Source organism: Sphingopyxis sp. GW821-FHT12F08 (genome assembly GCF_058806755.1).
The window spans coordinates 55521-168947 of the sequence record NZ_JBXAQA010000002.1 but is presented as its reverse complement, the minus strand read 5'-3'; the positions used below and the strand labels follow the sequence as shown (position 1 = coordinate 168947).

Here is a 113427-nt window from a genome sequence, read left to right as displayed (position 1 = left end):
ATGGCGGTCACGGCGTTCGGCGACGCGGTCATCGGACCCAGCGTGCGCGGCATGCTCGACCAGAAGGAGGATGCGATGCGCGACCTGATCGCGCGCATCCTGCCTTTGTTCCTGATCCCGAGCGGCATCCCGCCGGCGATACCGCCCGCGGGGGCGTGACGGCCAAGGGCGGTCAGGGATTGCCCGAAAGCAGGATCTCGTTGCCCGATGATTCGACGCGGTGCGCGATGCCGTTGAGCTCGATCGCCTTCACGAAACCGTCGACGTCGCCCGATTTGAAGACCCCCACGACCTCCTTGTCGGGGATCGCGCCGTCCTTGAAGACGAGCTTGCGGTCCGAATAACGGTTCATTTCGGCGACGGCATCGGCCAGCGGATCGCCCATGAAGATCAGCCGGCCGTCGGTCCAGCTGGTTTCCTTTTCGACATCGACGCGGCTCAGGGTCCAATTATGGTCGGCGCCGATCGACAGCTGGCCGCCGGGCACCATGTCGGTGCTGTTGCCCGAACCCCGCCCCGGCACGGCCTCGGCGACGCGAACTTTTCCTTCTGCCAGCGTCACGACCATGTTGCCATGGTCGAAGCTGACCTCGAACGCGGTGCCGAGCGCCCGGACGCTCTTGCCGCCGGCGACGACGACGAAGGGGCGCGCGGGATCCTTGGCGACGCGGAAGAAGGCGCGTCCGCCGACCAATTGCACACGCCGTTCGGCGCCGCTCAGGTCGATCCGCACCATGGTCTGGGCGTCGAGCGTCACGACCGACCGGTCGGGAAGCGTGATCATCGTCCGCTGGCCGGTGCCGGTCTTGAACACCTGTTCCTGCCGATCGGGGGTTGCCGGACCGAACAGCCCCTTGGGCAGCGCTGTCCAGCCGAGCGAGACCATCAGGACGAGCGAAGCCGCCATCGCAAGGAAACGCCAGCGCTGCGGCGACGGGGCCTCTTCGGCCGGAGCGGGATCGGCGGCGGCGCGGAGTTCGGGATCCTCGACTGCGGTCCCGGCGATCGCCCAGGCGCGGCCGATGCGGTCATAGGCCGCACGGTGGTTTACCGACAGGCCGAGCCAGTCCTGAAAGCGCTGCTCGTCGTCGACCGTCATGTCGCCCGACAGGCGCAGGTTGAACCACCCGGCGGCGTCGGAGCGGATTGCGGCGCGCGCCGAAGGCTGGCCGCCGCTCATGCGTCGGTCTCCATCGCTTCGGCGAGCCGCACGAGCGCGCGGTGCATCAGCTCCTTCACCGATTCCTTGGAAATGCCCATGCGCTGCGCGATCGCCTGATAGGTGAGATTTTCGAAGCGGTGGAGTTCGAACGCCTCGCGCGCCCGCGGCGGCAGGCGGAGGATCGCGTCGACGACGCGCATATATTCCTGCTGACCGATCGCGATGCGTTCGGGCGACAGCTGGTCGGCGATTTCCAGCGCTTCCTCGAACTCGTCGTGCAGCAGCGCCGAGCGGGCGGTCTGCGCCCGGTGCCGGCTGATCAGCACGTTGCGCGCCGTGGTGAAGAGATAGCGTTCGACATTGTCGATCGGCGCGCTGATTTCGGCCGCCTGCAACCGCACGAAGACGTCCTGCACCAGATCGTCGACATCGGCATCGCCGACGCGGCGGCGGAAGAAGCGACGCAGGCCCGGGCCATAGGCGGTCATCCAGTCCGCCAGATCCCGGTCCTGCCGCGGCAGCGCCATCGTCAGCCGATATCCCGACAAGGCAGGCGCCGATACTGCAGGCATAGCAAGCCGCTCCCCAATCCAGGCGTCATTCCGGCAGCATCCTCTCGATCGTCGCTCTCCATTTTGCTGGAGTTGACCGGATAGACGCATGGCCGGCGAAAAAGGGGGGATTGCACATGCATTTTTCGACCGGATCGCTTTTCGCACCCGATCGAAATTGTGCAAACCGCAATTTTCATTAACATCGATGAAAATTGCAGGGACCATCCCCCCGGCGCCGGGATTGTGGCGTCTGATCCAGTGACGCCGTATCGCGGCGCGAGACAACGGGACGAAAGTTCCCGTGGAAAAACAGGGGAGAGAGGGGAATGCGTTTCCGGACCGGTGCTTTGCGTAAGGTATTTCTGAGTGGCGTGGCGGTGGGGTGCCTCGCCCTGTCGGCGAATGCGGCATCGGCGCGGGATCGCGTCACCGCCTACAAGATTCCGGCCCAGTCGCTCGACCGCGCGCTGCGCGACTTCGGCCTGCAGAGCGGCATGACGATCATGGGGGAATCGGTTGTCATCAGCGGCAAGACGAGCGCGGGTTTCAGCCAGCGCTCCGATCCGGAAACCGCGCTGCGGACGCTGCTGCGGGGCACGGGCCTCAGCTACCGGCGCGACGGCGATGTCTTCGTGGTCACCCAATCGGGAAACGCAAGCCCGGCGGCGAGCGCAGCGCCCGCCGCCGAGATCGAAGGCAATGACGAAATCATCGTGACCGCGCAGAAGCGCGAGGAAAAGATCATCGACGTGCCGATCGCGATGACCGCGATGTCGGCGCAGGCGCTCGACGACCGCAAGATCGAGGGCGGCTCGGAACTGCTGCGCGCGGTGCCGAACGTCAGCTTCTCGAAGAGCAATTTCAGCATGTATAATTTCTCGATCCGCGGGATCGGGACCAAGGCCATTTCGGCGTCGAGCGACCCCGCGGTCGCGGTGAGCTTCAACAATACGCCGCTGATCCGCAATCGCCTGTTCGAATCCGAATTTTTCGACATGCAGCGCGTCGAGGTGCTGCGCGGGCCGCAAGGCACGCTCTATGGCCGCAACGCGACCGGCGGCGTGGTCAATATCATTCCCGCGCTGCCCGATGCCCAGGATTTCGGGCTCGACGCGAAGGTCGAGGTCGGAAATTTCAAGACCATGCGCGCGTCGGGCATGGTCAATGTGCCGCTGACCGACACGCTGGCGGTGCGCGTCGCGGGCGCGCTGACCAGTCGCGACGGGTTCGATTACAATAATTTCACCGAAAAGCGCGTGAATGGCCGCGAGCTGTGGTCGAGCCGCGCGTCGGTGCAATGGGAACCGACCGACCGCCTCAAGATCAACGCCATCTGGCAGCATTTCGAGGAAGACGACAACCGTTCGCGCACCGGCAAGCAGCTGTGTACGCGCGATCCGGGGCCGACGACGGTGGGCAGTACGACGATCCCCGAATTCCTCCGCGGGCGCCTGAGCCAGGGGTGCCTGCCGGGTTCGCTTTACGACGATGCGGCGTATGGAACCCCCAATGCCACCGGCTTTGCGGCCGTCGTGGCGGGCAATGGCCCTGCGCGATATGTCCAGATGGGCTATCCGCGGGGCGGGACGGTGGCCAGTGTCGTGCTCGGCCTCAGGCCGGGCGATCCGTTTGCGGGTTCGGAGCAATCGCGCAATCTGCGCGAAATCGCGACCAGCATCGATCCGGTCTTCCGGGCAAAGAACGACGTTTTCCAGGCGAATCTGGACTTCGATGTCACCGACGGGCTGAAGCTGGTGTCGCAAACGGCCTATGCGCGCGACCGCTATTTCTCGATGCAGGATTACAACCGTTACGTCTCGGCGCCGATATTCAACGATACGACGGGCCTGCTGGACCGGCCGCGAGTCCTGAATCCCAATTCGCCGCAGCCGCAGCCGATCGACCAGACCCATGCCGCGCCGGGCGGGATATTCTGCGACCCGCAACTCGGCTGTTCGGACCGCATACTCTCGGCCGATCTCAGCCGGTCGCGCAACCGGCAATGGTCGCAGGAGTTCCGGCTCCAGTCGTCGTTCGACGGCCCGTTCAATTTCAACCTGGGCACCAATTATCTCGATTTCAAATCGCAGGACGATTATTTCGTCTTCAACAACCTCTACACCTTCATCGCCTATAACCGGAACAATCGACTGTCGGACGGCACCCCCGGGTCGTTCTTCCGGTATCGCGACTGCCCGCCCGACGAGACCACGCGCGACTGCGTCTATGTCGATCCCAACCCGATCGGCTCGCTCGACGAGCTAGGGCATAATTATTTCCGCAGCCGCAACAATGTCCGGACCAAATCGCTGGCCATCTTCGGCGAAGGTTATTGGAACGTCACGGACCGGCTCAAAATCACCGCCGGCATACGCTTCACGCGCGACAGCAAGCGCGCGGTGCTCTATCCTAGCCAGCTCCTGCTGGGCGGGGGCGTCACCGGGGCCAGCGGCGGCACCGTCAGCGGCGGCTATCCCGCCAATGATCCGATCATTCAGCGCTGGTCGAAACCGACCGGACGTCTGGTGGTCGACTGGAAACCCGACTGGTCCCTTACCGACGATACATTGATCTACGCGTCGGCGTCGCGCGGATACAAGGGCGGCGGCGCCAATCCGGCGCGCCCCGGTATCGCGCAGGGCAATGTCCAGTTTTCCGATATTTCGCCGACTTTCAAGCCCGAATATATCAACGCCTTCGAAATCGGGACCAAGAACAGCTTCGACGGCGGGCGCCTGACCTTCAACGCCACCGGCTTCTTCTATGACTATAAGGATTATCAGGTCTCGCAGATCGTCGATCGCATCGCGCTCAACGAAAATTTCGATGCGACGGTCTGGGGGCTGGAATTCGAAGCGGCCTGGCGACCATCGCGTGCCTTCCGCGTCGACGCCAATCTGGGGTATCTGAAGACGCGGCTCAAAGAGGGTTCGCAATCGATCGACGTCATGAACCGGACGCAGGGCAATCCCGACTGGGTCCTGCTGCGTCCTTTCCTGCAGGTGCCGTCGAACTGCATTGCGCCGCGCGCCTATGTCGAACAGATTCTGCGGCTGAATCCGACGGCCAACAACGGCGACAGCTTCTACTCCCTATGTGGCCAGTCCAGGGGATTTGGCAGCTTCAACCCTGCCGACCCCCTGGGCGTCGGCAACGCAACACGCTTCGGTTTCGCCTATGATCCCTTTGCACCCTATAATCCCGCCACGGCCGGGGCGTTGGTGCCTTATGACCCTGCCAACCCCGATGCCTGGCGAAGCCTGGTCAGCGGTGCGCCCAATGGCGGGCGCGGCTTCTATGCCGATCTCGGCGGGAACGAACTGCCCAATTCGCCGCGGGTCACCTTCAACACCGGGGCTCAATATACCTTCTTCCTCGGCGACTGGGATCTCACCATCCGCGGCGATTATTACCGCCAGTCGAAGAGCTTCGCGCGCATCTACAACACCACCTATGACCGGCTGAAGGGCTGGGACAATGTCAATGTGGCGGTGACGCTGGCGCGTCCGGATTCAGACCTGACCTTCCAGCTCTATATCAAGAATCTGTTCAACGACGCGCCGATCACCGACTTCTTCACCAACAGCGACGATTCCCTGCTCAGCACCAACGTCTTCACGCTCGACCCGCGGATCATCGGGTTCAGCGCGATGAAGCGGTTCTGACGGGAGCGGCAGATCGGCGCCCTTGCGGTGAGCGGGGTGCCGGTCGGCAAAGCAGAGGAGATTTTGTTGTCCCTATGCGACTGTGGAGTAAATCTATCCCCCCGATCTAAAAAATCGGCACATCAACTTCCGTTACAAGTAGAAATGGGCGTCATTGCGCTTATTTCATTACTTGTACTTTGCTCTATCAGAACAAGTAAACAATAAATAAACCATCAATATTTCTATTCTGTGTTGACGAAATTTGAAATGACAATAATGTTTATTTGCATCGACTCGGTCGATGTTGAATAATAATTGAAACAGTCAACAGGAGAGATGAAATGAGAAAGATTGTTGCTCTTTGCGCAACCGCGCTGACTCTGATGACTCCGGGCATCGCCCACGCGACCGATTTCGGCGACAACGGCACCTATGTGTTCGAGGGCGATGTTTCCGTTATCAAGAATCTGCCCTTTCCGACGGCCTGCACGTTGACCGTTACCATCGTCGTGACGGGAGGCGGGTCCGCCGCAACGGCCGATCCGGCCCTGAGCGGTAGTACGCTGTGCGACGACATCAATACGGCGAGCTTCGCGAGTGCGCCCTATGCGGTCTCGGCGAATACCGGGGTGTCTCCGATCCGGCTGTCGATTTCGGGTGTGACCATCGGGATTCCGCCGGTTTCCATTTTCCCGGCCGATGGTTGTGCCGGTAGCCTGACCCACGAATGGGGCGGCAATTCGGCGTCGCCGCGTTTCCTGGACTTCACGACGCCGCTGTCCGATGTTCCCGATGGACCGCCCGACAATTTCGGGGCAACGGAAAATCCCTGCAAGATCGAGGGAACGCTCGTGCAGATTTCGGGCGCGGCCGGGGGCCTTGTCATCACCCCCTGACGCGCTCGTCTGGAAGCGCCATTTCAATCGAATGGGCTTCGAGAACCGGCGGGCACTCTCACGGGTGCCCGCCATTTCTGTCGACAGGATGATGCGATCAAGGCCGCCATTTGCCGCTGAACCGCCGCGCTGCCCGACCGGATCCGGTGCATAGCAAGGGCATGACCGAATCCCGCTCGGGACCCTCTTGTCGCCCGGCGCGGTGGGGTGCGGCCGTGGCTCTGCTCATCGCGGGGGCCGGCCGTGCCGATGCACAAAATGTGACGCCTCCCGCGAATATGGGTCAGGGTGCGTCCGCTTCGCTGGAGGATCCGCGCGAGATCGTCGTCACCGCGGCCCGCCGCGGCGAAGCCGAGGTCGCGGCCGAAAGCGAATTCGGCGAGGACGAGATCGCCAGCCACGGCGCCGAGAGCATCGAGGACCTGCTGACGCGGCTCGCGCCCTTCATCGACGGTGGCGGCGAAGACCCCGTCATCCTGATCAACGGCAAGCCCGCCGGGTTCGACCGCTCGATCCTCGCCTATCCCCCCGAAGCGCTCGACCGGCTCGCCGTGCTGAAGCCCGAGGCGGCGGCTCATTATGGCGAACCCGCGGGCAGGCGCGTCGTCAACCTGGTGCTCAAGAAGAATTTCTCGATGCTCGATGCCGACGCGGCGGTCGATTTCGCGACCGCCGGCGGCCAATATGGCGGTACCCTGTCGGCGCGTCGCACGGCGATCAGCGGCGACGTTCGCTGGAGCGCCCAGGCGCGGCTCGGCGCGGACAGCGCCTTTCGCAAAAGCGCGCGGAATATTCCCCCCCGCGCAGGCGTGTTCGACGGGGTCGGTTTCATTTCCGCACCCGACGGCGGAGAGATCGACCCGGCGCTCAGCCAGGCCGCCGGGCGGCCGGTGACCGCCGCCGGCATCCCGTCGGGCGCCCTGACGGGGATGCCTGGCCTCGACTACTTCGCGGCGACCGCGAACCTGCTTCACCCCGTCGATCCCAATCGCTTCGAAACGTTGCAATCGACGCGCCGCAACGCCGCGCTCACCATCGGGGTCACACGCCCGGTCGGCGATTTTTCCGTGGCGCTGAACCTCAATGCCAGCCGGAACCGCAGCGAGGGGCTGCGCGGCCTGCCGATGGCCTCGGTGCTGATCCCGGCGGGGCACGCGTGGTCGCCCTTTGCGCAGGATGTGTTGCTGACCCGACCGTTCGCGGGCGAGCGCGCGCTGAGCATCGACAACGGCGCGACCTCGCTGAGCGGTTCGTTGACGCTGGGCGGCAAAATCGGCAGCTGGCAGACCAGTTTCGGCGTCAACTATGCGCGGGGATGGGCGAGAAATTTGCTGGAGACCGGCGTCGACATCGCGCGCATCCGGCAGATGATCGACACCGACGCAGGCTTCAACCCCTATGGCCCGTGGGACGAATCGCTGCTGCTCGGCACGCGCAGCCGGACGCGCAGCGAAAATCTCAGCGCGCGGCTCAACGTCCGCAAGACGATCATCGACCTGCCGGCCGGACCGCTGGCCTGGAATTTCACCGCCAATGCCAGCCGAAACCGCTCGCACAGCCGGCGGGACGACGGTGTCGGGGGCGAGGGCGGCGGCGACGCGCGGCGCACGACACGCCATCAGATGAACGGCCAGATGACGCTCAGCCTGCCGATTGCGCGCCGTGGAGAGGCCGCGCCGGCGTGGCTCGGCGACCTGTCGCTCGACCTGTCCGTCAGCGCGCAGACGATGACGGGCAGCCGCCCGCAAAAGCGCTATGGCGCCAATATCAGCTGGTCGCCATCGCCGATCGTCCAGCTTCGTGGATCGATCGACCACGCCGAGGACGCGCCGTCCTTCGACCAGCTCGACGCGCCGATCGTCACCACGGTCGGCCGCGTCTTCGATTATGCGCGGCAGGAGGTCGCCGAACCCCTCTGGATCACCGGGGGCAATCCCGATCTGCAGCGCGGCAGCCGGCAAAGCCTGGCGCTTGCCGCCGTGGTGCGCCCGCTGGGCGACGATGTGCTGACGCTCGATTTCGGTTATCGCCAGTCGGTCGCGAAAGACGGCGTGGCCTTTTTCCCCGAGATCACCCCGGCGATCGAGGCGGCCTTTCCCGAACGCGTGACGCGCGATGCGGCGGGGCGGCTCGTCGTGGTCGATGCCCGCGCGATCAATATCGCGCGCGATGCCAACGCGGACCTGTCGAGCGGCGTGGCGCTGCGTCTCGTCCCGGGCGGCGGGGGGCAGGGCAAGGCGTCGGCCGATCCGCTCCAGTTCAGCCTCTCGCTCAACCATCGCTGGCAGCTGAAAGACGAACTGCAGACCCATCCCGGCGTCCCGGTGATCGACAAGCTCGCGGACAGCGGGCAGTCGCGCCACAATCTTTCGCTGCAGGTCACCGCGGGGAGGCGGGGGGTCGGCGCGACGCTCAATGGAAACTGGAGCAGCCCAGCGCAGGTGACCAACGGCGACCGGAGCTTCCGCTTCAAACCGCCGATGCTGTTCAATGTTTCGATGTTTTTCGAGCCCGCCCGGTTGTGGTCGACAAAGGGGGCGCTGACCAAGGACCTCAAACTTTCGCTTGATGTCCAGAATCTCTTCAACGGCTATCGCCGCGTCACGCTGGAGGACGGGAGTGTCCCCCCCGGCTATAGCCGCGAGGAGATCGACCCGCTCGGCCGCACCGTCCGCCTGGCGCTCCGCAAGAAATTCTAGGCTGCGCCCCCGGGCAATTGCCGACCGCACCGAACCGGGTCTATTGAGGTTCGAATATCCGCATCGAAGGCGCCGTCATGTCAGGGAATCGGCCACGGTATCAAAGCTACACGAAGCCCGCGGGCGGATGGGGCGCCGCGGCGGCGACCGCGAAGGTGCTGATGGAGCAGAGCGTGGCGGCGAGCGATGGCGCGGCATAAGGCATTCGCGCCCGGACGGCATATCGCCCCGATCCGTTTCCTGATCTTCGTCGTCGCGCTCATCGTCGCAACGATCGGCGCGAAGGCGTTCGGCTGCGATTGTCGCACGGCGTTTCTGATCGGCTTCGATATCGCGGCGGCGATTTTTCTCTGCGCCGTGGCGTCGCTGCTGTCGTCCGACGCCGACACGATGCGCCGGCATGCCGAGGAAAATGACGCCAACCGCGCCGGTTTGCTTGCGATTTCGGCGCTCCTGTCGCTGGTGATCCTGTTCACCGTCGGCGCGCTGATCGCCGATCCCGGCAGCCTCGGGCGTAACGACGTCGTGCTGATCGTCGCGACGCTTGCGCTCGCCTGGCTGTTCGCGAACATGATGTTCACGCTCCACTATGCGCATCTCTTCTACCTGCAGGTGAAAGGGGAAGACCAAGGCGGGCTCGACGTGCCGGGCACACACGAGCCCGACTATTGGGATTTCCTCTATTTCGCCTTCACGCTCGGCATGACCTTCCAGACCTCGGACGTGAGTGTGACCGGCGCGCATATGCGGCGCGTCGTGCTCGGCCATTGTCTGGCGGCGTTCGTCTTTAACATGGGAATCCTGGCGTTCACCGTGAATGCGCTCGGCGGGCTATAGGCGCGTCAGCCGGTCGAGGTCGGCGGACGTGTTGATATTGGGCGGCATGAAATCGCAAACGACCGCGCGCGCGCCGATGCTTCGGCCGAAGCGCCGGACCGAGCGGTCGTCGCTTCCGGTCAGTTGGGCCTCGATTCCGGCGCGCGCCGACACCGGCCAGAGTCCGATCACCGGCTGGCTTTCGAGATAGGTGGGTGCGGGTTCGAGCAGCGCGCGCAGGTTCTCGGGGAGTCGGACGCAATCGACCGATATGCAGAGCAACTGGTCGAAGCCCTCGCTTTCCGCATAGCGCAGCGCCCCGGCGATGCCGCCCATAGGGCCGAGGTGGGGGGCGGGCCAGTCGGCGATCATCGGCTGGTCGGGGACGGCGCGCCCCGCGACCACGACCGCGTCGACGTGCGGCGCGAGCGCAAGGACGGCATGATCGAGCAGGCTTTGCCTCGCCAGCAGCGCCTCTGCCTTGTCCGATCCGAAGCGCGACGAGCGGCCGCCCGCCAGCACCGCGCCGAGCGTCCTCATGCGATCATCCCGTGCGGGTCGCTCATGATCAGCGCCGAATCTGGTCGTGCGAGGCTTACCAGGGTCAGCCCGGCCGCGGCGGCGCGTTCGGCGGCGAGGCTGGTCGGCGCCGAGATGGTGACCAGCATCGGACATCCCGCGCGCGCGCACTTCTCGACCAGTTCATAGCTGCAGCGTGCCGACAGCAGGATGAAACCGGTCGCGGGGTCGATGCCCGCCCGCGCCAGCGCGCCGATCAGCTTGTCGAGCGCATTGTGCCGTCCGACATCCTCGCGCACCAGCCGGATCGCGCCGTCGGGGACGCAGAAGGCGGCGGCGTGCGCAGCGCCGGTCGCGAGCCCGAGCGGCTGATGGCTGGCCAGCGCCGCCAGCGCCGCGGCGATCGCCTCGCGCGTCGTCGCGATCCGTGCGGTGATCGGGGGCAGGGGGCGCAGCACCTCCTCGATATTCTCGATGCCGCAGAGACCGCAGCTGCTTTCGCTCACGCGCTTGCGCGCGCGTTCGAGCGCCCTTTCGCTATGCCCGGGCGACAGCCAGATGCGGAGCGCGATGCCGCCTTCGAGCGGGTGGACGTCGACGCTGCGGATCTGCGCGGCGCTTTCGACCAGCCCCTCGCCGAGCGCGAAGCCGGTGGCATAATCCTCGAGATCGGCGGGCGTCGCCATCATCACGGCATAGCCGATGCCGTTTACCTCGACCGAGACCGGCGCTTCGACCGCGACGTCGCGAACCAGCGCGTCGTCGGGGATGCCGGCAAAACCGATCCGGCGCATCGCGAGGGGGACGCTTATGGTCATGGCCCAGCCATAGGCGTCTCGCCCGGCGGCGCAAGCTCGGGGCTGGTCAGTCGTCGACGCTCTCGGGCGGCAGGCCCTGCTGCATCGCGCGATAGCGGGCGATCGACTTGTCCATATGCGCGCGCGCGGCATCGCGCGCCGCCGCCGGATCGCCGGCCGCGATGGCGTCGTAGATTGCGCGGTGGTCGCGATTGATCGTGCGCGCATACTTCTGATGCCGCTGCCGGTCGCTGCCCTGCAGATAGAGTTTGCGCGAGGGGACGAGGCGAACGCCGAGAAACTGGGTAAAGCGCAGGAAATAGCTGTTCGCGGTCGCGGCGGCGATCGCCGCGTGGAAGGCGGCGTCGGCATTGACCGAAGCGTCGACGTCGCTGCTGTCCTCCATCGCGTCGAGCGCGTCGCGGATCGCGGCGAGGTCGGCATCGGTGCGGCGGCGCGCGGCGAGATCGGCCATTTCGGCCTCGAACCCCATGCGCATCTCGAGCAGCTTCAGCACGTCCTCGATCTCGCCGACCTCGTCGGCGGCGATCTGGAAAGCGCGATATTGCGCGCCGTCGGGAACATAGGCGCCTGAGCCGCGGCGCGAGACGAGCAGCCCGCGCGCCGACAGCCGCGAATAGGCCTCGCGCACCACGGTGCGGCTGACCCCGAAGCTTTCGGTGATCTGCTTTTCGGTCGGGAAGCGCGAACCGGCGGGCATGTCGCCCGTCTCGATCTGCTCCTCGAAGCGCTGGACCAGATCGTCGGCCAGCGATGCCGCCTTGGTTACCCTCATGGCGATAGCGTTATCATCGCGGTGCGGGGCTGGCTAGGGGTGGAAGTCGGGGCGCTGCGCCGTGACATGGGCGGTCCAGTCGGCCTGCGTGGCGAAGTCGCCGCCGCGGTCCCACGCGCCGCCGCTATAGTAGACGAAGGGCTTGCCCGGGGCGACACGGACGAGGATCAGAACATTGTCCGCGTCCTCCGCAAAGCCCGCGAAACCGGCGGGATCGACGATCACCGCGGCGGCCATGCGGCCCTTGTCGCCGTCGGCGGGTCCCCACCAACTCATGCGGGCGCCCGCCTCGTCCTTCTGGACATCGCCGAGCTTCGCGCCGTTGATCGGGCGCTTCGAGATGCCGATGCCGACGATCAGTTCCTCGTCGCTGCTCGACGCGATGGTCGAGGTCAGGCGGGTGAAATTGGTGCCGGCGGGCAGGGTGAAGCGTCGCGTCTCGCGCACCGTGCGCCGCGTGTCGATCGGCCAGGGTTCGTAGTCGACGGTGAAGTCGGCGACGTCGGGCCCGGCGCTCAATATCTGTGGGCGGACATAGTTGCGCGAAGTCCAGAGTTTGTTGTCGTACCAGATGCCGAGCCCGCCGGTCCCGCGCCCGGTGCCGACATTGTAGAAGTCGATGCCCTCGCCATGGTTCGTATGCTGGTCGCCGGTGCGCAGCTGGCGGTCCATGAAGGGCCAGCGCACCGCCTTGCCCCACGCGTCGATGCCCGAGGAGGATGGCGGTTCGGCCTTTTCGAGCGCGCGCGAATAGATGCGAAACGCGATGCGGTCGTTCTCCCAGAGCAGATCGCCATAGCGATAGTCGGCGATCACGACCGCCGCGCGCGCCTTTTGCTGCTCGGCGGTGGCGGGGCGCAGCGGCGCCTTCTCCTGCGCCGCCGCGCTTGTGCCGAACACCAGCAGGCCAAGCAGCGCGGCGCGCATCACCAGCTCCACATCGTCCCGTCCTCGAGCCGGTTCACCGGCAGATAGGCGCGGGCATAGGGAAAGGTTCCGGCGAGGGTCTCGTCGATGTCGACGCCGAGCCCCGGCGCGTCGCCCGGATGCAGCATGCCGTCGGCAAAGCTGTAGGAGTGTGGGAAGACCGCGTCGGTTTCGGGGGTGTGGCGCATATATTCCTGGATGCCGAAATTGGGGATGCTGATCCCCAGGTGCAGCGCCGCCGCCATCGTTACCGGCGACAGGTCGGTGGCGCCGTGGCAGCCGGTCCGCACCTGGTGCAGTTCGGCAAGCGAGGCGATCTGCCGCATATGGGTGATGCCGCCGGCGTGGAGCACCGTCGCGCGGATATAGTCGATCAGCCGGTTTTCAATGAGAGTCTTACAGTCCCAGATGCTGTTGAAAATCTCGCCGACCGCGAGCGGCGCGGTGGTGTGCTGGCGGATCAGGCGGAAGGCGTCCTGATCCTCGGCGGGGGTCGCATCCTCGATCCAGAAGGGGCGGTAGGGTTCGAGATCCTTGCCGAGCCGGCCGGCCTCGATCGGGGTCAGCCGGTGGTGGACGTCGTGGAGCAGATGGACGTCCCAGCCCAGCGCCTCGCGCGCCGCGGCGAAGAGTTCGGGCACGACGCGCAGATATTTTTCGGTCGACCAGATATTCTCGCTCGGCAGGTCGGCGTCGGCAGGCTCGTAGAAATAGCGGTCCTTGCTGACGCCATAGGTCGACGCGATCCCCGGCACGCCGCATTGCAGGCGGATCGCCTTGTAACCCTGGCGCTGGTAATCGAGCGCGGCCTCGATCGTGTCGGCGATCGTCTCGCCATTGGCATGGCCATAGACCATGCAGCCGTCGCGTGCCGCGCCGCCGAGCAGCTGGTAGACGGGCAGCCCCGCGACCTTGCCCTTGATGTCCCACAGCGCCATGTCGACCGCGGCGATCGCGGTCATCGTCACCGGCCCGCGACGCCAGTAGGCACCCTTGTAGAGGAACTGCCAGATGTCGCCGATGCGGTGCGCGTCGCGCCCGATCAGGCAGGGGACGACATGTTCGGCGAGATAAGCGGCGACCGCCAGCTCGCGTCCGTTGAGCGTCGCGTCGCCGACGCCGGTCGTGCCGTCGTCGCACTCGATCTTCAGCGTGACGAAATTGCGGCCCGGGCTGGCAACGATCACCCGCGCTGACACGATCTTCGGCATTCCATCCCCTTTTGGCGCAGTTGTCTGACAACCTTATTGACACGCTCGCCGGAAAAGGAAAGATATTGTCACCGGTGTCAAGAATAAAAAGTACGACAAATATGGCAGGGAGGCGGATGTGGATCGAGCCGTGAGGCTGGCGATGGCGGGCGTGTTGATGGCTCGGCTCGACGATGCGGTGCGGCGTGTCCTGCGCGTCAAGCTGCGCGCCGGGCTGTATTTCGACGATATGCGCGGCAATCTTGCGATCCTGCAGCGGCTGCGCGCCGAGGGCGTGCCGGTGGTCGCGGTCTTCCTCTCGGGGCGGCCCTTGTGGGTGAACCGCCATATCAACGCTGCCGATGCCTTTGTTGCCGCCTGGCTGCCGGCGTCGAAAGGCGGCTGGGTTGCTGACCTGCTGTTCGGCAAGGGCGATTTCAAGGGGCGGCTGCCCTTCTCCTGGCCCCCCGACGCGAAGGGCGCGCCGCTCAATATCGGCGACGCCGATTACCGCCCGCTCTATCCGTTTGGTTACGGCCTGACGCTCGCCGAGCGCAGCGCGGCTGCGCCGCTGCCCGAAGAGCCGGGCAGCGCGGTCGAGCAAGTGCTCACCGGCCCGCTGTTCGAACGCGGCCGTCCGACCGGCACGCGCCGCCTGTCGGTCCCGCCCGCCTGCCTGCCCGGCGCGCGGCTCGATCATGTCACCGCGCCGGCGGTTCTCTCGACAAGCGGCGCGATGCGCCTCACCCTTTCTTCCGTCGCCCTTTCGCCCGCAAAGGAAATGCCATGTCCCTGATCCTGCTTGCCCCGTTGATGCTCGCCTCCGCGCCCGCCGTCGTCGCCGAAGCCGAGCCGCAGATGCCGCGCGCCGCCGCGATCCTCGCGGACACGCGCCGCGTCGCCGACTGGCAGCTCGCGAACCGCACCAATTGGGCGACGATGCCCGCGGCGCGCAAGAGCGTGCAGAACCCGCGCGACTGGCAGCAGGCGACTTTCTGGGTCGCGCTGACCGAACTCGCCAAGCGCGACAAGAAGTATGCGGCGCCCTTGCTCGACCTCGGGCGCGAGCAGGGATGGAAGCTCGGCGACAAGCCTTTCCACGCCGACGACCAGCTGATCGCGCAGGCATGGATCTGGGCGTCGAAGAACGGTGGGGGCAAGGCGGCGATCGCGCCCGCGCGCGCCTATTTCGACCATGTGCTCGCCAACCGCCCGACGATCGGGCTCGAATTCGTGCCGCACGCGCCGGGCAAGGGGACGTCGGACTGCACCGACCGCTGGTGCTGGTGCGACGCGATCTTCATGGCGCCGCCGACCCTGCTCCGGATGAGCAAGGCGACGGGCGACAAACGCTATGCCGAGTTCGCGCACGAGGAGTTCAAGGCGACCACCGACTATCTCTACGATCCGGGCGAGAAGCTCTATTTCCGCGACAGCCGCTTCTTCGACATGCGCGATGCCAAGGGACGGAAATTATTCTGGAGCCGCGGCAACGGCTGGGTGATGGGCGGGCTGGTCCGCATGCTGCAGGCGATGGATCGGGGGGACCCCAAGCGGCCCTATTATGAAGGGCTGTTCAAGGCGATGGCGGCGAAGTTGCTGACCTTGCAGAAACCCGATGGCTATTGGTCGCCCTCGCTGCTCGACAGTGATCCGGGCACGCCGACCGAGACGAGCGGGACGGCTTTTTTCACCTATGCCTTCGCCTGGGGCGTCGATACCGGGCTGCTCGACCGCGCGGCCTATGAGCCCGCGGCGATCCGCGGCTGGAGCGCCGTGGTGCGCGGGGTGCAGAGCGACGGCATGCTCGGCTGGGTGCAACAGGTCGGCGACCGGCCCGACAGCGTCTCGGCGAAGGAGACGCAATTCTACGGCAGCGGGGCGTATCTGCTGGCGGGCAGCGCGATGTACGACCTGGCGCGGAAGCGCGGGCGGTATTGAGGGGGTTAGCGGTCGGTATGACCGCTGCAGGGTGGTGAATTGCCGTTGCCCCTTCTTCGTCATCCCGGACTTGATCCGGGATCCGCCTTTTTCTTCAAGACAAGGCAGACCCCGGGTCAAGCCCGGGGTGACGGTTGTGGACTAAGCCTATGTCGCGTTCCGCCCGTTTCCCGACATTCGTGCCGATCCCTCACAACCCCCAACATCCCGCGTTGACTCCAAGTTGTATGATAACTACTAAGTTGTCATACATTTAAGTTTGACACCGGTATCAACCGGGTCGCGTCGCCCGCGGCGGCACCACAAGGGGAGAGCAAAATGAGGTCATCGTCGCTACCGGTCATGCGCGCGGCGCTTCTGGCATCCGCCGCGCTGTTCGCCGCCGTGCCGGTTTCGGCGCAGGACGCGCCCGCGGGCGGCGAGGCTGAAAGCCAGCCGGTCGATCCGGTCGCTGCCGCGGTGGCCGCGACCGGAGATGACGCGATCCTCGTCACGGGAGTGCGCGCGACGCAGCGCAGCTCGATCGAGTTCAAGCGCGCCGCCGACGTCGTCGTCGACGGCCTCGTCAGCGACGAGATCGGCGCGACCCCCGACAATTCGATCGGCGACACGCTCGAACGCATCGTCGGCGTCTCGGCCGACCGCTTCAAGGGCAATGCCAACGAGCTGTCGGTGCGCGGGCTTGGTCCGACGCTCAGCTTCTCGACCTTCAACGGGCGCGAGGTGTCGACCGCGGGTCCCGACCGCTCGGTCGCCTTCCAGCAATTCCCGTCCGAACTCGTCAACGGCGTGCTCGTCTACAAGACCCAGCGCGCCGACTTCCTCGAAGGCGGCGTCGGCGGGGTGATCGAGCTGCGTTCGATGCGACCGCTCGACTATGGCAAGCGCCGCATCCAGTTCGAGATACGCGGCGATTTCCAGCCGCAGGACAATGACGTCTATCAGCACGACGGGCTCGGTTATCGCGCGAACTTCTCCTACACCGACCAGTTCGAAACCGGGTTCGGCGATATCGGCGTGTCGATCGGCTATCAGCGGCAGGACACGACGGCGCCCGAGGATTATTATAACGCGAATTCCACTTTCCAGCTCTGCAACACCTCGGCGAACAATCCCTTCCAGCTGACCGGATCGACCGCGGTGCAGACGGGCGCCGGCGCCAACCAGAATTGCACCAACGCCACCGGCCCGCGCAGCGCCGGCACGCCGCCGGTGGTGGTGGGCGAGACGCGCGGCGATCCCTATTTCGCCAATTCGTCGCGCAGCTTTCGCACCCAGGCGACTTCCGAGATACGCGACGGGCTGATCGGTGCGATCCAGTGGCGGCCCTCAAGCGATTTCGAGATCGCGATCGACGGCCAATATTCGAAGCGCGCCAGCCTTGAGGATCGCAACGTGCTGCAGATCACCGAGGGGCTGCGCGGCGTCCAGCCCTTGCTCATCGGCAACGGCAGCAACGGCTATTCGCCCGGCGCGCTGATGAGCTATCGCGGTAATTCGAACCTCGAGAACCAGCTCGAAACGCGCCAGCGCAACGAGGAATATATCGGCGGCGGGGTCAGCCTGATCTGGACCCCCGACCGTTGGAACATCGCCTTCGACGGCTCCTATTCGAACAGCCACCGCACCGAGACGCAGAAGCAGACGCGCATGCGCTCGACGCGGCGGGTCGGCTATACTTTGACCTATGTCGAGGATGACGTCGTGCCGGTGGTCGAATTCGACAATTTCGACATCGCCGACCATGGGCTGTTCCTCGCCAACGCCGCGAACGCGGTCTATGCGCGCAACCGCTTCGTCACCGACCGCAAGGACAGAATCTGGGCAGCCCGCCTCGACCTCGAACGCGAACTCGATGGCTTTATGACCTCGGTGAAATTCGGCGGGCGGGTGTCGGACCACCACCGCACCAACGACAATGCGCGCAACCGCGACCTCAACACGCTCGTCGCGATCGACGGCGTCAGCCCGGCGCAGCTGATCGCGCAAGCGAACCAGAACTGCCGCGTGCCCTTTACCACCTCGTCCTACATGCGGGGGATGGGGACGAACGTCACGCGCTGGGCGACGTTCGACAACGACTGCCTGTTCCGCACCTTCACCGGCAGCGACGACGCTTTGCCCTATCCCGCCGACGGCCGTGACCCGAGCGACATCGACGTGACCGAGCGCATCTATGCCGTCTATGCGATGGCCAATTTCGAGGCCGACATGGGCAGCGTGCCGGTCAGCGGCAATGTCGGCCTGCGCTGGGTCAAGACCGACATCAGCTCGACCGGCTTTCGCCAAGCCTATCGCCTGACCATCGACACGGTGGGCGACGATTATTCGATCGCGATCGATCCGACGCAGCCGCTGTCGACCAATATCGCCAAGGGCAGCTATGACTATTTCCTGCCCAGCGCGAACATCGGCTTCGACCTGTCGCAGGAGGTCAAGCTGCGCCTCGCGGCCTATCGCGCCATTGCGCGCTCGGGCATCGAAAGCTTCGGCGCGGGGATCAGCCTGACCCCGACGGTCGATGCCATCGGCGTCGACAATATCATCTTCAACGCGACCACCGGCAACCCGAAGCTCAAGCCGCTGCGCGCGTGGAACGTCGATGCCAGCCTGGAACTTTATGCGTCGAAAGACACGCTCGTGTCGGTCGCGGGCTATTATAAATGGGCGAAGGGCACGGTGATCGGCCGCTCCGAACCGATCCCGACCGACATCGCGGCAACGACGATCCGCGACGGCGGCGCGCCGGTGACCGAAAACATCACGATCAATCCCGTCGCGCCGTCGAACGATCTCGAGACGCGGCACCTCTACGGGGTCGAGGCGACCGCAAGTCACGCCTTCACCTGGCTGCCCGACCCGTTCGACGGTTTCGGGGTGCAGGGGTCGGTCAATCGCGCCTTCGCCAATTTCGAATATCCCGACACCTCGCCGATCGCCGCGCTGGTCGATCCAGCCAATCTGATCGGGCTGTCGAAATGGACCGCGAGCGGATCGCTGTGGTTCGAAAAATGGGGCCTCTCGCTGCGCGCGAACCTCCGCTACCGCTCGGGCTATTACAAGCCCAACGGCGGCACCAACCGCGAGATCCGCGGCGGCACCCATCTCAACCTGTCGGCGCAGTACGACCTGACCAGGAACGTCCAACTCAAGCTGCAGGCGCTCAACGTCACCGGCACCCCCGACATCATGGTCAAGGGCGGATACGACAGCATCGCCGAGGTGTCGCGCGGCGGCACGCAATATTTCTTCGGGTTCCGGGTCCGCCTGTGATCCGAACGCGCTTCAGGCCGGGCCGGCAGATCCTCCCGCTGGTCCTGGCCGCCGCCGCCGCCGCGATGCCATCCGCGGCGGCGGCTTTTTCTCCGGAGGGCGGCGCTGCCGTCTGCCGGGGCGAAGAAGGTTATGCGGCGGCGTTCGAAGGGCGACGTATCTTTGCGCTGCGCCCCGACGATCTGACCGCGATCAAGGCGGCCCTGCCGTCGGACCCGGTGATTGCCGAGGCCTATCACGAGCTGATCGCGCGCGCCGACAAGGCGCTGGCGGCGAAACCCGCCTCGGTGATGGACAAGCGCAGTATTCCGGTGTCGGGCGACCGCCACGACTATGTCAGTCTCGCGCGCTATTGGTGGCCCGATCCCGCCAATCCCGAGGGTCGCTATGTGCGCCGCGACGGGGATACCAATCCCGACGTCGAATCGAACCGCTTCGACCGCGTGGCACTCAGTCGCATGGCGCGCGAGGCCGATACGCTCGCGCTCGCTTATTATTACAGCGGCGAGGCGAAATATGCCGCTGGTGCGGCGCGCGTCGTGCGCACCTGGTTCCTCGACCCCGCGACCGCGATGAACCCGGGGCTCGACTATGCGCAGGCGGTGCCGGGCGTGTCGAACGGCCGCCCCGAGGGCGTGCTCGACGGCGCCGCCTTTATCGGGGTGATCGACGCGGTCGGGCTGTTCGCGCCGTCGGGCGCGCTGACGGTGCAGGAAAATGCGGCGCTGGAAGCCTGGTTCGGGCGGCATCTCGACTGGATGCTCAAGAGTGCGAACGGCAAGGCCGAGGGCGCCAAGCGCAACAACCACGGCCTGTGGTACGACGCGCAGGTCGCGCGCTTCGCGCTGTTCGCGCGCCGGCCCGATGTCGCGCAGCGCGTCGTCGCAGCCTTTCCGAAAGGGCGCCTCGCGAGGCAGGTCGATGCGCAGGGCGCGCTGCCCGAGGAGCTGACGCGCACGCGCAGCTTCCATTATTCGCTCTACGCCTTGGACGCGGCCTATGGCGTCGCCGACAGCGCCGCCTGCCTCGGCGTCGATCTCTACAGCGCCGAGAAAAAGGGGCGCTCGCTGCGCCGGGCGACCGACTATGTCGCCGCATATCGCGGGCGCGCCGCCGACTGGCCGTACAAGGAAGGGCGCTGGCCCGCCGAGGCGCTCGACGAACTGCTCGTGCGCGCCGATGCGGCGTGGGGGCCGGGCGCCTATCCGCGCGCGGTCGCGGGCGACCTCGCGCTGCGTCATCGGGCGCGCTAGGGCAGGGCATGATCGCGCGCCGCGCCTTGCTGTTCGCCACGCTGCTCGCTTGGCCGGCGGCGGTGATGGCGCGCGGGGGCGGTTTCGATATCGCGGCGATCGAGCGCGCGCGGGTGGTGCCGCGGGCTTTGGCGCTGCTGGGCGAAGAGCCGCGCACGATTGCCGCTGTCCCTGCGCCGCGCAGCCCGGCGGGACGGCACGATTATTATTCGGAGGGCGACTATTGGTGGCCCGACCCGGCCAATCCCGGCGGTCGCTATATCCGCCGCGACGGGCGGTCGAACCCTGACAAGTTCGACGGGCATCGCGATGCGCTGATCGCATTCGGGCGCACCGTGCCGATGCTCGCCGCCGCGTGGAAGCTGACGCGCGAGGATCGCTTCGTCGCAGCGGCGATACGCCACCTGGAGGCATGGTTTGTTGATCCGGCGACGCGGATGAACCCCGATCTGAACCATGCGCAGGCGATCATCGGTGTGAACCAGGGCCGCGCCATCGGGGTGATCGACACGCTGCAGATCGTCGAAGTCGCGCGCGCGGCGCAATGCTTCGCCGAGGCCGGGGCGCCGGGCTACGCCGCGATCCGCGCAGGGGTCGAGGGGTGGTTTGCGGCCTATCTCGACTGGCTGTTGACCTCGCCCTTCGGGATCGAGGAGCGCGACCAGAAAAACAACCATGGCAGCTGCTGGCTGCTCCAGGCCGCGTCTTTTGCCGCGCTGCTCGGCCGCAAGGATGTGCTGGCCGATGCGCGGCAGCGGCTCCAGACGGTGATCATCCCGAACCAGGTCGAGCCCGACGGGCGCCAGCCGCTCGAACTCGCGCGCACCAAGCCTTATGCCTATGCGCTGTTCAACCTCGACGTGCTCGCCGCGACCGCGTGGTTGCTGGACGGAGGGAAGGGCGACCTGATCGCCTGGGCGACGCCTGACGGCCGCTCGATCGGTAAGGCGGCGGCGTGGATGGCGCCCTATATCGCCGACAAGAGCGCATGGCTGCTGCCGCCCGACATCGAATATTGGGACGGCTTCCCGGTCCGCCAGCCGAGCCTGCTCTTCGCCGGGCTCGCGCTCGGCCGCGACGATTGGCTTGCGCTGTGGAACCGACTCGATGCCGATCCGGCAACGGGCGAGGTCGTGCGCAACTTCCCCGTTCGCCAGCCGATCCTGTGGCTGCCCGATCCGAATAGCGATCCCTTGTCAGCCCCTTAGCCCGGCCAGCCGAACTTCGAGGTTGTCATACAAGTTTTTTCTTGACAGGATGGATGCGAAACTCGATCATGCTGACACCGGTTACCAAGATCGGGGCACAAGAAACTGAAAACCAAAAAGGGCCGCCGCGCGCGTGACGCGGAATCGAGCGGCGAGGGTGGAGAGACGACATGGCTATCGGAGCGACGCGCGGCACATTTTTCCTGGCACGGCTGGCTTGCGGGGTTTCGCTCGCGGCGCTGACGATGGCGCCCGCCTTCGCGCAGGACGCGGCGCCGGCGCCCGAGGAAGAGATCGTCGTCAGCGGCATCCGCGCCTCGCTCGAACAGGCGGCCGAGATCAAGCGCGAGGCCGACCAGGTTGTCGACGTCATCACCGCCGAGGATGTCGGCAAGCTGCCCGACGCCAACGTCGCCGAGGCACTGCAGCGCGTCACCGGCGTGCAGATCACCCGCGTCTTCGGTGAGGGCCAGTCGGTGTCGGTGCGCGGTTTGCAGCAGGTCCGCGTCGAGGTCGACGGGCGCACTTTGCTCGGCTGGTCCGCCCGCCTGTCGCCGCCCGAGAACGACCAGCTCGGCCGCTCGTCAGGCCTCGACTCGGTGCCGTCCAGCCTGTTCGGCCGCCTCGAAGTGCGCAAATCGCCGCTCGCGAGCCAGGCCGAGGGCGGGCTCGGCGGCACGGTCAATCTCGTCACGCCCAAGCCGCTGAGCTTCAAAGAACCGACGATATCGGTCCGCGCGCAGGGCGTCTATTCGGAGAATAGCGACAAGTTGGAGCCCGCCATCACCGGCTTCGCGACGACGAAGTTCGCCGACGGGCGCATCGGCATCATGCTCGCGGGCGAATATCAGAAGCGCACTTCGACGACGCAGACCTTCGAGCGCAACAATTTCCTGGGCCGCACCTACACCGGTACCGGCGGCGGGGCGTTCCCGACCCCGGTGCTGCTGCAATATGAGCAGTTCACCGTCGACCGCTCGCGGCTTGGGCTGAACGGCGCGATCCAGTTCGAGGTGACCCCCGAGTTCACGATTACCGCCGACGCGCTCTATTCGAAGCTCAAGACCGGGCGCCGCCAGGACTTCTTCGCCTTCCGCCTGCCTACCGGCAGCAACCCCGTGACCAACCGCGTCGTCGAGGACGGCATGGTCGTCGCGGGCAACGCCAATGGCACGGTCACCACCGCGGGGCAGATCCGCAACGAGCCGACCGAAAGCTTTCTCTATGGCCTCAACGGCAAATATGAGGGCGACAATGGCCTGACGATCGAGGCCGACGGCTATTACAGCAAGGGCACGATCGACCAGACGATCCAGATCATCACGCTGCAGGCGACCGCGCCGGTCCCCGGCGCCTTCGACTTCCGCGATCAGACCATTCCGTCGCTGACGCTCGGCGGGACCTTCGACCCCACGAACTACGCGTCCTACAATCCCGCCAACAATGGCGTGCGCAGCAACCGGCTGATCGGGCTGCTCGAGGAATGGACCGGCAAGCTCGACGTCAGCTACGAGACCGCGGGCGGCGTCACCATCTCGGCAGGCGCGCGCTACACCGACCTCCACGCGCGCTCGAACGCCTTCCGCAGCCAGGTCACCCCGACGCGCGCCGAGATCGAGCCGTTCCTCAAGCCGATCGACATGGCGGATTTCCTGCCCGACATAGCGGGCACCTTCCCGCGCAGCTTCCTCAGCACCGCGCCGACCTTCGACTATGTCTTCACCCGCGCGCAGGCCGCCGAGCCAAACCCCAACGCCAATGGGCTGTCGACCTTGCTGCCGAACCTCCAGCGCGACTATGATTTCAGCGAAAAGACGCTCGCGGGCTATCTGATGGTGTCGGGCGAGGGCGAGATCGCGGGCATCCCGTACAAGGCCAATGCCGGGGTGCGCATCGCGTCGACGCGGCTGTCGGTCGACTCCTATGTCAATGTCGGCACCGTCAGCACGCTGCGCAACGACCAGAACCGCTACACCAATGTGCTGCCCAGCGCGAACATCGCCTTCACCGTCACCGATGATTTCCTTGTCCGCGTCTCGGCGTCGCAGACGATGCAGCGCGCGTCGATCGCCGACCTCGCGCCCTCGACCTTCTTCAACGCGACGAACCTTTCGGTCACCGGCGGCAATGTGAATCTCGAACCGCCGATCTCGACCCAGGCCGACATCAGCTTCGAATATTATACGGGCAAAAGCTCGCTCATCTCGGGCGCCTTCTTCTACAAGGACGTCCAGAATTTCATCGCCAGTTTCGTGACCACGGGCGTCGACACCAACCTTGACCCGCAAGGCCGCGAGCTCACCTTCTCGCGCCCCGAAAATCTGTCGAGCGCGCGGATCAAGGGGTTCGAGGTCGGGGTGCAGCAATTCTTCGACTTCCTGCCGTCGCCGCTCGACGGTTTCGGCATCATCGCCAATTACACCTATTCGGACTCGCAGGATGCCGCGGGCTTTCCGCTCGTCGCGGTGTCGAAGAACAGCTACAACCTCGTCGGGCTGTACGAGAAGGGGCCCTTCTCGGCGCGCCTCGCGTACAACTACCGCGACGAGGCGGTGTTCGAATTCTCCGAAGGGCGGCCAAGCTTCGTCGGGTCGCGCTCGCAGCTCGACGCGCAGCTCGGGTTCGACATCACCGACAATTTCGCCTTGTCGCTGCAGGCGCAGAACCTGATGCCCAGGAAGTCGGCGACGAGCGAGTATAGCAATTTCAATCAGACGGCGCTCAACAGCTATGCCTTGTCCGAGCGCCGCTTCTCGGTCGGGCTGCGCGCGAAATTCTGATCCGCGCGGCACGGCGGCGCCTTCTCCACTGGAGCGCCGCCGTGCTGCCGGGCCGGGCAAATGAGGAAGTGATTTGATGAAGCCGTTCCGGCGCGCCAGCTGCCTTGCCCTGTCGGCGTCGATGCTTTGCGTGTTGCCCGCCCAGGCCGAGCCGCTGCCGAAGATACTGGCCGACCGCGCGACGATCGCCGCGAACCCGCTGCCCGATTTTTCCTATGCGGGATATGGTTTCGGCCTCGCACCGATCCCCGACGATGCGGGCACTGTCGTCGATATCACGGCATATGGCGCGATCTCCGACGACGGGCTCGACGACAGCCAGGCGGTGCTGCGCGCGCTCGCAGCCGCGAATGCCGTCAAGGGCAAGGTGACTCTCCGTTTCCCCAAGGGGCGCACGCAGATCACCGAAATCTTGCGCATTTCGCGCAGCGACATCGTCCTCGATGGCGCGGGGGCGGGGCAGGGCGGCAGCGAGCTCTGGTTCCCGCGGCCGCTAAAGATCATCGACAAGACCGCCGACTATGACGAGCTGCGCGACTATCTGGTGCGCGAGAAGAAGCAGCAGGTCGAGCCCGAGCATAATATCGACTATCTGTTCACCGAATATAGCTGGGCCGGGGGGATGATCTTCGTTGCGCCCGCGGGCAGCCGCCCGGTGTCCTACGACGGCAGCAAGGATGTGCGCGACCCGGTGCTGGCGAACGGCGCGGCGGGCAAGCAGTTCACGCGCGAGCTGACCGTCGACGATGCGTCGAAGCTGCGCGTCGGCAACGTCGTCCAGCTGCAATGGTTTTCGGTCGACGGGCCGAAGAGCCAGATATTGAAGTCGCTCTATGGCGACACCGACCTGCCGATCGGCTCGCACCACTGGACCTCGCCCGACCGGCCGGTGGTGGTGCAATCGACGCGCATCGCCGCGATCAAGGGCAGGAAGGTGACGCTCGGCGATCCGCTGCTCCACGATGTGCGCGCGGATCAGCCCGCGGTCCTCGCGCAGTGGCAGCATCTGACCAACGTCGGCATCCAGAACCTCCGCCTGCAATTCCCCGAGGCGCCGTCCTTCGGCCATCATTTGGAGCAGGGCTACAACGGCATCTACATGACGGGGGTGTTCGACGGCTGGGTCCGCGACCTCGTCATCGATCGCTCGGACAGCGGCATCCTCACCGACAATGCGGCGAGCCTGACGATCGCCAATGTCACCACCACCGGCGACCGCCGCGCGCATTATTCGGTGCATGTCGGGTCGGCGCACAATGTGCTGGTCAAGGACCTCAGGGTCGAGAACCCCGTCATCCATCCGCTCAGCGTTAACACGCGCTCGACGCGCGCGGTGTTCCTGCGGCCGGAGGTGATGAAGGACGCGATCATCGACCAGCATAGCGGGTCGAACCACCAGAATCTGTTCGACCAGATCGTGATGCACATCGATCCCAAGCAGGCGAAGGGCGCGTGGGGCTATCAGCTGTGGGTCGGCGGCGGCGCGCCTTATTGGAAGCCGGGGCACGGGCTGTACAACACTTTGTGGAATGCGCGGCTGGTGATGCCCGAAGACGTGCCGGGCGACGCGACGGTGACGATTTCGAGCGGGCTCGAAGGGCCGGGCGAGCGCATCGTCGGGCTGCACGCGAACCGCAAGATAACGATCGAATATAACCCCGCGCCCTATATCGAGGCGACCGGGCAGGCGCTGGGCGCCGTGCCGTCGCTCTACGACTGGCAATTGGCGCGCCGCCGCCGATGATCGACATGGGGGCGGCCAGCGAACAGGAGAGCATTGCGCGGGCCTTCGTCGCGGCGCGGACGGCGGGCAGTGCACTCGCCGCCTATCCGGGCGCGATGCCCACGACGCTTGCCGAGGCGTACCGGATCCAGGACGCCGCTATCGCGCGGGACGGGCGGCGGATCGGCGGCTGGAAGGTCGGGCGGATTGCACCCGAGCTGGTCGAGACCTACGGTGACCACCGGATAGCGGGTCCGATCTTCACCGACGAGATCGCCGAAGATGGCGCGGCGATGCCGGTCTTTGCCGACGGCTTCGCGGCCGCCGAGGCCGAAGTGCTGCTGCGCTTCGGCGAGGTCGGTGACGGCGATTACGATATCGATACGGTGCGCTGCTGCATCGAAGAGGTGCGCACCGGGATCGAGATCGCCAGCTCGCCCTTCGCCGAGATCAACGGGCACGGTCCCGCGGTCACTGCGTCGGACTATGGCAACAACAAGGGGCTGGTGCTCGGGCCACCGATCCACGACTGGCGCACCCGGGATCTGATCGCGATGCCGGTCGAGTTCCGCATCGATGGCGAGGTTGTCGGAGCTGCGACGATGGAGACGATGCTCGACGGGCCCTTCGGTTCGGCGCTGTTCCTGATCCGCAACCGCCGCGCGCGCGGCATCGCGATCGCGCCGGCGACCTGGGTCTCGGCGGGCGCGATCACCGGTGTGCACGAAATCCGCCCCGGCCAGCGCGCCGAGGCGCTGTTCGACGGACATATCCGCGTCGGCTGCATCATCGCCGCGGCCTGAGCGCTGCCGACTACCTATTCTTGCACGGCGGCGGCGCATCTTCGCGCGAATCATAGTAGGCGAGGGCGATGTCCGACCTTCTCCCTCCCGTCCCCGCCACGCTGCCCATCGGGGCGAGCGGCCTGTCCGTCTTCCCCGTCGCCTGGGGCATGTGGCGCTTCGCCGACAATGACGTCGCGGCGGGCCGCGCGCGGGTCGAGGCGGCGCTCGCAGCCGGGGTCACATTGTTCGACACCGCCGACGTCTATGGCGCCGACACCGCGGGCGGCTTCGGCGCCGCCGAAGAATTGCTGGGGCAGGTCTTCGCCGAAGCCTCGGGGCTGCGCGACCGGATGGTGCTGGCGACCAAGGGCGGGATCATCCTCGGCACTCCCTATGATTCGAGCGCCTCCTATCTCGCCGGGGCGATCGACGCGTCGCTGGCGCGGCTCGGCGTCGAGCATGTCGACCTGTGGCAGGTCCATCGTCCCGACCTGCTGACGCACCCGCAGGAGGTCGCGCGCGCGATCGAAGATGCGCATGCGGCGGGCAAGATCGGCGCGATCGGCGTGTCCAATTTCACCCCGGCGCAGACCGCGGCGCTCGCGGCGCATCTGTCGCTGCCGATCGTCAGCCACCAGAGCGAATTTTCGCCGCTGACGCTGAACCCGCTGTTCGACGGCGTCTTCGACCAGTCGATGGAACGCGGCATGGCCTTCCTCGCCTGGTCGCCGATGGGCGGCGGGCGGCTCGGCGATCCCGGCGACGAACGCGGCCGCGCGGTCGCGGCGCTGCTCGACGCCAAGGCGGCCGAGCATGGCGTGTCGCGCGTGGCGGCGACTTGCAGCTGGATCCTCGCACATCCCGCGCGCCCGATCCCGATCGTCGGCACGCGCCAACCCGAGCGGATCGGCGCGATCGCCGACGCACTCAAACCGCGCTGGACGCGCGCCGAATGGTACGCCGTGCTACAGACCTCGATGGGCGAAAATCTGCCCTAGCCGTCCCAGACCTGCGCATAGAGCATCGCCATCTCGTCGGCGTCGGGCACGCGCGGGTTGTTCGCGGGCGATCCCGACGCCGCGGCCTGCGCGCACATCGTCGGGACCAGCGCCTCCCAGCGCGCGGCGTCGATGCCCCAGGCCGCGGGCCCGGGCACTTCGAGCTCGCGGTTCAAGGCCCCAAGCTCGTCGAGCAGCCGCGCCACCGCCGACTGGTCGCCTTCGGCCTCGTCGGCGATGCCCATCGTGCGCGCGCAGTCGCCATAGCGGTGGAGCGCCGCGGGCGCCGACCAAGCGGTCACCGCAGGCAGCAGCATCGCGTTCGACAGCCCGTGCGGGACGTGGAAATGCGCGCCGATCGGGCGGCTCATCCCGTGCACCAGCGCGACCGAGCTGTTCGAGAAAGCGATGCCCGCCTGTGTCGCGCCGAGCATCATCGCCTCGCGCGCGGCGGCGTCCAGCGGGTCGGCGCAGACGCGGCGCAGGTTGGGCGCGAGCGCGCGCATCGCGAGCAAGGCCATGCCGTCGCTGAACGGATTGGCGCGCTTCGACACATAGGCCTCGATCGCATGGACCAGCGAGTCGATGCCGGTGTCGGCGGTCAGCCTTTTGGGCTTGGTGAAGGTCAGTTCATAATCGACCAGCGCCGCGACCGGCAGATAGGCGAGGCCGGGGCAGAGCATCTTTTCGTCGGTGACCTCGTCGGTGATGATCGTGAAGCGCGTCGCCTCCGACCCCGTGCCCGCGGTGGTCGGGATGGCAATGATCGGCAGCCCGGGTTCGTCCTGCACGTGCGGCGCCTTATAGTCGGCCATCGCACCGCCGTGCTTCGCGAGAAGCGCGATCGCCTTGGCGCTGTCGAGCGGGCTGCCGCCGCCGAAGCCGACGACGCAGTCGTGCTCGGCTTCGCGGAGGAAGGCGAGGCCCGTGTCGATCGAGGCGACCGTGGGATCGGGGACCGTGTCGGCAAAGACGCGCGCGGCGATCCCTGCCTTTGCCAGTTCGTCCGCGAGTTCCGCGACGCGCCCGCTGGTCGCGAGGTAGCTGTCGGTGACGATCAGCGGCCGCGACAGGCCGAGCGCGGCCAGCACCTCTGGCAGCTGCTTCGACGCGCCGCCGCCGATGCGCAAAATGCGGGGCAGGGCGATGCTGGCGATACTCATGGACCTCTCCCGGCGAACGTCGCGCGATCCTAGCTTCATCGCACCGTCATGCAAATTGCCCAGACTCTCACCGTCCGGTCTATCTTGATCTTGACACCGGTTACCATGATCCGTAGCACGATCTTCAACCAGCAACATCAGCGAGGATGCCCCCGATGTTTTCCAAGACCTATTACGCCACCCATCCCGTGATGATGGAGGAGGTGTCGAACGCCGAACTGCGCGACCGCTATCTGATCCAGGATCTGTTCCGCACCGGCGAATGCGTGCTCAACTATACCCACGCCGACCGCTTCGTCATCGGCGGTGTCGCCGTCGGTTCGGCACCGGTCAAGCTGCCGGCGCAGACCGAGCCGCCGTCGGCGGCGGGGCATCCGTTCCTCGAGCGACGCGAGCTCGCGATCGTCAATGTCTCGTCGGTTCCCGGCACCGTCACCGTCGACGGCGAGAGCTTCACGCTCGGCAACAAGGACTGCCTCTACGTGACGATGGGCGCGACCGACGTCGAGTTCGCCGGCGAAGGCGCGCGCTATTATCTCGCGTCGTGCCCGGCGCATAAGGCGTTCACCACGCGCAAGCTAGGCATTGCCGACGCCAACAAGCTCGATCGCGGTAGCCTCGCCGAATCGAACGAGCGCGCGATCTACCAGCTCGTCATCCCGGGCGTCTGCGACAGCGCGCAGCTCGTCATGGGGCTCACCGTGCTCAAGGAGGGGAGTGTGTGGAACACCATGCCCCCCCACATCCACGAGCGCCGCAGCGAGATTTATTTCTATTTCGAGCTCGACAATGTCGACACCGACCGCGTGATGCATTTCATGGGCGAGGGCGAAGCCACGCGCCACATCGTGATGCAGAATGAGGAAGCAGTGATCTCGCCGCCCTGGTCGATCCATATGGGCGCGGGGACCAAGGCCTATGCCTTCATCTGGGCGATGGCGGGCGAGAATCAGGATTATACCGACATGAACGTCCTCGATATCTGCCAGCTGTCGTAAGGAGCGCTCCCGTTCTTTTCGTCACCCTGAACTTGTTTCAGGGCCCATGGCCGGACCTTTTCAAAAGCGCCGCGCCGGACGAGAAGGCAGGCCATAGATGCTGAAACAAGTTCAGCATAACGAGAGGATGAGACGAACGATGCAATTGTTCGACCTGACAGGAAAAGTGGCGCTGGTCACCGGCGCCAACACCGGCATCGGGCAGGGCATCGCGCTCGCGCTCGCCGAAGCCGGCGCCGACATCGCCGCCGCGGGCCGCTCGCCCGCCGACGAGACCGTTGGCAAGGTGCGCGGGCTGGGACGCAAGGGCGAGAATTTCGCCGCCGACCTGTCGAGCTTCGGCGCGGTGCAGCCGCTGGTCGATGCGGTGCTTGCCGAGTTCGGGCGGATCGATATCCTCGTCAACAATGCCGGCATCATCCGGCGCGCCGACGCGGTCGATTTCACCGAGGAAGATTGGGACGCGGTGATGGACACCAATCTCAAGACGCTCTTCTTCCTCTGCCAGGCCGTCGGTCGCCACATGATCGCGCGCGGTAGCGGCAAGATCGTCAACATCGCCTCGATGCTGACCTTCCAGGGCGGCATCCGCGTGCCGAGCTATACCGCGTCGAAATCGGGCGTCGGCGGGCTGACCAAGCTGCTCGCGAACGAATGGGCGGCAAAGGGCGTGCAGGTCAATGCGATCGCGCCTGGCTATATCGCGACGAACAACACCGCCGCGCTCCAGTCGGACGAGACGCGCAACCGCCAGATCATGGAGCGCATTCCGGCGGGGCGCTGGGGCGATCCCAAGGATATCGGCGGGGCCGCGGTGTTCCTTGCGTCCAGCGCGTCGGATTATGTGCAGGGCCATATCCTCGCGGTCGACGGCGGCTGGCTCGCACGCTAAATTTGAATGATATGGACCGCGGCAGGCGGCGAAGGGAGTGGGATGGCGGAGGGTAAACTCGTCTTTTTCGGCGAATTGCTGATCCGCCTGACCGCGCCCGGCAACGAATTGCTGATGCAGTCGCCCGCGCTGTCGCTCCATGTCGGCGGCGCCGAGGCGAATGTCGCGATCGGGCTCGCGCATCTCGGCCATGATTGCGCGATGATCGGCAGGGTTCCTTCCAACGCTCTGGGTCGCGGAGCAGTGGCGGCGGTGCGCGGCGCAGGCGTCGATTGCACCGCCGTCACGTCCTATCCGGGGCGCATGGGCCTCTATTTCCTCAGCGTCGGCGCAGGGCTGCGCGCGTCCGAGATCGTTTACGACCGCGCGGGGTCGAGCTTCGCGGCGACCGGGCCCGAGGATTATGATTTCGATACGTTGCTGGCCGGCGCGAAGCTGCTCCACCTGTCGGGCATCACCCCCGCGCTCGGACCGCGCTCGGCCGAGGCGGCGCTGGCGGCGGCGCGCGCAGCGAAAAGGCTCGGCGTGCCGGTCAGCTTCGATGGCAATTACCGCGCGATGCTGTGGGAGGCATGGGACAGCGATCCGCGCGCGGTCCTGTCCGAGCTGATCGGCCTCGCCGACATCCTCTTCGGCAACCATCGCGACCTGTCGCTGGTGCTGGGCCGGGAGTTCAGCGGCGAGGGCGAGGACCGGCGGCGCGAAGCCGCGGACGCGGGCTTTGCGGCTTTCGCGGGCCTCAAGCTGATCGCCTCGACCGCGCGGCACACCGTGTCGGCGGACCATCACCGCATCGCCGCGCGCGTCGACCTGCGCGGCGAGGCGCATCAGACCGACGAGATCGACGTCACCGGCATCGTCGACCGCATCGGGGCGGGCGATGCCTTCGCCGCGGGGGTGCTCCACGCGCATCTGCGTGGCGGCGACGCCCGGGCAATGGCCGACAGCGGGCTGGCGCTCACCTGCCTCAAACATAGCTTGCCCGGAGATGCGAGCCGCTTTAGCCAAGCGGATATCGACGCGTTTCATGGGGGAGGGCTCGATGTCCGGCGCTGACGGGTTCGACCGACGCACCATCCTTGGCGGACTTGCCGCCGCAACCTTCCTGCGGCCAGGCGCCGCGCGGGCCGACATGCCCGTGAACATCTGGGCCGAGGCGCCGGCAGGGCGCTATTCTTCGGTGTCACCCACCGAGTTCACCGCGATCCGTTACGGTCAGAAACCGCGGCGCTTCGAGGCGCCGGTCGCGGCGCCCGATCATGGCGACGTCTATCAGGCCGGCAAGCTGATCCCCAGCTGCCCGCAGGCGGGCGATCACTATGCGCAGCAGGATGAGGACTGCCTGTTCCTCGACGTCTTCACTCCCGGGATGACGCCGCTCGCGAAACAGAAATTGCCCGTCATGGTCTATTTCCACGGCGGCGCTTATTCGAGCGGCTCGGTCGCCGATCCGCTCAACCATGGCGTGCATCTCGCGAGCAAGGGTGTCGTGGTCGTCACGGTCAACCACCGCCTCCACGCGCTCGGCTATCTCTATCTGCCCGATCGTTTCCCCGACAGCGGCAACGCCGGGCAGCTCGACCTGATCCTCGCGCTCAAATGGGTGCAGCGCAACATCGCGGCCTTCGGCGGCAATCCCGCCAATGTCACCCTGTTCGGCCAGTCGGGCGGCGGCGCGAAGATTGCGACCTTGATGGCGATGCCCGAGGCGGCGGGGCTGTTCCACAAGGCGATCACGATGAGCGGGCAGCAGGTCACTGCTTCGGGGCCGATCAACGCGGCGAAACGCGCCGAGGCGTTCCTCGCCAAATTGGGCAGGGACGTCGATCCCGCGACTGCGCCGGTCGAGCAGTTGGTCGCGGCGCTGTCGGCGAGGGATCCGGTCATCGGCGGCAATGTCTATATGGGGCCGGTGCTCGACATGAAGCATCTGGCGCGGCATCCCTTCTGGCCCGATCCGGCGCCGCAGTCGCTGGCGATCCCGATGATGCTCGGCAACACGGCGATGGAGACGCGCGCCTTCTACGCCGCCGACGGCAAGCAGCTTTCGGGCCTCACCTACGACGATCTCGCGGTGCGCATCGGTCCCGAGATGCGCGTCGATATCGATCCGGTGTGGGTCGTCGGCCAGTTCCGGACGCGCTATCCCGGCGCGCAGCCGCTCGAGCTGTTCCACCGCATCGTCACCGCGGCGCGCAGCTGGCGCGGGCAGGTCGAGGAGGCCGAGGCGCGCGCGCGGGCCGGCGCGCCGGCCTTCGTCTACCAGCTCGACTATATGGACGCGAAGCATGCCGACGATATCGCGCTGGTCTTCGGCACGGGTCCCGACCAGTCGACGTGCAAGCATCAGGTGAGTGCGGCGATGATGACCGCCTTCACGCGTTTTGCGAAGACGGGCAATCCGGGCTGGCCCGCTTATGACCTGAAGCGCCGCCGCACGATGATCTTCGACGCTTACGCCCGCGTCGAGGACAATCCGCGCGGGTGGGAACGCGAATTGTTTGCGCGCGTGCCCTATATCCAGCCGGGCAGCTAGACGATCTTCCTCGCGCCGAGCCAGTTCCACAGCAGCTCGGGCCAGATCGCGATGGGAAGGCCGGCGGTCCTCATCAGCCCGAAACCATGGCCGCCCTCGGCGAAATAATGGGCTTCGCACGGGGCACCGATCACGCGCGCGGCGGCGTGGAGACGAAGGCTGTTCTCGACCTTGACGACCGCATCGTCCTCTGTGTGGAGGACAAACAGTGGCGGCATGTCGGCGCGGACCTGCCGCTCGGGCGAGTATAGCGCCTCTTGTGCGGCGTCGGGGGCGGGGCCGAGCAATTTCTCGCGGCTGACCGCATGCGCGATGGCCGGGTCCATCGACACGACCGGGTAGATGGCCGTCAGCGCCTCGGGGCGCGCCGACAGAGTGTCGGCGGCATCGACGGCTGTATAGACCTGCGCGTCGAAGCGCGTGAGCAGGCTCGTCGCGACATGGCCGCCCGCCGAGAAGCCACCGAAGGCGACGCGCGCAGGGTCGATCCCATCGAGGCTGGCCCGGCTGCGCACCAGCCGCACCGCGCGCTGCGCATCGGCGAGCGGGACGTTCGAACGGTCGGCCCAGCCGTCGCCGGGCAGGCGATAGAAAAGCACATAGACGGTGACGCCGCGGTCGCGCAGCCAGCGTGCGAGTTCATAGCCTTCCTTGTCGATCACGACATAGCGATAGCCGCCGCCGGGGGCGAGGATGACCGCGGCCCCATTGGGCTTGGCGGGGCGGAAGATGTCGAGGCGCGGGCGGGTGATGCCCTGCAGCATGCGGTCGCTGGCGTCAGGGTCGTCGCTGCGCTGGACGGTGCTTTCGACGAGGCCCGGAGGAATGGCGAGATGACCGTCGGGCCAGAGAGCGATGCTGGCGTCGGGCACGAGGCCGGCGGGCCGCGTCCATGGTGCCTTCGCCTGCACCGTCGCCGCGCTTGCGAGTGGCAGCGCCAGCCCGACGGCGAGCAAGGCGCGGCGATCGAACGTCACGCCGCTACTCCGCCAGCTTGTTCGGATAGGCGATGATCAGCACCAGCGGCGCGTCGCCGGTCTGGCGGATGCCGACCTTCGCCCCCTTGTAGAGCCACGCGGCCATGCCTTCGCGCAATTCCTTCTCCTCGCCGTCGGAATGGACGACGCCGGTGCCCGACAGGACATAATAGATTTCGTCATGGTCGATCGGGTGGACGCCGATGGCTGCGTCGATATGCAGCGCGCGCTTGCGGAACTCGAAGCTGCGCGGCGCGGGCACCGCGTCGCTGATCCGGTACGCCGTCGACATACCGATCGCGCCGTGCGGCGGGGCTTCCTCGCGCACCGTGGCGGCCTCGTCGATGACGACCATCGCGGGCGCGCCCGCGGCGAGCAGCGCGGCCAGCAGCATGGTCATGGCGCGCTCCGCGACGCGCGGTCGCGCGGCGAGAGCGCTTCCTGCGGCATCGGCGCGGTCTGGCCGGGATAGAGGCCCGATCTGGGCTCCATCGTCGCCAGGTCCCATTCGGCCTCGACGAAGGGCGCGTGGACCGCTTCCTTGACCGGCGGATAGCCGCTGACTTGCTTCTCGTCGTCGATCACCTCGCCGCGCCCTTCGGCGACGAAGAAGAGTACGCGGATTTCCTCGCCATCGCGCGCCCACGGCCGCGCACCCGCGGTCGCAAGGACCGAGGTTTCGACGTCGCGCACCGGCAGGATCTTGTAGCCGGCCAAGGGCGCGAGCGGCGCCTTGGCGCGGATCAGCTGCGCGCGCGTCTCGCCGTAACGGCCGAATTCGGGGAGCGCCTCGCCGTGGCGGTCGACCGCCAGATTGTCCTTGCCATAATATTCGAGGTCGCCGTCGCCGCCGAGCATCAGGAAGGGCAGCCGCGCATCGGTGTCGTTGCCGCCGCGCATCACATTGCCGATCGCGGTGATCTGCCCCGCCACATAGTCATGCCCGATCCATTCGAGCGCCATGAGGTTGTAGTGCACCGCGCGGTGCTGCGGGTTATAGATCAGATTGTTGATCATCAGTGCCTGCCCGCCGCCCTTGATCAGCGGGTTGCGCTCGACATTATGCGCCCAGAGGTTGCGGTAGAAGACGATGCCCGTCGCATTGTCGTGGATCAGCGATCCCTTGCTGTGCTCGCCCTTGGGATGGCTCGCGTCGGCAAGACCTTCGGCGGCGAGATTGTTCGAAAAGGTGATGTTGCGGCTGGTGCCGGCGCGCCACTCCTCGACGCTCGTGCCCGTGAAGCGCGGACCCGATGCCGACATATTCTCGTCGATCCCCCACATCAGCGTGCAATGATCGACGATGACATTGTGCGCCGCGACGGTCGAGAAGGTGTCGGCCTCCCACCCGCTCCGCTTGGGCTGGCCGTCGACCCCGGTGAAGACGCGCAGGTGGCGAATCACGACGTCGTGCGTCTTCACGTCGATGCCGGTGCGGATCAGCGTGATGCCGGGTCCGGGCGCGGTCTGGCCGGCGATGGTCAGGAAGGGATGTTTGATCTCGATGCCCTGGCGTCCCATGTCGATCACGCCGCCGACCTCGAACACGATGATGCGGGGGCCCGGCGTCTCGATCGCCGCCTTCAGCGATCCCGGACCGTCGGGCGCGAGCGTCGTCACGCGCAATATCTTGCCGCCGCGACCGCCGACGGTGTGCGCCGCAGGACCGACCGCGCCGGGGAAGGCGAGGGGAGGCGAATCGGCGGCGAGCGTCGTCGCCGCGGGCAGCGTGGGGGCGAGCAAAAGCGCCGCAAGCCACAGCTTTTTCAGCATCCGTCTCTCCTTGTTCATTGGGGTATTGACAGTTCTGCCCATATCCTTCAATCTTCCTGACACCGGTTACCCCAACCGGTCAACGAGAAAATTCGAACGGGGAGAGGTCAATGGATGGCTCGCCGCAGATATGCGGCGGCATTGCACCCCTCTCGAAAATCATTCGGCAAGAAAGCGCAGCGCTTTCGTTTGTCACGTAAAGTAACCGGTGTCATTCACGCCAACGAGCGCGGATGGGGCTGGTCAAAGGGAGGATTTTAATGGCTATTCACGCAATGCAGGGCGTCCGCAATCTGGCGAGGTTGGCGTGCGGGGTTTCGCTCGCGGTGCTGGCGGTGTCGCCGGCCCGGGCGCAGGACGCGGTCGACGCCGCCGCGCCCGCCGACGAAGTCGCCGCGGAGGACGAAATCGTCGTCACCGGCTTTCGCGCATCGCTCGAAGCGGCGCTTACCGTGAAGCGCGACTCGGTCAGCGCGGTCGACGCGATCGTTGCCGAGGATATCGCCAAATTCCCCGACCAGAATCTGGCGGAATCGCTGCAGCGCATTCCCGGCATCTCGATCCAGCGCGATGGCGGCGAAGGCCGGGCGATCACCGTTCGCGGGCTCGGCGCGCAATTCACCCGCGTTCGCGTGAACGGCCTGGAGACCATCGCGACCTCGACCGACGGCGCTTCGTCGAACCGCGATCGCTCGTTCGACTTCAACGTCTTTGCGTCGGAGCTGTTCAGCAGCATCGTCGTCCACAAGACCGCCGAAGCCTCGCTCGACGAAGGCTCGCTCGGCGCGGTGGTCGATCTCAACACCGGCAATCCGCTGGGCGGCAAGGATGGGCTGCATGGCGCGCTCTCGGTCGTCGGGTCCTATAATGATCTGTCGAAGGATCTGGGGCCGCGTGTTGCGGGCCTGCTCAGCTGGCGCAACGTCGATGGAACCTTCGGCGTCGCGGTGTCGGCCGCCTATTCGAAGGGCGATACGCTCGAACTCGGCAACAACACGGTGCGCTGGGCGCAGGCGCGCTTCGACTCGGTCGACGGTACGAATTGCTGGACCAACGCGAACAGCGGCGGATCCTATATCCCGAGCCCGGGCTGCACCAAGGCGGCGCTGGCGTTCCACCCGCGCATTCCGCGTTATGGCGAGATCGAGCATCGCCGCGAGCGTCTGGGGCTGACCGGATCGATCCAGTTCGAGCCCACCGACAGCACGCGCGTTTCGATCGATGGCCTCTATTCGCGCTTCAAGGAGAGCCGCGAGGAGAAATGGGGCGAGGTGCTGCTGCGGTCGAACGAGCGGTCGATCAACGTCATCAACCCGGTCTATGACGCGAACAACAATATGATCTCGGCGACGCTGAACGACGCCTGGGTCCGCACCGAACATTATCTGCGCAAGTCGCAAACCGAATTCTATCAGCTCGGCGGCACGTGGGACCAGGATATCTCGGACAGCTTCCGCTTCACCCTGCTCGGCGGCTTTTCCAAGTCGGACGCCGATATTCCGGTGGAAACGACGGTCGTCTTCGATGATCGCGACGCACAGGGCTATTCGTTCGATTACAGCGACATGAAGAGCCCGGTGCTGACCTTTGGCACCAGCGTGACCAATCCGGCGAATTTCCAGCTTGCCGAAATTCGCGACCGTCCGTCGAATGTCACCAACAAGTTCAAGACGGCGCAGCTGCGCACCGAATGGGACGTCGCCGACGGTTTCCAGATCAAGGCCGGCGGCATGTGGCGCCGGTTCAATTTCGACACCATGGCCTTCACCCGCGACACCGCGGTGTGCGGAAATGGCGGCACCAGCCTCGTGACCAGCACCGCGGGGACGATCGCCTGTACGCCGACGAGCCTCTTCGGTCCGAACGCCGTCTATGGCTTCCCGGTCACGGCGGCCTTGTCGGAGCTGTTCACGCTCGGCAGGGCTGGGCAACCGGCGGGCACGACGACGCAGTGGCTGATTCCGGCCTTCCCGGCAGCGACCGACTTCACCCGCCTCTACGAGCGTAACCCCGCCGTGGATGCCGCCAACACGCGTTCGGTGCAGGAAACCACCTCGGGAGGCTATCTCCAGTTCGATGCCAAGGGCGAGCTGCTCGGCCTCGAATATGCGGCCAATGCCGGTATCCGCTATGTCAGGACGGCGCAGATCTCGTCGGCGGCAAATGGCGTGAGCGTGAGGCGCCGCTATGACGACTGGCTGCCGTCGTTCAACGTCGCGCTCTATCCTTCGCAGGATGTCGTCGTTCGCGGCGCGATCGGGAAGGTGATGACGCGGCCGAGCTTCGGCAACCTCAACCCCAGCGGAACATTCGATGGCTTCAACTATCGTGCGACCTACGGGAATCCCTATCTCAACCCCTATCGCGCGACCAATTTCGATGCTGCGATCGAATGGTATTTCGCGCCGCAGGCACTGCTGTCGGTCGCCGGCTTCGTGAAAAAGGTCGAAAGCTTCCCGGTGGCCGGCGCTTATCAGGCGACGCTGGCGCAACTCGGCGTGGACCGGAGCGTGCTGCTGCCGAGCTCGCCCGCCTATATCGCGAACGACCCCAACCAGTTGTATACGGTTTCGGCGCAGGTCAACGGTACGGGTGCAACGCTGAAGGGTATCGAACTCGCCGCGCAGATACCGTTCAGCGCGTTCGTCGAAGACGGTCTGTTCAGCCACTTCGGTGTGCTCGCCAATGCCACTTTCATCAGCTCGACGGCTGATTACACGGTCCAGGGGCCGGCGATCACCGACTGCGTGCTGCCCGCCTGCAGCTTCGGACCGCTGATCAGCGGCCCGCGCAGCTCGACCCTGTTCGGCGTGTCGCGGCGCGCGTATAACGGGACGCTCTATTATGACGATGGCGCCTTCAGCGCCCGCGCGTCGGCGAGCTATCGCAGCCGCTACGTCGATGCGAACAGCGGCACCGGCAATGTCTTCGAAGGCTATGGCGCGACGTGGAATGTCGATGCGTCGATCCGTTACAAGCTGACCGAATGGCTCGAGCTGTCGATCGAGGGCAATAATCTGCTCGACACCTATCGCTATCGCTTCACCGATTTCGATGCCGACCGCAATTACGAGAATAACCATTTCGGCCGCACCTTCCTGTTCGGTGCACGCGTCAAGATCTGATGTGAAGATTTAGTCCCGGTGAGGCCCGGCCTGCGCTTGCGGGGGCCGGGCCTTTCGATTGAAGGAGAGATAGGTGACCGATCGGCGCGCGCTGTTGAAACTGGCCGGAACGGGGCTGTTCGGGGCGAGCCTTTCGGGCTTTGCGGCGGTGCCGGGACTCGCGGCCGGAAAGCCATCCGCTACCGATACCCCGCCGTGGGCCAAGGGTTTCGACGGGCAGCGCAAGGCAGATCTTGGCGACGGGCGCTTCCTCAACCCGATCATGGCGGGCGACCATCCCGACCCATCGATCCTGAAGGACGGCGCCGATTATTACATGACCTTCTCGACCTTCGAGAGCTATCCCGGGCTGGTCATCTGGCATTCGCGCGACCTGGTGAGCTGGCGGCCGATCGGGCCGACGCTGCACCGGAATATCGGCTCGGTCTGGGCGCCCGAACTGGTGAAGCATGAGGGGCGCTTCTACCTCTACATCCCGACCAAGGGGCCGAACACCAGCTGGGTGATCTGGGCCGACAAGATCGAGGGGCCGTGGAGCGATCCCCTCGACCTGAAGCTGCCCAATCATATCGACCCCGGCCATGCGGTCGGCGAGGACGGGTCGCGCTGGCTGTTCCTGTCGGGCGGCGACCGGGTGCGGCTGTCCGACGACGGGCTGTCGCGGATCGGCGAGCCCGAGCATGTCTATGATCCGTGGCGCTATCCGTCGGACTGGGTGGTCGAGGGCTTCGCGCCCGAGGGACCCAAGATCACGCGGCACGGCGACTATTATTACATGGTCACCGCGGTGGGCGGCACCGCGGGGCCGCCGACGGGGCATATGGTGATCGCCGCGCGGTCGAAATCGATCCACGGGCCGTGGGAAAATTGCCCGCAGAACCCGCTCGTCCATACGAAGTCGGCGAGCGAAAAATGGTGGTCGCGCGGCCATGCGACTTTGGTCGAGGGGCCCGCGGGCGACTGGTGGAGCGTCTATCACGGTTATGAGAATGGCTATTGGACGCTGGGGCGCCAGGCGCTGCTCGATCCGATCGAATGGACCGCCGACGGCTGGTTCCGGATGAAGGGCGGCGACCTGTCGGCGCCGATCGCCAAGCCGAAGAGGGGCGCGATCGCCGGGCCGCACGGCATGGCGCTGTCCGACGATTTCAAGGCGCTGGCGCTGGGCGCCAAATGGAATTTCTTCAAGCCCGCCCCCGACGAGGCGACGCGCGCGCGGGTCGAGGATGGCGCGCTGGTGCTGAAGGCGCGCGGCAAGGCGCCGTCCGATTCCTCGCCCTTGCTGCTGATCGCGGGCGACCAGGCCTACCGGTTCGAATGCGATATCGAGATCGCGCCGGGCGGCACCGCGGGGCTCATCCTCTTCTACGACGATCGGCTCTATTGCGGGCTCGGCTTCGACGGCGAGCGCTTCGTCACCCACCAATATGGCATCGAGCGCGCACGGCCCGCCAACCCGCACGGCCGGCGGATGCGCATGCGCGTCACCAACGACCGGCATATCGTCACCTATGACACCAGCGGCGACGGCGGGAAGACCTGGGCAAGGTTCGACCGCGGCATGGAGGTGTCGGGCTACCACCATAATGTGCGCGGCGGTTTCCTGATGCTGCGCCCCGGGCTCTATTCGGCAGGGGAGGGCGAGGCGCGCTTCCGCGACTTCCGGTTCGAGGCGCTGGCGTAGCGATTTTTTGTTTCGCGCAAAGACGCAAAGACACAAAGAAGGCGCGCAAGGTTCCGAAGTCTCTTGCCGCCGCAGGCGGCCTTTAAGGGCGCTTCGCGCGATGGAAGGCGGCGCGCCGATCCATGGCGCATTCCTCTTCGTGTCTTTGCGTCTTTGCGCGAAACTTTTCCCTACGCGGCGGCGCCTTAAAGTGTCACGCCCGACTTCCAGATCGCGATCTCGCGTTCCTCATTGGCCTCGGCGCGCGTTTCGGCGCCCGAGGCGGTGGCGGCGATCAGGTCGAGCAGCGCGCCCGACGCAGCTTCAAAGCCTTCGTTCAGCACCTGTCCGGCGTCGAAATCGATCCACCCCGATTTGCGCGCCGCGAGCCCGCTGTTCGACGCGATCTTGAGCGTCGGCGCCGGAAAGCCGAGCGGGGTGCCGCGGCCGGTGGTGAAGAGGATCATAGTCGCGCCCGCGGCGGTCAGCGCGGTCGACGATACCGCGTCGTTGCCGGGCGCCTCGAGCAGCGTGAGCCCGGGCAGCGCCGCCTCGCCGCCGTAGCGCTGGACGTCGACCAGCGGCGCCTGGCCGCCCTTCTGCACTGCGCCCAGCGACTTTTCCTCGAGCGTGGTGATGCCGCCGGCGATGTTGCCGGGGGAGGGGTTTTCGCTCACCGGTTCGCCGTTGCGGATGAAATATTGCTTGAAGTCGTTCACCAGTTCGACCGTTTCGTCGAACACTTCGCGCGACACCGCGCGGTCCATCAGCATCTGTTCGGCACCGAAAATCTCCGGGATTTCGGTGAGGATCACCTTGCCGCCCGCTGCGGAAACCGCGTCGGCCATGCGACCGACGAGCGGGTTGGCGGTGAGCCCCGACAGGCCGTCGGAGCCGCCGCATTTGACCCCGAGCGTGAGTTCCGAAAGCGGTACCGGCGTGCGTTCGATGTCCGCGCAGGCGTCGACAAGCTCGTCGACCAGCACGAGACAGGCTTCGAGATCGTCCTCGACCGCCTGCGCCGACAGCGTGCGGATATGGCCGCGGCGCTCGGGCGCGATGCCGCCCAGCAGCGGCGCGAGCTGGTTGCTTTCGCAGCCGAGCCCGACGATCAGCACGCCCCCGGCATTGGGATGCTGCGCCAGCGCGGCGAGCACGCCGCGCGTATGGCCGAGATCGTCGCCGAGCTGCGAGCAGCCGAAGGGATGCTTGAAGGCGTGGATGCCGTCGACGCGCCCGGCGTGGCGCTCGCCCGCGATCCGCGCGACGCGCGCGGCGAGATTGCCGACGCAGCCGACGGTCGGCAGGATCCAGATCTCGTTGCGCGTGCCGACGCGGCCATCGGCGCGGCGATAGCCGGCGAAGCTGCGCGGCGTGGGGGAGGGCGCTGCGTTCCCGGCCGTATGCGGCGTATAGCGATAGTCGCCGTCGCCACTGAGCGCGGTCGCGAGATTGTGCGTGTGGACATGCGCGCCGACCGCGATGTCGGCGGTCGCGCGGCCGATCTCGAAGCCATATTTGACGACGCGCTCGCCGCGCGCGATCGCGGCGAGGGCGAATTTATGCCCGCGTCCGACGGTATCGGTCAGCGCGATCGTATCGCCGTCGATCGCGACGCGATCGCCCACCGCCGCGTCGGCGAGGCAGGTCGCGACATTGTCGCCGGCGTGGATGCGGAGTGCAGTTACCGGTGTCATCGCGTCGGCGAGGGTGGCTGTTCCGGTCATCGTTTCGCCGCCGCGACCGACTGGCGCTCGACGAAGGTCGAGGGCAGGACGTACGACTCCTCGTCGGCCGAGCGCGCATTGATGTCGAGGAAATCGGGCACCAGCGCGCGCGCGGCGCGCATGCCCATCTCGCGGATCGGCCAGCGCACCGTGCTGAGCGCGGGCCAGATATGTGTCGCGGTCGGGCTGTCGTCGAACCCGATGATCGACAGATCGGCCGGCACGGCGATGCCCTTGCTATGCGCGACGCTCATCACCCCGGCCGCCATTTCGTCGTTCGAACAGAAGATCGCGCTCGGCGGCTCGGCGAGCGACAGCAGCGCTTCGCCCGCGTCGATCCCGGCGGTGTAGCGGTAGTTGCCGGGCGCGAAGAGTTCGTCGGGCAGCGTCAGTCCAGCGGTGGTCAGTGCCTCATGGAACCCCTTTTCGCGCTCGGCGGCCGAACGGAAACCGACGGGTCCGCGGACGAAACCGATGCGGCGGTGGCCGAGTTCGACGAGCTTGCCGACCGCTTCCGCCACCACTTCGCGGTCGTTCGATGACACGCAGTGCCGCGTGTCGTCGAGCGGCGCCGAACCGACGCGGACGTAGCGTACCCCCAGATCCTCGCAGAGCGCGGCGAGATCGTCATTCTCCGAAATCGGCGGCAGCAGCAGCGCGCCGATCGGGCGCTGCTTTTCGAGGAAGGTGCGGACATCGTCGAGCAGCCGGTCCGACCCGCGGTCGACCGGGCGGACGAGCAGTGCGAGGTCGCTGTCCTTGATCGCGTCGAGCACGCCCTGCTGGAAATTGAGCACTGTCTGCGCATTGGGGTTGTCGTGGAGTAGCGCGATCAGGAAGTTGCGCCGAAATGCCAGCGCGCGCGCCTGCGGATTGGGAACGAAGCCGAGCATTTTGATCGCCTGCTCGACCGCCTGGCGTGTCTTGTCGGTAATGAATTCGGAGCGGTTGATGACCCGGCTGACCGTTTTTTTCGATACGCCGGCGAGCGCCGCGACGTCGTTGATCGTCGGTTGCTTGCCGCTTTTTTCCCTTGTGCGTGGCGCCATGGAGTTTCGACTTTTCCTGTGCATGCGCGGTTGGTCCGGCATGCCATTTCCTAGTGAGCGCACTCCGTCATAAAATCAACCGGGCTTGACGGCTAAGCGCTTGCTTTTGACACCGGTGTCTCATAGAGGATTTTCCGGAAGAGGGAAATGGCAAAGATGTCGGCATCGAACGAACAAGAGAATGTCGCCCGGGCGTTCATCGCGGCGCGCGCGGAAAAGACACCGCTTACCGCCTATCCCGGGCCGATGCCGAAGACGATGGCCGAGGCCTATGCGATCCAGGACCGCGCGATCGCGCTCGACGGGCGCCGCATCGGCGGCTGGAAGGTCGGGCGCATCGCCGCCGGCTTGGTCGATCAATATGGCGACAACCGGCTCGCAGGCCCGATCTTCACCGACGAGATTTTCGACGGCAGCGTCGGCGCCGAGCCGGCGATGCCCGTCTATGCCGCGGGTTTCGGCGCCGCCGAGGCCGAGGTGCTGCTGCGCTTCGGCGACATCGGCGAGGGCGATTATGATATCGGCACAGTGCGGGCGTGCATTGATGAGGTCCGCACAGGGATCGAGATCGCCAGTTCGCCCTTTCCCGCGATCAACCGCCACGGGCCCGCGGTCACCGCGTCGGACTATGGCAACAACAAGGGGCTAGTGCTCGGGCCCGTCATTCCCGACTGGCAGAATGCCGACCTGATCCGCATGCCGGTGGAATTCTTCATCGATGGCGCGCGCGTCGGCGCCGCGACGATGGAGGCGATGCTCGACGGGCCCTTCGGATCGGCCTTGTTCCTGATCCATACGCTGCGCGCGCGCGGCATCGCGATCCCGCCCGGGACCTGGGTGTCGGCGGGCGCGATCACCGGCATTCACGAAATCCGTCCCGGCCAGAGGGGCGAGGCGCTGTTCGACGGAAAAATCCGCGTCGGCTGTTCGATTACGGGCTACTAAGGCCACCACGGGAGAGAGAAAAAAATGGCACAGGCAATCGCGGACGGAGGTGCGGGGGCGCCGGTGCCACGCTCGGGGCGTTATCGCTGGATGATCGTCGCGCTGCTCTTTGCGGCGACGACGGTCAATTATATCGACCGCACCATGCTCGGCCTGCTCGCGCCGACGCTCGGCGACGAGCTTCGCTGGAGCGAGAACGACTATGGCAATATCGTCACCGCGTTCCAAGCGGCCTATGCGATGGGCTTCCTGCTGATGGGCTGGCTGATCGACCGCTTCGGACCGAAGGTCGGTTATGCGATCGCGATCAGCATCTGGACCGTCGGCCATGTCGCGCACGGCTTCGCCTCGTCGGTGATCTCCTTCATGATGGCGCGCGTCATTCTCGGCGTCGGCGAGGCGGGGCATTTCCCCTCGGTCGTGCGCGCGTCGAGCGAGTGGTTCCCGCAAAAGGAACGCGCCTATGCGATCGGCTGGGTCAACAGTGCGACGACGATCGGCGTTATCCTGACCGCGCCGACGATCGCGCTGTTCATGCGGTTCCTGGGCTTCGACTGGCGCGAGACCTTCATCTACACCGGTGCCTTCGGCGCCGTGCTGCTGCTGCTCTGGCTCTGGCTCTACAGCAACCCGCGCGAGAGCGGGAAGGTGAGCGAGGCCGAGCTCGCGTGGATCGAACACGACCCGCCCGAAAAGATCGAGCGTATCGGCTGGAGCAAGATCGTCACCAAGCGCGAGGCCTGGGCCTTTGCGATCGGCAAGTTCCTGACCGACCCCGTGTGGTTCCTGATGCTCTTCTGGCTGCCCAAATATTTCAGCTCGACCTACAATGTCGACCTCAAGGTCGTGCTGCTGCCGATGATCATCATGTACCTGCTGTCCGACGTCGGCAGCATCCTCGGCGGCTGGGTGTCGTCGAAGCTGATCCAGCAGGGCCACAGCGTCAATTTCGCGCGCAAGGTCACGATGCTTGGCGCGGGTTGCTGCGTCCTGCCATTGCTGTTCGTCACCGGCCTCGAGAATATGTGGCTCGCGGTGGTGCTGATCGGCATCGCGCTCGCCGGGCATCAGGCCTTTTCGTCGACGATCCTGTCGATCCCGCCCGACATGTTTCCGAAGCGTGCGGTCGGATCGGTGATCGGGCTGGGCGGTTTCATGGGCGGTATCGGCGGGATGATCATGGCCAAGTCGACCGGGCTCGTGCTCGACGCGACGAACGGCAATTACACGATCATCTTCGCGGTCTGCACGACCGTCTATTTCCTCGCGGTGGCGGCGATCCACCTGCTGAGCCCGCGCCTCACCCCCGTCACCGTCGAAAGCGAAGCCAAGACCTCATGACCCGCCCGCTCTCCCTCCATCCCGACCGGCTCTTTCCCTCGGACCCCGTCCAGCGCGACATTGCGCGGCGGCTCTATGCCGAGGTTGCCGAGCTGCCGATCATCAGTCCGCACGGGCACACCGACCCCAGCTGGTTCGCGGGCAATGCGCCGTTCGGCAACGCGGCGGAGCTGTTGCTCCATCCCGACCATTATGTGTTCCGGATGCTCTATTCGCAGGGCATTCCCCTCGATGCGCTCGGGATCCGCAACAAGGCGGCAGACCCGCGCGAAAGCTGGCGGCTGTTCGCGCAGAATTACCATCTCTTCCGCGGCACGCCGTCGCGGATGTGGATGGACTGGGTCTTTGCCGAGGCGTTCGGGATCGACGTGCAGTTCGAGGCCGCGACCTCGGACCATTATTACGACCTGGTCACCGAAAAGCTCGCGACCGACGCCTTTCGTCCGCGCGCGCTGTTCGACCGCTACCGGATCGAGGTGATCGCGACGACCGAAAGCCCGATCGATACGCTCGAGCATCATGCGGTGATCCGCGCCGCCAATGAAAGCGGCGAATGGGCCGGCCGGGTGATCACCGCCTATCGCCCCGACCCGGTGGTCGATCCCGAGTTCGAGGGTTTCCGGGGCAACCTCGAGCGCTTCTCCGAGCTGTCGGGCGAGGATGCGCTGTCCTACGCCGGCTATCTCGCCGCGCACCGCAACCGCCGTGCTTTCTTCGCGAGCATGGGCGCGACTTCGACCGACCATGGCCATCCGACCGCGGCGACCGCCGACCTGTCGGACGCGGAGGCCGAGGCGCTGTTCGCGCGCGTCACGGGCGACACTGTCAGCGCCGTCGACGCCGAACTGTTCCGCGCGCATATGCTGACCGTGATGGCGGGGATGAGCCTCGACGACGGGCTGGTGATGCAGATCCACCCCGGCGCCTTCCGCAACCACAACCGCTGGCTGTTCGACCATTATGGGCGCGACAAGGGCGCCGATATTCCGACGAACACGGACTATGTCCATGCGCTGCGCCCGCTGCTTGGGCGTTATGGCAATGAGGCGGAGCTGACGATCATCCTCTTCACGCTCGACGAGACGAGTTATGCGCGCGAACTCGCGCCGCTCGCGGGCCATTATCCGGCGTTGAAGCTCGGCCCGGCCTGGTGGTTCCACGACAGCCCCGAGGGCATGCGCCGCTTCCGGGGCCAGGTCACCGAGACCGCGGGCTTCTACAACACGGTCGGTTTCAACGACGACACGCGCGCCTTCCTGTCGATCCCCGCGCGCCACGATGTCGCGCGGCGCATCGACTGCGGCTTCCTCGCGCAGCTCGTCGCCGAGCACCGACTCGAGGAGTGGGAGGCCGCCGAACTCGCGACCGACCTCAGCTACAATCTCGCGAAGGCGGCGTACAAGCTGTGAGACTGTCGCCTGAGACCGTCCTGCCCGTGTCGATCGGGCGCCCGGCCTATGACCGCGCCGCGCAAGCCGCTGGCATCGTCCATATCGGCATCGGCGCCTTCCATCGCGCGCATCAGGCGGTCTACACCGACGATGCGATGGGTGCGGGCGAGGGCAATTGGGGCATCGTCGGGGTGTCGCTGCGTTCGGGCGATGTCGCGGCGCAGCTCAATCCGCAGGGCGGGCTCTATACGGTCGCGACGCGCAACGTGACGGGCAGCCAATTGCGGGTCATCGGCGCGGTGCAGCAGGTGCTCGTCGCCGCCGAAGACGCGCAGGCGGTGATCGGGGCCATCGCGGCGCCGACGACGCATATCGTCAGCTTCACCGTGACCGAGAAGGGCTATCTGCGCGCCGCCGACGGCTCGCTCGACATCGTCGCGGCGAAGGGACCCTCAAGCCTGTACCGCTTCGTCGGTGCCGCGCTCGCGGCGCGGCATGCGGCCGGGCTGCCCGGACTGACCTTGCTCAGCTGCGACAATCTGGCAAACAATGGCGCGGTGCTGCGCCGGCTGATGCACGAATATCTTGCGTCGGAGTATCCTGACCTCACCGACTGGTTCGACGCGCAGTGCCGCTGCCCCGCGACGATGATCGACCGCATCGTCCCCGCGACGACCGAAGCCGACCGCGCCGCGATCGAAGCCGAACTCGGCATGCGCGACGAGGGGGCGGTGGTCACCGAGGGCTTCAGCCAGTGGGTGATCGAGGATGATTTCGCCGGGCCGCGTCCGGCATGGGAAAAGGTCGGCGCCGAACTGGTGGCCGACGTTGCGCCCTATGAGACCGCAAAGCTGCGCATGCTCAACGGCGCGCATTCGGCGCTCGCCTATATCGGTCTCGGCAAGGGGCATGACTATGTCCACCAGGCGATCGCCGATCCCGCGATCCGGCCGGTGATCGAGACGCTGATGCGCCATGAAGCCGCGCCGACGATCGACGCGGCGCCGGGGCAGGACCTCGTCGCCTATGCCGAGGCGCTGCTCGAGCGTTTCGCCAATCCCGCGCTGCACCACCGGCTGATCCAGATCGCGATGGACGGCAGCCAGAAGATCCCGCAGCGCTGGCTCGAAACGCTCGCCTGGCACCAACGGCGCGGGCAGCACTGTCCGTCGCTGCTGGCGGCGATCGACGCCTGGATCGACTTCCTGCAGGGTGGTGCGCACCCCATCGACGATCCGCTCGCCGACAGGTTGCGCGCGGCGGTGGCGGGTCCCGGCCAGCGGCAAGCATTATTTGGCCCGGACGGCCTGCTCCCTTCCGATTGGACACCCGATTAGGTCTTGGGTTTTCCAGCGCCCCACCGCATAGCTGGCGCAGCAAGCGGGAGACATGCTTTGGAACAGCAGCGAGAGGGGCAGGGGGCACAAGCCGCCGCCGCGACGCAGGGTATCGAACAGGACGAACGCTATCAGCGGCTGGTGACGACGCGGTCGCGCTTCGGCTGGCGCCTGACCATCCTGATGCTCGTCATCTATTTCGGCTATATCCTGCTGATCGCTTTCGAGCCGCAAATCCTCGCGCGCCCGCTCGGGTCGGGCGTCACCTCGCTCGGCATTCCGCTCGGGCTCGGGGTGATCGTCGCGGGGATCGTGCTGACCGCCCTCTATGTCCGCCGCGCGAACAAGGTCTTCGACCGCGACCTCGACGCTTTGCGCAAGGATTATGGCGCATGAGCCGCTTGCCGATCACCCGCGCCGCGCCGATCCTGCTCGCGCTCGGCTGGCCCGCGGTCGCCGCCGCCGATGCGCTCACCGGCCAGACCGAGCAGCAGGCGGCGAACTGGCCCGCGATCCTGATGTTCTCGGCCTTCGTGCTCGCGACGCTCGGCATCACGCGCTGGGCGGCGGGGCGGGTGCGCAGCGCGTCCGATTTCTACACCGCGGGCGGCGGCATCACCGGCTTCCAGAACGGGCTGGCGATCGCCGGCGACTATATGTCGGCGGCCTCGTTCCTCGGCATTTCGGCGCAGATTTTCGCCGACGGCTATGACGGGCTGATCTATTCGACGGGTTTTCTCGTCGGCTGGCCGATCCTGCTCTTCCTGCTCGCCGAGCGGCTGCGCAACCTCGGCCGCTATACCTTCGCCGACGTCGCGAGCTTCCGCTTCGCGCAGACGCCGGTGCGGCTGTTCGCGGCGTTCAGCACGCTCGCGGTCGTGCTCTTCTACCTGATCGCGCAGATGGTCGGCGCAGGGCAGCTGATCAAATTGCTGTTCGGGCTGCCTTACAGCTACGCGGTGCTGATCGTCGGTGCGCTGATGACCTGTTACGTGCTGTTCGGCGGCATGGTCGCGACGACCTGGGTCCAGATCATCAAAGCCGTGATGCTGCTCGGCTGCGCCAGCTTCATGGCGTTCGCGGTGCTGTGGAACTTCGGCTTCTCGCCCGAGGCGCTGTTCGCGAAAGCGGTCGAGATCAAGACCGGCATCGCCGTGTCGACCGGCGCGGCGCCCGAGGAAGCCGCGGCGAAGGGCCTGTCGATCATGGGCCCCGGCGGGTTCATCAAGGACCCGTTGTCGGCGATCAGCTTCGGCATGGCGCTGATGTTCGGGACCGCCGGGCTGCCGCACATATTGATGCGCTTCTTCACCGTTCCCGACGCGAAGGAAGCGCGCAAGTCGGTGCTGTGGGCGACCGGCTGGATCGGCTATTTCTATATCCTGACCTTCATCATCGGTTTCGGCGCGATCACCTTCGTCGCGTCGAACCCCGATTATCTCATGCCCGACGGGACGCTGAGAGGCGGGGGCAATATGGCGGCGATCCACCTCGCGACGGCGATCGGCGGCGACATCTTCCTCGGCATCGTCAGCGCGGTCGCCTTCGCGACGATCCTCGCGGTGGTCGCGGGGCTGACCCTGTCGGGCGCTTCGGCGGTGTCGCACGACATCTATGCGTCGGTGGTGAAGAAGGGGGAGGCCAACTCGGCCGACGAGCTCAAGGTCTCGCGCTACACGGTGCCGGTGCTCGCTTTGATCGCGATCATCCTCGGCATCGCTTTCGAGAAGCAGAATGTCGCCTTCATGGTCAGCCTGGCCTTCGCGCTCGCGGCGTCGGGCAATTTCCCGGTGCTGGTGATGTCGCTGTTGTGGAAAGGCTGCACGACGCGCGGCGTGGTGATCGGCGGCTTCGTGGGCGTGGTGCTGGCGCTGGTGTTGACGATCCTGTCGCCGGCGATCTGGGAGGCGGTGCTGGGATATGAGGGCGCGCCTTTCCCGTACAGCTCGCCGACGATCTTCTCGATGTCCGCGGCCTTCCTGACGATTTGGCTCATCTCGCTCGCCGACAAGAGCGGGCGTGCGGCGGTCGACCGGGCGGGCTATCCGGCGCAGCGCGTCCGCGCCGAGACCGGGATCGGCGCGGCGGGGGCGTCGGACCACTAGAACCCATGGGTCGATCATCACCGTAGCCCTGAGCCTGTCGAAGGGCGCTTCTCGGATAAGCGCCCTTCGACAGGCTCAGGGCTATGGTTCTATTTTATCGGGATAGTCTCCAAGCCGAATCCGCGCGGCAATCCTGGCGTCCAGCTCGGTCGTGCAGCGATGGAGCGCGGCCCCGTTAACCCCGTTTCACGGCTGATTTCCGGCTAACTTCACTCGCAAACGGCTTTTGTGCATAATATTCACACTCATGAGAGTGAATATTGACTCGCTCCCGAACCATGGGCATAAACCCCGCGATGCCGACATCCGATCGGCGCAGCATGGGAGAGCGTGATGAGGGCAATGATGTTGGCGTCCGTATGTGCGGGCGCGCTGTTCACCATTCCGGCTTCGGCCATGGCCCAGGAAGCGGGGAGCGCCGCGCCGCAGGCCGAAAGCGACGACGACGACGGATCGATCATCGTCACCGCGACGCGCCGCGCCGAGCGCATCCAGGACGTACCGCTCAGCATCTCGGCCTATTCGCAGGACGAGCTGACCGAGAAGGGCATCGTCGGTTATGAAGGCATCGGGCGCGAGACGCCGGGAGTCGTGCTCAACAGGCCGACCGCGAACTTCAACAATTTCACCGCGCGCGGCATCGCGACCAACGGCTATAACGCCAACCTGCAAAGCTCGGTCGCCATCTATATCGACGAACTGCCGGTTTCGACGATCGGCAACACCACCGTCGTCGACCCGAATTTGTTCGACGTCGAGCGCGTCGAATTCCTGCGCGGGCCGCAGGGGACCTTGTTCGGGTCGGGTTCGCTGTCGGGTGCGATGCGCATCCTGCAGAAGAGTCCCGACCTCAATGATTTCGACACTGCGGCGCTCGTCGATTTCGGGCTGACCGGGTCGGACAGCTTTCGCCAGCGCTATAATGCCATGGTCAACATACCGCTGGTCGAGGACCGCCTCGCGGTGCGCGCGGTCGGTTTCTACCGCGACGAGGAAGGCTATCTCGACAATGTCGGGACCGGTGTGAAAAATTCGAACACGCTGATCGACTATGGCGGGCGGCTGATCCTGCAGTGGAAACCCACCGACCGGCTGTCGGTCAAGCTGCTCGGCTCGTACGAATATAGCAATCCCAAGGACAGCTCGCTGACCAGCCCGTCGCTGGGCCGCAACAAGCGCGTCTCGGACGAGCCCGACCGCTTTACCGGCAAGCAGGCGATCGCCAATGCGACGATCGACTATGAGTTCGACTTCGCCAAGCTCACCAGCTCGTCGACCTATTCGGATTTCGACCAGCGTTTCTACGTCGACCTCGCGGGCACCTTTGCGCCGGGGTCCTTCCCCGGCGCGCCGATCGCTTTCGGGCTCGACGCCGACGGCTATGACAAGGTGTTCGTGCAGGAAACGCGGCTCGCCTCGACGCTCGACGGTCCGTTCGAGTTCGTGCTTGGCGGCTTTTACCTGAACCGCCGCCGCGACGTCGATTTCTTCTATCGCTCGAACCTCGCTTTCCTCGCGGCGCGCGGGCTGACCGGGCTGCCCGACAAATATTTCCAGAAGCTCTATACCCATTCGAAGAGCACCGAACTCGCGGGCTTCGGCGAGCTGACCTATCGCTTCTCGGACAAATTCTGGCTGACCGGCGGCCTGCGCTATGGCGAAACCTCGGCGCAGAGCTTCACCGAGGCGGGGGGCTATCTCGCCACGGCAGCCGGTTTCAACTATTATACCTATGCGCTGTTCGGCATTCCGACGACCTTCACGACCTTCACCCCCTATGCGGCGGCGGAAGGCATCAAGGCCAAGGGATCGAAACCGTCGTGGAAGGCCAGCGCGACCTTCAAGCCGAGCGACAGCCTCACCACCTATGCGACCTTTTCGACCGGTTTCCGCGCCCCGATCGTCAACGCGCGCGCGGGCGCGCCGAGCCTTGTCGATCCGAACGACATCATCATTCCGTTCGGCGCGACGTCGGACAGTTTGAAGAGCTATGAAGTGGGCGCCAAGGGCCGCTGGCTCGGCGGGCGCGTGTCGATCAACACCGCCTTCTACCTGATCGACTGGAGCAATATCCAGGCGCAGGCAAACCGCGTGTCGGACTCCGTGCAGTTTGCGACCAACATCGGCGCGGCGCGCAGCAAGGGGTTCGAGTTCGAGGTCGCCGTGATCCCCGCGACCGGGGTGTCGATCGGCTTCAACGGCGCCTATAACGATAGCAAGATCACCAAGCTGTCGCCCGCCGAGGCGGCGATTTCGGGCGCGGTGCTCGGGCACCGGCTGTCGGCGCCGCGGATCCAGGGGTCGGCCTATATGTCCTATAATTTCAAGATCGGGTCCGACGTCGACGCGATGCTGGCGGTCAATGCGCAGCATATCGGGTCGTACAACAGCAGCTTCCCGAACACCCCGGGGCGGCCCAACCAGCCGCTGTCGACCTTCGGCAAGACCGACGCCTACAGCAACGTCAACCTCAGCCTCGGGCTGAAGAAAGGTGACCTGTCGGGGCAGCTCTATGTCGAAAATCTCTTCGACGATCATTCGATCACCTACATCCACCCCGAGGCCTTCCTCGTCAGCCGCTTCGGCACGATGCGGCCGCGCACCTTCGGCATCCGTCTCGGTTACAGCCTCTAATCGTGGCGACCGGCACTCTCCCGCCCTTCGCCACCCGGCCGGCCGCGCGGCCCGGCTTCGTGCTGGGCATGCTCTGCTTCGTCTATGTGCTGAACTTCCTCGACCGGCAGCTGCTGTCGATCCTCGCGAAGCCGATCCAGGACGCGCTCCAGATCAGCGACGGCCAGCTGGGGCTGATCAGCGGACTCTATTTCGCAATGTTCTATTGCTTCATCGCGATCCCGGTCGGCTGGTTCGCCGACCGGACGAGCCGCGTCGGCGTGCTGTCGGTCGCCTGCGCGGTGTGGAGCGGCGCGACCATCGCATGCGGCATGGCCGCGAACTACACCCAGCTCGCGGTCGCGCGGATGGTCGTGGGGTTCGGCGAGGCGGGGGGCGTGCCGCCCTCCTATGCGATCATCACCGACACCTATCCGCCGGGCAAGCGCGCGGCGGCGCTCGGCATCTTCAACCTCGGCCCCGCGATCGGCGCCGCGGCCGGGGTGGCGTTCGGCGCGGCGATCGCCGAGAAATTCGGCTGGCGCATCCCCTTCATCGCGGTCGGCGCGATCGGGATCGTCACCGCGCTGGTCGTGTGGCTGACGGTGCGCGAGCCCGCGCGCGGCGCGACCGATGTCGCAGCTGCGGTTTCCGGCGCGCCTTCGGACGACAAAGCCGACTTCTGGCCGACGGTGCGCATGTTCCTGTCGCACCCGATATTGATGCTCGCAGCATTGGGCGGGGGCGCGACGCAGTTCGTGACCTATGGCCTCGGCAATTTCGCGGTGCTGTTCCTGATGCGCGAAAAGGGCATGGAACTGGGCGAGGTCGCGATCTGGTATGCGCTGGTGCTGCTGATCGGTATGGGCGGCGGGATGATTGTGTCGGGCCGCGTGATCGACAAGATGGTGCGCAAATCGCGCGCCGGATATGCCATCGCGCCGGCGCTGTCGCTGGTCGTCGCTATGCCCTTTTACCTGGCGTTCGTACGGGCGCCGGGCTGGCCGCTCGCGCTTGCGCTGCTGACCGTGGTGATGGTGTTCAACTATTTCTACCTCTCGGCCTCGGTCGCGCTGGTGCAGGAAGAAGTGAAGCCGAACCAGCGTGTGCTGTCGGGAGCCCTGCTGCTGCTGATCATGAACTTCATCGGGCTGGGACTCGGACCGACATGGGTCGGCTTCGCGAGCGACTGGTTCAAGGCGCAGGGCGACCTGCATGGGTTGCAGACGGCGCTCTACACGCTGACGCCCTTCTATCTGGTCGCGATCGGCCTCTTTCTCTGGCTCGCACGGCGCCTGCGCCGCGAGGAGGCTTTGGCATGAAAAAGATAAGCTCGCTATTCGCCGCCGCCATGCTCGTCGCAACGCCCGCCATGGCCGCCGCGCCGGTGGTCGAGGCCCCGGCGGGGGCGGTCGAGGGCAAGAGCATCGGCAAGCTGCGCGTGTTCAAGGGCATTCCCTTCGCCCAGCCGCCTGTGGGCCCGCTACGCTGGAAACCGCCGATGGCGCTGCCGGCATGGCAAGGCGTGCGCAAGGCGCAGGGCGTCGGCGCCGCGTGCATCCAACCGCGTCCGACCGCGATCGGCATCTACACCAACCCACCCGCCAAGGTTTCCGAAGACTGTCTCACGCTCAACATCTGGGCGCCCGAGGCCGCGAAGGACGCGCCGGTGATCGTGTGGATCCACGGCGGCGCGCTGACCAACGGCTACAGCCATGAGGGCATGTACGACGGTGCGAAGCTCGCGGCGCGTGGCGCGGTGATCGTGTCGATCAATTACCGCCTCGGCGCGCTCGGCTATCTGGCGCACCCTGAGCTCAGCAAGGAATCGCCCGACGGCGTGTCGGGCAATTACGGCCTGCTCGACCAGATCGCGGCGCTGAAATGGGTGAAGGCCAATATCGGCGCCTTCGGCGGCGATGCGGGCAATGTCACGATCGCGGGCGAGTCCGCGGGCGCATTGAGCGTGATGTACCTGATGACCGCGCCCAAGGCGCGCGGGTTGTTCCACAAGGCGATCGCGCACAGCGCCTATATGATCTCGACCCCGTCGCTCCGCGATGCGCGGCACGGCGAGGTGCCAGCCGAGACGATGGGGGCGAAAGTCGCCGCCGCGCTTGGCGCCGCCGACCTGGCGGGGCTGCGCGCGATGGACGCGACCGCTCTCAACGACGGCGCGCTCAAGGCGGGCTATTTCCCTTGGGGTACCGTCGACGGCAAGGTCCTGCCGCGCCAGCTGGTCGACAGCTTCGATCGCGGCGAGCAGGCGCCGGTGCCGATGATTGCGGGGTTCAATATCGGCGAGATCCGCTCGCTGCGCATTCTCGCGCCGCCGCCGCCCGCCAATGCCGCGGCCTATGAAGGCGCAATCCGCGAACGTTACGGCGACCTCGCCGACGGCTGGCTGGAGCTCTATCCCGCCAAGGATCTCGGCGAAGCGGTGCTCGCGACGACGCGCGACGCGCTCTATGGCTGGACGTCGGAGCGGCTCGCGGTCAAGCAAAGCGCGCTCGGGCAGAACGCCTATCTCTACCTCTTCGACCATGGCTATCCCGCGGCGAGCGAGACGGGGCTGCACGGCTTTCATGCCGCCGAAATCCCCTACGTGTTCGGCACCGCGACCGACACGCCGCCCTATTGGCCGAAAATCCCCGACACGGTTGCCGAAAAGCGTTTCGCGGCCGCGATGGGTGATTATTGGGTGTCGTTTGCCAAGACCGGCAAGCCCGAGGCGGCGGGGCAGGCGGTGTGGAAGCCCTATGGCCAGGAGGCCGCTTTCCTCGCCTTCGCCGATATCCCGCGCCCGGGCGCGCGGCTGATGCCCCGCATGTATGCGCTGCACGAGGCGGCGATGTGCCGCCGCCGCGCCGCGGGCAATGTGGCATGGAACTGGAACACCGGTATCCTCTCGCCGATACTGGCCAAGGGCGCCGATTGCCCATGATCGATGGCAGCATGCAGGATTATCCGCTGACGCTGAACCGCTTCATCGACCATGCCGCGCGCTGGCATGGCGAGGCCGAAGTGGTGACGGCGCGCGACGACGGCAGCGTGGCACGCGTCACCTATGCGATGCTGCGCGAGCGTAGTCTGGCGATCTCGTCGCTGCTCGGCGCCTTTGGGATCGCGCCGGGCGACCGCGTCGCGACGCTGGCGTGGAACAGCGCGGCGCATGTCGAGCTCTGGTATGCGGTGATGGGCATCGGCGCGGTGTGCCACACGCTCAACCCGCGCCTCACCGGGCCGCAGCTCGCGTCGATGGCGGTGCAGTCGGGCGCGAAGATCCTTGTCGCGAGCGCCGACCTGTTGCCGCTGGCGAAGCTGATCGCCGAGCGTGCGCCGGGGATCGAGCGGCTGCTGGTGATCGATGGCACGGCGGTCGACGGCGGCGGCGCGAGCGTGCCCGTCGCCGACCTCGAAAGCCTGATCGCCGGCGCGCCGCGCGGTGCGGTCTGGGGCGATTTCGCCGAGAGTGCGCCGGCGGGCCTCTGCTTCACCTCGGGCACGACCGGCGCCCCCAAGGGCGTGACCTATACGCATCGCGGCAGCTTCCTCCATACGTTGCGCTGTTTGCAGGCCGACGTCATGGCCTTCACCAGCCGCGACGCGGTGCTCGCGGTGGTGCCGATGTTCCACGCCAATGCCTGGGGGCTGCCCTTCGCGCTGCCCGCGGTCGGTGGCAGGCTGGTGCTGCCGGGGCGGCAGGCCGACGGCGCGAGCCTCGCGCGGCTGATCGCCGCCGAGGGCGTGACGATCGCGGTCGGGGTGCCGACGGTGTGGCTCGGGCTGGTCGAGCATCTCGAGGCAGTAGGGGGCGAATTGCCGACGCTCAAACGCCTCATCGTCGGCGGCGCGCCGATGGCGCCGGCGCTGATGGAGCGGCTCGAGAGCCGGCTCGGCGTCGCCGTTCAGACGAGCTGGGGGATGACCGAATTGTCGCCGCTGGGCGTCATCGCGCCGCCGGACGATCCTTTGCGCAGCGCCGCTGTTTCGGGACGGCCGGCGATCGGCGTCGACCTGCGGCTGACCGACGCGGGCGGCATACCGCTGGCCGAACAGCGCGGGGGCGAGGGGCATCTCCATGTGCGCGGCGCGTCGGTGGTCGATCGCTATTTCGGCGAAGCGGCGCCCGCGACCGATGCCGAGGGCTGGTTCGCGACCGGCGATCTCGCGCGCATCGACGCGCGCGGCAACCTGATCATCACCGGCCGCGCCAAGGATCTGATCAAGTCGGGCGGCGAATGGATCAATCCCGCCGAGATCGAGGCGGTGGTGGGTGCGCTGCCACAGGTGTCGCTCGCGGCGGTGATCGGCCGGCAGGACGCCAAATGGGGCGAGCGCCCGGTGCTGCTGGTCGAGATGCGCGGCGGCGCGGCGATCGACGACGCGGCGCTGCTCGCGCCGCTGAACGGGCGCGTGGCGCCGTGGTGGATTCCCGATGCGGTGGTGCGGCTCGACACCATGCCGCTGGCGCCGACAGGAAAAATCGATAAGATTCGGCTGCGGAACGACTATGGAGCGTATTGAAAGAGCATCGCCGCGCGGCGGCGAAGAACGGGGATCGGATTTGGGACCAGTGGCGGATCAGGCGAAAACGCGGCGGCGTTCGACCAAGGCCGAACAGCGCGCCGAGACGATGGAGCAGATTCTCGACGAGGCCGAATATCTCTTCTCGAAGCACGGGCTGCACGGCGTCACGCTGAAGGATGTCGCGAAGCGCGTCGGCGTGCATCACACGCTGCTCAATTATTATTTCGAGGACAAGAAGAGCCTGTTCGACGCGGTCTTCGCGCGCCGCGCGGTGGTGACCAGCGAACGGCGGATGCAGGCGCTCGACGATTATGAAAAGGCGTCCGGCGGCAAGCCGACGGTCGAGGGCGCGCTCCACGCCTTCCTCGACACCGACCTCGACCTCTATATCCACGGCGGCGAGGGGTGGAAGAATTATGGCGCGCTCGGCGCGCTCGTCGCGAACACCCCCGAATGGGGCGCCGAGCTGATGGACAGCCATTTCGACCCCGTCGTGCTGCGGCTGATCGACCTCTTAAAGAAGGCGCTGCCCGACTGCGCCGAGCGCGACATCTTCTGGGGCTATCATTTCGTCACCGGCGCGCTGATGGTCACCCTCGCGCGCACCGGGCGCATCGACAAATTGTCGGGCGGCATCTGCAAGTCCGAGGATTTCGGGGCGATCAAGGCGCGCATGGCGTCGTTCATGGCGGCGGGCTTCCTGCAGATCTGCGGCAAGGCGAAATAGGCGCCCGCGCCACGGACCGTCAGCCGCCCCAAACCTGTCAGACAGGTCTTGTTTAAGCTGTAAGACAGGTGTACGGCGGCCGTGGGAGAAAAGCCATGGCCACCAAGCATCCGGTTATCGTTTCGCACGAGATGACGACTTATGTCGGGCAGGGGGGCTGCGACCGCCGCCTGCTGCCGCCCGATGCGCTGATCCTCGGCTTCGGCGGGATCCAGGAACCGGTGGTGAGCACGCTGGCCTTCCGCGACCTCGAAAGCGCCGCCGCGGATCATCTGCTCGTCTTCGCGGTGTCGCGCAGCGTGTGCCGCCGCCTGTTCGGCGAATTGCCCGATCCCGACGCGCGCTGGTATCTGCCTTCCGATTTGCGCGCGCTCGGCCAGTCGATCCTCGCGCCCGACGGCGACGGGCCCGCGATCGACATGCTGCGTCTCGCGCGCTCGATCGAATTGCTCTGCCAATTCTTCGCCGCGCTTCGCGCCGGGCGTCTCGTCGCCGTCGACGGCCAGCCGAGCCTTTGCGAAAGCGACATCGCGCGCATCGCCGCGGCGCGGCGTATCGTCGACGAGCGCTGGCACGAGAAATTGACGCTCGACGATATCGCGAAGAGCTGCGGCATCAACCGCGACAAGCTGACGCGCGGCTTTCGCGAGCTCTATCATTGCACCGTCGCCGAGGCGCTGAGCGAGCGGCGGCTGCGTCAGGCGCGGCAGATGCTCGCGGCGAGCGACCTGCCGGTGGCGAGCATCGGCTATCGCTGCGGCTATCTCAACAACGCCAGCTTCACGCGCGCCTTCTCGCGCCGCTTCGGCATGGCGCCGACCGCGATGCGCCGCGTCGGGGTGGCGGCATGAGCGCGCTGCTCGACGCCGCCGCGGGCGGGTCGCTGGTCGAGCGCGCGATGGAGTTCGTGCGCGACCATATCCGGACCAACGACCTGAAGGTCGGCGACACGCTGCCGGGCGAGGGGAGCTTCGCGGCGCAGATGGGGGTCAGCCGCCCGGTGATGCGCGAGGCGTTCGGCGCGCTCGCCGCGCTGCGGCTCGTCGACGTCGGCAATGGCCGCCGCCCGCGCGTCGGGGCGATCGACGGGTCGGTGATGGCGGCGTCGATGGGCCACGCGGTCAACACCGCGCAGGTCAGCCTGGCCGATGTGTGGGACGTGCGCCGCACGCTCGAGTTGCGCACCGCCGAACTGGCCGCCCTGAACCGGACCGAGGAGCAGGCGCGCGCGATCCTGACCGCGGCGCACGGGCTGACGGTCGACCATGACGAGGCGGCGCGCACCGCCGCCGACACCGAGTTTCACCAGACGATCGCCGCCGCGAGCGGCAATCCGCTCTTCTACCAGATCGTGCGCTCGTTCGAGGAACTGATGGCGCTCGCCATCCCGCGCGCGTGGCAGGAGCGCACGACGGCGGAGGAACGCGAGGAAACGCTGACGCTCCACCGCGAGGTCGCCGACGCGATCGCCGCGCGCGAGCCCGCGCGCGCGCGGGTCGCGATGGAACAGCATTTCGCCAATTCGATCGGCGAGCGGCTGCGGGACGCGGGTTGATGACCGGCGCGGCGCTGCCGGCCGGCCGTTTCGCCGGGGTCGAACTCGGCGGTACCAAGGTGATCGTCACCTTGGCCAACGGCGGCGCGATGGTCGCGCGGCAGCAGTTCGCAACCACCGACCCCGCCGAAACGCTGGGCCGCGTGCTCGATGCGCTGGCGCACTGGGATGCCGAGGCGGCGCTGGCCGCGATCGGGATCGCGAGTTTCGGTCCCGTGCGCGTCGACAGCGGCGCGGCAGACCATGGTCATATCCTCGAGACGACCAAGCCCGGATGGACGGGCGCGGCGATCGCGCAGCCCTTCGCGGCGCGCTTCGGGTGCCCGATCGGGCTCGATACCGACGTCAATGGCGCGGGGATCGCCGAAGCGGCGCTGGGGGCGGGGCGCGGCTGCGGCACGATCGTCTATCTGACGCTGGGCACCGGGGTCGGCGGCGGGGTGATCGTCGATGGCCGGCCGGTACACGGCCGACTCCACCCCGAACTCGGGCATCTTCGCCTGCGCCGCGCCGAGGGCGACGCTTTCGCGGGCGCCTGTCCCTTCCACGCCGACTGCGTCGAAGGGCTGGTGAGCGGCCCCGCGCTGTGGGCACGCTTCGGGCGCGATCCCGCGACGGTTGCGGAGGGCGATGCAGACTGGGAAGCTGTCGCGTCGGACTTGGCCGAACTGTTCATCGCGATCATGCTGACGCTGTCGCCCGACCGTATCGTCGTCGGCGGCGGCATCGCGCTCGGCCAGCCGGCGCTGGTGAAACGCGCGACCGTCATCGCGGCGACAAATTTGCGAAACTATATCCCCGACTATGACGTTGATATCCTGTCGACCATCGTCGTGCCCCCGTCGCTGGGCGCCGATGCGGGCCCGCTCGGAGCCATTTTACTGGCCGCGGAAGCGGCGCGAAGCGGGACACCCGGTGTCAGAACGGGCTTGCGTTCGGTCGCCCTTCGTGATTCACGGGGTTGAGAGCATAATTACATCGGCTTCCGCCGATCGGGTCGCAACGAGCGGAGACTGGCATGAAGACATATTATGCAGGGTTGGAAGAGGCGGGCGGCGTCGCCGCGCGGTCGCAGCGGCGATCGCGGCGCGTGCGACCCGTTGCACCTAGTTAGTCAGCTTGATTTCGACTCGCGATGTACTATTCCCGATCCGTGCAAGGCGATCCTGATAATTACCTCAGTCTCCTGTCTGCCGCGCAAATCGAAACGTTGCGGCATGTTTTCGAGCATAAAAATTCCAAGGAAATCGCCCGGCTGATGAACGTGTCGCCGCACACGGTCGATGAGCGCGTCCGGCGTGCGCTAAAAAAACTCAATGTTTCCAATCGTGTTGAGGCCGCAACGATATTGGCTCGTAACGGTGTCTTCGACGATGTTACCCCTTATCAGCCTTTGACATATCAATCGCTTTACCTTTCGGAGGACCCCGCAGCCGCCGATGGCGAGCCGGGGCAACGGTCGCCTTGGCAGGTCCTGAACATCGGACTGCCATTCCCGACCAAGTCCCAGCCGGTCAATCGGCATGGGTTGTTGGAAAGGATTGTCTGGCCAATCTTGATCGCCTTCGTGACGATTTTGGCCTTCTCCGCTCTCTACTCGATCCTTGTCGGACTTGGTCGGTTGACCTGACGTTCGATCCGAATGCTGCGGGGGGGAACCGGTAGCATTCTCTTTCAAGGACCAAGAAAATGCTGAACCAACGACTTTCCGGCGCGAAAAGGATCGCCTCCGAGCTGCACCAGGCCGAAGACGCCATCGACGAGGCGATGATCCGCATCGCCAACCTTGCCGTGACGCTGCCCACCGTACGCCGCGACACCAATATGTCGGCGATCGTCGGCCAGGAAGCGATGGCCAAGGTCGCGCATGCGCTCGCCGCCGCCGGCGAAGTCCGCCAGCTGCTCACCGACGCGCACCTCGCGCTCACCGTGACCCAGAAGCAGGTCGGCCTCGGCACCCGCATGTTCGGCGCCGGCGTGAAGCCCGCCAGCGCGACGCTCGACGAGGGCAGCAACGACCAGGTCGCTGCCGAAATCGTCGAGATGCCGCTGGCCAAGGCTTCGTGATGACCGCGAAGGGTTGAAGAGCGCCACATGTGGGCCGTTGCGATCTATTACGCTGTTTTGCTGACCACGGTGGCCGTCGCGATGAGGCGCGGCGGCCCCTTGGAACGGTGGGCGGCATACACTGCGCTGATCGCCTCGGTCTGCTCCACATTGGTGTCACCCGTTCCGGAATGGACGAATATCGAAATCAATATCTTCGTCATCGACCTCATCGTCTTGGGAAGTTTCTGGTACATCGCCTTCAAAACAGAGCGGTTTTGGCCCTATTGGATCACCGGCTGGCAATTGATTGCGATTTTCGGACATCTTCAGAAGCTGATGTTTTCGGAGATATTGGCGCGCCCCTATTCGCTGCTTTCGATATATGTGTCCTACCCGATCCTGTTCGTGATCATGTACGCGGCGGGTTCGACGAAAGGAAAGGGTGACGTGAGGGCGACCGCGTAGCGGCGCCCCCAGGGGTCCCAGTCATGCAGCAATTTTCGAATGTTGAAATTGCGGAAATCAAATCGCGGATCGACCAGATACAGGAGATGCTGGGGACGGGGGCTGGTGTGCACGCGCCGGACGCGTCGCAGCAGGGCCGTATCGACGCGCCGGTCCCGGGCCTGATCGAGCAGCTTAACTTCAGCCTGCAGATGCGCCGCACGCGCAAGTCGCACTTCGGCAGCGCTCAGCTGACCGGGCCGACTTGGGACATGCTGCTCGACCTGATGCTTGCCAAGACCAACGGGCGCGAACTCAGCGCCAGCGACCTCGCGACCGGCGCGGGGGTGCCGCTGTCATCGGGGCTCAGGATGATCGCGCTGCTCGAACAGCTCGACCTCGCCGAACGCTATATCGACGAACGCGACCGCCGCCGCTCGATCGTGCGGCTCACCGACAATGGCGTCGACAGCATGACGCGCTATTTCGAGAAAATGGGGCAGGCATGGAGCGGCCGGCAGCGGTACGCGATGTGATCGCGAAACGAAGGTAGCGGGCGGGAGCGGACCTGAAGATCCTCCCCACGCGCAGCGATGGGGAGGTGGCAGCCCGCAGGGCTGACGGAGGGGGCGACGCCGTCAGGCGTCGGGGCAAGGCCAGACCCCTCCACCACCGCCTGCGGCGGCGGTCCCCCTCCCCATGGCTGCGCCAAGGGGAGGATCTTTAGGACAGCTCACCACCCCAAAACCGCCCTATCCCCCTATTCGGTAATCTCACGCAGCATCCGGTCGATCTTCGCCATCGCACCCGCCTTGATCTGGCACACCCGCGCCGCGCTGACGTCGAGGGTCAGGCCGATTTCCTGCAGATTGAGTTCCTCGAAGAAATAGAGCTGCAGCACCAGCTGCTCGCGCTCGGGCAGCCGCGCGATGCAAGCGCCGAGCGCTTCGAGCAGATCGTCCTGTTCCATGCGGTCGTCGGCGCCCTCGCCCTCGTCGGCGAAGAGGAAGCTGCCCTCGTCGACCAGCGCGTCGAGCGAGGTCGAGCGGCCGTGGGTCGCGCTGCGTTCGAGCGCGAAATATTCTTGCGGGGTCATGTCGAACGCTTCGGCCATTTCGGCGGTCGTCGGTGCGCGCATCAGATTCTGTTCGAGCGCGGCGCGCACCGCCGAAATCCGCTTGCTCGCGACCATCGCCGAGCGGCCGATATCGGCCTCGCGGCGGAGCTGGTCGATCATCGCGCCGCGGATGCGCGTCGAGGCATAGGTGGCGAAGGCGTAGCCGCGATCCTCATAATGGCGGCTCGCCTCGATCAGCGCGATCAGCCCGGTCTGGATCAAATCGTCGAGGTCGCTCGTGCGCGACACGCGCGAGAAGACCTGCCAGGCGATCTTGCGGACCAGCGGCGCATATTCGTCGATCAGTTCCTCGGCGCTCGCGCCATAGCCCTGCGGCGAAGTGGCGCGATTCTGGGCACGCGCGAACTGCTCGGCGGGCTCAATTCTCATGATGATGGTCCTTCATCTGGTCGGCGCTCTCGCCCGTGAGGCGGGGAACTTCGGCGCCGATCGTCGCGACGATCTCGGTCGCCTTGGTCGCCGGGATTTCGAGGTAGGAAATGACCGCGACGTCAGGGAAGGTCGCGCGTACCAGCCGCGACAGCGCGGGCCGGCAGATCGGCGACGCGACGAGCGCGAAGCTGCGGGTCGAGAGCAGCAGGGGTTCGACCGCCAGGCCGACCTGGTCGATGATCTTCATCGCGAGGCCATGCTCGAACGGCCATTCGGCGCCGGGGTTGGCGCGCACCGCCTGGTTGAGCAGCATCTCGATCTCGGGGGTGAAGGTGACGACGGGCAGCGGCATGCGGCTGGGCACGATCGTCTGGACGATCAGCGCGCCGATGCGCTGGCGCACCGCCTCGACCAGCTCGGTCTCGCCGAGCTGCTGCCCCGACATCGCGACCATCGCCTCGGCGATCTTGCGGAAATCGCGCAAGGGAATGCGTTCGATCAGCAGCGTCTTGCACAGGCTGGCGATGCGCGGCAGCGTGAAGCCGGTGGGGGTCAGGCTCGCGGCCAGCTGCGGATAATGCGCCTTCAGATTGTCGATGAGCGCCTGCGCGTCGTCGATGCCGAACAGGTCGGCGGCCGAGCCGACGATGCTGTTGTTGAGGTGCGTCGCGACCACGGTCGCGGGATCGACGACGGTATAGCCCGCGGCGATCGCGTCGTTTTGCGCGGCGCGCGGGATCCAGAGCGCGTCGAGCCCGAAGGTCGGGTCCTTGCACGGCCGCCCCGCGACCTTGGTGATCAGGTCGCCCGAATCGAGCGCGAGCATTTCGTTGGGGAAGACCTCGTCCTCGCCGACGATCACCCCGGCGACCGAGATGCGATAGACGTTGCCGGGCAGCGACAGGTCGTCGCTGACCTTCACCGCGGGGACGACGAAGCCGAGCTCCTTCGACAGCTGGCGGCGGATGCCGGTGATGCGGCCCATCAACGGGGCGCCCTTGCGTTCATCGACCAGCGCGACGAGCGCATAGCCGATCTCGAGCTGGCAGGCGCTGCCTTCGCTGACGTCGGCCCAGTCGATGCGGTGCGGGTCGGCGGGCGCGAGGACGGGCTCGGCGGCGACGACCGCGGCGGCGGCCGCCGCCTTGCGCAGCTGCCAGCCCATCGTCAGTGACAGCGCCGCGGCGGGCAGGATCAGCATCTGCGGCATCGCGGGGACGAGGCCGAGGATGAAGAGCACGCCGCCGACCGCGAACCAGATGTGCGGCGCCGCGAACTGGCTGCCGATCTGGTCCGACAGGTTGAGCGGCGAGGTGACGCGGGTGACGATCGCGGCGGCGGCGATCGACAGCAGCAGCGCCGGGATCTGCGCGACGAGCGCGTCGCCGATCGCGAGCGTGACATAGGTGCTGCCGGCTTCGGAGAAGCTCAGCCCATGGCTGAACACGCCGAGGATCAGCCCGCCGACGATGTTAACGAACAGGATGAGCAGGCCCGCGACCGCGTCGCCCTTCACGAATTTCGAGGCACCGTCCATCGAGCCGTAGAAATCGGCCTCGGTCGCGACTTCCTGGCGGCGCGCCTTGGCTTCGTCGGGGGTGAGCAGCCCGGCGTTGAGATCGGCGTCGATCGCCATCTGCTTGCCGGGCAGGGCGTCGAGGGTGAAGCGCGCCGACACTTCGGACACGCGCCCCGCGCCCTTGGTGATCACGACCATGTTGATGATCATCAGCACGACGAAGACGAACAGGCCGACGACATAGTCGCCGCCGATCAGCACCTGGCCGAACGCCTCGATCACATGGCCCGCGGCGTGCGTGCCCTCGTGCCCGTGGACGAGCACGACGCGCGTCGAGGCGACGTTGAGCGCGAGGCGGAAGAGGGTGGTGAGCAGGAGGACCGTGGGGAAAGCGGAGAAATCGAGCGGCTTGGCGGCCGACAGCGCGACCATCAGCACCGCGAGGCTGATCATGATGTTGGCGACGAAGCTGATGTCGAGGATCAGCGGCGAGACCGGGATCACCATCAGCGCGACGAGGATCAGCATCCCCGCGGGCAGCGCGGCGGCGCCGGCGAAGCGGCCCGCGTCGCGGAGGTTGAAGCTCAGATTCATGCGCTGCCTCCGAGCGCGGCGAGGCGCTGATAGGCCTGGGCGGCGAAGCCCATCGAGAGTTTCCTGGGCATCGGTTGAATATCCATCATCGGGAGCGGCGGGCGGCCGCCCTGGGTGCCGCTGGCGCTGGCCATCTGCATGCGCCAGCCGGGGTTGGCGGGCGGCATGGCGGCGCCGCCGGGCACGAAGCCGGGTTCGCCGCCCGCGTCGAGCTTGGCGCGGAAGCGTTCGCGAATGTCCTGCAGGCTGCGCATGCTGCCGTCGGACGCATAGAAGATCGAGCGGTTGGCCGCGGCGGCGTCGGGCAGCATCGCCGCGCCCGGCTGGTCGGGGTCGGCGGCCATCGCGGTCAGGAATTTGACCGCGCCGCTGCTGCCCAGGAAATGCGCGAGATAGAGGTCGACGGGCTCGGCGGCGCGGCCGATGCGGCTTTCGAGATGGGCGCGGTTGTCCGAGGTGAAGGCGGCGGCCATCGCGGCTGCTGCGGCGGGATCGTCGCGCAGGTCCATGATCTGCTGGCGCAGCGTCGGATCGGTGACGGAGAGCCGGCCCGCGGCGTCGCGCCCGATGGCGTTCGCGGCCCAGCCGAGGCCATGGTCGGCGCCGTGGCGGTCGAGCGTCGCGAGCCAGGTCGAGCGGGTGAACTGATAGAGGCCGCGCGCCGACGAGGTTGCGGCCTGGGCGGTCGGGTTGAACCCGCTTTCGACGCGCGCGACGTCGACCAGATAATCGAAATCGATCCCGGTGCGCGCCGACGCATCCTGCACCGCCGTCATCACGGGGGAGGCCCTGCCGCCGGCTGCACTGCTGTTGATCGTCGTCATGGCTTTCGGTCCCGCTGCATTCGGCAGACCAAAAGCAATCATCGTGCCATTCGCTGGAAAGGCACGGCTTTCTTTGGTTAATTAATAGCTCAGGGCGATCCCTTGGACGCGGGTGCCGCGCAGCGCATGGCCGTTGTCAATCCTCTGACGCGTCCAGTCCTTGAGGACGTTGACGCGGATCGCGGCGGCCTCGAGCTTGCGCAAGACCTTGTCGATCAGCATCCGCGCATGCTCCTCGCGCCCCGGCGGGACCTTCGCGCTGCGGAACAGGATCACCGCGGTCGCGAGCGCCTCGGTCGCGGCGACGATCGCGCCGGCGTCGTGCCCGTCGAGCGCCTCGACCAGCGCATCGAGCTGCGCCCGTACCTCGTCCATCTGCATCATCATTCGGCGCCGCCGGCGTGGAACTGCAGCATCGCGCGCGCGGTGGCGGCGGGGTCGAGCCGGTAGCTGCCGTCGGCGATCGCGCCGCGGATCGCGGCGACGCGGCCATGGTCGACCGGGACCGGCTGGTTCGCGATATCGGCGGCGAGGGTGATCAGGCTGGCGCCGGCGGCGGCGGCATCCTGCGCCCGGCGCGGGGCCGGCACGGCCTTATCCTCGGTGGCGGCGGACGCGAGTTTGCGCACGGCGCCGAGGCGCACGACGTTGCCGACCTGCAATCCAATCTTGCCGTCTCCCGTCATATGCGCCTCCTTCCTATGCCCGCCGTCGGAAAATCGACGCGGCGTTCGAAGGGCTTTAACGGCGGGAAGCGCGGGCGATTAAGCGGGCCCTCGCGAAAAAGATGAGAAAAGGCCCGGCGGCGTCGGAAAACCGACAGCCACCGGGCCCGGGCAGGGTTCTTGTCTAAAGCCCCTCCCCTTCAGGGGAGGGGTTGGGGTGGGGGCTCGAAACCTTGCGCAAGGTTTCGGGCCCCCACCCGCTGCGACTAACCAGCAAGCTGGTAAGTCTCGCTGCCCTCCCCTGAAGGGGAGGGCGTGATTTTGGTCAGTCCGCCAAGCGCGCGCGGCCGGGGCCGGTGACGACGGCGCTGAGGCTCGATTTGGCATCGCTGCCCTTGAGCGCGATCAACTCGCCGACGCGGCCGTCCTGCGTCGCGGTCGCGGCATAGCTGATCGCGAAGCTTTCGGTTTCGATCGTCACGCGGACATTGTCGCCGCGGCGGATGACCGGCGCGGCGGCGGCGGGCTTGGCGACGAAGCCGCCCGCTGCGCTGGCGCCGGCGGGCGCGGTCATCGGCACGCGCAGACGCCAGCCGAGCGAAGGGCAGCGGACCGCGAGGGTCTGGGCATCGATCGCGGTCACCGACGCCTGTTCGGGACAGCGCGCGAGCTTGATCCGGCGGTCGATCGGGGTCGCGGTGCGCCCCATCGCATTGGCTACCATCGCGGTGAGCACATCGATCGTCTGCCAGTCCTCGCTGGCCTGTTGCGCCGACGCGGCGGGGATGCATGCGGCAAAAGCGGCGATGCCCGTTATGATCTTGCGGTTCACGACCCATCTCCTTCGGTCCAAAATGGTCGCTCGCAGGACTGCAGGATGCGTGCCAGTCGCGCTTTGCCGCGGGGTTCGGCGTCCGCCGGACCACCGCCGTCAGATTTTTGACCGGCACCCGTGCGCCCCCGTCCTCCTTTTGGCATGGCCCCATGCAAGGCACGGAAAACCGGGGAATAATCCGATTTGGCACGCCGATTGCATCATGCCTTGGTGTTTCCGCGCGTTTGCGCCGGCCGGTGCCGGACGGGACCGCCGAAGAAGGACGAAGGTTATGGCATCCGAAAAGCTCTTTGGCATCCACGCCAGCGCGCTTCAGCTGCGCAGCCAGCGGATGATGATGCTGGCGTCGAACATCGCCAACGCCGCGACGCCCGGTTACAAGGCGCGCGACATCGACTTCTCCAAGGCGCTCGACCTCGCGCAACAGGGCGGTGATATCGAAGGCGCGATCGCCTATCGCGTGCCCGTGCAGGCGTCGCTCGACGGCAACACCGTCGAAATGGCGACCGAGCAGACGGCCTTCGCCGAAAATGCGCTCGCCTATCGTTCGAGCCTGTCCTTCCTGTCGGGGCGCGTCAACACGCTGACCCGCGCGCTGAAGGGCGAATGACCATGAACGGCGCCCTCTCGGTCTTCGACATCAGCGGCCGCGCCATGTCGGCGCAGCTGGTCCGCCTCAACACCACCGCGTCGAACCTGGCCAACGCCGGGACCGTCGCGGGCAGCGAAGGCACCGCCTATCGCGCGATGAAGCCGGTGTTCCGCACCGTGATGGATCAGCAAGGCCGCGCGACGGTCCAGGTCGACCAGGTCACACAGACCAAGATGGCGCCCTCGAAACGGCACGATCCCAACAACCCGCTGGCCGATGCCGACGGCAATGTCTGGGAAGCCGCGGTCGATAGCGCGGCCGAGCTGGTCGAGATGGTCGAGACCGCGCGCCAGTATCAGAACAATGTCCAGGTCCTGGAAACCGCCAAGGGCCTGATCAACGAAACCCTCAGGATGGGACAGTAAGATGGCCGTGAACAGCATCAGCAACAACAGCAACCCGGTGCTCAACGCGCCGGGCACCGCGAACCAGATGGGGCAGCAGGATTTCCTGCGCCTGATGACCGCGCAGCTGAGCCAGCAGGACCCGTTCAACCCGGTCGATAACCAGCAGATGGTCGCGCAGATGGCGCAATTCTCCAGCCTCGCCGGGATCACCGAGACCAACACCACGCTCCAGCAGATTTCCGAACAGCTGACGGCGCAGACCCAGCTGCTCAAGGACATCAAGGCGGCGACCACGCCCGCCACCACCACCGACACCACCACGCAGGAAGGGTAACAGCATGTCTTTCTATACCTCGCTTTCGGGCCTCAAGGGTGCCCAGACCGAAATGTCGGTCGTATCGAACAACATCGCCAACGCCGGCTCGATCGGCTTCAAGCGCAGCAAGGCGCAGTTCGGCGACATCTTCGCCGCGTCGCCGAACCAGGCGACCAAGACGGTCGTAGGGCAGGGCACGCGCCTCAACGGCATCACCCAGCAGTTTACGCAGGGGTCGTATGAATCGAGCGAGAAGACGTTCGACATGGCGGTCATCGGCGACGGCATGTTCGTCGTGAAGGGCGAGCCGCCGCGCAACCAGGTCACCTACACCCGCAACGGCTCCTTCACGCCGCTCGACGACGGGCGCGTGATCGACTCGACCGGCGCGACGCTGCAGTTGCTGCCCGTCGACGCCGACGGCAATGTCACCAGCCGCGACCTCGCCTCGACCGTCGACTTCGTCGTGCCGCAGCACGCGGCGGGCAACCCTGACGCGGCGCTGGTCAACGTCGCGATCGGTCTCGACGGCCTCGCCTCCGCGACCTTTGCCGACGGATCGACCCAGATGCTCGGCAAGGTCGCGATGGCGACCTTCCCTGCGATGGAGGGGCTGCGCCCTGTCGGCGATGCGCATTGGCAGGCGACCGGCGACAGCGGCGCCCCGACGATCGACGCCGCGACCAACGGCCCGATGGGCACGATCCGTTCGGGCGCGCTCGAACGCTCGAACGTCGACATCACCGAGGAACTGGTGATGCTGATCGCCGCGCAGCGCAATTTCCAGGCCAATGCCAAGGCGATCGAGGGCGCGTCCGCGCTGACCCAGACGATCATCGGCCTGCGCTGATCCAAGCTTAGTCGTCGCCTGCCGGAAGGACCCCCATGGACCGCGTCATCTATACCAGCCTCACCGCGATGCGGGGCAGCATGGCCCGGCAGACGGCGATCGCGAACAACCTCGCCAACGCCCAGACCCCGGGTTTCCGGGCCGACATGGCCGAGGCGCAGTCCTTGTGGCTGCACGGCAGCGGCATGGGCGGGCGCGCGATGGCGTCGGAGGAAGTCGTCGGCGCCGACATGCGCGCCGGCACGATCACCGCGACCGGGCGCGACCTCGACATCGCGATGGCCGGCGAAGCGATGCTCGTCGTCCAGGCGCCGAACGGCGAGGAAGCCTATACCCGCCGCGGCGACCTGCAGGTCTCGCCGAGCGGGCTGCTCACCACCGGCGACGGCCATCCGGTGCAGGGGGCGCAGGGTCCGGTCACCATCCCGCCCGCAGATTCGATCAAGATCGACCAGGAAGGACGCGTCTTCGTCGTGCCCGCCGGCGGCGATCCCGAAAATCCGCTGGAGGTTGATCGCCTGCGGCTCGCGACCACGACGGGATCGGACATCGTCAAGGGGCTCGACAATCTCTTCCGCGTCAAGGGTGGCGGCATATTGCCCGACGATCCCGAGGCCCGCGTCATCACCCGCTCGATCGAGGGCTCGAACGTCACCGCGACGGTCGCCCTGGTCGACATGATCGAGGCCAGCAAGGCCTGGGATTCGCAATTGAAGCTCATCGAGGACGCGCGCGACATGGACAGTTCGACCGCGAATTTGATGGCGCTGCCCCGTTAAGGAGAAAATAGATGAGCTATGGTGCCCTGCACGTCGCACGAACCGGTCTGGATGCCCAGGGCTTCCGGATGCAGGTGATCGCGAACAACCTCGCCAACGTGAACACCACGGGCTTCAAGCGCGACCGCGCCAATTTCGAGACGCTCGGATACCAGATCATGACGCAGGCGGGGGCGCCCTCGTCGGCGGAGAACCGCTATGCGACCGGGCTCAACCTCGGCACCGGGGTCGAACTCGCGGGCACCTCGCGCATGGATACGCAGGGCACGCTGCAGACGACGGGCAATGCGCTCGACGTCGCGATCGAGGGTGCCGGCTATTTCCAGGTCCAGATGCCCGACGGGCGCATGGGTTATACCCGCGCGGGCAATTTCAACCGCTCGGCCGACGGCACGATCATCACCCCCGACGGCAAGCCGATCCAGCCGCAGATCCAGGTCCCCGAGGATGCCACCGGCGTCGCGATCGGCGCCGACGGCACGGTCTCCGCCACGATCGCCGGCCAAGCCGAGCCCACCGAACTCGGCCGCATCGAGATCGCGCGCTTCGCCAACCCCTCGGGGCTGCAGGCGATCGGCGACAATATCCTGGTCGAGACGGCTGCGTCGGGCGCGCCGCTGGTCGGCGCCGCGGGTGAGGAAGGCCGCGGCACGCTGCGCGGCGGGATGCTCGAGGGATCGAACGTCAATGTCGTCGAGGAGCTCGTCGACATGATCGAGACCCAGCGCGCTTACGAGGTCAATTCGAAGATGATCCAGGCCACCGACGAGATGCTGAAAAATGCCACCCAGACTCTCTAAGCTCGTCTCCGGCGCGCTCTTCTTCGGCCTGCTCGCGGTTCCGGCCGCGGCCGAGGCGAAAAAGGACAAGATCGCGCCCGACGCCTTTTCGGTCACCTTGCCCGACCCGGTGCCGCCGGCGCCGCCGGCCAATGGCTCGATCTTCCAGGGCAGCTATGTCGCGCTCACCTCGGGCGCGCGGGCGGGGCAGGTTGGCGACATTCTCACCATCCAGCTCGTCGAGCGCACGATCGGGGCGAAGAGCAACAGCGCGGGAACCAACCGCGACGGCAGCTTCGGGCTGACCCCGCCGACCACCGGCCCCTTGTCGCTGTTCAGTCCGAGCGATGTTGCGATGGGCGGCGGGTCCGAATTCAAGGGCAAGGGTGACGCCGCGCAGTCGAACATGCTGTCGGGCGAAGTCACCGTCACCGTCGCCGCGGTCTATCCGAACGGCACGATGCTGGTGAAGGGCGAGAAGCTGATCACGCTCAACCGCGGCGACGAACGCGTCCAGATCGCGGGCCTCGTCCGCGCCGCCGACGTCACCCCCGACAACCGCATATTGTCGACCCGCGTCGCCAACGCGCACATCCGCTACACCGGGAAGGGCGAGATCGCCCGCGCCAGCCAGCAGGGCTGGCTGCAGAAATTCTTCTCGATCATCAGCCCGTTCTGACAGCCGCAAAGGGACCAACCAGTGCGCCAGCGTCACGCCTTTCTCACCTTCCTCGCGCTCCTGATCGCCAGCCTCGCCTTCGCGGTGCCGGCGCAGGCGCAGCGCATCAAGGACATGGGCCAGTTCCAGGGCCTGCGCGCCAACCAGCTGACCGGCTATGGCCTCGTCGTCGGGCTTGCGGGCACGGGCGACGACAGCCTCGACTATTCGACCTTGGGCATGAAGGGCGCGGTGCAGCGTTTCGGCCTGACGCTCCCCGCGGGCGTCAACCCGGCGCTGAAGAATGCCGCGGCGGTGATGATCACCGCCGAGTTGCCGCCCTTCGCCAAGCCCGGCCAGCGCCTCGACGTCACCGTCTCGGCGATCGGCAAGGCCAAGAGCCTGCGCGGCGGCACGCTGGTGCTCGCGCCGCTCTATGGTGCCGACGGCCAGATCTATGCGATGGTGCAGGGCAATCTCGTCATCGGCGGGCTCGGGGTCGATGCCGCCGACGGGTCGAAGCTGACGGTCAATGTGCCGTCGAGCGGGCGGATCGCCAATGGCGCCACCGTCGAGCGCGCGGTCGATACGGGCTTTGCCAGCAGCGAGATGCTGACCTTCAACCTCCATCAGTTCGACGCAACCAACGCCAAGGCGGTAACCGACGCGATCAACGGCGCGATCCCGGGCAGCGCGTCGATGATCGACGGCGCCAGCATCGCGATCCGCGCCGCGGGTGGAGGAGACGCCCGGATGCGGCTGATGTCGCAGATCGAGAACCTCGGCGTCCGGCGCACCGAGCCGCCCGCCAAGGTGATCGTCAACGCGCGCACCGGCACGGTCGTCATCAACGGCGCGGTGCGCGTCGGCACCGCCGCGGTGTCGCAGGGCAAGCTGACCGTGTCGATCAAGGAATCGCCGACGGTGGTGCAGCCGGCGCCGTTCAGCCGCGGCCAGACCGCGGTCGAGGAGTCGAGCGACGTCGAGGTCACCGAGGAATATCGTCCGATGATGTTGGTCCAGCCGACCGCGTCGCTCTCCGAACTCGTCGATGCGATCAACCGCATGGGCGTTCCCCCCGGCGACCTCGTCGCCATCCTCGAGGCGCTGAGCCAGGCCGGCGCGCTCACGGCTGAACTGGTGATCATATGACGACGCCCATCTCCTTCTCGTCGGCGACCCCGACGCCCGCGGCCGCCGGCGGCGGTGACGGCGGGTTGCGCAAGGCGGCCGAGGCTTTCGAAGCGGTGATCCTGCGTCAGCTGATGGCGTCGATGCGCCAGGCGAAGCTCGGCGACGATATCTTCGGATCGAGCGCGACCGACAATTTTCGCGAAATGGCCGACGCCAAGACCGCCGACAGCATCGCCGCGATGCGCCAGTTCGGCATCGCCGACATGGTCGAACGCCAGTTCCGTGGGCTTACGGGCAGTGGCCCGAGCAACCTTGGTGGAGGCGTGCAGTGAGCGATCTCCTCAGCATCGGCGCGAGCGGGCTCAAGGCCTATTCGCGTGCGATGACGACGATCGGCGACAATATCGCCAACGCCCAGACGCCGGGCTATGCGCGCCGCACCCTTGCGCTGCGCGAGGCGGCGGGGGCGGGCGATTCGCCGCTGATCCGCGCCAATGTTCGCGCCGGCGGCGTCGCGATCGGCGGGCTCAGCCGCTCGGTCGACAAATGGCTGATCGACGACGCGCGTACCTCGTCGGGCGAGGCCGAACGCGCGGCGACGCGGCTGTCGTGGATGAACCGGACCGAAGATGCGCTGAGCGACGACAGCAATGGCATTTCGACAGGCCTCACCAAGCTGTTCACCACCGCAGACAAGCTGACCGCCGATCCGAACAACCGCACGCTGCGCGCCGAATTCCTGCAGACCGCAAAGGATATCGCCACGGGGTTCCAGAGCACGGCGAAGGAACTGGCGGGCATGTCCGAGGGCATTTCGGGCGCCGCCGGAACCGCGGTCGGCGAACTCAACGCCAATCTCGACGCGCTCGAGCGGATCAACGACGGGCTGCGCAAGGCGCGCCCGGGCTCGACCAACGAGGCGAGCCTGCTCGACGAGCGCGACCGGCTGGTCGACCAGATTTCGTCGCAGATGCCGGTGACTACCAGCTATGACGCCAAGGGTGCGGTGACCGTGCGCGCGGCCTCGTCGGGCGACATGCTCGTCGGCAATGCGACGGTGACCCATGTCGCGGTCGCGACCGGCGCCGACGGGCGGCTGAGCTTCACCGCCGGCGGCGCGGCGCTCGACCCGGGGTCGGGCAATCTCGCGGGCCTCGCGCAGGCGGCCGACCATGTCGCGGGCCAGCGCAGCGGGCTCGACGCCGCGGCGGCAGCGTTCGCGGGACAGCTCAACGCCGCGCACCAGGCGGGCACCGACGCCAATGGCAATGCGGGGCAGCCCTTGTTCAGCGGCACTACCGCCGCGACGCTGACCGCGACGTCGCTGTCGCCCGATCAGGTCGCCGCCGCCAATGCGAGCGGTTCGAACGGCAATATGCTCGCCATCGGCGGCATGCGCGGGGCGAACGATCCCGAAGCCGCCTGGTCGGGCCGCCTCGCCGACCAGGCGCAGGCGACCGCCTCGGCGGGCGCGCAGGCCGCCGCCGTGGCGACGCGCGCCGACGGCGCCGCCGCCGCGCGCGACAATGTCAGCGGGGTCGACCTCGACCAGGAAGCCGCCGACCTGCTGCGTTTTCAGCAGGCCTATTCGGCCGCCGCGCGCACGATCCAGGTCGCGCGCGAGACGATGCAAGCGCTGCTGAGCGCGATTTAAGGAAAGGGCGCCACGATGATCAACGCCGTTGGCAACCGCATGACGCGCGAGATCGCGCGCCAGTCGAAGCTCTCCGATGCGCTCGACCGCATCCAGACGCAGATTTCGAGCGGCAAGAAATTGCTCCGCGCCTCCGACGATCCCGTCGTGTCGCGCCGCATCGCGACGATCGGCAAGGCGCAGGCGAGCGCCGTGACCTGGGCCGCGAACGTCAAGACCGCTTCGGCGCAGGTGTCGCAGGCCGACACCGCGCTGGGTTCGGTTGGCAATCTTCTGACGCGTGCGCGCGAGTTGACGCTGTCGGCGGCGAGCGGCACGACCAACCCCGCCGACCGCGCGAGCATCGCCGCCGAACTGTCGGCGATCGCCGACGAGATCGACGGCTTCGCCGCGACGCGCGATTCCAACGGCGAGCCGCTGTTCGCCGCCAATGCCAAGCAGGTCCGCTTCGACGCCGATATCAGCTTCGCACCGATCCCGTCGGCGGGCGACGCCTTCGTCATAGGCGGCAACAGCCTGTCGACCGGGCTGCGCGACGCCGCCACGGCGATCGCGGCGAACGACCAGGCCGGAATGAACACCGCGCTCGACCGGTTGCAGAGCGCCATCACGCATGTCGCCGACCAGCGCGGCGCGATGGGCCTCTCGGCCGGCCGGCTCGAACGGATCGGCGACAGCCTCGAGGCGCGCGGCATCACGCTCGCGGACGAACGGTCGGTGGTCGAGGACACCGACCTGTCGGTCGCGATCGCCGAACTCAACGCGCAGAAACTGACGCTCGACGCCGCGCAGGCGGCCTTCGCGCGGATCAACCGGCAGACGCTGTTCGATTTGTTGAGCTGATTATTTCGGTTGGGCGGACACTTTCCGCTCTCTCCCCTTCAGGGGAGAGATACGCAGGCTTGCCGGTTTACCGGCTAGCCGAAGTTGAGAGGGGTATGACGGCATCCCCCTCTCCAAGCTCCGCTAACTCCTGCCGGAGCAAGCTTCGCTATCCTCTCCCCTGAAGGGGAGAGGGCTTTGGGTCGCACGGGCAATTTCGCCCGATCCCCTAAATCTTTCGCCGCCGCTGTCGTTAAGCATCAAGACGTCCCGTTTTTTTTGCCGGGGGCATAAGCCCCCGACTGGAGTTATTCAGCATGTTCCCCGTCATCGGCATCATCGTCTTGATCCTGCTGGTTTTCGGAGGATTCGCGCTGACCGGGGGCAATCTGGAGCCCGTGCTCCACGCGCTGCCGCACGAAATGCTGATCATCGGCGGCGCTGCGGTCGGATCGCTGATCATCGGCAATTCGGGCAAGGAATTGAAAGCGCTGGGTGGCGGCTTCACCAAGGTGTTCAAGGGGCCGAACTACAAGAAGGCCGACTATCTCGACTGCATCCTGCTCGTCTCGACGCTGATGAAGATGATGCGCACCGAGGGGCCGGTCGCGGTCGAACCGCATATCGAGGATCCGGCGAGCTCGCCGATCTTCCAGCAATATCCGCGGCTGCTCAAGGACCAGACACTGGTCCACCTGATCTGCGACACGCTGCGCCTCGTCGTCGTGTCGTCGGGCACGCTCGATCCGCATGCGGTCGAGGAGGTGATGGACAGCGCGATCAAGAACCACCACCATCATGCGATCAAGCCCGCCGACGGGCTGCAGAGCCTGGCCGATGCGCTGCCCGCCCTCGGCATCGTCGCCGCGGTGCTCGGCGTCGTGAAGACGATGGGATCGATCGACCAGCCGCCCGAGGTGCTTGGCGCGATGATCGGCTCGGCGCTCGTCGGGACCTTCCTCGGCGTGCTCCTCGCTTATGGCTTCGTCGGTCCCTTCGCCAGCCGCGCGCGCGCGGTGATCGAAAGCGACGCCGCCATCTATCACACCGTCAAGCAACTGATCATCGCCTCGCTCCACGGCCATCCGCAGCCGCTGGTGATCGAAGCCGCGCGCTCGGGCGTCGACCATGACAACCAGCCGAGCTTCGCGGAAGTCTTTGATGGCATGCGAGGTCGCTGATGGCCGCGCGCCCGAATACGCCCTTACGGCCGATCATCGTCAAGAAGGTCATCGAGGCGCCGCACGCCGGCCATCATGGCGGCGCATGGAAGGTCGCCTATGCCGACTTCGTGACCGCGATGATGGCCTTCTTCCTCTTGATGTGGCTGCTCGGCGCGACGACCGAGAAGCAGCGCAAAGCGCTCGCCGACTATTTCGCGCCGACGATCGTCCAGACCAAGCAGGATACCGCGGGCGCGACCGGGCTGTTCGGGGGCGACTCGCTGGTCGCCGCCGACAAATATCCGCACGGCGCGGCGCAGACGGGCACCAAGTCGATGACCATCCCGCGCGACGCCGAGGGCGGGCCGCGCGAAGCATCGGGGCGCGAGATGCAGCGCGCCAATTTCCAGAAGCTCGCCAAATCGCTGCTGCGCGAGGTGCAGGCGAAGAGCGAGATCCGCCGGCTGGCGCCCAACATCCGCTTTACCGAGACGCGCGAGGGGCTGCGCATCGACATCGTCGACGACGCCAATTTCTCGATGTTCGTCGTCGGCACCAACCAGCTGACCCCCGACGCGACGCGGCTGTTCGCCGAGATCGCCAGGATCGTCGCCGAGGTTCCGAACCAGGTGATGATCCGCGGCCATACCGACGCCAGCCCCTGGTCGGCCAAGACGGGGATGAACAATTGGCGCCTGTCGGTCGAGCGCGCGGAAGTGGCGCGGCAATATCTGGCCTATCGCGGCATCGGTTCGGACCGCTTCGCGCGCATCGAGGGGGCCGCCGATACCGAGCCCTATGTCCCGTCGGACCGATTCGATCCGCGCAACCGCCGCATCTCGGTCACCCTCGGCTGGGACACCGGCGGCCAGTAGCGGCAAGAATTGGTGCCAATCTGGCAGCATCGAAATCCTTAACGACGCAGTTCCGTCGCCGTTGCCGCCAGATTGGCAATAACTATTTGTTTTGAAAGAGTTAGGTCTGTTTGGTTAGCAGTTTGTTTACCAGATTCCGCAATCTCTCTGGTCATCGAGAAGCGCCGAATTCGGGGGGCGCGGTGGAGACCGAAATGACCAAGGTGGGGAACGGCAGCGACCAGGCTGCCCTGGAAATGCTGATCATCGGGCACAGCCCCGCGGCGCAGCGACTGCGCGACATGATCCGCCGCGTGGCGCGTTCGAACGCCTCGGTGATGCTCTGCGGCCCGTCGGGCTCGGGCAAGGAACTGGTGGCCCGCGCGATCCACGACGAAGGCGTCCGTTCGGGCAAGGCCTTTTCCGCGATCAACTGCGGCGCGATCCCCGGCGACCTCATCGAATCCGAATTGTTCGGGCATGAAAAGGGCAGCTTCACCGGCGCCCATGCCCGCCGCATCGGCCATTTCGAAGCGAGCGAGGGCGGCACGCTCTTCCTCGACGAAATCGGCGACATGCGCTTCGACATGCAGGTCAAACTGCTCCGCGTGCTCGAAGAGCGGACGATCGTCCGCGTCGGCAGCAGCGACGTGAAGGCCGTTGACGTCCGCGTCATCTCGGCCACCCACCAGGATCTCGGCACCGCGATCGCCGATGGCAAGTTCCGCGAAGATCTGTTCTTCCGGCTCGGCGTGGTCGTCCTCCAGGTCCCCAGCCTGGCCGACCGCGTCGAGGATATCCCCGCGCTGATCCGCCATTTCCAGCGCAAGATGCCCGGCGAGGCGAAGTGCCGCTTCGACGAGGCCGCGATGGCGCTGCTGATGCGGCACCGCTGGCCGGGCAATGTCCGCGAGCTCCGCAACTTCGTCGAGCGCGCCAGCGTGCTGCACGGCGGCGAGACGCTCGGCGCCGAGGACGTCGTTATTCTTTTGAACCCCACCGCAGCGCTTCAGCCGCGACAGGCCATCCCCACCGGCTATGTCGCGGCTGAGGCCAGCGCGGACGACAGCACGCCGGCGATGCCCTTCGCCAAGGCGCCGGCACCGGGCCGCCCGATCGACCTCAAGCGCGAGATCGAGACGATCGAGCTCGAGCAGATCCACGTCGCGCTCGACCTCGCCGACGGCATCATTTCGGAAGCCGCGCGCCTTTTGACGCTCAAGCGCACCACGCTCATCGAAAAGATGCGCAAATATGGAGTTCAGCAACAGGCAGCCTGAGCGTCCCCACCCGTCTCAGTGCCGCTGAATCGGCACCGGTTCGCTTCCCACCCCATACCAGTCCCCACCTTGGTCGCGGGGCAGGGGAGCGAGCCGGTGCCGACGTTTTTTTTGTTGTTCCCCTCCCTGAAAGGGAGGGGTTAGGGGTGGGTGCGAGCGTAGCGAGCCGAAAGAAAGAGCGCCGCCTACGGCGGCAACCCACCCCCAGCCCCTCCCTTGCAGGGAGGGGAGACAAAGCTCCGCTATCGTACGAGAATCTATCGCAACTGCCGCCAGGCGCCGCTTACCGTCTGGATGCCCTCGAGCAGCTCGCCCAGCCCCTCGGCATCGTTCGCCGCGACCGCCTTGTCGAGCTTGCGGCGCATGCTGCCATAGACGCGCGTCAGCGCCGCCGCGACGTCGCCGCCGGCCTCATGGTCGAGCCCGGCATCGAGCCCGATCAGGATCGCGCGCGCGCGGTGCGCGGGTTCGGTCGCCGAGATCCGCTGTCCTTGGCGCACCATCGCCGCGAGCACGCCGACCGCGATCTCCAGCTCGTCGTAGAGCATCGTGACGAGTTCGACGGGGTCGGCGGCCGCGGCGCGGCTTTCGCTCTGCATGCGGCGATAGAGGCCGGTCGCGCGGACGGTCGAGGCGGTGGCTGGCACGGCGGACACCCTCAATTGTTATTCTGGTTGTTCCACATCTCGATCTGCTGTTCGAGATAGGTCTGGGTCGCCTTGAGCGCTGCGAGCTTGGCGTCGAGCCCGCCGAACTGCTTTTCGAGCCGCGCGGCATAAGCCTCCTCGCGCTCCTCGATCTTTTCGAGCTGTTCGGTGAGCGTCTCGCCGCGGTCGGCGAGCGATTTGGTGACGCGCTCGAGCACGCCGTCGGTCGCGAGCGCGCTGTCGCGGATCGCGTCGAGCGCGAAGGCGATGCCGGGATCGCTGGTTTCGGTGTGCGTCGCGTCACGGCGCGGGTTGAAGATCGCCTCGACCGCGCCGGCGTCGGACGCCAGCACCTTGTCGAGCTTGGCGCTGTCGAGCGACAGCAGCCCGTCGCGGGTCGACGAGATGCCGATGTCGCTAAGCTTGTTGATGCTGCCGTGGCTGGTCAGCGCCTTGCTGATCAGCGCCGACAGCTCGCGTTCGAGTTCGCGGAGCCCGGTCGTCGCGCCCGACATGCTCGATGCTGACTGCAGGCTCTTCTTGACCTGGTTATAGACGTCGACGAAGTCGGCGACGGTCTGCTTGATCATGTCGAGCGGGCGGCTGGCGCCGATGTCGACCGGCTGGCCGGGCGCGGCCTTCTTGAGCGTCAGCGACATGCCGGGGACGACGTCGTCGACGATGTTCGAGGCGCGGCTGAAGGTGACGCCGTCGAGGGTGAATTCGGCGTTGGTCGCGCTCTGGCCCAGCGTCATGCCGCCGCCCGAGCCATAAGCGAAGGCATTCAGCGCAGGAGTCGCGGTCTCCAGCGTGAAGCTGTTCGCGGCGCCCGTCGGGCCTTTCAGGATCATGCGGTACCCGCCGTCGTCGGCGACGATGGACGCGCTCACTCCGGCGCCGCTGGCGTTGATCGCATTGGCGAGGCCGTCGAGGCTGTCGTTCGTCGCGTCGATGGTGATCGTCTTCGCGACCCCGCCGACGGTCAGCGTCATCGTGCCCTGGCCGATTGCCGCCGTCTTGTCGGCGACGATGGCCGAATAGGCGGTCTGCGCGCGCGCCAACTGAGTGACCTCGATCGTCGCGGCAAAGCTGTCGGCCGACAGGCCGGCGCGCGAGGTGGCGCTCAGCACGCTGTCGTCGGAGACCGTGGGCGTGCTGCGCAGCGTGCCGTCGGACACCATCTGGCTCAGCGAATTTGCGAAGCCCTCGAGATCGGACTTGGCCTGCGCGACCGCGCTGATCTTGACCTGGTTCTTATTGACGAGTTCGGTGACCCGCTCGACCTTGGGCTCGCGCGACGCGGCGGCGAGGTCCTTGACCAATTGCTGGGTGTCGATGCCCGATCCGAAGCCGAGACTGTTGGCGATTGAGCTGACCATGCGCGCTATCCTTCGAAGCTGTTAACGGCAGCGCGTGGGGGAGATTAAGCGGGTTGGGTGTGGGTTTTGTGCGCAGGAGGCGGGATTGGGGTGGATTTCAGACCTAAAACCCCTCCTCTTCAGAGGAGGGGCAGAGAGACTTGGTCCGGCGTAGCCGGGCCTTAGTCGAACGGGGTGGTGGCCGAAGGCTTACGCCCAGCCGCGAACACCACCCCGCTGCGACTAACGAACAAGTTCGTAAGTCTCGCACCCCCTCCTCTGAAGAGGAGGGGCTGGGAACGGCCGCTAACGCCCAAAACCGGACCTAAGCCTGCTTCCGCCCATCCGCATCGAACCAGTGCGTTGCCGGCACCTCGATGTCGGGCTGCGCCGGACCCTCGGCGGCCGCGCGTTCGAGGCGGAAGACGAAGGCGAGGATCGTCGCGACCGCGACGAAGAGTTCCTCGGGGATCACGCGACCGGCGCGCGCGGTGAAATAGATCGCACGCGCCAGCTGCGGATATTCGAGGATCGGCACGTCGGTGCCGCGCGCGAGTTCGCGGATCGCGAGCGCGACCTCGCCGCGGCCGCGCGCGACGACCACCGGCGCGGCGTCGATGCCGGGGCGATAGCGCAAGGCGACCGAGAAATGCGTCGGGTTGGTCAGGATCACCGTCGCTTCGGACACCGCCTTGCGCGCCGATCCGCTCAGCATCTCGTGCGCGCGCTGGCGCTGCGCCTGCTTGAGCTCGGGCGCGCCGTCGGACTGGCGCATCTCTTCCTTGATTTCCTGCTTGCTCATCATCAGCCGCTTGCGCCGCTGGAGCCATTGCACGGGCACGTCGATCAGCGCGATGATCACGAGGCCGCCGGCCATCGTCAGCACCGCCCGGCCGACCGCCTCTCCGGCAAGGCCGATCGCCGAATGGAGGTCGCTCGACGCGAGATGCAGGATCGCGGGCAGGTTATTCGCGACGAACCAGTAGCCGATCGTGCCGAGCAGCAGCACCTTGGCGAGCGCTTTCGCAAGCTCGGTCGCGCCCTGCATCCCGAACATGCGCTTGAGGCCGCTCAGCGGGTTCATGCGATTGCCCTTGAAGGCGAGCGCCTTGCCGCGCCAGCCCATCGAACCGAGCAGCGCGGGCGCAGCGAAGGCCGCGAGCAGCGCCGCGGCGAACAGGCTGGCGAGCGGCAGCAGCACCTCGGCGCCGTTGCGGAGCAGCGCCTCGCCGGGCGCGAAGTCGGTGACGTCGCCGCGATCGAGCGTCAGCCCGCGCGAGACGAGCTCGCCTGCGGTGCGCATGAACCAGCCGCCCGCGGCGACCAGCCAGCCCGCCGCGACGAGCATCATCAGCGCGGTCGCGAGTTCGCGCGACTGCAGCACGTCGCCCTCGCGCGCCGAATCGGCGAGCTTCTTGGGCGTCGGAAGTTCGGTCTTCTGGTCCTTCTCGGTCGCGCCCGCCATGGCTCAGCCCCCCGCGACCATGCGCGCGGCGTCGAGCGCGTCGGACAATATCTGCGCTAGCCCCTCGGCCATCACCGGGGTCGCGACGCCGAGCAGCACGACGCCGGCGAGCAGGGTCGCCGGGATGCCGACCGCGAACAGGTTGAGCGCGGGCGCCGAGCGGCCGATCACGCCCATGATGATCTGGACGAGGATCAGCACGAAACCAACGGGCAGCGCGATGGTCAGCCCCGCGGCGAACATCAGGCTGCCGAAGCGGATGATGCCGCCGATCGTCTCCCAGGAAGGAAAGGCATTGCCGGGCGGCAGCGCGCTGTAGCTGTCGACGATGATCGAAATCAGCACCAGATGGCCGTCGGCGGCGAGGAAGATCGCGGTCGCCAGCATCGAGAGGAACTGGCCGATCGCGGAACTCGACGAACCGCTCAAGGGATCGATCATCGACGCGAAGCCGAGACCCATCGCGTTGCTGATCGTCTCGCCCGCGAGCAGCGCCGCGGCGAGCCCCATTTGCAGCACGAAGCCCATGGCGAGGCCGATGACGACCTCGCCGATGACGAGGAAGAAGCCCGGGACCGAGACGATGCCTTCGGGGGGCAGGGTCATGCCCGACGCGGCGACCGCGGGCACGCCGACCGCGAGCGCGATGACGAGGCGGAGCTGGACGGGGACGTTCGCCGCGCCGAACACCGGCGCCGCGAGGAAGCAGGCGCCGGGGCGGATCATGCCGAGCATCCACAGCTGCAGCATCGCCTCCACATTGGGGATGTCGGCGGGGTTCATACTTGTCCGGGCGGCTTTACCTTCCCCCTTGATGGGGGAAGGATACGAAGCCTTGCCGCGGAGCGGCTAGGCGGAGTTGGATGGGGGTGACGGTGCGCCCTTGCACCGCAGCTTGAGGCCGCGAGCGCACCCCCACCGCTGCGACTAGGCGGCTTCGCCGCCAAGTCTCGCTGCCTCCCCCATCAAGGGGGAGGGGAAGGGGGGAGGTGCCGGTCATCGGACGAGCGTCGGGATCTGCGCGAAGATCTCGCGGGTGAAATCGGTGAGCAGCACGAGGATGCTGCCGCCGAAGATCGCGAGGCAGATTGCGGCGACGATCAGCTTGGGCACGAAGGTCAGCGTCTGCTCGTTGATCGAGGTCGCCGCCTGCACCATGCCGAGCAGCACGCCGACGATCAGGATCGGGATGAGCAAAGGCGCGGTCGCGAGCGCGAGGATCCACAGCGACTGCTGCGCCACGCCGACGAAATAATCGGCTTCCATTAGGGTCTACCAACATGGGATTGAACCGCCTTGACGGAGCCGATTTTGGCCCAGTGCAAGGCGCGAGGAGAGGCGCGATGTGGTTCATCGTGCCCGACGAGCAACGCCGCAATGGGCCAAAATCGGCCCGCCCCGAAGGGGTTGCGCTGTGCAGCCCGCTGAGCAGCGTCGCGGGTCTTGCACGGGCTACCGGCCCGCGCTGCGCCCCGCTCCTTGTCAGCGGGCTGCACAGCGCAATCAAGGTGGATCAATCCCATGTTGGTAGACCCCTGCTAGGTCCCGAACGATGCGGCGAGCGAGCCCATCGTCAGCGCCCACCCGTCGACGAGGACGAAGAGCAACAGCTTGAAAGGCATGGAGATGATCGTCGGCGACAGCATCATCATACCGAGCGACATCAGCGCCGATGCGACGATCAGGTCGATGATCAGGAAGGGCAGGAAGATCAGGAAACCGATCTGGAAGGCGGTCTTGAGTTCGCTGGTGACGAAGGCGGGGAGCAGGATCGAGAAGGGGACGTCCTTCGGGCTCGCATAGCTCGGCGCTTTCGCAATTTTCGCGAACATCATCAGATCGGACTTGCGCGTCTGGGTCAGCATGAAGCCGTGCAACGCATCGCCCGACCGCGACACCGCGACGCCGATATCGATTTGTTCCTGGCCATAGGGTTCGATCGCGACGCGGTTCACCTCGGTGATCACCGGCGCCATCACGAACAGCGACAGGAAGAGGCTGAGACCCACAAGCACCTGGTTCGGTGGGGTCTGTTGCAGCCCGAGCGCGTGGCGCAGGATCGACAGCACAATGATGATGCGCGTGAAGCTGGTCATCATCAGCAGCAGCGACGGCAGCACCGTCAGCAGGCTCATCAGGACGAGGATCTGGAGCGACAACGACAGCGGGCGGCCATCGCCGCCCAGTTCGTTCACCGCGCGGCTGAGGCCATTGGCCTCCTGCGCATAGGCCGCGGGCGCCGCGACCAGCAGCGCCACGCCGCCGGCGATCACCGCGGCGCGCAGCCAGTTTTTCCTAGTCGACATGGAAGTCGCCCTGGCTGTTGTCGGCGAGGCGGGTGACCGCGCCGCGCGAGACCGAGAGCAGGATGCGCTGCCCGGCGAACTCAACGACGGTCAGCTTGGTGCCGGGGCCGAGCGGCAGCACGTCGATCATCTCGATCGCGCGCGTCCGCTTCGCGCCCTGTCCGGGCAGCTGGAGCGTGCCCATCTGGACCTTTTTCCACAGCCACAGGCTGCCCCACGCCATGCCGCCGACGAGCGGCAGCAGGATGAGGAGGCGCAATATATATTCGAACATCAGGCCCTCCGGTCGAACCCGGCGAGGCCGCGGTCGGGGGCGACGACTTCGGCGACCTGGATGCCGTAGCGGCCGTCGACGTTGACGATCTCGCCGCGCGCGATCAGCGTGCCATTGGCATAGATGTCGAGCAGCTCGTTCGCGGCGCGGTCGAGTTCGACGACGCTGCCTTCCGACATGGCGAGCAGTTCGGCGAGGGTCATCGAGGTCGATCCGACCTCGACCGACACGCGCAGCGACACGCCCGCGAGCAAGTCGAAATTGGGCGCCGCCGCCATGTCCTTGGCGCCGCGGCGTTCGCCGCGCGCGGGGGCTTCGCTGAGATCACTCATCACCGGATCCTCTTTCGATATGCTCGATCATTATGGCCGCATTTCCATTCGCTTCGCCGATGCTTCCGGCGGCGAAATGCCGACCGGCGACGGTTACCGGAACATTGCGTGGAATGGTTAACGGAATGATATCACCGACCTCCAAACCGAGCAGTTTGACCAAAGAAATTTCGGGACGCGCCAGGACCGAGCGCACGGGCAGGCGAACCGTCTTCAGCGCGCTGTTGAGCGTCGCGGTCCATTCGGCGTCGGCGGGCGCCTCGTCGCGGAGATCGGGACCCGATTCGACGTCGGCGATGCCGCGCAGCGCCGCGACCGGATAGGCGCAGGCGATCGTCCGGCCGTCGAGCACGCCGCCGCGCAAAGTGAAGCGCTGGACGAGCAGTTCGTCGTCGGCGCGCACCGCGGCGAGCTTGGCGCCGTCGGTGGTGACGCAGTCGAGTTCGGGCGCCATCCTGTCGCCCCAGGCGGCGGCGAGCTGCAGGCCGATGTCGCGGCCGAGCCGCGCGGCGAAGCGGTCTTCGGCGTCGGTCAGATCTTCGCGCTCGCTCGCGAGCTGGCCCTTGCCGCCATAGAAGATGTCGACGAGCTGGAGGATCAGCGGGCGCGCGCCGGCGAGCAGCACCGGGCCCTTGAGCGGCGGCGCGTGGTAGCGCCAGAAGATCGCGGGCGCGGCGGCGGCGCACCAGTCGGCGAAGCGCACACGTTCGGCGGCTTCGCGCTCGACCTGCACCGTCGGCGCACCGAGCGCGCGGATCAGGTCGCGCAGGCTCCGCGCGAACTGGTTCGCGACGCCGTCGAGCAGCGGAAAGGCATAGCCGTCCTCGGCCTTGCGCAGCAGCAGCGACGCATTCGCGTCGTCGGCCGGCCTGGCGGCGGGCGGTGCCTTGGCTGCGGGCGCTTTCGGCGCCTTGAAAGGGTTGGTCTTGGCGCTCACTGGATCACCATGTTCGTGAAATAGACATTGTCGATGCCGCCGAAGCCTTCCTTGTCGCGCAGCACGCCGTTGATCGCCCCGGTCAGCTGGCGCTGGAGCTGCTGCTTGCCGTGCGAGGTCGAGATCAGCGCGGGATCCTGCTCGGCGAGCACCATCAGCACCGCCGATCGGATCGGCACGTCCTGGCGGCGGATGTTCGCGATGACCTTGCCGTCATAATAGGTCGACAGGCTGATCCCGACCTGCAGGAAACCCGACCCGTCGGCGAGGTTCGTGGTGAAGCTCTGCTCGATCGGATAATAGGTGATCTCGTATTTGCGCGGGTCGACCTTGAACTTGTCGTTGGGAACCGACACCGTGCCGACCTTGGGCGGGGCTTCTTCCTTCTTGCCCTCGGCGGCGGGCTCTTCCTCGCTCTCGCTGCGCACGACGAGCTTGGGATAGAAATCCTCGGGCTTGGGCGCCGTCTTGGCCATGCCGACGCCGAAATACATGCCCGCCCCGGCGCCGGCGCCGATCAGCGCCGCGGCGCCGACGCTGATCATCAGCAGCTTCTTCATCTTGCCGCCCTTCTTCGGCGCGGCGGCTTCGGTCTTGTCCTTGGTCATCGGTCGGCTCCTGTTAAGGCGATTGGTCAGGCGAAGCGGCCGCGGCGTTCGCCGCTCCGCTCGTCACGGGTTTCGGTGCGCGCTTCGGCGCGGTCATCGGCGGTTTCGATCAGGTGGCTCGCATCCTGCGCGCCGCTGCGACCCTGGCCCTGCTGCGACTGGCGGCCGGTCTCGTTCGGGGTGCAGGTCACCTGCGTGTCGGCGACGCGCACGCCCTGTTGGCGCAGGTCGTCGGCGAGGCGCGTCTGCGCCGCGGTGACGATCGCCGCGGTGGCCTCGTGCTGGGTGTCGAGCTTGACCGACACGCCCTCGTCGCCCGCCATCATCGACACGTCGAGGCGGCCGAGGTGGCGCGGCATCAGGCGAAAGCTGATGTCGCCCGACGCCGACTTGGTCGCGGCGATATCGGCGGCGAGCTGTTCGATCCAGGCGTCGTCGCTGCTGAGGTCAAGCGTACGTTCGGCGATCGTTGCGACGGGGGCGGGGGCGCCGATGGCGGTCGTTGCTGCGGCGATGGGCTGGGCGAAGAGCACGGTCATCGACGGCTCGGCGGCGGGCTTGGCCGCCAGCGGCTCGAGCGCGGCGAGGACCGGCAGGGCCGGCGTTGCCGCATTGTCGCGGACTTTCGGCGCGGCGGTCGGCAGCGCGGGCGCATCGTCGCGGCGCGGCTTGGCGGCCGGTGCAGCATAGGCGGTGGGTTTGGCAGCAGGGCGCGCTTCTGTGGGCGCGGCGGCTGGAGCGAGCGCGGCGAGCGCGGGAGGGGCGGGGGCGTTGTTGCGGGCCCTGGGTGCAGCGGCCGACAGCGCGGGTGCGTCTTCGCGGCGCGACTTTACGGCCGGCGCGGTTTCGGCGGCGGGCTTGCCGACGGGGTGCGTCTCCGCGGGCGCGGCGGCTGGGGTCAGCCAGGCGACGGCGGGCGCGGCTTCGGCGGCGACCCGGGGTTCGCCTTCGCTTGTTGCTTCGCTTTCGGTCGCGGATACAGCGACCGTCGGCTTGGCGGCGGCGGGCTTGCCTGTCGGGACCGTGAACTGCGCCAGCGTCGCGAGCAGTTCGTTCGCGGAGACGATGGCCTTGTCGGGCGATGCCGCCTCGGCCTTTGCTTCGGGTGCGGGACCGGAGATGTGCGCGTCGGGCAGTTCGACCGCCTTGGGTTCAGCATCCGTGCCAGCTTCAGGCGTGGTCGGCATCGCCTCGTTTATGAAGCGTCGCATATCCAACAGCCGTTCGCCCTGAGCTTGTCGAAGCGTGGAACGAGTCACGTGCCTCGTTCCACCCTGGGCGCCTGCAAGGCAGTCGAAGGGGGCCGTATTTTCGTCTTGCGGCGTCGAGGAGAAGGACGGTGCTTCGACAAGCTCAGCACGAACGGGGATAGGTGACGAAACGGATTTGGTGGATGAGGCTTGGACGGCCTGCATCTGGTCGGCGACGGGTGCCGCAGTGGGGGCCGCTTGCACGCTGGCAATCGCCGCCACCACAACCGGTGCAGGCAGGCGCATGGCGTCGGCGATCGGCGCCGTCGGAACGGCGGCTTTCGTCTGCGCGGCGACGAGCTGGTCGAACGTGCCCGCTTCGCCTGCCTCGCCCGGCTGCGCGGGCATCAGTATCGCGAGCAGCGAGGGCGTTGGCGCCGTCGAGGTCTGCGGCAGGGCAGGCATCATGCGATGCCGCCGTCGATCAGGCGCAGGCGCATGCCGCCGCGAAACGGGCGGTTGGCGTCGGCGCGGCGTTCCATTTCCTGCTCGGCGCTCTTGCGGCTGCGCTCGTAGAGGCGCACCGCCGATTCTTCCTTGACCATCGCGCTTTGCGCGAGCGCCCCCATCTGGTCGCGGCGCGCGCTGGCGCCCGCCGTCGGCGCGACGAGATTTTCCTTCGCCATGTCGAGCCGCATGCCGAGCTCGCCGATCGTGTTGAGCGCGCGCCCGGCGACCGCGCCCTTCGCCATCGCGAGGTCGGAGCGCAGCACCTCGAGCCGCTTGCCGAGCTCGACGAGGTTCGCGAGCTCGCTGGTTGCGCGCGCGAGATTGGCCTCCGCCATCTGATGTTCGACGCTGCGCACGCGGATGATCCGTTTGCGGCGCGCGGTGCGAGAGGTCATGCACTATATCCTTCAACTAGAGCTTGGCGGGAGGTGGTGAAATCGACCCGGGCCTTGGCGCCCTGCGACACGAAAGCGAGCTGTTCGGCGCGGCATGCGATCGCGGTGTCGAGCACCGGATCGCCGCCGGCGACGTAGGCGCCCATCAGCATCAGGTCGCGATTCTCTTCATAGGCGGACCAGAGCTGGCGAAAGCGCGCGGCGGCGGCGGCATGCTCGGCATCGACCGAGTCGACCATCGTGCGCGACAGCGAGCGGGCGACGTCGATCGCCGGATAGACGCCTTGCTCGGCCATCGCGCGCGACAGGATGATATGGCCGTCGACGATCGCGCGGGCAGAGTCGACGACCGGGTCGTCGATGTCGCCGCCGTCGGCGAGCACGGTGTAGAGCGCGGTGACCGAGCCGCCGGTCGCCTTGTCGATGCCCGCGCGTTCGCACAGCGAGGGGATCAGCGCGAAGACCGAGGGTGGATAGCCCTTCATCGTCGGCGGTTCGCCCAAGGTCAGCCCGATCTCGCGCTGCGCATGTGCGACGCGGGTCAGGCTGTCGATGAGGAGCAGGACCTTCTTGCCCTCGTCGCGGAACGCCTCGGCAATCGCGGTCGCGCGCATCGCGGCGCGGAGGCGGAGCAAAGGCGGGTGGTCGGCGGGGACCGCGACGACGACCGATTTCTTGCGGACTTCGGGGGGCAGCTTGGTCTCGACGAAGTCGCTGACTTCGCGGCTGCGCTCGCCGATCAGGCCGACGACGATCACGTCGCAGTCGGTGCCCGCGATCATCTGGCCCATCAGCACCGACTTGCCGACGCCCGAGCCCGCGATGATCGCGACGCGCTGGCCTTCGCCGACGGTGAGCAGGCCGTTGATCGCGCGCACGCCCATGTCGAGCGGGCGGGTGACGCGGCCGCGGCGCAGCGGATTGGCCTTGCGCCCGGCGAGCGGCCACAGGAATTGCGACTTGATCGGCGGGCGGCCGTCGAGCGGGTTGCCCTGCGCATCCATGATCCGGCCGAGCAAAGTCTTGCCGACGGGGACCATCGAGCTGGCGCCATGCGGTTCGACCGGCGCGCCGGTGACCAGCGGCTTGTTCATGTCGAAGGGCAGGACGAGGCTGCGGTGGCCGCGAAAGCCGACGACCTCGCCATAGACATAGTCGTTGTCGGCCGACTTGATGCGGACGTTGCTGCCCAAAGGCTGCGGGAAACCCGAGACTTCGAGCATGATCCCCTCGTGCGCGACGAGCGTGCCGATGCGGCGCGGGCTCGCCTTGGCGATGTCGACGGGGGCGAGCAGCTGCTGCGCCGAAAGGGCGAGGCGGCGCGTCATGCGGCGTCTTCCTCGCGGCCCAATGCGGCGCGTAATTCGTTCAAATAGACCGCACGGCCGTGCTCGATCCAGCCGGCCGAGGTTTCGACGCGGACGGTGCCGCGCATCATCGCCGCGTCGGCTTCGATCGGCAGGCGGATGTCGCTGTCGATCAGCAGCGCGGCGTCCTGCGGGTGGACCCACAGGGTGCGCGCCTTGTCGGCCTCCGACACCAGCGCAGCGGCGGTTTCGGCCTGGTCTTTGAGCCAGACGGCGTCGATCGGGGCGTCGGCGACGATCTGGCGCACCAGCCGCTCGACGGTCTCGGCGATCAGCTGCGCGAGTTCCTCGCTCGGTTCGTCCTGCAGCGCCTCGGCGCCCGCGACGAGCGCGAGCAACTGGCCGCGCTCGACCACGAACCCGGCTTCGGCGAGGCGCTGGCCCTCGGTGAGACCCTTTTCGAACGGGTCTTCGCCGGGCTCGATCTCGACCGATGCCTGTGCAGCGGCAAGCTGGGCCTCCTGCTCGCGCACGGCGGGGTCGAAGGACATCGGGCGGAAGCCGCCCTGCCGCGCCATCGCCATCGCGAGCGGGGTGGGGGCGAAGCCGGGATCAGACATAGTCGTCGCCCGCGCCCGCGATCATGATCTCGCCCGAGGCGGCCATCTGGCGGACGATCGTCATGATCGCCTTCTGCGCGTCGTCGACGTCGGTGCGCTTGACCATCGACATCTCGGCCATTTCGTCGCGGATCGTTTCCGATGCGCGCTGCGACATCGTCGAGAGGCAGAGGTCGACCATCTCGTCGCCGGCGCCCTTGAGCGCGACCGCGAGCTGCGCCGCGTCGACGCCGCGCAGGATCATGCCGAGGCTCTTCATGTCGAGGTCGCGGAGATTCTCGAAGATGAACATCTCTTCCTCGATCGTCTGCGCGAGCTGGCGGTCGGATTTCTTGAGGTTGCGGATCGCGCGCTCGCTGGCCGACTTCGACATTTTCTTCATGATCTTGGCGACGTCGCTGGGGCCGCCGATCGGCTGTTTGGCGACGCGCTGACCGCCGATATTGGCGGCGGCGAGCACCGATTCCAGATCCTCGATCGCCGCGGCGGGGACCGACGACAGCTGCGCCGCGCGCAGCACCAGATCGGCCTGCAGCACTTCGTCGAGCGTCTCGATCGCGCGCGCCGCGATGTCGGGGACCAGCACCGACAGGATCAGCGCGCCGACCTGCGGATGCTCGCTGGCGAGCAGGCCGCTGATGGCGTCGACGTCCATCCAGCGCAACATTTCGAGCGATGCGGCGCTCGACTGCGGCGCGACGGCGGCCAGGATATTGTCGGCGCGGACATTGCCCACCGCCTGGTTGATCACGGTGCGGATGCGCGTGTCGGCGCCGACGCTGAACGCGCTGACCGAGCGGCTGCGCGTGACGAAGCGGTCGAGCGCCTGCTCGATCTGGACTTCGGTCGCATTGGCGGCGTCGAACATGCCCTTGGCCAGCTGGCGCACTTCGGCAGGATCGAGATGCTTCAGGATCGTCGCGGCTTCGCTTTCGTCGAGCAGCATCAGCAGGATCGCGGCGGCCGCCGATCCCTCGACCGGCGCCTTGGCGGGCGGGGTGCCGAGGTCGGTGTCGAGATCAGCCACGGGCGCCCTCCTGCATCAGCTGGCGCACGACGATCGCGGCGCGCGCCGAATCCTGGCGGACGAAGGCGCGGACCAGGTTGGCGCGGTCTTCGTAGCTCGGCGCCGCCTCGATCATCTCGAGGGTGATTTCGCGGCTGCGCGGACGGGGCAGGGCGGGGTTGCCGCCCTCGGCGGCCGCCATCAGCGATTCCTCGAGCGCGGCGTCGCGTTCGGCGCGCGCGGCTGCCCGTGCTTTTGTGGCCTTGATCAGCGGGCGGCCGATGAAGAAGAAGGCGAGGATCGCGACCAGCACCGCGCCGATCTGCTTGACCAGCGGCAGGAACCAGCCCTGTTCGTAGAAGGCGGGCGACGCGTCCTCGACCTTGGCGAAGGGGCGCTGGCTGATCGCGACCTGGTCGCCGCGCGCGGCGTCGAAACCGACCGCGCCCTTCACCAGGCCGTCTATCTTGGTGATGTCGGCGCGGGTCAGCGCCTTCGAGCCCTGGTTGAGCGCGACCGCGACCGAAACGCGGCGCAGCTGGCCTTGCGGGCGATGCGTCACCGAAATCTCGCGGCCGACTTCATAGGCGCGCTGGGCATTTTCGTTGCTCTGCGTCGTCGGCGCGGCGGCGCCGGGGGCGGTGCCGCCCGGGGTCTGGTTCAGCGCCGAGGCCGGCGGCGGCTGGTTCGACAGCGCGCCGGGGACGCCGACCGCGGGCGCTTCGCCCTGGCCGCTGACCGAGCGGGTGACCATCTCGCTGGTGAGCGCGCGGTCGTTCTCGGGAAAGCTCTCGCGCGTCGCCTGGCTTTCGGACATGTCGACGTCGGCGTGGACCTCGACGGTATAATTGCCGGCGCCGAGCATCGGGCCGAGCATGCTGTCGAGCGCGCGGCGGAAGCGGTCCTCGATCTGGGTCTGCAGCTGGAAGGCCTGCATGTCGCCCGACGTCGCCGAGTCCGACAGCAAAGCGCCGCGCTGGTCGATCACCGACACCTGGTCGGCGTTCATCCCCGGCACCGACGAGGCGACGAGGAAGCGGATCGCCTGCACCTGGCCGTCGCTGAGCGTGCGGCCGTTCTGGAGCGTCAGCATGACCGAGGCGGTGGCGGGCTTGTCCTCGCGCACGAACAGGCTGGGTTCGGCGGCGGCGATATGGACGCGTGCGCCCTTGACCGCGTCGATCGCCTCGATCGTGCGCGCGAGGTCGGCCTCACGCGCCCCGCGCAGCGTTTCGCCCTCGATCGCGCGGCTGGCGCCCATCGGGAGCGCGCCGATCATCTCGCTGCCGTCGGCCGACGCCTTGGGCAGGCCCTGCCCGGCGAGGGCGATGCGCGCGGCGTGCAGCTTGTCGGCGTCGACGGTCAGCGCGCCGGTGGCCGGGTCGATCGTATGATTGATGTCCTGCGCGGTGAGCGCGTCGGCGACCGCGGCCTTGTCGGCATCGGCAAGTCCGGCGAAGAGCTGCGTCTGCGGCGCCGCGGCGGTTGCGAAATAAGCGAGCGCGGCGATACCGATCGCCGCGGTGGTGGCGATCGCGGGCAAAGCACGCTGGAACGCGGGCTGGCGCAGCGCCTGCTGGATCGGCGCGAAGCGGCCGCCCATCGCGGGGACGGGGAGGCGGCGGTCGCTGCCGTCGTCGACGGGGCTCAGGATCTGGGTATCGGCCATCGGGTCAGACCGGCATGTTCATGATGTCGCGGTAGGCGGAGAGCAGCTTGTTGCGCACCTGCAGCGTGGTCTCGAAGCCGAGCGAGGCCTTCTGGCGCTCGATCATCACGCTGACGATGTCGTGCGTGTCGCCGCGCTCATAGGCTTCGGTGATCTCGCTCGCCTTCGACTGCTGGGCGTTGACCTGCTGCAGCGCGGCCGAGATTGCCGACCCGAAATCGGGGGTGCCGGCGGCGCTGTCGACGCCGCCCGCACCGCCGCGCCCCGCGGCACGTTGCAGCGCTTCGTTCTGATTGAGGATCGAGCTGCGCATCTGCAGCAGCCGGCTCTGGTCAATCGTGCTCATAAATCATCCGTCCTCACCGCGGCATCGCGCCGCACGCAAAGAGTAATGCAAAGCGCGTGCCAAAAGTTTTTATCTTTGAAAAACATGGATATAATTATGAGCGCGCTGTGGGATTAACCCTGTCCGGCGTTTTTTTGACGTGCCGCGCTTAAGCCCCGCCACCGCCCGCCGTTACTGCAATCGTGAAGCTCGCCGAGCCGCACACCATGGGAATGGCCCTTGGGGGGCCGGAAAGGGAACTTATGACTGTTATCAACACCAATGTGAGCGCGCTCCGCGCCCAGAATAACTCGCGTGTTGCCGAACGTGCGCAGTCGCAGGCGATGGAACGCCTGTCGAGCGGCAAGCGCATCAACAGCGCCAAGGACGACGCTGCCGGCCTCGCCATCGCGACCCGCATGGACGCCAATGTTCGCGGTCTGAACCAGGCGGTTCGCAACGCCAACGACGGCATCTCGCTGGCGCAGACCGCCGAAGGCGCGATGGGCGGCATCTCGAACATCCTCGTTCGCATGCGCGAACTGGCTGTTCAGTCGGCCAACGGCACCAACAGCACCACCGACCGCGGTGCGATCCAGACCGAAGTCACCGCCCTGCTCGCGCAGATCGGCGACATCGCCACCCGCACGACCTTCAACGGTACGGCGCTGCTCGGCGGTTCGGCCAGCATCGACATCCAGACGGGCACCGCCAGCGGCGAAACCGTCAACATCGCGATCGGCAACCTGACCGCCACCGGTCTCGCGGTCGGCGCGGTCGACCTGTCGACGGCCGGCGGCGCGGGCACCGCGCTGGGTCTGCTCGACACGGCGATCCAGACGGTCGCCACGCAGCGCGCCAACCTCGGTGCGCAGCAGAACCGCCTCGAATCGACCGTCGACAATTTGACGTCGACCGTCACGAATCTGTCGGCGGCTAAGTCGCGCATCGAAGACACCGACTTCTCGGCGGAATCGACGAAGCTCGCCGCTGCCGGTATCCTGGCCCAGGCATCGACCGCGATGCTCGCTCAGGCGAACCAGAGCCAGCAGGGCGTGATGAACCTGCTGCGCTAAGTAAGAGTACCCGAGACTCAGGCTATATTTGGTTGGTCCCTTAAGTAGCCTGATCGAGCGCCCCGGCCCCCCACGGCCGGGGCGTTCACTGTTTTCCGTCAATGGGCGGCGAAGCGCTTGCCCCTGCGGCGCAAATGATCCAACGGGTCCCCCGACAGACAGGGGAGCCCGAGATGAGCCATCAGCAGACCGCCGCCGCCGCAACCGTTTCGGAGCGCGCCCTTGCCATCGGCACCCGCGTCGAAACCTTCGTCCGCACCGTCGTCGCCCCCTATGAGAGCGACCCGCGGCGCGACCATCATGGCGCGCCGACCGACGAGCTGGTCGACGAACTCAAGGCGAAGGCGCGCGCCGCGGGGGTGCTGACCCCGCATATCCTGGCGGACGGCGACCATCTGACGCAGGTCGAGACGGCTTATGTGCTGCAAAAGACCGGCCTGTCGCCGCTCGGCCCGCTCGCGTGCAACACCGCGGCGCCCGACGAGGGCAATATGTACCTGCTCGGCAAGGTCGGCAGCCCCGAACTCAAGGCGCGCTTCCTCGACCAGCTGGTCCAGGGCCATGCGCGCTCGGCCTTCTTCATGACCGAGCCCGCCGAAGAGGGCGGTGCCGGGTCCGACCCCTCGATGATGAAGACGACCTGCCGGATGGACGGCAACCACTGGGTGGTGAGCGGCCGCAAATGCTTCATCACCGGCGCCGACGGCGCCAAGGTCGGGATCGTGATGGCCAAGGCCGAGGATGTCGCCGCGGGCGGCGGCGCGTGCATGTTCCTCGTCGATCTGCCCGACCCCGCGATCCGCATCGAGCATGTGCCGAACACGATCGACAGCTCGATGCCCGGCGGCCATGCGACGGTGATCATCGACAACCTGCGCGTCCCAGCCGACCAGATGCTCGGCGAGGCGGGCGAGGGGTTCAAATATGCGCAGATCCGCCTCAGCCCCGCGCGCCTCTCGCACTGCATGCGCTGGCACGGCGCCTGCCAGCGCGCGCACGAGATCGCGACCGACTACGCCAACCGCCGCACGGCCTTCGGCAAGCCGCTGATCGACCATGAGGGCGTCGGCTTCATGCTTGCGGAGAACCTGATCGACCTCAAACAGGCCGAGCTGATGATCCGCTGGTGCGCCGAAGTGCTCGACACCGGCGACCTCGGCACCGCCGAAAGCTCGATGGCGAAGGTCGCGGTGTCGGAGGCGCTGATGCGCATCGCCGATCGCTGCGTCCAGGTGATGGGCGGCACCGGGGTCACCGACAAGACGATCGTCGAGCAGGTGTTCCGCGAGGTGCGCGCCTTCCGTATCTACGACGGCCCGACCGAGGTCCACAAATGGAGCCTCGCCAAAAAGATCAAGCGCGACTGGAAGAACGCCAACGCGGGATAATCTGCCGGGGAAGGCAGGGCCGGTTTTGGGTGGTTGCTGCCGTTCCCCAGCGCCTCCTCTTCAGAGGAGGGGCAGCGAGACTTACGAACTTGTCCGTTAGTCGCAGCGGGGTGGTGCTCTCGGGCGTGGCGTAAGCCTGCGGCCACCACCCCGTTCGACTAAAGGCCCGGCTGCGCCGGACCAAGTCTCTCTGCCCCTCCTCTGAAGAGGAGGGGTTTGATGTCTGAAATCCACCCCAAAGCTGCCGCCGTCTTCAAAAAAGGCTTTCCTACATTATCCGGCTATGCAAGCGTCGATTCCGGCTCTTTCACTCGGTCGACAGAAGCGGTTGCCGAGGTCCTGTTGCGGGGCGCACAGGGCTGAACTTTCCTGAACTTTGGACAGGGCAACGGCAGCTTCCCACCCCAAAGCAGACGCCCAGGCATGCGGCGATGGCCGGCTGAACCTTTGTCGCAAAATTGACAAAATAATTTGTCCATTATACCCAATCCCCATGAGCGAGTCGCTTGCCCTGCTCGACGATGCCGTCACCGCCCGCGTCGCGCTGTCGCCGTTGCGACGCGAGTTGCTCGCGCATCTCCGCACCCCGGCGTCGGCCGCGGGGCTCGCCGAGGCGCTCGACATGCCGCGGCAGAAGATCGGCTATCATCTGCGGCTGCTCGAAAAGGCGGGGCTGATCGCCGCGGTCGAGACGCGGCGGCGCCGCGGCTTTACCGAGACTTTGTTCGAGGCGCGCAGCGACGCGCTGCTGATCGACCCGATGATCCTCGCGCCGCCGGGTCCCGACGCGGTGGACAAGCAGGACCGCTTTGCCGCCGAGCATCTGGTGCGCACCGCCGCGGGGATCGTGCGCGACGTGTCGCGGATGCGCGCGGCGGCGGCGGGCGAGGGCAGCCGCCTCCTCACTTTCACCGTCGAGGCCGACGTCGCCTTCGCACGTCCGTCCGACATCGAGGCCTTTACCGCGCGCCTGTCCGATGCGCTCGCCGCCATCGCCGCCGATTTCGCGCCCGCGGGGGAGGGGCGCAGCTACCGCGTCACCGTTGCCGGGCACCCCGCCGCCGGCACCCGCACGAAAACAGCGATCAATTGAGGGAGAGCCCAAGATGACCGAACCCGCCGACCAGCCGATCGTCGACCGCATCCTGGTCGAAATGACGATCGCCGCGCCCGCCGCCGAAGTGTGGGATGCGCTGCGCGACCGCGACAAGCTGCTGCAATGGTTCGGCTGGGACGCGCCGAGCCTCGAAGAAGAGGTCGACTATATCTTCTTCAAATATACCCGCCCCGACGAGGACGCCGGAATCCTCTGGTTCGAAGGCGTGCCCGACCGGTTCGAGGTCGAGCCGACGGGTGCGAAGAGCTGTATCCTCCGTGTCGTGCGCGCCTCGCCCGCGGGATCGAGCTGGGAGGGCATTTACGAGGATATGGTCGAGGGCTGGATCAGCTTCGTCCAGCAGCTCCGCCTCGCGATCGAGCAGCATGACATCGCGCCGCGCCGGACGCTCTATCTCGAGGGTCATGCGAAAGAAGGCGGTTCGGGGCCGATCGCGGCACTGGGCCTCGCCGGGCTGCGCGACGTGCCCGACGGCGCCGCCTTTGTCGCCGACCTGCCGACCGGCGAAGTGGTCGAGGGGCAGGCGTGGCACCGCACGCCGTGGCAGCTCGGGCTCACCGTGCCGGGGTGGGGGAACGGCCTGCTGATCGTCACCGACAAGTCGGTGAAGGACACGGCGCCGCACGGGCGCGGCATGGTGATCCTGACGACCTATGGCCTGTCCGAGACGGCCTTCGCCGAACTCGACGCGCGCTGGCGGGGTTGGTGGAACGCGCATTACGACGCCCCGCCGCCGAGCGCGGAGGCGTGCAGCTAGGGCGTAGCAAAACCGTAGCCCTGAGCCTGTCGAAGGGCGCTTCTCGGTGAGGCGCCCTTCGACAGGCTCAGGGGCTACGGTAATGGGTCAGGGGGCAATCCGCCCTTCGTCGCGGCCAGGCATCGGCGCCACGGCGTGGAGGATCGGCACAGACAGCGCCAGCCAGCCGCCGCCGGCCAGCACGGCGGCGGGCAGCGTCCACAGGTCGGCGATCATCCCGAAAATCCATGCGCCAAGCGCCAGCGCGCCGAAGGTCACCGCCTGATAGATCGACAGGCAGCGCCCGAGGATCGCGTCGGGCGAGCGGAGCTGCATCGCGACGTTGAGCGAGGTCAATGTGCCGACCCACGCCATGCCGGCGATGAAGGCGGCGGCGAGCACCGCGGCGACCTGACCGGTCAGCGCGACCGGGACCAGCGCCGCCGCAAAGGCCAGCGTCGCGACGCTGACGACACTCTCGCTGCCCCAGCGCCGCCGCGCCGCGCCGACCCACAGGGCGCAGACGATCGAGCCGAGCCCGAACGCGCCGAGGCAGAGCCCGTAGTCGAGTTCGCCGCCCCTCAGCTGATCGCGGACGAGCGAAGGCAGCAGCGCCTGAAAGGCCGCGGCGCCGAACCCGAAGGAAAAGCCGCGCATCAGCACGCGGCGCACCGGGTCCGACTGCGCGCAGAAGCGCAGGCCCGTCGCGATGGCGGCGAGCATCGGGCTGCGCTTCGGCGGCTCGGTTTCGGGCTTCCAGCGCAGCAGCACGACGATCAGCACCAGATAGCTCAACGTGTTGAGCGCGAAGGCGGGCGCCGGGCCGGTGAGCGAGATGAGCAATCCGCCAAGCGCCGGCCCGACGCTGCGCGCGAGATTGAAGGCGATGCTGTTGAGCGCGATCGCCTGCGGCACATGCGCATGCCCGACCTGCTGGCGCACCGATGCCTGCCACGCCGGCGAATTGACCGCGGTGCCGCAGCCGACCGCGAGCGTGAAGAAGAGCAGCGACAGCGGCCCGATCGCACCGTACCAAGTCGTCGCTGCCAGCGCGGCGGAGGCGACCAGCATCCCGATCTGCGCCCACAGCATCACGCGCCGCCGGTCGTAATTGTCAGCGATCGCGCCGGCGAAGACACCAAGCATCAGGATCGGGATCGTCGCCCCGGCGTTGACCAGCGCGATCAGCAGGTGCGACTGGGTCAGCTCGGTCATCAGCCAGGCGGCGCCGACCGACTGGATCATCGACCCCATGTTCGACGCGAGATTGGCGATCCAGATCGCGCGAAAGGCGGGGAATTGAAAGGGCGCGAGCGGCGACACCGGAGCGGGGCGCGGCTCGCTGCCGTCCGCCATCAGTTGCGCCCCCCGACCAGTCCGCGCGCGATCACCTGCGCCTGGATCTCGGCCGCACCCTCGAAGATGTTGAGGATGCGCGCGTCGCACAAAACGCGGCTGATCTCATATTCCATGGCATAGCCGTTGCCGCCGTGGATCTGCAGGCTGGCGTCGGCGTTCGACCAGGCGGCGCGCGCGCCGAGCAGCTTCGCCATGCCTGCCTCGATGTCGCAGCGCTTGCCGCCGTCCTTGGCGCGCGCGGCGGCGTAGCTCAGCTCGCGCGCGGTGACGAAATCGATCAAGCTCATCGCGATTTTGTCCGACACCCGCGGGAAATGGACGATTGCCTTGCCGAACTGCTTGCGGGTCATCGCATAGTCGAGCCCCAGTTCGAGCGCGCGCCGCGCGACCCCGACCGCGCGCGCGGCGGTCTGGATGCGCGCGCCCTCGAAGGTGCGCATCAGCTGCTTGAAGCCTTGCCCCTCCTCGCCGCCGAGCAGCGCGTCGGCGGGGGCAGCCATGCCATCGAACTGCAGCGCATATTCGCGCATCCCGCGATAACCGAGCACCTCGATCTCGCTCCCGCTCATGCCTTCGGCGGGGAAGGGGGTCTCGTCGCTGCCGCGCGGCTTGGGGACGAGCAGCATCGACAGCCCGGCATAGCCCTTGGCCTCGGGCAGGGTGCGCGCGAGCAGGGTCATCAGGTCCGATCGCGCGGCGTGGGTGATCCAGTTCTTCGCCCCGTCGATCATCCAATAGTCGCCCTCGCGCCGCGCGCGCGTCTGCAGCGAGCCGAGGTCGGAGCCGACGTCGGGTTCGGTGAACACCGCGGTGGGCAGGATTTCGCCGCTCGCGATTCGGGGCAGCCATTCGGCCTTTTGCGCGTCGGTGCCGCCGAGCACGATCAGCTCGCCCGCGATCTCGGAGCGTGTGCCGAGCGATCCGGTGCCGATCCAGCCGCGCGACAATTCCTCGGTGACGAGGCACATCACCAGCTTGCCGAGCCCGAGCCCGCCATATTCCTCGGGAATGCACACGCCGAAGGTGCCGAGTTCGGCCATCGCGACGACGGTCGCGTCGGGGATCAGCGCGTTGGCCAAGTGCCAGCCATGCGCGTGCGGCAATATCTCGGCATCGGTGAAGCGCCGATATTGCGCACGGATCGCGTCAAGATCGGCATCGCGCAGCGTCTCGCTCGGCCACTGGCCGCCCGTGAGCAACGCGGTCAGCTCGGCGCGCGCCGGGGCTTGGTCGGCGCCGAGCAACGCGGCGCAGTCCGCCGCCAGCTTGGCCGCGGCGTAGGCCAGCCCCAGGTCGGCGGGGCGGAATATCTCGTTCTGCCCCATCGGCAGCCCGCCGACGAGCTGCGCGATCCCCTCGGCAAAGGCGAGCTCGGTCACCAGCGCGTCGATACGCGGTTTGTCGCCGACCTCATACCAGCCGAGCGTCGCTTCGAGCGCCGCGACGGTCGTCGCCACCCACGCAAAGCCATGCGCCGCGCGCTGCTCGGCGTCGATCGGCGCCGCTTCCAGCCGCGCCGCGAGCGCCGCCTGCGCCGCGGTCCTATAATCTTGCGCGGCGGCCAGCGCCTGCCTCAAATCGCTCATTCGATCATCCCGTTCGTCGCGGCGGCGATGCACCGAACGCGGGCGCTCCGCAACCCTCAGTTAGTATACTATGTGCCGATTATTCCCCGTGCGGGCGCCGCGAAATAATCGCGCCCCGCCCACTGGCGCGCGCGGCGCCGACTGGTTACATGGGCCGCCACCAAACGAATCGCGTGTGCCGCCCCGTTTCGGGAGCCAGGCGCCGCCAAGAGCAGAAAGTGGCACCTTCATGGAAATCATCACCGGCCTGACCTTCGACGACGTGCTGCTGGTGCCCGGCGCGTCGGATATTCTGCCGTCGGATGCCAATCTGCAGACCCAGCTGACCAGCGAGATCAGCCTCAACATCCCGATCCTCTCCTCGGCGATGGACACGGTGACCGAGGCCGACATGGCGATCCTGATGGCGCAGATTGGCGGCATCGGCGTCCTCCACCGCAATCTCACGATCGAGGAACAGGCGGCGGCGGTGCGCCAGGTCAAGCGCTTCGAAAGCGGGATGATCGTCAATCCGATCACCATCACCCCCGACGCGCCGCTCTCCTATGCGACCGCGCTCATGGACCAGCACAAGATTTCGGGCATTCCGGTGGTGGAGACCGGCGGCCGCCTCGTCGGCATCCTGACCCATCGCGACGTGCGCTTCGCCGCCAATCCGGGCCAGCCGGTGCGCGAGCTGATGACCGCCGAAAATCTCGCGACCGTCCGCCCCGGCGTCGGGCAGGACGAGGCGCGCAAATTGCTCCACCAGCGCCGCATCGAGAAATTACTCGTCGTCGACAACGATTATCGCTGCATCGGGCTGATCACCGTCAAGGACATGGAAAAGGCGGTCAATTTCCCCGACGCGACCAAGGATGCCGGCGGCCGCCTGCGTGTCGCCGCCGCGACCAACACCGGCGACAGCGGCATCGAACGCGCCGAGGCCTTGCTCGAGGCGGAATGCGACCTGATCGTCGTCGACACCGCGCACGGCCACAGCAAGGGCGTCGGTGAGACCGTCGCGCGGATCAAGAAATTGTCGAACCGGGTGCAGGTCCTCGCGGGCAATGTCGCGACGGGCGACGCGACCAAGGCGCTGATCGACGCCGGAGCCGACGGCGTCAAGGTCGGCATTGGCCCCGGCTCGATCTGCACCACGCGCGTCGTCGCGGGGGTCGGCGTGCCACAGCTCACCGCGATCCTCGACAGCGTCGAGGCGGCGTCGAAGCTCGGTGTCCCCGTGATCGCCGACGGCGGCCTGCGCACCTCGGGCGACATCGCCAAGGCGCTCGCGGCGGGCGCGTCGAGCGTCATGGTCGGCTCGCTGCTCGCGGGCACGGCCGAGGCGCCGGGCGAAACCTTCCTGTTCCAGGGCCGCACGTACAAGAGCTACCGCGGCATGGGCAGTGTCGGCGCGATGGCGCGCGGCTCGGCCGACCGTTATTTCCAACAGGACATCAAGGACCAGATGAAGCTGGTCCCCGAAGGCATCGAGGGCCAGGTGCCGTTCAAGGGGCCGGCGAAGGACGTCATCCACCAGCTCGTCGGCGGGGTGAAGGCGGCAATGGGCTATACCGGCAGCCGGACGCTCAAGGACCTGCGCGAGCGCGCCAAATTCGTGCGCATCACCAACGCGGGGCTGCGCGAAAGCCATGTCCACGACGTCGCGATCACCCGCGAGGCGCCGAATTATCCGGTGGGTTGAGTCCCTGGTTTCGTCCTTGCGAGCAGCGTAGCGAAGCAATCCAGAGCGGCGCACACTCTGCCTGATTGCGTGGCTCCGCTCGCAATGACGAACTACACCCGATTACAGGCGACAGAATCGAAACAAAACCGTAGCCCTGAGCCTGTCGAAGGGCGCTTCTCGGATAGGCGCCCTTCGACAGGCTCAGGGCTACGGTCCAACCTGATGTCGTCAGACTCCGAGGAAGGCCGAAGCCCATGACACCCGCCGCCCGCGTCCAGACCGCGATCGAGATCCTCGACGCCATCGCCGTCGCAGCGCGTGACGGCGGGCCGCCCGCCGACGCGATCTTTGCCGAAGCGATGCGTGCGCGCCGTTATGCGGGGTCGAAGGACCGCCGCGCGATCCGCAACCATGTTTACGATGCGATCCGCAGCATCAGATCGGCGCCCTTATCGGGCCGCGCGGCGATGCTCGTCCTCGCCGATGCCGACCCCGATCTCGCGGCGCTGTTCGATGGCGCGGCTTATGGGCCGGCCGTCATCGCCGCCGACGAGCCGCGCGCCGAAACCGGACTGGCGTCGAAGGCGCTGCTCAAGCTGTTCGACCCGCTGGTCGGCAAAGGCGAGGGCGAAGCGATGCTTGCCCGCGCCCCGCTCGACCTGCGCGCCAACCGGCTGCGCTCGAGCCGTGACGAACTCGCGGCGATCTTCCCCGATGGCGAAGCGATCGACGGCCTCGCCGACGGCTGGCGGCTGCCCGGCGAGACCGCCGCGGTCCAGCACCCGTCCTATGCCGAGGGCCAGTTCGAGGTGCAGGACGCCGCGAGCCAATATGCCGCCATCGCGCTCGGCGCCGAAGCTGGGCAGGCCATTGTCGATCTGTGCGCGGGCGCGGGCGGCAAGACCCTCGCCATCGCCTCGGCGACCAATGACGAAGCCGCCATCCTCGCCTGCGACACCAACCGCGCGCGGCTCCAGCAACTGCCGCCGCGTGCCAACCGCGCGGGCGCGACGCGCATCGAAACCCTGCTGCTCAACCCGGGGCAGGAACCCGCGATGCTCGCCGAGCATAGGGGCAGGGCCGACCGCGTCATCGTCGACGCGCCCTGTTCGGGCAGCGGCACCTGGCGGCGCAGTCCCGAACTGCGCTGGCGGCTGACCCCCGCGCGGCTCGACCGCCATGTCGCCGACCAGGCGAAGCTGATCGATCTCGGCGCCGATCTGGTGGCGCCCGGGGGCAAATTGCTCTATGCCGTCTGCTCGATCATCGCACGCGAGGGGCGCGCCCAGGTGGACGAATTTCTGACCCGCCATCCCGGCTGGACCGCCGATACGGACATCTTGCCCGCGGGCGTCGGACGTGCCGCGGGCGGCGGTTTTCTGCTTACCCCGGGGCATGACCGCTGCGACGGATTTTTCCTCGCCCGATTGACTTCACCATGTTAGCTTCGCCGGCGATGAAGCGATGGGAGAATGCGATGCGCATCAGTTTCCTGGCCCTTGGGGCCGGTCTTGTCCTTGCCAGCCTGCCCACGGCCTCCGATGCGCAGCGCGCCGACAACGACATATTGCCGGTCTCGATCGCGCTCCAGGAACAGGGTGTGAAGGCACAGGGCGCGGGCGATCTCGATGCCGCGGTCGACGCCTATGAGGCCGCGCTCGCCGCCGACCCGCGCAACCGCAGCGCGATCGTCGCGCTGGCGCAGGTCGCGCGCGCGCAGGGGCTGCCGGGCAAGGCGATCGGCCTCTACCGCGAGGCGCTGATCCTCGAACCCAACGACATCGTCGCGCTGACCGGGCAGGGCGAAGCGCTCGCCGACAAGGGCGCGCTCGAACTCGCGCGCGAAAAGCTCGCCGAAGCGAAGCGCATCTGCACCGAGAAATGCCCGCAGGTCGCGACGCTCGAACGGACGATCAGCAGCAGCGCCGAAAAGAAGGTCGTCGCGGCCGAGGCGCTGATCCCGAAGACGGTGGTGACGACCAGCCAGAATTGAGTACGAGCCGGGCGGGGACCTGCCCTATAATTCTCGTCATGCTGAACCTGTTTCAGCATCCATGGCCGGAGCTCGAATGTGACGCAGCGCGGGATGAAACGGCAGGCCATGGACCCTGAAACAAGTTCAGGGTGACGATGTTATAAAGCGTGCGTTTCGTTCGCGTCGCGCCGCTACCGGCTCAACACCCGCGCCAGTTCGACCCATTCCGTCACGCTCACCGTCTCCGCGCGCCGCGTCGCCTCGATCCCGCACGCCTCCAGCGCCTCGATCGCGCCCGGCATGCCCTTCAGGCTCTGGCGCAGCATCTTGCGCCGCTGGCCGAAGCCGTGCTCGGTGAGCTTCGACAATATGCGTGGGTTCACCCCTTCGGGTTGCGCGCCCGGCACGACATGGACGATCGCCGACATCACCTTGGGCGGCGGGGTGAAGGCCGAGCGGTGGACCTTCATCGCGATGCGTGGGACGGCGCGCCACTGCGCGAGCACCGCGAGCCGGCCATAGGCCGAGGTATCGACCTTGGCGACGATCCGCTCGGCGACCTCCTGCTGGAACATCAGGGTAAGCGACGACCATAGAGGCGGCCAGGCCGCGGGCTCCAGCCAGCGCGTGAACAGCGCGGTGCCGACATTATAGGGCAGGTTCGCCACGATATGGTACGGCCCGCCCGCGAGGGCATCGGCGTCGATCGCCATCGCGTCGTCGGCGATCACCGTCAGCTGCCCGCCGAAGGCCTCGCTGAGCTCGCCGAGCAAGGGGAGGCAGCGGTCGTCGCGTTCGACGGCGATCACCTTCGCCCCGGCGCGGAGCAGCGCGCGCGTGAGACCGCCGGGCCCGGGCCCGACCTCGAACACCGTCGCGCCGCTAAGATCGCCGGGCAGCGCCGCGATGCGATCCAGAAGCTGCTCGTCGAACAGGAAATTCTGCCCCAGCGCCTTGCTCGCCTGCAGCCCGTGCGCGCGCACGGTTTCGCGCAGCGGCGGAAGCTGCGGGTTCACGCGGCAGGGGCGCAGGCGCGCTCGCGCATCGCCGCGAGATCGGACGCCATGCGGATCGCCGCGATCGTCGGTCCGGGGTCGGCGGCGCCGGTGCCCGCGATGTTGAACGCGGTGCCATGGTCGGGCGAGGTGCGCACGATCGGCAGCCCGAGCGTGAGGTTGACCCCGTCGTGGAAATGCAGCGCCTTGAACGGCGCCAGCGCCTGGTCGTGATAGCAGCAGAGCAGCGCGTCGTAGCGTGTGCGGACGTTGGGCGCGAACAGGCTGTCGGCGGCGAGCGGCCCCTCGATCGCGATGCCGTCGGCCAGCAATTGCTCGATCGCGGGCCGGATGATCCGCAGCTCCTCGTCGCCGATCTCGCCGCTTTCGCCGGCGTGGGGATTGAGCCCCGCGACGCCGATCAGCGGACGCTCGATCCCGAAATCGCGTTTCAACGCGCGTGCGACGATGCGCCCCTTGGCGACGATCAGCTCGCCGGTCAGCCGCTCGGGCACTTCGGCCAGCGGGATGTGCACGGTCAGCGGCACGACGCGTAAGCGCGGCCCCGCCAGCATCATCACCGCATTGGTCGCGGTGACGCCGCAGCGTTCGGCGATGAACTCGGTCTGTCCCGGATGCGTATAGCCGACGCCATAGAGCTGCGCCTTCGACACCGGCCCGGTGACCAGCGCGCCCGTTGCCTGGCCGCGGGTCAGGCCGATGCCGGTTTCGAGCGCGTGGAGCGCACAGGTCGCGCCTGCTTTGGTGGGCGATCCCGGCACCACCGGTCCGCTGTCCTCGAGGTGCCAGACGGGCAGGGCGCTGTCGAACAGCCGCTCGGCCTCGGCGATGTCGCCGACGCGCGCGGCCGGGCCGTTCCACACCGCGCCGATCGAAGCGATGTCGCCGATCGCGACGAAGGGCGGCAGCTCATGCTCGTGCCGCGCTGCCCAGGCGCGCGCGGCGACTTCGGGCCCGACGCCGGCCGGGTCACCCAGGGTGACCGCGATCGGGCGTCGGTTTTGGCTATCTGGCATCAGCTGAAGTCGATCACCGCGTCCCGGCGCAGGTCGCGCAGATAGCGTTGTGCGCGCTTCTGCACTTTTTCCTCGAGCAGGCGGTTCTCGATTTCCTCGAGATTGGGTTCGGCGACCGTGTTGGGCAGGTCGCGGCCGCACAGCACGAGGACGCTGACGCCTTCGTTCGCGGCGCCGAAAGGCTGCGTGGTCTGGCCGACCTGCAGGCTGACCAAAGTCGCCTGCAGCGGCGGCGGCAGCTGGCGCATCGCGATGCCATCGCGCGAGACGACCGTCGCGCCCAGGTTCTTCGCGATGCCATCGGCGGCGCCGCAACCGGCGATGCCGCGCGTCGCATCGGCGAACTGGCTGGCGAGTTCGGACGCCTTGGCCTCGCTGGTGCCCGCGGGGAAATCGAGCGAAATCTGCTTCAGGCTGAGCACTGCGTCGCGCGGGTCGGCGGTCAGCACCTGGCGCCGGTCGACCAGCAACATGATCGACACGCCGCCCGGAACCTCGATCGGCCCGACGAGCTGGCCGGGCTGCATCTGCCGCGCGGCGTCGGCCATGGTGTCGGGCAGTTGCCCGGCCTTCACCCAGCCGAGGTCGCCGCCGACGACCGCGGTCGAGGCTTCGGAGAACTGACGCGCATAGGCGGCGAAGCTGCCGCCGGCCTGCAGTGCCTGGACGATCTTCTGGCCGTTTTCGGCGACCGACTGGATCGTTTCGGGGGTCGCGGTCAGATAGATTTCAGCGAGGTGGAACTCGTCCTGTCCCTTGGCTTCCATCGTCCGCTTGTAGATCGCGTCGACCTCATCCTTCGACACGTTGGTGGTCGACTGGACGTTGCGCGCGAGCAGCCGGTCCCAGGCATATTCGCCGCGGATCTGCTGCTTCACCGCCGCGGCGGCCGAACCGCGCGATGCGAGATAGGTCGAAAACTGCTCGGGGGTCTGTTTGAAGCGCGTCGCGAGCCGCGCGAACTGTTCGTTGATGACATTCTCGTCGATCTCGATGTCGGCGGCCTTGGCTTCCTGGATCTGCAATTTCTCGTCGATCAGGTTGCTGAAAACCTGCTGGCGCAGTGCCTGGATCTGTTCGGCGGGCAGTTCGGCGTCGCCGTTGGCGATGCGGATCAGCGCCATGCGCTGTTCGATGTCGGTCGCGGTGATGATCTCGCCGTTCACCGTCGCCGAGGGGCGATAGACGTTCGCCTTGGTGTCGCCGTAGATCTGGACATTGCCCGGGATGTTGAGGGCGGTCGTCGGCACGTCGCTGTCGGAAACGGTCTGCGCCAGCACCGGGGTCACGCCGATGGCGGCAACGGCGGCGAAGCCGATCAAGGTCGAAAATTTGGTCATTTTTACCCTATAAAGTAGGTTTCGGCCCGCTCCGTATCAGCGGAGACGCCCCATGGTCCAGCGCAAACGCGCCTCTGCACATCATTACGGCCGCTATACTGGCGATCCGACGCTGAACGCAAGCTGAGCAGGATGGGCGCGCGCCCATCAGAAGCCCAGGTTGCGGAACGCCACGCGGAACGAGAAGCTGTTGCCGCGCCGCGCGTCGCCGGTGTCGATATAATCGCGGCGCCAGGTCAGCGCGATCGACAGGCAGTCGTCGTCGTAAGCGACGCCGAGCCGGTGACGGATCGGTTCGAAGCCGTCGGCGACGCTCAGCGGATCGTCGTTCTTGCTGGTCAGGTCGACGATCGCCGAGCCGAAGATCGACCAGCTCTTCGCCACCGCGACGCGCCCGCCGACGCGCACTTCCTCGCGGTCCTGCAGATCCTCGCCGAGCAGCACGATGTCGCGGTTGAGCCGCGAATAGCCGAGCACGGCATAGGTCGAGCGGCTGCCGATCGTCGCGTCGAACTCGTTGCGCCGCACCGCCAGACTGTCCTTGTCGAGCCGGAAGCGGTGCGTCAGCCGCAGGAAATCCTTGTAGGCGACGGTGGTGCGCCCGACGACGTCGGAGGTGCGGTCGGTGAGGCCGGTGCCGTCGGGGAACAGGCTGGGCTTGTCCGACAGGCGATAGCTCTGCCCGACGATGCTGTTGATGTTGAACCCCGGGCGGCTGTAGTTCCATTCGAGGCCGTAGGTGACGCGCGCGCCGTCCTCGAAGCGGTCGTAGCCGCTGAAGCGGTTGATCGCGAAGAGGTTGCTGTCCTCGAGGTCGAAGGCGCGGCTGTCCTCGTTCGGGATGTCAAGATTCTTGATCTGCGGCGTCGCGACGAACTGCACGCGCGGGGTCAGCGTCTGCGTGCCGCCGGCGAACTCGCCGACGAAGGGCCAGCGCATGTCGACCGCGGCGGCGGCGATGCCGCGGCCCTCCCAGCCCGACTTGCCGCGATAGCCGGGGATCGCGGTGAGCAGATTCTCGTCGCTGTGATAGACGTCGCCGCGCACCATCGCGGTGAAGGTCACTTCCTGCCCCAGCGAGGTCAGGCGGCGAAGGTCCCAGCGCACCCCGGCAAAGGCGCGTTGCGTGTCCTGCCCCGCGGTGCGGCCGATGGCGAGCGTGTTGACCTGCAGCTCGAACTGGCCACCGAACACGGGGTCGGTCAGCCGCTGGCGATAGTCGAGAATCGGCAGCGCGATCGGCTGCTGCCCCTGCTTGTCGCCCGCGCGCAGCGTCTGCGTCGCCCAGCCGGCGATCGAGAGATAGCTCTGATTGCCGATCCGTTCGACCTCGAAGGTCGAGCGCAGCCGGTCGTCGCGGGTGATGTCGTAGCGGCGCAGGAAGGTGCGGTCGCTCGCGATGCGCCCCGAGTAAGTGACGCTCCAGCGCGGGCTCAGCTGGAACTTGCCGGCGCTTTCCAGATAGCCGCGGAAGTCGTTTTCGCCGGGCGTGTTGGGGCTGCCCAGCGGCACGACCGAGCTGTAGGTGCCGTAACCGTTGATGCGGAACGAGCCGACGTCGGTCAGCGCGCGGAACTCGCCTTCGACCATCGGCGCGGCGCCGGTGTAGACATGCGGCGTGATCGTCAGGTCGCGGTCGGGCGCGATGCGGAGGTAATAGGGGACCGCGACCTCAAAGCCGTTGGTGCGGTCGAAGCGCACTTCGGGGACGAGCAGCCCGCTGCTCGGCTGGTTGTCCAGCGGGTGGCTGAGCCCCGGCAGCGGGATCAACGGCAGGCCGAAAAGCTCGATCCGCGCGCCCTTGTAGCGCACCTTGTTCTTCGCCTTGTCGTACATCACGCGGACCGCGCGGACCTGCCAGCTCGGGTTCTTCGGACAGCCTTCGTCGTCGACCACGGGGCAGGGGGTATAGGCAGCATTCTCGAGCTCGATATTGCCGTTCTCGAACCGCTGGCCCTTGACCGCGGCCAAGCGCGAGCCGTTGTCGAGCACGACGAGCATGTCCTCGACGATCCCGTCGCGCAGGCTGTCGGTCAGCACGATGCGCTCGCCGTACGCCGTATCGCCCTCGGGGTTGGCGATCGCGACGTCGCCCTCGGCGACGACCTCGCCGGTCTTGCGGTTCCACGTCACCTTGTTGGCGCGCATCTGGATCGCCTCGCGATTCATCTGCACATTGCCCTCGGCGACGACGATTTCGGTGTCGCTGTCGTAGTTGAGGTTGTCGGCGGCAAAGCCGACCTGATCCGCGCTTGCGACAACGGGCGCTCCGCCGGATGGGGCCGCGACGTCGGGGGTCTGGAGGCTGGGTTCGCCTTGCGGCGCCGGCACAACAGGGGGTTCGGCACCGGTCTGCGCGGCGGCGGGCACCGCGAACAGGGCGAACGCGCTGGCCGTCGCGAGCCACCGGGGCCGGGCCCTACCCCCTTGGAACAAAGTCCCCTTCATTTACCGCCTTTGTCCCATATATTGCAGCCTTCGGCCCGCTTGGACCGCCCGCTTTGTTTTTGCAACTCGCAAGCGAAACCCCTATCGGTCCGGCACGTTCCAATCAATCACCGCATAAGAAAGTTAAGGCATGAACATCCAGTTTGTCGCGCAAATCGATGCGTCTGCCGACGTCGTCGCCTTTCCCGTCCGCAAGGGCGGTGCCGCCGCGCTCGGCGCGCTGCTCGGCGCGGCCGCGGCGCAGGCACGTTTCGACGGCGCGACGGGGACGATCGCCGAGACCGCGGCGATCGACGGCGACAAGGCGAAGCGCCTGCTGCTCATCGGCATCGGCGAAGGCTCGGTGCAGGATCTCGAGCGCGGCGGCGCGGCGCTGACCGCGAAGCTGCAGACCAGCGGCGTGACGACGGTGCACGTCGATTTCGCCAGCGCGGGCGAGAGTGATGCCCAGGATGTGCTCGCCTTCGCGACCGGTGCGCTGCTGCGGGGCTGGCGCCTCGACACCTATCGCACGCGGCTCGCCGACAATGCAAAGCCCAGCCTCCAGGCGATCGTCATCGCCTCGCCGCACGGCACGCCCGCGGGCTGGGCCGAGGCGCAGGCGATCGCCGAAGGCGTCGCCTTCACCCAGACGCTCGTCGCCGAGCCGCCGAACATCCTTTACCCTGAAAGCTTCGTCGAGCGCTGCCAGCATTTCGCCGACCTCGGCGTCGAACTCGAAGTGCTCGACGAGCGCCAGATGAAGGCGCTCGGCATGGGCGCGCTGCTCGGCGTCGCGCAGGGCTCGACGCGCCCGCCGCGGCTGCTCGCGATGCGCTGGAACGGCGGCGAGCTGGGCGCCAAGCCGATCGCCTTCGTCGGCAAGGGCGTGACCTTCGACACCGGCGGCATCAGCATCAAGCCCGCCGCGGGCATGGACATGATGAAATGGGACATGGGCGGCGCGGGCGCGGTCGCGGGCGCGATGAAGGCGATCGCGGGGCGCAAGGCCAAGGCGAATGTCGTCGGCATCGTCGGGCTCGTCGAAAATATGCCCGACGGCAATGCGATGCGCCCCGGCGACATCGTCACCACCATGTCGGGCCAGACGGTCGAGGTGCTCAACACCGACGCGGAAGGGCGCCTCGTGCTCTGCGACGCGGTGACCTGGACGCAGAAGATCTACGAACCCTCGATCATCGTCGACTTGGCGACGCTGACCGGCGCGATGGTGATCTCGCTCGGCCACGAATATGCGGGAATCTTCGCCAATGACGATGGCCTCGCCGACCAGCTGATCGCCGCGGGCGATGCCAGCAACAACAAATTATGGCGCTTTCCGCTGTCGGCGGCCTACGACAAGCTGATCGACAGCCCGATCGCTGACATGAAGAATGTCGGCCCGCGCGAGGGCGGCTCGATCACCGCGGCGCAGTTCATCAAGCGCTTCGTCGACGAGGGCGTCAAATGGGCCCATCTCGATATTGCGGGCATGGCGTGGCACGACAAGGACGGCCCGGTCTATGCCAAGGGCGCGACCGGCTATGGCGTGCGCCTGCTCGACCGCTTCGTCGCGGATAATTTCGAGGGCTAAAGGACGCCATAAGACCGTAGCCCTGAGCTTGTCGAAGGGC

Annotated in this window: 104 protein-coding genes (1 of these 104 cut by a window edge); 62 read left to right on the top strand and 42 right to left on the bottom strand. The window is 67.0% G+C overall.

Annotation, left to right across the window (positions count from 1 at the left end; all coding sequences use genetic code 11):
• On the top strand, positions 1-159 hold the final stretch of the coding sequence (locus AC1RNQ_RS05760) for a TetR/AcrR family transcriptional regulator (protein ID WP_493169643.1). Its footprint begins 480 nt before the window's first position; only the last 159 of its 639 coding nucleotides appear in the window; its start codon lies beyond the left edge, outside the window; it ends in the stop codon at positions 157-159.
• A gap of 13 nt (positions 160-172) precedes the next feature.
• Here AC1RNQ_RS05760 and AC1RNQ_RS05755 read toward each other — a convergent pair whose 3' ends face one another.
• Both AC1RNQ_RS05755 and AC1RNQ_RS05750 read right to left on the bottom strand, forming a co-directional pair.
• Complete coding sequence (locus tag AC1RNQ_RS05755; protein WP_493169642.1) at positions 173-1180, bottom strand: FecR family protein; 1008 nt, start codon at positions 1178-1180, stop codon at positions 173-175.
• On the bottom strand, positions 1177-1734 hold the full coding sequence (locus AC1RNQ_RS05750; protein WP_493169640.1) for an RNA polymerase sigma factor: 558 nt from the start codon (positions 1732-1734) through the stop codon (positions 1177-1179). Before AC1RNQ_RS05750 ends, AC1RNQ_RS05755 begins: the two co-directional genes overlap by 4 nt.
• A gap of 329 nt (positions 1735-2063) precedes the next feature.
• On the opposite strand from AC1RNQ_RS05750, the gene AC1RNQ_RS05745 reads away from it, so the two are divergent.
• The 5 genes from AC1RNQ_RS05745 (at position 2064) to AC1RNQ_RS05725 (ending at position 9795) form a co-directional block, all read left to right on the top strand.
• A complete protein-coding gene (locus tag AC1RNQ_RS05745; protein WP_493169639.1) occupies positions 2064-5381 on the top strand; it encodes a TonB-dependent receptor in 3318 nt (1105 codons plus the stop codon).
• 323 nt (positions 5382-5704) lie between these two features.
• Positions 5705-6259 (top strand): PraA/PraB family alkane oxidation protein activator, encoded by a 555-nt coding sequence (locus AC1RNQ_RS05740; RefSeq protein WP_493169638.1) that lies wholly within the window; start codon positions 5705-5707, stop codon positions 6257-6259.
• Positions 6260-6474: 215 nt separating this feature from the next.
• The gene (locus tag AC1RNQ_RS05735; RefSeq protein ID WP_493169637.1) at positions 6475-8958 is read left to right on the top strand and encodes a porin family protein; all 2484 of its coding nucleotides are present in this window, start codon (positions 6475-6477) and stop codon (positions 8956-8958) included.
• Positions 8959-9035: 77 nt separating this feature from the next.
• Positions 9036-9158 (top strand): hypothetical protein, encoded by a 123-nt coding sequence (locus AC1RNQ_RS05730; RefSeq protein WP_493169635.1) that lies wholly within the window; start codon positions 9036-9038, stop codon positions 9156-9158.
• Positions 9145-9795, top strand: coding sequence for a DUF1345 domain-containing protein (locus tag AC1RNQ_RS05725; protein ID WP_493169633.1), 651 nt, complete (start codon positions 9145-9147; stop codon positions 9793-9795). The genes AC1RNQ_RS05730 and AC1RNQ_RS05725 overlap by 14 nt, the downstream gene beginning before the upstream one ends.
• Here AC1RNQ_RS05725 and mobA read toward each other — a convergent pair.
• The 5 genes from mobA to manD are packed head-to-tail and all read right to left on the bottom strand — an operon-like array spanning position 9790 to position 14024.
• Positions 9790-10314 (bottom strand): molybdenum cofactor guanylyltransferase, encoded by a 525-nt coding sequence (mobA, locus tag AC1RNQ_RS05720; protein WP_493169632.1) that lies wholly within the window; start codon positions 10312-10314, stop codon positions 9790-9792. The genes AC1RNQ_RS05725 and mobA overlap by 6 nt on opposite strands.
• Positions 10311-11111, bottom strand: coding sequence for a formate dehydrogenase accessory sulfurtransferase FdhD (gene fdhD, locus AC1RNQ_RS05715; protein WP_493169631.1), 801 nt, complete (start codon positions 11109-11111; stop codon positions 10311-10313). The genes mobA and fdhD overlap by 4 nt, the downstream gene beginning before the upstream one ends.
• Before the next feature lie 46 nt (positions 11112-11157).
• Positions 11158-11886: a FadR/GntR family transcriptional regulator gene (locus AC1RNQ_RS05710; protein WP_493169630.1), complete on the bottom strand. Its 729-nt coding sequence runs from the start codon at positions 11884-11886 to the stop codon at positions 11158-11160.
• Between the two features lie 33 nt (positions 11887-11919).
• Positions 11920-12825, bottom strand: a complete 906-nt coding sequence (locus AC1RNQ_RS05705; protein WP_493169628.1) for a DUF4861 family protein — start codon at positions 12823-12825, stop codon at positions 11920-11922.
• Positions 12813-14024, bottom strand: a complete 1212-nt coding sequence (gene manD, locus AC1RNQ_RS05700) for a D-mannonate dehydratase ManD (RefSeq protein ID WP_493169626.1) — start codon at positions 14022-14024, stop codon at positions 12813-12815. Before manD ends, AC1RNQ_RS05705 begins: the two co-directional genes overlap by 13 nt.
• 118 nt (positions 14025-14142) lie before the next feature.
• Here manD and AC1RNQ_RS05695 point away from each other — a divergent pair, with 118 nt between their 5' ends.
• From AC1RNQ_RS05695 to AC1RNQ_RS05655, 9 genes are all read left to right on the top strand, one after another.
• A complete protein-coding gene (locus tag AC1RNQ_RS05695) occupies positions 14143-14799 on the top strand; it encodes a glycoside hydrolase family 3 protein (protein ID WP_493169625.1) in 657 nt (218 codons plus the stop codon).
• The gene (locus AC1RNQ_RS05690; RefSeq protein WP_493169624.1) at positions 14790-15944 is read left to right on the top strand and encodes a glycoside hydrolase family 88/105 protein; all 1155 of its coding nucleotides are present in this window, start codon (positions 14790-14792) and stop codon (positions 15942-15944) included. The genes AC1RNQ_RS05695 and AC1RNQ_RS05690 overlap by 10 nt, the downstream gene beginning before the upstream one ends.
• A gap of 318 nt (positions 15945-16262) precedes the next feature.
• Positions 16263-19217 carry a TonB-dependent receptor gene (locus AC1RNQ_RS05685; RefSeq protein ID WP_493169622.1) on the top strand — a complete coding sequence of 985 codons (2955 nt, stop codon included), beginning with the start codon at positions 16263-16265 and terminating at the stop codon, positions 19215-19217.
• Positions 19214-20470: an alginate lyase family protein gene (locus tag AC1RNQ_RS05680; protein WP_493169621.1), complete on the top strand. Its 1257-nt coding sequence runs from the start codon at positions 19214-19216 to the stop codon at positions 20468-20470. Before AC1RNQ_RS05685 ends, AC1RNQ_RS05680 begins: the two co-directional genes overlap by 4 nt.
• A gap of 8 nt (positions 20471-20478) precedes the next feature.
• Positions 20479-21678, top strand: a complete 1200-nt coding sequence (locus AC1RNQ_RS05675) for an alginate lyase family protein (protein WP_493169620.1) — start codon at positions 20479-20481, stop codon at positions 21676-21678.
• A gap of 170 nt (positions 21679-21848) precedes the next feature.
• Entirely contained in the window at positions 21849-24458 is a 2610-nt protein-coding gene (locus AC1RNQ_RS05670) for a TonB-dependent receptor (RefSeq protein ID WP_493169618.1), read from the top strand.
• Between the two features lie 76 nt (positions 24459-24534).
• Positions 24535-26202, top strand: coding sequence for a hypothetical protein (locus AC1RNQ_RS05665; protein ID WP_493169616.1), 1668 nt, complete (start codon positions 24535-24537; stop codon positions 26200-26202).
• Entirely contained in the window at positions 26199-26984 is a 786-nt protein-coding gene (locus AC1RNQ_RS05660; RefSeq protein ID WP_493169614.1) for a 2-keto-4-pentenoate hydratase, read from the top strand. Before AC1RNQ_RS05665 ends, AC1RNQ_RS05660 begins: the two co-directional genes overlap by 4 nt.
• Positions 26985-27052: 68 nt before the next feature.
• Positions 27053-27964 carry an aldo/keto reductase gene (locus AC1RNQ_RS05655; RefSeq protein ID WP_493169612.1) on the top strand — a complete coding sequence of 304 codons (912 nt, stop codon included), beginning with the start codon at positions 27053-27055 and terminating at the stop codon, positions 27962-27964.
• On the opposite strand, the gene AC1RNQ_RS05650 is transcribed toward AC1RNQ_RS05655, so the two are convergent.
• Positions 27961-29127: an iron-containing alcohol dehydrogenase gene (locus tag AC1RNQ_RS05650; RefSeq protein ID WP_493169610.1), complete on the bottom strand. Its 1167-nt coding sequence runs from the start codon at positions 29125-29127 to the stop codon at positions 27961-27963. The two genes, AC1RNQ_RS05655 and AC1RNQ_RS05650, sit on opposite strands and share 4 nt — an antisense overlap.
• Positions 29128-29282: 155 nt before the next feature.
• Here AC1RNQ_RS05650 and kduI point away from each other — a divergent pair, with 155 nt between their 5' ends.
• From kduI to AC1RNQ_RS05630, 4 genes are all read left to right on the top strand, one after another.
• Positions 29283-30125: a 5-dehydro-4-deoxy-D-glucuronate isomerase gene (gene kduI / locus AC1RNQ_RS05645; RefSeq protein ID WP_493169609.1), complete on the top strand. Its 843-nt coding sequence runs from the start codon at positions 29283-29285 to the stop codon at positions 30123-30125.
• Between the two features lie 139 nt (positions 30126-30264).
• On the top strand, positions 30265-31017 hold the full coding sequence (kduD, locus tag AC1RNQ_RS05640) for a 2-dehydro-3-deoxy-D-gluconate 5-dehydrogenase KduD (protein ID WP_493170590.1): 753 nt from the start codon (positions 30265-30267) through the stop codon (positions 31015-31017).
• A 42-nt stretch (positions 31018-31059) separates the two neighbouring features.
• Positions 31060-32073, top strand: a complete 1014-nt coding sequence (locus tag AC1RNQ_RS05635; RefSeq protein ID WP_493169607.1) for a sugar kinase — start codon at positions 31060-31062, stop codon at positions 32071-32073.
• On the top strand, positions 32060-33553 hold the full coding sequence (locus tag AC1RNQ_RS05630) for a carboxylesterase/lipase family protein (RefSeq protein ID WP_493169605.1): 1494 nt from the start codon (positions 32060-32062) through the stop codon (positions 33551-33553). The genes AC1RNQ_RS05635 and AC1RNQ_RS05630 overlap by 14 nt, the downstream gene beginning before the upstream one ends.
• Here the strand turns inward: AC1RNQ_RS05630 and AC1RNQ_RS05625 are convergent.
• Genes AC1RNQ_RS05625 through AC1RNQ_RS05615 form a run of 3 tightly spaced genes read right to left on the bottom strand, consistent with a single transcriptional unit; the run spans position 33550 to position 36303 of the window.
• Positions 33550-34530 (bottom strand): alpha/beta hydrolase, encoded by a 981-nt coding sequence (locus AC1RNQ_RS05625; RefSeq protein WP_493169604.1) that lies wholly within the window; start codon positions 34528-34530, stop codon positions 33550-33552. The two genes, AC1RNQ_RS05630 and AC1RNQ_RS05625, sit on opposite strands and share 4 nt — an antisense overlap.
• Before the next feature lie 4 nt (positions 34531-34534).
• Complete coding sequence (locus AC1RNQ_RS05620) at positions 34535-34930, bottom strand: cupin domain-containing protein (protein ID WP_493169602.1); 396 nt, start codon at positions 34928-34930, stop codon at positions 34535-34537.
• Positions 34927-36303, bottom strand: a complete 1377-nt coding sequence (locus AC1RNQ_RS05615; protein ID WP_493169600.1) for a pectate lyase family protein — start codon at positions 36301-36303, stop codon at positions 34927-34929. The genes AC1RNQ_RS05620 and AC1RNQ_RS05615 overlap by 4 nt, the downstream gene beginning before the upstream one ends.
• A gap of 260 nt (positions 36304-36563) precedes the next feature.
• On the opposite strand from AC1RNQ_RS05615, the gene AC1RNQ_RS05610 reads away from it, so the two are divergent.
• Positions 36564-39428: a TonB-dependent receptor gene (locus tag AC1RNQ_RS05610; RefSeq protein WP_493169599.1), complete on the top strand. Its 2865-nt coding sequence runs from the start codon at positions 36564-36566 to the stop codon at positions 39426-39428.
• A gap of 148 nt (positions 39429-39576) precedes the next feature.
• Positions 39577-41112, top strand: a complete 1536-nt coding sequence (locus tag AC1RNQ_RS05605; RefSeq protein WP_493170589.1) for a family 43 glycosylhydrolase — start codon at positions 39577-39579, stop codon at positions 41110-41112.
• 185 nt (positions 41113-41297) lie between these two features.
• Here the strand turns inward: AC1RNQ_RS05605 and AC1RNQ_RS05600 are convergent, their stop codons facing one another.
• Both AC1RNQ_RS05600 and AC1RNQ_RS05595 read right to left on the bottom strand, forming a co-directional pair.
• The gene (locus tag AC1RNQ_RS05600) at positions 41298-42818 is read right to left on the bottom strand and encodes a UxaA family hydrolase (protein ID WP_493169597.1); all 1521 of its coding nucleotides are present in this window, start codon (positions 42816-42818) and stop codon (positions 41298-41300) included.
• Positions 42815-43867, bottom strand: a complete 1053-nt coding sequence (locus AC1RNQ_RS05595) for a LacI family DNA-binding transcriptional regulator (RefSeq protein WP_493169595.1) — start codon at positions 43865-43867, stop codon at positions 42815-42817. The genes AC1RNQ_RS05600 and AC1RNQ_RS05595 overlap by 4 nt, the downstream gene beginning before the upstream one ends.
• Before the next feature lie 147 nt (positions 43868-44014).
• On the opposite strand from AC1RNQ_RS05595, the gene AC1RNQ_RS05590 reads away from it, so the two are divergent.
• The 18 genes from AC1RNQ_RS05590 to AC1RNQ_RS05505 all read left to right on the top strand — a co-directional run bounded on the left by AC1RNQ_RS05590 (position 44015) and on the right by AC1RNQ_RS05505 (position 63440).
• Positions 44015-44812 (top strand): 2-keto-4-pentenoate hydratase, encoded by a 798-nt coding sequence (locus AC1RNQ_RS05590; RefSeq protein ID WP_493169593.1) that lies wholly within the window; start codon positions 44015-44017, stop codon positions 44810-44812.
• Between the two features lie 24 nt (positions 44813-44836).
• A complete protein-coding gene (locus AC1RNQ_RS05585; RefSeq protein ID WP_493169592.1) occupies positions 44837-46153 on the top strand; it encodes an MFS transporter in 1317 nt (438 codons plus the stop codon).
• Positions 46150-47562 carry a glucuronate isomerase gene (uxaC, locus tag AC1RNQ_RS05580; protein ID WP_493169591.1) on the top strand — a complete coding sequence of 471 codons (1413 nt, stop codon included), beginning with the start codon at positions 46150-46152 and terminating at the stop codon, positions 47560-47562. Before AC1RNQ_RS05585 ends, uxaC begins: the two co-directional genes overlap by 4 nt.
• The gene (locus tag AC1RNQ_RS05575) at positions 47559-48881 is read left to right on the top strand and encodes a mannitol dehydrogenase family protein (RefSeq protein ID WP_493169589.1); all 1323 of its coding nucleotides are present in this window, start codon (positions 47559-47561) and stop codon (positions 48879-48881) included. Before uxaC ends, AC1RNQ_RS05575 begins: the two co-directional genes overlap by 4 nt.
• Before the next feature lie 57 nt (positions 48882-48938).
• Positions 48939-49277: a DUF485 domain-containing protein gene (locus tag AC1RNQ_RS05570; RefSeq protein ID WP_493169587.1), complete on the top strand. Its 339-nt coding sequence runs from the start codon at positions 48939-48941 to the stop codon at positions 49275-49277.
• Positions 49274-50986 carry a cation acetate symporter gene (locus AC1RNQ_RS05565; RefSeq protein WP_493169586.1) on the top strand — a complete coding sequence of 571 codons (1713 nt, stop codon included), beginning with the start codon at positions 49274-49276 and terminating at the stop codon, positions 50984-50986. The genes AC1RNQ_RS05570 and AC1RNQ_RS05565 overlap by 4 nt, the downstream gene beginning before the upstream one ends.
• Before the next feature lie 333 nt (positions 50987-51319).
• Positions 51320-53620: a TonB-dependent receptor gene (locus AC1RNQ_RS05560; protein ID WP_493169584.1), complete on the top strand. Its 2301-nt coding sequence runs from the start codon at positions 51320-51322 to the stop codon at positions 53618-53620.
• A gap of 2 nt (positions 53621-53622) precedes the next feature.
• A complete protein-coding gene (locus AC1RNQ_RS05555) occupies positions 53623-54921 on the top strand; it encodes a spinster family MFS transporter (RefSeq protein ID WP_493169582.1) in 1299 nt (432 codons plus the stop codon).
• Positions 54918-56543 (top strand): carboxylesterase/lipase family protein, encoded by a 1626-nt coding sequence (locus AC1RNQ_RS05550; RefSeq protein ID WP_493169581.1) that lies wholly within the window; start codon positions 54918-54920, stop codon positions 56541-56543. The genes AC1RNQ_RS05555 and AC1RNQ_RS05550 overlap by 4 nt, the downstream gene beginning before the upstream one ends.
• A complete protein-coding gene (locus tag AC1RNQ_RS05545) occupies positions 56540-58126 on the top strand; it encodes an AMP-binding protein (protein ID WP_493169579.1) in 1587 nt (528 codons plus the stop codon). The genes AC1RNQ_RS05550 and AC1RNQ_RS05545 overlap by 4 nt, the downstream gene beginning before the upstream one ends.
• A gap of 49 nt (positions 58127-58175) precedes the next feature.
• Positions 58176-58856 carry a TetR/AcrR family transcriptional regulator gene (locus AC1RNQ_RS05540; RefSeq protein ID WP_493170587.1) on the top strand — a complete coding sequence of 227 codons (681 nt, stop codon included), beginning with the start codon at positions 58176-58178 and terminating at the stop codon, positions 58854-58856.
• 95 nt (positions 58857-58951) lie between these two features.
• Positions 58952-59707, top strand: coding sequence for a helix-turn-helix transcriptional regulator (locus AC1RNQ_RS05535; protein WP_493169577.1), 756 nt, complete (start codon positions 58952-58954; stop codon positions 59705-59707).
• Positions 59704-60411 (top strand): FadR/GntR family transcriptional regulator, encoded by a 708-nt coding sequence (locus tag AC1RNQ_RS05530; RefSeq protein ID WP_493169575.1) that lies wholly within the window; start codon positions 59704-59706, stop codon positions 60409-60411. The genes AC1RNQ_RS05535 and AC1RNQ_RS05530 overlap by 4 nt, the downstream gene beginning before the upstream one ends.
• Complete coding sequence (locus tag AC1RNQ_RS05525; RefSeq protein WP_493169574.1) at positions 60411-61376, top strand: ROK family protein; 966 nt, start codon at positions 60411-60413, stop codon at positions 61374-61376. The genes AC1RNQ_RS05530 and AC1RNQ_RS05525 overlap by 1 nt, the downstream gene beginning before the upstream one ends.
• A gap of 170 nt (positions 61377-61546) precedes the next feature.
• Positions 61547-62041: a response regulator transcription factor gene (locus tag AC1RNQ_RS05520; RefSeq protein WP_493169573.1), complete on the top strand. Its 495-nt coding sequence runs from the start codon at positions 61547-61549 to the stop codon at positions 62039-62041.
• 59 nt (positions 62042-62100) lie between these two features.
• Positions 62101-62478, top strand: a complete 378-nt coding sequence (locus AC1RNQ_RS05515; RefSeq protein ID WP_493169572.1) for a hypothetical protein — start codon at positions 62101-62103, stop codon at positions 62476-62478.
• Between the two features lie 27 nt (positions 62479-62505).
• A complete protein-coding gene (locus AC1RNQ_RS05510) occupies positions 62506-62925 on the top strand; it encodes a hypothetical protein (RefSeq protein ID WP_493169570.1) in 420 nt (139 codons plus the stop codon).
• Between the two features lie 23 nt (positions 62926-62948).
• Positions 62949-63440 (top strand): MarR family transcriptional regulator, encoded by a 492-nt coding sequence (locus AC1RNQ_RS05505; protein ID WP_493169569.1) that lies wholly within the window; start codon positions 62949-62951, stop codon positions 63438-63440.
• A gap of 224 nt (positions 63441-63664) precedes the next feature.
• Here the strand turns inward: AC1RNQ_RS05505 and AC1RNQ_RS05500 are convergent, their stop codons facing one another.
• The 6 genes from AC1RNQ_RS05500 to AC1RNQ_RS05475 all read right to left on the bottom strand — a co-directional run bounded on the left by AC1RNQ_RS05500 (position 63665) and on the right by AC1RNQ_RS05475 (position 68848).
• Positions 63665-64411, bottom strand: a complete 747-nt coding sequence (locus tag AC1RNQ_RS05500) for a sigma-70 family RNA polymerase sigma factor (protein ID WP_493169568.1) — start codon at positions 64409-64411, stop codon at positions 63665-63667.
• On the bottom strand, positions 64401-66527 hold the full coding sequence (gene flhA, locus AC1RNQ_RS05495; RefSeq protein WP_493169566.1) for a flagellar biosynthesis protein FlhA: 2127 nt from the start codon (positions 66525-66527) through the stop codon (positions 64401-64403). The genes AC1RNQ_RS05500 and flhA overlap by 11 nt, the downstream gene beginning before the upstream one ends.
• Positions 66524-67351, bottom strand: coding sequence for a transglycosylase SLT domain-containing protein (locus tag AC1RNQ_RS05490; protein WP_493169565.1), 828 nt, complete (start codon positions 67349-67351; stop codon positions 66524-66526). The genes flhA and AC1RNQ_RS05490 overlap by 4 nt, the downstream gene beginning before the upstream one ends.
• An 81-nt stretch (positions 67352-67432) precedes the next feature.
• The gene (locus AC1RNQ_RS05485; RefSeq protein ID WP_493169563.1) at positions 67433-67738 is read right to left on the bottom strand and encodes a hypothetical protein; all 306 of its coding nucleotides are present in this window, start codon (positions 67736-67738) and stop codon (positions 67433-67435) included.
• Positions 67735-68037, bottom strand: a complete 303-nt coding sequence (gene flgM, locus AC1RNQ_RS05480) for a flagellar biosynthesis anti-sigma factor FlgM (protein WP_493169561.1) — start codon at positions 68035-68037, stop codon at positions 67735-67737. The genes AC1RNQ_RS05485 and flgM overlap by 4 nt, the downstream gene beginning before the upstream one ends.
• Before the next feature lie 304 nt (positions 68038-68341).
• Entirely contained in the window at positions 68342-68848 is a 507-nt protein-coding gene (locus AC1RNQ_RS05475; RefSeq protein WP_493169560.1) for a flagella basal body P-ring formation protein FlgA, read from the bottom strand.
• Positions 68849-69122: 274 nt separating this feature from the next.
• Here AC1RNQ_RS05475 and AC1RNQ_RS05470 point away from each other — a divergent pair, with 274 nt between their 5' ends.
• From AC1RNQ_RS05470 to AC1RNQ_RS05405, 14 genes are all read left to right on the top strand, one after another.
• Positions 69123-69461, top strand: a complete 339-nt coding sequence (locus tag AC1RNQ_RS05470; protein ID WP_493169558.1) for a flagellar basal body rod protein FlgB — start codon at positions 69123-69125, stop codon at positions 69459-69461.
• The gene (flgC, locus tag AC1RNQ_RS05465; RefSeq protein ID WP_493169557.1) at positions 69458-69868 is read left to right on the top strand and encodes a flagellar basal body rod protein FlgC; all 411 of its coding nucleotides are present in this window, start codon (positions 69458-69460) and stop codon (positions 69866-69868) included. The genes AC1RNQ_RS05470 and flgC overlap by 4 nt, the downstream gene beginning before the upstream one ends.
• Position 69869: 1 nt before the next feature.
• Positions 69870-70184, top strand: a complete 315-nt coding sequence (locus AC1RNQ_RS05460; protein WP_493169555.1) for a flagellar hook assembly protein FlgD — start codon at positions 69870-69872, stop codon at positions 70182-70184.
• 4 nt (positions 70185-70188) lie between these two features.
• Positions 70189-71016: a flagellar hook-basal body complex protein gene (locus tag AC1RNQ_RS05455; RefSeq protein ID WP_493169553.1), complete on the top strand. Its 828-nt coding sequence runs from the start codon at positions 70189-70191 to the stop codon at positions 71014-71016.
• Between the two features lie 35 nt (positions 71017-71051).
• Entirely contained in the window at positions 71052-71795 is a 744-nt protein-coding gene (locus tag AC1RNQ_RS05450) for a flagellar basal body rod protein FlgF (protein WP_493169551.1), read from the top strand.
• 11 nt (positions 71796-71806) lie between these two features.
• Positions 71807-72595, top strand: coding sequence for a flagellar basal-body rod protein FlgG (gene flgG / locus AC1RNQ_RS05445; protein WP_493169550.1), 789 nt, complete (start codon positions 71807-71809; stop codon positions 72593-72595).
• Positions 72576-73253, top strand: a complete 678-nt coding sequence (locus AC1RNQ_RS05440) for a flagellar basal body L-ring protein FlgH (RefSeq protein WP_493169548.1) — start codon at positions 72576-72578, stop codon at positions 73251-73253. The genes flgG and AC1RNQ_RS05440 overlap by 20 nt, the downstream gene beginning before the upstream one ends.
• 60 nt (positions 73254-73313) lie before the next feature.
• Positions 73314-74384 carry a flagellar basal body P-ring protein FlgI gene (locus tag AC1RNQ_RS05435; RefSeq protein ID WP_493170585.1) on the top strand — a complete coding sequence of 357 codons (1071 nt, stop codon included), beginning with the start codon at positions 73314-73316 and terminating at the stop codon, positions 74382-74384.
• Positions 74381-74698, top strand: coding sequence for a rod-binding protein (locus tag AC1RNQ_RS05430; protein WP_493169546.1), 318 nt, complete (start codon positions 74381-74383; stop codon positions 74696-74698). The genes AC1RNQ_RS05435 and AC1RNQ_RS05430 overlap by 4 nt, the downstream gene beginning before the upstream one ends.
• On the top strand, positions 74695-76020 hold the full coding sequence (gene flgK, locus AC1RNQ_RS05425) for a flagellar hook-associated protein FlgK (RefSeq protein WP_493169545.1): 1326 nt from the start codon (positions 74695-74697) through the stop codon (positions 76018-76020). Before AC1RNQ_RS05430 ends, flgK begins: the two co-directional genes overlap by 4 nt.
• Positions 76021-76035: 15 nt before the next feature.
• Positions 76036-76863 carry a flagellin gene (locus AC1RNQ_RS05420; protein WP_493169543.1) on the top strand — a complete coding sequence of 276 codons (828 nt, stop codon included), beginning with the start codon at positions 76036-76038 and terminating at the stop codon, positions 76861-76863.
• Positions 76864-77159: 296 nt separating this feature from the next.
• A complete protein-coding gene (gene motA, locus AC1RNQ_RS05415) occupies positions 77160-78023 on the top strand; it encodes a flagellar motor stator protein MotA (RefSeq protein WP_493169541.1) in 864 nt (287 codons plus the stop codon).
• On the top strand, positions 78023-78880 hold the full coding sequence (locus AC1RNQ_RS05410; protein WP_493169540.1) for a flagellar motor protein MotB: 858 nt from the start codon (positions 78023-78025) through the stop codon (positions 78878-78880). Before motA ends, AC1RNQ_RS05410 begins: the two co-directional genes overlap by 1 nt.
• Before the next feature lie 194 nt (positions 78881-79074).
• Positions 79075-80139: a sigma-54 interaction domain-containing protein gene (locus AC1RNQ_RS05405; RefSeq protein ID WP_493169538.1), complete on the top strand. Its 1065-nt coding sequence runs from the start codon at positions 79075-79077 to the stop codon at positions 80137-80139.
• Between the two features lie 257 nt (positions 80140-80396).
• Here AC1RNQ_RS05405 and AC1RNQ_RS05400 read toward each other — a convergent pair whose 3' ends face one another.
• The 17 genes from AC1RNQ_RS05400 to fliE all read right to left on the bottom strand — a co-directional run bounded on the left by AC1RNQ_RS05400 (position 80397) and on the right by fliE (position 95109).
• A complete protein-coding gene (locus AC1RNQ_RS05400; RefSeq protein ID WP_493169537.1) occupies positions 80397-80786 on the bottom strand; it encodes a flagellar export chaperone FliS in 390 nt (129 codons plus the stop codon).
• Positions 80787-80797: 11 nt separating this feature from the next.
• Entirely contained in the window at positions 80798-82165 is a 1368-nt protein-coding gene (fliD, locus tag AC1RNQ_RS05395; protein ID WP_493169536.1) for a flagellar filament capping protein FliD, read from the bottom strand.
• A 304-nt stretch (positions 82166-82469) separates the two neighbouring features.
• Complete coding sequence (locus tag AC1RNQ_RS05390; RefSeq protein ID WP_493169535.1) at positions 82470-83609, bottom strand: EscU/YscU/HrcU family type III secretion system export apparatus switch protein; 1140 nt, start codon at positions 83607-83609, stop codon at positions 82470-82472.
• Between the two features lie 3 nt (positions 83610-83612).
• Entirely contained in the window at positions 83613-84392 is a 780-nt protein-coding gene (gene fliR / locus AC1RNQ_RS05385; protein ID WP_493169533.1) for a flagellar biosynthetic protein FliR, read from the bottom strand.
• A gap of 213 nt (positions 84393-84605) precedes the next feature.
• Positions 84606-84875, bottom strand: a complete 270-nt coding sequence (locus AC1RNQ_RS05380; protein WP_058808057.1) for a flagellar biosynthetic protein FliQ — start codon at positions 84873-84875, stop codon at positions 84606-84608.
• 272 nt (positions 84876-85147) lie between these two features.
• Entirely contained in the window at positions 85148-85915 is a 768-nt protein-coding gene (gene fliP, locus AC1RNQ_RS05375) for a flagellar type III secretion system pore protein FliP (RefSeq protein ID WP_493169531.1), read from the bottom strand.
• A complete protein-coding gene (locus AC1RNQ_RS05370) occupies positions 85905-86189 on the bottom strand; it encodes a flagellar biosynthetic protein FliO (protein ID WP_056349463.1) in 285 nt (94 codons plus the stop codon). Before AC1RNQ_RS05370 ends, fliP begins: the two co-directional genes overlap by 11 nt.
• The gene (gene fliN, locus AC1RNQ_RS05365; RefSeq protein ID WP_058808055.1) at positions 86189-86521 is read right to left on the bottom strand and encodes a flagellar motor switch protein FliN; all 333 of its coding nucleotides are present in this window, start codon (positions 86519-86521) and stop codon (positions 86189-86191) included. The genes AC1RNQ_RS05370 and fliN overlap by 1 nt, the downstream gene beginning before the upstream one ends.
• Positions 86514-87458, bottom strand: coding sequence for a FliM/FliN family flagellar motor switch protein (locus AC1RNQ_RS05360; RefSeq protein ID WP_493169528.1), 945 nt, complete (start codon positions 87456-87458; stop codon positions 86514-86516). Before AC1RNQ_RS05360 ends, fliN begins: the two co-directional genes overlap by 8 nt.
• Complete coding sequence (locus tag AC1RNQ_RS05355) at positions 87455-88066, bottom strand: flagellar basal body-associated FliL family protein (RefSeq protein WP_493169526.1); 612 nt, start codon at positions 88064-88066, stop codon at positions 87455-87457. Before AC1RNQ_RS05355 ends, AC1RNQ_RS05360 begins: the two co-directional genes overlap by 4 nt.
• Before the next feature lie 26 nt (positions 88067-88092).
• Complete coding sequence (locus tag AC1RNQ_RS05350) at positions 88093-89277, bottom strand: flagellar hook-length control protein FliK (RefSeq protein WP_493169524.1); 1185 nt, start codon at positions 89275-89277, stop codon at positions 88093-88095.
• A gap of 443 nt (positions 89278-89720) precedes the next feature.
• The gene (locus AC1RNQ_RS05345) at positions 89721-90161 is read right to left on the bottom strand and encodes a hypothetical protein (protein WP_493169522.1); all 441 of its coding nucleotides are present in this window, start codon (positions 90159-90161) and stop codon (positions 89721-89723) included.
• On the bottom strand, positions 90158-91489 hold the full coding sequence (locus AC1RNQ_RS05340; protein ID WP_493169521.1) for a FliI/YscN family ATPase: 1332 nt from the start codon (positions 91487-91489) through the stop codon (positions 90158-90160). The genes AC1RNQ_RS05345 and AC1RNQ_RS05340 overlap by 4 nt, the downstream gene beginning before the upstream one ends.
• Positions 91486-92088 carry a FliH/SctL family protein gene (locus AC1RNQ_RS05335; protein WP_493169519.1) on the bottom strand — a complete coding sequence of 201 codons (603 nt, stop codon included), beginning with the start codon at positions 92086-92088 and terminating at the stop codon, positions 91486-91488. The genes AC1RNQ_RS05340 and AC1RNQ_RS05335 overlap by 4 nt, the downstream gene beginning before the upstream one ends.
• Complete coding sequence (locus AC1RNQ_RS05330; RefSeq protein WP_493169517.1) at positions 92081-93115, bottom strand: flagellar motor switch protein FliG; 1035 nt, start codon at positions 93113-93115, stop codon at positions 92081-92083. The genes AC1RNQ_RS05335 and AC1RNQ_RS05330 overlap by 8 nt, the downstream gene beginning before the upstream one ends.
• Positions 93108-94763, bottom strand: a complete 1656-nt coding sequence (fliF, locus tag AC1RNQ_RS05325) for a flagellar basal-body MS-ring/collar protein FliF (RefSeq protein ID WP_493169515.1) — start codon at positions 94761-94763, stop codon at positions 93108-93110. Before fliF ends, AC1RNQ_RS05330 begins: the two co-directional genes overlap by 8 nt.
• Positions 94764-94767: 4 nt before the next feature.
• Positions 94768-95109 carry a flagellar hook-basal body complex protein FliE gene (fliE, locus tag AC1RNQ_RS05320; protein ID WP_493169513.1) on the bottom strand — a complete coding sequence of 114 codons (342 nt, stop codon included), beginning with the start codon at positions 95107-95109 and terminating at the stop codon, positions 94768-94770.
• A 242-nt stretch (positions 95110-95351) separates the two neighbouring features.
• On the opposite strand from fliE, the gene AC1RNQ_RS05315 reads away from it, so the two are divergent.
• From AC1RNQ_RS05315 to AC1RNQ_RS05295, 5 genes are all read left to right on the top strand, one after another.
• Positions 95352-96164 (top strand): flagellin N-terminal helical domain-containing protein, encoded by an 813-nt coding sequence (locus AC1RNQ_RS05315; RefSeq protein ID WP_493169511.1) that lies wholly within the window; start codon positions 95352-95354, stop codon positions 96162-96164.
• A gap of 173 nt (positions 96165-96337) precedes the next feature.
• Positions 96338-97552 (top strand): acyl-CoA dehydrogenase family protein, encoded by a 1215-nt coding sequence (locus AC1RNQ_RS05310; RefSeq protein ID WP_493169509.1) that lies wholly within the window; start codon positions 96338-96340, stop codon positions 97550-97552.
• Between the two features lie 219 nt (positions 97553-97771).
• The gene (locus AC1RNQ_RS05305; RefSeq protein WP_493169508.1) at positions 97772-97915 is read left to right on the top strand and encodes a hypothetical protein; all 144 of its coding nucleotides are present in this window, start codon (positions 97772-97774) and stop codon (positions 97913-97915) included.
• A gap of 130 nt (positions 97916-98045) precedes the next feature.
• Entirely contained in the window at positions 98046-98645 is a 600-nt protein-coding gene (locus AC1RNQ_RS05300; protein ID WP_493169506.1) for an ArsR/SmtB family transcription factor, read from the top strand.
• Between the two features lie 13 nt (positions 98646-98658).
• Positions 98659-99426 (top strand): SRPBCC family protein, encoded by a 768-nt coding sequence (locus AC1RNQ_RS05295; RefSeq protein ID WP_493169504.1) that lies wholly within the window; start codon positions 98659-98661, stop codon positions 99424-99426.
• An 87-nt stretch (positions 99427-99513) separates the two neighbouring features.
• On the opposite strand, the gene AC1RNQ_RS05290 is transcribed toward AC1RNQ_RS05295, so the two are convergent.
• Positions 99514-100761, bottom strand: coding sequence for an MFS transporter (locus AC1RNQ_RS05290; protein ID WP_493169502.1), 1248 nt, complete (start codon positions 100759-100761; stop codon positions 99514-99516).
• Positions 100761-102350 carry an acyl-CoA dehydrogenase family protein gene (locus AC1RNQ_RS05285; protein ID WP_493169500.1) on the bottom strand — a complete coding sequence of 530 codons (1590 nt, stop codon included), beginning with the start codon at positions 102348-102350 and terminating at the stop codon, positions 100761-100763. The genes AC1RNQ_RS05290 and AC1RNQ_RS05285 overlap by 1 nt, the downstream gene beginning before the upstream one ends.
• Positions 102351-102579: 229 nt before the next feature.
• Here AC1RNQ_RS05285 and guaB point away from each other — a divergent pair, with 229 nt between their 5' ends.
• The 3 genes from guaB to AC1RNQ_RS05270 all read left to right on the top strand — a co-directional run bounded on the left by guaB (position 102580) and on the right by AC1RNQ_RS05270 (position 106012).
• The gene (guaB, locus tag AC1RNQ_RS05280; RefSeq protein ID WP_493169498.1) at positions 102580-104037 is read left to right on the top strand and encodes an IMP dehydrogenase; all 1458 of its coding nucleotides are present in this window, start codon (positions 102580-102582) and stop codon (positions 104035-104037) included.
• A 236-nt stretch (positions 104038-104273) separates the two neighbouring features.
• Positions 104274-105464, top strand: a complete 1191-nt coding sequence (locus AC1RNQ_RS05275; protein WP_493169496.1) for an RsmB/NOP family class I SAM-dependent RNA methyltransferase — start codon at positions 104274-104276, stop codon at positions 105462-105464.
• Between the two features lie 32 nt (positions 105465-105496).
• Positions 105497-106012: a tetratricopeptide repeat protein gene (locus tag AC1RNQ_RS05270; RefSeq protein WP_493169494.1), complete on the top strand. Its 516-nt coding sequence runs from the start codon at positions 105497-105499 to the stop codon at positions 106010-106012.
• A gap of 173 nt (positions 106013-106185) precedes the next feature.
• On the opposite strand, the gene rsmA is transcribed toward AC1RNQ_RS05270, so the two are convergent.
• From rsmA to AC1RNQ_RS05250, 4 genes are all read right to left on the bottom strand, one after another.
• Positions 106186-107010 carry a 16S rRNA (adenine(1518)-N(6)/adenine(1519)-N(6))-dimethyltransferase RsmA gene (gene rsmA, locus AC1RNQ_RS05265; RefSeq protein WP_493169492.1) on the bottom strand — a complete coding sequence of 275 codons (825 nt, stop codon included), beginning with the start codon at positions 107008-107010 and terminating at the stop codon, positions 106186-106188.
• Positions 107007-108026 carry a 4-hydroxythreonine-4-phosphate dehydrogenase PdxA gene (gene pdxA, locus AC1RNQ_RS05260; RefSeq protein ID WP_493169490.1) on the bottom strand — a complete coding sequence of 340 codons (1020 nt, stop codon included), beginning with the start codon at positions 108024-108026 and terminating at the stop codon, positions 107007-107009. Before pdxA ends, rsmA begins: the two co-directional genes overlap by 4 nt.
• Complete coding sequence (locus AC1RNQ_RS05255; RefSeq protein WP_493169488.1) at positions 108026-109366, bottom strand: peptidylprolyl isomerase; 1341 nt, start codon at positions 109364-109366, stop codon at positions 108026-108028. The genes pdxA and AC1RNQ_RS05255 overlap by 1 nt, the downstream gene beginning before the upstream one ends.
• Before the next feature lie 147 nt (positions 109367-109513).
• Positions 109514-111814 (bottom strand): LPS-assembly protein LptD, encoded by a 2301-nt coding sequence (locus AC1RNQ_RS05250; protein ID WP_493169487.1) that lies wholly within the window; start codon positions 111812-111814, stop codon positions 109514-109516.
• Between the two features lie 130 nt (positions 111815-111944).
• Between AC1RNQ_RS05250 and AC1RNQ_RS05245 the strand changes: the two genes are divergently transcribed.
• On the top strand, positions 111945-113387 hold the full coding sequence (locus tag AC1RNQ_RS05245) for a leucyl aminopeptidase (RefSeq protein WP_493169485.1): 1443 nt from the start codon (positions 111945-111947) through the stop codon (positions 113385-113387).
• Positions 113388-113427: the final 40 nt, after the last annotated feature.

What these genes read in the sequence shown, in the direction of transcription:
- AC1RNQ_RS05710 (WP_493169630.1), bottom strand. Translation starts at nt 11,886, where the DNA reads ATGAGGGTAACCAAGGCGGCATCGCTGGCCGACGATCTGGTCCAGCGC.
- fliR (WP_493169533.1), bottom strand. Translation starts at nt 84,392, where the DNA reads ATGAACCCCGCCGACATCCCCAATGTGGAGGCGATGCTGCAGCTGTGG.
- AC1RNQ_RS05485 (WP_493169563.1), bottom strand. Translation starts at nt 67,738, where the DNA reads ATGATGATGCAGATGGACGAGGTACGGGCGCAGCTCGATGCGCTGGTC.
- AC1RNQ_RS05300 (WP_493169506.1), top strand. Translation starts at nt 98,046, where the DNA reads ATGAGCGAGTCGCTTGCCCTGCTCGACGATGCCGTCACCGCCCGCGTC.
- AC1RNQ_RS05585 (WP_493169592.1), top strand. Translation starts at nt 44,837, where the DNA reads ATGGCACAGGCAATCGCGGACGGAGGTGCGGGGGCGCCGGTGCCACGC.
- AC1RNQ_RS05295 (WP_493169504.1), top strand. Translation starts at nt 98,659, where the DNA reads ATGACCGAACCCGCCGACCAGCCGATCGTCGACCGCATCCTGGTCGAA.
- AC1RNQ_RS05675 (WP_493169620.1), top strand. Translation starts at nt 20,479, where the DNA reads ATGATCGCGCGCCGCGCCTTGCTGTTCGCCACGCTGCTCGCTTGGCCG.
- AC1RNQ_RS05620 (WP_493169602.1), bottom strand. Translation starts at nt 34,930, where the DNA reads ATGACCATGCTGCTGGCCGCGCTGCTCGCCGCGGGCGCGCCCGCGATG.
- AC1RNQ_RS05340 (WP_493169521.1), bottom strand. Translation starts at nt 91,489, where the DNA reads ATGACGCGCCGCCTCGCCCTTTCGGCGCAGCAGCTGCTCGCCCCCGTC.
- AC1RNQ_RS05510 (WP_493169570.1), top strand. Translation starts at nt 62,506, where the DNA reads ATGTGGGCCGTTGCGATCTATTACGCTGTTTTGCTGACCACGGTGGCC.
- fliE (WP_493169513.1), bottom strand. Translation starts at nt 95,109, where the DNA reads ATGAGCACGATTGACCAGAGCCGGCTGCTGCAGATGCGCAGCTCGATC.
- fdhD (WP_493169631.1), bottom strand. Translation starts at nt 11,111, where the DNA reads ATGACCATAAGCGTCCCCCTCGCGATGCGCCGGATCGGTTTTGCCGGC.
- AC1RNQ_RS05440 (WP_493169548.1), top strand. Translation starts at nt 72,576, where the DNA reads ATGCCACCCAGACTCTCTAAGCTCGTCTCCGGCGCGCTCTTCTTCGGC.
- AC1RNQ_RS05655 (WP_493169612.1), top strand. Translation starts at nt 27,053, where the DNA reads ATGTCCGACCTTCTCCCTCCCGTCCCCGCCACGCTGCCCATCGGGGCG.
- kduD (WP_493170590.1), top strand. Translation starts at nt 30,265, where the DNA reads ATGCAATTGTTCGACCTGACAGGAAAAGTGGCGCTGGTCACCGGCGCC.
- AC1RNQ_RS05740 (WP_493169638.1), top strand. Translation starts at nt 5,705, where the DNA reads ATGAGAAAGATTGTTGCTCTTTGCGCAACCGCGCTGACTCTGATGACT.
- AC1RNQ_RS05630 (WP_493169605.1), top strand. Translation starts at nt 32,060, where the DNA reads ATGTCCGGCGCTGACGGGTTCGACCGACGCACCATCCTTGGCGGACTT.
- AC1RNQ_RS05725 (WP_493169633.1), top strand. Translation starts at nt 9,145, where the DNA reads ATGGCGCGGCATAAGGCATTCGCGCCCGGACGGCATATCGCCCCGATC.
- AC1RNQ_RS05545 (WP_493169579.1), top strand. Translation starts at nt 56,540, where the DNA reads ATGATCGATGGCAGCATGCAGGATTATCCGCTGACGCTGAACCGCTTC.
- mobA (WP_493169632.1), bottom strand. Translation starts at nt 10,314, where the DNA reads ATGAGGACGCTCGGCGCGGTGCTGGCGGGCGGCCGCTCGTCGCGCTTC.
- uxaC (WP_493169591.1), top strand. Translation starts at nt 46,150, where the DNA reads ATGACCCGCCCGCTCTCCCTCCATCCCGACCGGCTCTTTCCCTCGGAC.
- AC1RNQ_RS05450 (WP_493169551.1), top strand. Translation starts at nt 71,052, where the DNA reads ATGGACCGCGTCATCTATACCAGCCTCACCGCGATGCGGGGCAGCATG.
- AC1RNQ_RS05305 (WP_493169508.1), top strand. Translation starts at nt 97,772, where the DNA reads ATGTCTGAAATCCACCCCAAAGCTGCCGCCGTCTTCAAAAAAGGCTTT.
- AC1RNQ_RS05670 (WP_493169618.1), top strand. Translation starts at nt 21,849, where the DNA reads ATGGCTATCGGAGCGACGCGCGGCACATTTTTCCTGGCACGGCTGGCT.
- AC1RNQ_RS05615 (WP_493169600.1), bottom strand. Translation starts at nt 36,303, where the DNA reads ATGCTGAAAAAGCTGTGGCTTGCGGCGCTTTTGCTCGCCCCCACGCTG.
- AC1RNQ_RS05610 (WP_493169599.1), top strand. Translation starts at nt 36,564, where the DNA reads ATGGCTATTCACGCAATGCAGGGCGTCCGCAATCTGGCGAGGTTGGCG.
- AC1RNQ_RS05515 (WP_493169572.1), top strand. Translation starts at nt 62,101, where the DNA reads ATGCTGAACCAACGACTTTCCGGCGCGAAAAGGATCGCCTCCGAGCTG.
- flgC (WP_493169557.1), top strand. Translation starts at nt 69,458, where the DNA reads ATGACCATGAACGGCGCCCTCTCGGTCTTCGACATCAGCGGCCGCGCC.
- AC1RNQ_RS05600 (WP_493169597.1), bottom strand. Translation starts at nt 42,818, where the DNA reads ATGACCGGAACAGCCACCCTCGCCGACGCGATGACACCGGTAACTGCA.
- AC1RNQ_RS05565 (WP_493169586.1), top strand. Translation starts at nt 49,274, where the DNA reads ATGAGCCGCTTGCCGATCACCCGCGCCGCGCCGATCCTGCTCGCGCTC.
- AC1RNQ_RS05535 (WP_493169577.1), top strand. Translation starts at nt 58,952, where the DNA reads ATGGCCACCAAGCATCCGGTTATCGTTTCGCACGAGATGACGACTTAT.
- AC1RNQ_RS05255 (WP_493169488.1), bottom strand. Translation starts at nt 109,366, where the DNA reads ATGACCAAATTTTCGACCTTGATCGGCTTCGCCGCCGTTGCCGCCATC.
- AC1RNQ_RS05335 (WP_493169519.1), bottom strand. Translation starts at nt 92,088, where the DNA reads ATGTCTGATCCCGGCTTCGCCCCCACCCCGCTCGCGATGGCGATGGCG.
- AC1RNQ_RS05635 (WP_493169607.1), top strand. Translation starts at nt 31,060, where the DNA reads ATGGCGGAGGGTAAACTCGTCTTTTTCGGCGAATTGCTGATCCGCCTG.
- AC1RNQ_RS05420 (WP_493169543.1), top strand. Translation starts at nt 76,036, where the DNA reads ATGATCAACGCCGTTGGCAACCGCATGACGCGCGAGATCGCGCGCCAG.
- fliF (WP_493169515.1), bottom strand. Translation starts at nt 94,763, where the DNA reads ATGGCCGATACCCAGATCCTGAGCCCCGTCGACGACGGCAGCGACCGC.
- AC1RNQ_RS05650 (WP_493169610.1), bottom strand. Translation starts at nt 29,127, where the DNA reads ATGAGTATCGCCAGCATCGCCCTGCCCCGCATTTTGCGCATCGGCGGC.
- AC1RNQ_RS05410 (WP_493169540.1), top strand. Translation starts at nt 78,023, where the DNA reads ATGGCCGCGCGCCCGAATACGCCCTTACGGCCGATCATCGTCAAGAAG.
- AC1RNQ_RS05355 (WP_493169526.1), bottom strand. Translation starts at nt 88,066, where the DNA reads ATGACCAAGGACAAGACCGAAGCCGCCGCGCCGAAGAAGGGCGGCAAG.
- AC1RNQ_RS05315 (WP_493169511.1), top strand. Translation starts at nt 95,352, where the DNA reads ATGACTGTTATCAACACCAATGTGAGCGCGCTCCGCGCCCAGAATAAC.
- AC1RNQ_RS05665 (WP_493169616.1), top strand. Translation starts at nt 24,535, where the DNA reads ATGAAGCCGTTCCGGCGCGCCAGCTGCCTTGCCCTGTCGGCGTCGATG.
- fliP (WP_493169531.1), bottom strand. Translation starts at nt 85,915, where the DNA reads ATGTCGACTAGGAAAAACTGGCTGCGCGCCGCGGTGATCGCCGGCGGC.
- AC1RNQ_RS05470 (WP_493169558.1), top strand. Translation starts at nt 69,123, where the DNA reads ATGGCATCCGAAAAGCTCTTTGGCATCCACGCCAGCGCGCTTCAGCTG.
- AC1RNQ_RS05490 (WP_493169565.1), bottom strand. Translation starts at nt 67,351, where the DNA reads ATGACGACGATCAACAGCAGTGCAGCCGGCGGCAGGGCCTCCCCCGTG.
- AC1RNQ_RS05550 (WP_493169581.1), top strand. Translation starts at nt 54,918, where the DNA reads ATGAAAAAGATAAGCTCGCTATTCGCCGCCGCCATGCTCGTCGCAACG.
- AC1RNQ_RS05500 (WP_493169568.1), bottom strand. Translation starts at nt 64,411, where the DNA reads ATGAGAATTGAGCCCGCCGAGCAGTTCGCGCGTGCCCAGAATCGCGCC.
- AC1RNQ_RS05660 (WP_493169614.1), top strand. Translation starts at nt 26,199, where the DNA reads ATGATCGACATGGGGGCGGCCAGCGAACAGGAGAGCATTGCGCGGGCC.
- AC1RNQ_RS05455 (WP_493169553.1), top strand. Translation starts at nt 70,189, where the DNA reads ATGTCTTTCTATACCTCGCTTTCGGGCCTCAAGGGTGCCCAGACCGAA.
- AC1RNQ_RS05290 (WP_493169502.1), bottom strand. Translation starts at nt 100,761, where the DNA reads ATGGCGGACGGCAGCGAGCCGCGCCCCGCTCCGGTGTCGCCGCTCGCG.
- manD (WP_493169626.1), bottom strand. Translation starts at nt 14,024, where the DNA reads ATGCCGAAGATCGTGTCAGCGCGGGTGATCGTTGCCAGCCCGGGCCGC.
- kduI (WP_493169609.1), top strand. Translation starts at nt 29,283, where the DNA reads ATGTTTTCCAAGACCTATTACGCCACCCATCCCGTGATGATGGAGGAG.
- fliD (WP_493169536.1), bottom strand. Translation starts at nt 82,165, where the DNA reads ATGGTCAGCTCAATCGCCAACAGTCTCGGCTTCGGATCGGGCATCGAC.
- AC1RNQ_RS05380 (WP_058808057.1), bottom strand. Translation starts at nt 84,875, where the DNA reads ATGGAAGCCGATTATTTCGTCGGCGTGGCGCAGCAGTCGCTGTGGATC.
- AC1RNQ_RS05525 (WP_493169574.1), top strand. Translation starts at nt 60,411, where the DNA reads ATGACCGGCGCGGCGCTGCCGGCCGGCCGTTTCGCCGGGGTCGAACTC.
- pdxA (WP_493169490.1), bottom strand. Translation starts at nt 108,026, where the DNA reads ATGCCAGATAGCCAAAACCGACGCCCGATCGCGGTCACCCTGGGTGAC.
- AC1RNQ_RS05245 (WP_493169485.1), top strand. Translation starts at nt 111,945, where the DNA reads ATGAACATCCAGTTTGTCGCGCAAATCGATGCGTCTGCCGACGTCGTC.
- AC1RNQ_RS05685 (WP_493169622.1), top strand. Translation starts at nt 16,263, where the DNA reads ATGAGGTCATCGTCGCTACCGGTCATGCGCGCGGCGCTTCTGGCATCC.
- AC1RNQ_RS05520 (WP_493169573.1), top strand. Translation starts at nt 61,547, where the DNA reads ATGTACTATTCCCGATCCGTGCAAGGCGATCCTGATAATTACCTCAGT.
- flhA (WP_493169566.1), bottom strand. Translation starts at nt 66,527, where the DNA reads ATGAATCTGAGCTTCAACCTCCGCGACGCGGGCCGCTTCGCCGGCGCC.
- AC1RNQ_RS05250 (WP_493169487.1), bottom strand. Translation starts at nt 111,814, where the DNA reads ATGAAGGGGACTTTGTTCCAAGGGGGTAGGGCCCGGCCCCGGTGGCTC.
- AC1RNQ_RS05405 (WP_493169538.1), top strand. Translation starts at nt 79,075, where the DNA reads ATGACCAAGGTGGGGAACGGCAGCGACCAGGCTGCCCTGGAAATGCTG.
- AC1RNQ_RS05730 (WP_493169635.1), top strand. Translation starts at nt 9,036, where the DNA reads ATGTCAGGGAATCGGCCACGGTATCAAAGCTACACGAAGCCCGCGGGC.
- AC1RNQ_RS05690 (WP_493169624.1), top strand. Translation starts at nt 14,790, where the DNA reads ATGTCCCTGATCCTGCTTGCCCCGTTGATGCTCGCCTCCGCGCCCGCC.
- AC1RNQ_RS05370 (WP_056349463.1), bottom strand. Translation starts at nt 86,189, where the DNA reads ATGTTCGAATATATATTGCGCCTCCTCATCCTGCTGCCGCTCGTCGGC.
- AC1RNQ_RS05275 (WP_493169496.1), top strand. Translation starts at nt 104,274, where the DNA reads ATGACACCCGCCGCCCGCGTCCAGACCGCGATCGAGATCCTCGACGCC.
- AC1RNQ_RS05595 (WP_493169595.1), bottom strand. Translation starts at nt 43,867, where the DNA reads ATGGCGCCACGCACAAGGGAAAAAAGCGGCAAGCAACCGACGATCAAC.
- AC1RNQ_RS05755 (WP_493169642.1), bottom strand. Translation starts at nt 1,180, where the DNA reads ATGAGCGGCGGCCAGCCTTCGGCGCGCGCCGCAATCCGCTCCGACGCC.
- AC1RNQ_RS05310 (WP_493169509.1), top strand. Translation starts at nt 96,338, where the DNA reads ATGAGCCATCAGCAGACCGCCGCCGCCGCAACCGTTTCGGAGCGCGCC.
- motA (WP_493169541.1), top strand. Translation starts at nt 77,160, where the DNA reads ATGTTCCCCGTCATCGGCATCATCGTCTTGATCCTGCTGGTTTTCGGA.
- fliN (WP_058808055.1), bottom strand. Translation starts at nt 86,521, where the DNA reads ATGAGTGATCTCAGCGAAGCCCCCGCGCGCGGCGAACGCCGCGGCGCC.
- AC1RNQ_RS05345 (WP_493169522.1), bottom strand. Translation starts at nt 90,161, where the DNA reads ATGACCTCTCGCACCGCGCGCCGCAAACGGATCATCCGCGTGCGCAGC.
- AC1RNQ_RS05430 (WP_493169546.1), top strand. Translation starts at nt 74,381, where the DNA reads ATGACGACGCCCATCTCCTTCTCGTCGGCGACCCCGACGCCCGCGGCC.
- AC1RNQ_RS05590 (WP_493169593.1), top strand. Translation starts at nt 44,015, where the DNA reads ATGGCAAAGATGTCGGCATCGAACGAACAAGAGAATGTCGCCCGGGCG.
- AC1RNQ_RS05285 (WP_493169500.1), bottom strand. Translation starts at nt 102,350, where the DNA reads ATGAGCGATTTGAGGCAGGCGCTGGCCGCCGCGCAAGATTATAGGACC.
- AC1RNQ_RS05750 (WP_493169640.1), bottom strand. Translation starts at nt 1,734, where the DNA reads ATGCCTGCAGTATCGGCGCCTGCCTTGTCGGGATATCGGCTGACGATG.
- AC1RNQ_RS05530 (WP_493169575.1), top strand. Translation starts at nt 59,704, where the DNA reads ATGAGCGCGCTGCTCGACGCCGCCGCGGGCGGGTCGCTGGTCGAGCGC.
- AC1RNQ_RS05270 (WP_493169494.1), top strand. Translation starts at nt 105,497, where the DNA reads ATGCGCATCAGTTTCCTGGCCCTTGGGGCCGGTCTTGTCCTTGCCAGC.
- flgG (WP_493169550.1), top strand. Translation starts at nt 71,807, where the DNA reads ATGAGCTATGGTGCCCTGCACGTCGCACGAACCGGTCTGGATGCCCAG.
- AC1RNQ_RS05560 (WP_493169584.1), top strand. Translation starts at nt 51,320, where the DNA reads ATGAGGGCAATGATGTTGGCGTCCGTATGTGCGGGCGCGCTGTTCACC.
- AC1RNQ_RS05505 (WP_493169569.1), top strand. Translation starts at nt 62,949, where the DNA reads ATGCAGCAATTTTCGAATGTTGAAATTGCGGAAATCAAATCGCGGATC.
- flgM (WP_493169561.1), bottom strand. Translation starts at nt 68,037, where the DNA reads ATGACGGGAGACGGCAAGATTGGATTGCAGGTCGGCAACGTCGTGCGC.
- AC1RNQ_RS05390 (WP_493169535.1), bottom strand. Translation starts at nt 83,609, where the DNA reads ATGGCGGGCGCGACCGAGAAGGACCAGAAGACCGAACTTCCGACGCCC.
- guaB (WP_493169498.1), top strand. Translation starts at nt 102,580, where the DNA reads ATGGAAATCATCACCGGCCTGACCTTCGACGACGTGCTGCTGGTGCCC.
- AC1RNQ_RS05350 (WP_493169524.1), bottom strand. Translation starts at nt 89,277, where the DNA reads ATGCGACGCTTCATAAACGAGGCGATGCCGACCACGCCTGAAGCTGGC.
- AC1RNQ_RS05460 (WP_493169555.1), top strand. Translation starts at nt 69,870, where the DNA reads ATGGCCGTGAACAGCATCAGCAACAACAGCAACCCGGTGCTCAACGCG.